Source organism: Ruegeria sp. AP12, assembly GCF_056540025.1.
In genome coordinates, this window is record NZ_JBQFVZ010000001.1 from 897,197 (window position 1) to 1,008,304 (window position 111,108).

Annotated in this window: 111 protein-coding genes, 3 tRNA genes and 1 other RNA gene (1 of these 115 running past the window's edge); 45 read left to right on the forward strand and 70 right to left on the reverse strand. The window is 59.2% G+C overall.

What is annotated here, in order from left to right:
- The 3 genes in view from trmFO to gluQRS are tightly spaced (at most 37 nt apart) and all read left to right on the forward strand, a layout consistent with a single transcriptional unit that may run on beyond the window.
- Positions 1-1,154: the 3' portion of a methylenetetrahydrofolate--tRNA-(uracil(54)-C(5))-methyltransferase (FADH(2)-oxidizing) TrmFO gene (gene trmFO / locus ACR0E6_RS04530; RefSeq protein ID WP_480581219.1), read on the forward strand. The gene continues 187 nt to the left of window position 1, outside the view; only the last 1,154 of its 1,341 coding nucleotides appear in the window; its start codon lies beyond the left edge, outside the window; the stop codon is at positions 1,152-1,154.
- A gap of 37 nt (positions 1,155-1,191) precedes the next feature.
- Positions 1,192-1,806, forward strand: a complete 615-nt coding sequence (locus ACR0E6_RS04535) for a methyltransferase domain-containing protein (protein WP_170518529.1) — start codon at positions 1,192-1,194, stop codon at positions 1,804-1,806.
- Positions 1,803-2,684, forward strand: coding sequence for a tRNA glutamyl-Q(34) synthetase GluQRS (gene gluQRS, locus ACR0E6_RS04540; RefSeq protein ID WP_480581221.1), 882 nt, complete (start codon positions 1,803-1,805; stop codon positions 2,682-2,684). The genes ACR0E6_RS04535 and gluQRS overlap by 4 nt, the downstream gene beginning before the upstream one ends.
- 54 nt (positions 2,685-2,738) lie before the next feature.
- Here gluQRS and hisI read toward each other — a convergent pair whose 3' ends face one another.
- Positions 2,739-3,128: a phosphoribosyl-AMP cyclohydrolase gene (hisI, locus tag ACR0E6_RS04545; protein WP_170450760.1), complete on the reverse strand. Its 390-nt coding sequence runs from the start codon at positions 3,126-3,128 to the stop codon at positions 2,739-2,741.
- A 48-nt stretch (positions 3,129-3,176) separates the two neighbouring features.
- Between hisI and ACR0E6_RS04550 the strand changes: the two genes are divergently transcribed.
- Both ACR0E6_RS04550 and ACR0E6_RS04555 read left to right on the forward strand, forming a co-directional pair.
- Positions 3,177-3,629, forward strand: a complete 453-nt coding sequence (locus tag ACR0E6_RS04550; RefSeq protein ID WP_170450762.1) for an iron-sulfur cluster assembly scaffold protein — start codon at positions 3,177-3,179, stop codon at positions 3,627-3,629.
- Positions 3,630-3,688: 59 nt separating this feature from the next.
- Positions 3,689-4,327: a MarC family protein gene (locus ACR0E6_RS04555; RefSeq protein WP_480581224.1), complete on the forward strand. Its 639-nt coding sequence runs from the start codon at positions 3,689-3,691 to the stop codon at positions 4,325-4,327.
- Between the two features lie 186 nt (positions 4,328-4,513).
- On the opposite strand, the gene ACR0E6_RS04560 is transcribed toward ACR0E6_RS04555, so the two are convergent.
- The 5 genes from ACR0E6_RS04560 to sciP form a co-directional block, all read right to left on the reverse strand.
- Positions 4,514-4,636: a hypothetical protein gene (locus ACR0E6_RS04560; protein ID WP_480581227.1), complete on the reverse strand. Its 123-nt coding sequence runs from the start codon at positions 4,634-4,636 to the stop codon at positions 4,514-4,516.
- Between the two features lie 111 nt (positions 4,637-4,747).
- Positions 4,748-6,838, reverse strand: a complete 2,091-nt coding sequence (gene recG / locus ACR0E6_RS04565) for an ATP-dependent DNA helicase RecG (protein WP_480581229.1) — start codon at positions 6,836-6,838, stop codon at positions 4,748-4,750.
- On the reverse strand, positions 6,835-9,087 hold the full coding sequence (ligA, locus tag ACR0E6_RS04570) for an NAD-dependent DNA ligase LigA (protein ID WP_480581232.1): 2,253 nt from the start codon (positions 9,085-9,087) through the stop codon (positions 6,835-6,837). Before ligA ends, recG begins: the two co-directional genes overlap by 4 nt.
- A gap of 123 nt (positions 9,088-9,210) precedes the next feature.
- Entirely contained in the window at positions 9,211-9,927 is a 717-nt protein-coding gene (gene ctrA, locus ACR0E6_RS04575) for a response regulator transcription factor CtrA (RefSeq protein WP_480581235.1), read from the reverse strand.
- A gap of 84 nt (positions 9,928-10,011) precedes the next feature.
- Positions 10,012-10,305 carry a CtrA inhibitor SciP gene (gene sciP / locus ACR0E6_RS04580; protein WP_170450771.1) on the reverse strand — a complete coding sequence of 98 codons (294 nt, stop codon included), beginning with the start codon at positions 10,303-10,305 and terminating at the stop codon, positions 10,012-10,014.
- Between the two features lie 129 nt (positions 10,306-10,434).
- On the opposite strand from sciP, the gene mnmA reads away from it, so the two are divergent.
- Positions 10,435-11,580, forward strand: coding sequence for a tRNA 2-thiouridine(34) synthase MnmA (gene mnmA / locus ACR0E6_RS04585; RefSeq protein ID WP_480581239.1), 1,146 nt, complete (start codon positions 10,435-10,437; stop codon positions 11,578-11,580).
- Here mnmA and ACR0E6_RS04590 read toward each other — a convergent pair.
- The 19 genes from ACR0E6_RS04590 to ACR0E6_RS04680 all read right to left on the reverse strand — a co-directional run bounded on the left by ACR0E6_RS04590 (position 11,577) and on the right by ACR0E6_RS04680 (position 28,365).
- On the reverse strand, positions 11,577-12,122 hold the full coding sequence (locus tag ACR0E6_RS04590; RefSeq protein ID WP_170621786.1) for a carboxymuconolactone decarboxylase family protein: 546 nt from the start codon (positions 12,120-12,122) through the stop codon (positions 11,577-11,579). The two genes, mnmA and ACR0E6_RS04590, sit on opposite strands and share 4 nt — an antisense overlap.
- Before the next feature lie 83 nt (positions 12,123-12,205).
- Complete coding sequence (locus ACR0E6_RS04595; protein ID WP_480581242.1) at positions 12,206-12,781, reverse strand: hypothetical protein; 576 nt, start codon at positions 12,779-12,781, stop codon at positions 12,206-12,208.
- Positions 12,774-13,940 carry a lipid-A-disaccharide synthase gene (lpxB, locus tag ACR0E6_RS04600; RefSeq protein ID WP_480581245.1) on the reverse strand — a complete coding sequence of 389 codons (1,167 nt, stop codon included), beginning with the start codon at positions 13,938-13,940 and terminating at the stop codon, positions 12,774-12,776. Before lpxB ends, ACR0E6_RS04595 begins: the two co-directional genes overlap by 8 nt.
- The gene (locus ACR0E6_RS04605) at positions 13,940-14,734 is read right to left on the reverse strand and encodes an LpxI family protein (RefSeq protein ID WP_480581247.1); all 795 of its coding nucleotides are present in this window, start codon (positions 14,732-14,734) and stop codon (positions 13,940-13,942) included. Before ACR0E6_RS04605 ends, lpxB begins: the two co-directional genes overlap by 1 nt.
- A gap of 4 nt (positions 14,735-14,738) precedes the next feature.
- Positions 14,739-15,524, reverse strand: coding sequence for an acyl-ACP--UDP-N-acetylglucosamine O-acyltransferase (gene lpxA / locus ACR0E6_RS04610; protein ID WP_170518503.1), 786 nt, complete (start codon positions 15,522-15,524; stop codon positions 14,739-14,741).
- A complete protein-coding gene (gene fabZ / locus ACR0E6_RS04615) occupies positions 15,521-15,994 on the reverse strand; it encodes a 3-hydroxyacyl-ACP dehydratase FabZ (RefSeq protein ID WP_170450786.1) in 474 nt (157 codons plus the stop codon). Before fabZ ends, lpxA begins: the two co-directional genes overlap by 4 nt.
- Before the next feature lie 72 nt (positions 15,995-16,066).
- Complete coding sequence (locus ACR0E6_RS04620; RefSeq protein WP_480581250.1) at positions 16,067-16,651, reverse strand: OmpH/Skp family outer membrane protein; 585 nt, start codon at positions 16,649-16,651, stop codon at positions 16,067-16,069.
- A gap of 6 nt (positions 16,652-16,657) precedes the next feature.
- Positions 16,658-19,018 (reverse strand): outer membrane protein assembly factor BamA, encoded by a 2,361-nt coding sequence (bamA, locus tag ACR0E6_RS04625; protein WP_170450791.1) that lies wholly within the window; start codon positions 19,016-19,018, stop codon positions 16,658-16,660.
- A gap of 127 nt (positions 19,019-19,145) precedes the next feature.
- A complete protein-coding gene (locus ACR0E6_RS04630; RefSeq protein WP_480581253.1) occupies positions 19,146-19,274 on the reverse strand; it encodes a hypothetical protein in 129 nt (42 codons plus the stop codon).
- A 79-nt stretch (positions 19,275-19,353) separates the two neighbouring features.
- A complete protein-coding gene (gene rseP / locus ACR0E6_RS04635) occupies positions 19,354-20,706 on the reverse strand; it encodes an RIP metalloprotease RseP (protein WP_480581256.1) in 1,353 nt (450 codons plus the stop codon).
- Between the two features lie 4 nt (positions 20,707-20,710).
- The gene (gene dxr, locus ACR0E6_RS04640; RefSeq protein ID WP_480581259.1) at positions 20,711-21,883 is read right to left on the reverse strand and encodes a 1-deoxy-D-xylulose-5-phosphate reductoisomerase; all 1,173 of its coding nucleotides are present in this window, start codon (positions 21,881-21,883) and stop codon (positions 20,711-20,713) included.
- Positions 21,883-22,665 (reverse strand): phosphatidate cytidylyltransferase, encoded by a 783-nt coding sequence (locus tag ACR0E6_RS04645; RefSeq protein ID WP_480581262.1) that lies wholly within the window; start codon positions 22,663-22,665, stop codon positions 21,883-21,885. Before ACR0E6_RS04645 ends, dxr begins: the two co-directional genes overlap by 1 nt.
- Entirely contained in the window at positions 22,662-23,393 is a 732-nt protein-coding gene (locus tag ACR0E6_RS04650; RefSeq protein ID WP_170450798.1) for an isoprenyl transferase, read from the reverse strand. Before ACR0E6_RS04650 ends, ACR0E6_RS04645 begins: the two co-directional genes overlap by 4 nt.
- 9 nt (positions 23,394-23,402) lie before the next feature.
- Entirely contained in the window at positions 23,403-23,966 is a 564-nt protein-coding gene (gene frr / locus ACR0E6_RS04655; RefSeq protein WP_170450800.1) for a ribosome recycling factor, read from the reverse strand.
- Positions 23,967-24,134: 168 nt separating this feature from the next.
- Positions 24,135-25,130, reverse strand: coding sequence for an acryloyl-CoA reductase (gene acuI, locus ACR0E6_RS04660; RefSeq protein WP_480581264.1), 996 nt, complete (start codon positions 25,128-25,130; stop codon positions 24,135-24,137).
- Positions 25,131-25,233: 103 nt separating this feature from the next.
- Positions 25,234-26,337 carry a dimethylsulfoniopropionate demethylase gene (locus tag ACR0E6_RS04665; RefSeq protein WP_170450804.1) on the reverse strand — a complete coding sequence of 368 codons (1,104 nt, stop codon included), beginning with the start codon at positions 26,335-26,337 and terminating at the stop codon, positions 25,234-25,236.
- The gene (locus ACR0E6_RS04670; RefSeq protein WP_480582215.1) at positions 26,338-26,865 is read right to left on the reverse strand and encodes a DinB family protein; all 528 of its coding nucleotides are present in this window, start codon (positions 26,863-26,865) and stop codon (positions 26,338-26,340) included.
- Complete coding sequence (locus ACR0E6_RS04675; protein ID WP_480581266.1) at positions 26,865-27,569, reverse strand: DUF1326 domain-containing protein; 705 nt, start codon at positions 27,567-27,569, stop codon at positions 26,865-26,867. Before ACR0E6_RS04675 ends, ACR0E6_RS04670 begins: the two co-directional genes overlap by 1 nt.
- Before the next feature lie 4 nt (positions 27,570-27,573).
- Positions 27,574-28,365 (reverse strand): DUF2182 domain-containing protein, encoded by a 792-nt coding sequence (locus ACR0E6_RS04680; protein WP_480581269.1) that lies wholly within the window; start codon positions 28,363-28,365, stop codon positions 27,574-27,576.
- A gap of 86 nt (positions 28,366-28,451) precedes the next feature.
- On the opposite strand from ACR0E6_RS04680, the gene ACR0E6_RS04685 reads away from it, so the two are divergent.
- From ACR0E6_RS04685 to ACR0E6_RS04725, 9 genes are all read left to right on the forward strand, one after another.
- Positions 28,452-29,183 carry a FadR/GntR family transcriptional regulator gene (locus ACR0E6_RS04685; protein ID WP_480581272.1) on the forward strand — a complete coding sequence of 244 codons (732 nt, stop codon included), beginning with the start codon at positions 28,452-28,454 and terminating at the stop codon, positions 29,181-29,183.
- Positions 29,184-29,312: 129 nt separating this feature from the next.
- Positions 29,313-30,713 (forward strand): selenium-binding protein SBP56-related protein, encoded by a 1,401-nt coding sequence (locus tag ACR0E6_RS04690; protein WP_480581275.1) that lies wholly within the window; start codon positions 29,313-29,315, stop codon positions 30,711-30,713.
- 13 nt (positions 30,714-30,726) lie between these two features.
- The gene (locus tag ACR0E6_RS04695) at positions 30,727-31,377 is read left to right on the forward strand and encodes a hypothetical protein (protein WP_170518472.1); all 651 of its coding nucleotides are present in this window, start codon (positions 30,727-30,729) and stop codon (positions 31,375-31,377) included.
- Positions 31,378-31,441: 64 nt separating this feature from the next.
- The gene (locus ACR0E6_RS04700; RefSeq protein ID WP_170518469.1) at positions 31,442-31,804 is read left to right on the forward strand and encodes a DUF4345 family protein; all 363 of its coding nucleotides are present in this window, start codon (positions 31,442-31,444) and stop codon (positions 31,802-31,804) included.
- A gap of 36 nt (positions 31,805-31,840) precedes the next feature.
- Positions 31,841-32,188: a transfer-messenger RNA gene (gene ssrA / locus ACR0E6_RS04705) on the forward strand.
- Between the two features lie 100 nt (positions 32,189-32,288).
- Positions 32,289-32,720, forward strand: a complete 432-nt coding sequence (locus ACR0E6_RS04710; protein ID WP_170450821.1) for an ester cyclase — start codon at positions 32,289-32,291, stop codon at positions 32,718-32,720.
- 129 nt (positions 32,721-32,849) lie between these two features.
- A complete protein-coding gene (locus ACR0E6_RS04715) occupies positions 32,850-33,665 on the forward strand; it encodes a chromate resistance protein ChrB domain-containing protein (protein ID WP_480581279.1) in 816 nt (271 codons plus the stop codon).
- Positions 33,662-34,915: a chromate efflux transporter gene (chrA, locus tag ACR0E6_RS04720; RefSeq protein WP_480581282.1), complete on the forward strand. Its 1,254-nt coding sequence runs from the start codon at positions 33,662-33,664 to the stop codon at positions 34,913-34,915. Before ACR0E6_RS04715 ends, chrA begins: the two co-directional genes overlap by 4 nt.
- Before the next feature lie 76 nt (positions 34,916-34,991).
- Complete coding sequence (locus ACR0E6_RS04725) at positions 34,992-35,450, forward strand: ClpXP protease specificity-enhancing factor SspB (RefSeq protein WP_170450827.1); 459 nt, start codon at positions 34,992-34,994, stop codon at positions 35,448-35,450.
- Between the two features lie 29 nt (positions 35,451-35,479).
- On the opposite strand, the gene ACR0E6_RS04730 is transcribed toward ACR0E6_RS04725, so the two are convergent.
- Positions 35,480-36,043, reverse strand: coding sequence for a hypothetical protein (locus ACR0E6_RS04730; protein ID WP_170450829.1), 564 nt, complete (start codon positions 36,041-36,043; stop codon positions 35,480-35,482).
- Positions 36,044-36,250: 207 nt separating this feature from the next.
- Between ACR0E6_RS04730 and fumC the strand changes: the two genes are divergently transcribed.
- From fumC to ACR0E6_RS04750, 4 genes are read left to right on the forward strand one after another with little or no spacing between them, the layout of a single operon-like run.
- Positions 36,251-37,645 carry a class II fumarate hydratase gene (gene fumC, locus ACR0E6_RS04735; protein ID WP_480581286.1) on the forward strand — a complete coding sequence of 465 codons (1,395 nt, stop codon included), beginning with the start codon at positions 36,251-36,253 and terminating at the stop codon, positions 37,643-37,645.
- A complete protein-coding gene (locus tag ACR0E6_RS04740; RefSeq protein ID WP_170450832.1) occupies positions 37,645-37,821 on the forward strand; it encodes a DUF4169 family protein in 177 nt (58 codons plus the stop codon). Before fumC ends, ACR0E6_RS04740 begins: the two co-directional genes overlap by 1 nt.
- Positions 37,818-38,039, forward strand: a complete 222-nt coding sequence (locus ACR0E6_RS04745; protein WP_170518449.1) for a ribbon-helix-helix domain-containing protein — start codon at positions 37,818-37,820, stop codon at positions 38,037-38,039. Before ACR0E6_RS04740 ends, ACR0E6_RS04745 begins: the two co-directional genes overlap by 4 nt.
- Before the next feature lie 59 nt (positions 38,040-38,098).
- The gene (locus tag ACR0E6_RS04750) at positions 38,099-38,701 is read left to right on the forward strand and encodes a DNA-3-methyladenine glycosylase I (RefSeq protein ID WP_480581289.1); all 603 of its coding nucleotides are present in this window, start codon (positions 38,099-38,101) and stop codon (positions 38,699-38,701) included.
- Positions 38,702-38,704: 3 nt separating this feature from the next.
- Here ACR0E6_RS04750 and ACR0E6_RS04755 read toward each other — a convergent pair whose 3' ends face one another.
- The 4 genes from ACR0E6_RS04755 to ACR0E6_RS04770 all read right to left on the reverse strand — a co-directional run bounded on the left by ACR0E6_RS04755 (position 38,705) and on the right by ACR0E6_RS04770 (position 43,016).
- Entirely contained in the window at positions 38,705-39,586 is an 882-nt protein-coding gene (locus tag ACR0E6_RS04755) for a fructose bisphosphate aldolase (protein WP_480581291.1), read from the reverse strand.
- A 73-nt stretch (positions 39,587-39,659) separates the two neighbouring features.
- Entirely contained in the window at positions 39,660-41,009 is a 1,350-nt protein-coding gene (locus tag ACR0E6_RS04760; protein ID WP_480581294.1) for a cytochrome P450, read from the reverse strand.
- Positions 41,006-42,208: a hypothetical protein gene (locus ACR0E6_RS04765; protein ID WP_480581297.1), complete on the reverse strand. Its 1,203-nt coding sequence runs from the start codon at positions 42,206-42,208 to the stop codon at positions 41,006-41,008. The genes ACR0E6_RS04760 and ACR0E6_RS04765 overlap by 4 nt, the downstream gene beginning before the upstream one ends.
- 55 nt (positions 42,209-42,263) lie before the next feature.
- Positions 42,264-43,016 carry a cytochrome c biogenesis protein CcdA gene (locus ACR0E6_RS04770; RefSeq protein ID WP_170450844.1) on the reverse strand — a complete coding sequence of 251 codons (753 nt, stop codon included), beginning with the start codon at positions 43,014-43,016 and terminating at the stop codon, positions 42,264-42,266.
- Between the two features lie 113 nt (positions 43,017-43,129).
- On the opposite strand from ACR0E6_RS04770, the gene ACR0E6_RS04775 reads away from it, so the two are divergent.
- Positions 43,130-43,363 carry a sulfurtransferase TusA family protein gene (locus ACR0E6_RS04775; protein ID WP_170450846.1) on the forward strand — a complete coding sequence of 78 codons (234 nt, stop codon included), beginning with the start codon at positions 43,130-43,132 and terminating at the stop codon, positions 43,361-43,363.
- A 50-nt stretch (positions 43,364-43,413) separates the two neighbouring features.
- On the opposite strand, the gene ACR0E6_RS04780 is transcribed toward ACR0E6_RS04775, so the two are convergent.
- From ACR0E6_RS04780 to purC, 6 genes are all read right to left on the reverse strand, one after another.
- Positions 43,414-46,227 carry an Rne/Rng family ribonuclease gene (locus ACR0E6_RS04780; RefSeq protein ID WP_480581300.1) on the reverse strand — a complete coding sequence of 938 codons (2,814 nt, stop codon included), beginning with the start codon at positions 46,225-46,227 and terminating at the stop codon, positions 43,414-43,416.
- Between the two features lie 518 nt (positions 46,228-46,745).
- Positions 46,746-48,080: a sigma-54-dependent transcriptional regulator gene (locus ACR0E6_RS04785; protein WP_170450850.1), complete on the reverse strand. Its 1,335-nt coding sequence runs from the start codon at positions 48,078-48,080 to the stop codon at positions 46,746-46,748.
- Between the two features lie 11 nt (positions 48,081-48,091).
- Positions 48,092-49,870, reverse strand: coding sequence for an ATP-binding protein (locus tag ACR0E6_RS04790; protein WP_170518427.1), 1,779 nt, complete (start codon positions 49,868-49,870; stop codon positions 48,092-48,094).
- A gap of 36 nt (positions 49,871-49,906) precedes the next feature.
- Positions 49,907-50,575, reverse strand: coding sequence for a phosphoribosylformylglycinamidine synthase subunit PurQ (gene purQ, locus ACR0E6_RS04795; protein WP_480581303.1), 669 nt, complete (start codon positions 50,573-50,575; stop codon positions 49,907-49,909).
- A 25-nt stretch (positions 50,576-50,600) separates the two neighbouring features.
- Positions 50,601-50,831: a phosphoribosylformylglycinamidine synthase subunit PurS gene (purS, locus tag ACR0E6_RS04800; RefSeq protein WP_117872765.1), complete on the reverse strand. Its 231-nt coding sequence runs from the start codon at positions 50,829-50,831 to the stop codon at positions 50,601-50,603.
- Between the two features lie 264 nt (positions 50,832-51,095).
- Entirely contained in the window at positions 51,096-51,851 is a 756-nt protein-coding gene (purC, locus tag ACR0E6_RS04805; RefSeq protein ID WP_170450855.1) for a phosphoribosylaminoimidazolesuccinocarboxamide synthase, read from the reverse strand.
- Positions 51,852-52,038: 187 nt separating this feature from the next.
- Here purC and ACR0E6_RS04810 point away from each other — a divergent pair, with 187 nt between their 5' ends.
- Both ACR0E6_RS04810 and bmt read left to right on the forward strand, forming a co-directional pair.
- Positions 52,039-52,359 carry a DUF1476 domain-containing protein gene (locus tag ACR0E6_RS04810; RefSeq protein WP_170518424.1) on the forward strand — a complete coding sequence of 107 codons (321 nt, stop codon included), beginning with the start codon at positions 52,039-52,041 and terminating at the stop codon, positions 52,357-52,359.
- 125 nt (positions 52,360-52,484) lie between these two features.
- On the forward strand, positions 52,485-53,501 hold the full coding sequence (gene bmt / locus ACR0E6_RS04815; protein WP_480581306.1) for a betaine--homocysteine S-methyltransferase: 1,017 nt from the start codon (positions 52,485-52,487) through the stop codon (positions 53,499-53,501).
- Positions 53,502-53,507: 6 nt separating this feature from the next.
- Here bmt and ACR0E6_RS04820 read toward each other — a convergent pair whose 3' ends face one another.
- The 10 genes from ACR0E6_RS04820 to ACR0E6_RS04865 all read right to left on the reverse strand — a co-directional run bounded on the left by ACR0E6_RS04820 (position 53,508) and on the right by ACR0E6_RS04865 (position 64,953).
- The gene (locus ACR0E6_RS04820; protein WP_480581309.1) at positions 53,508-54,284 is read right to left on the reverse strand and encodes an enoyl-CoA hydratase-related protein; all 777 of its coding nucleotides are present in this window, start codon (positions 54,282-54,284) and stop codon (positions 53,508-53,510) included.
- A gap of 73 nt (positions 54,285-54,357) precedes the next feature.
- The gene (locus ACR0E6_RS04825) at positions 54,358-54,813 is read right to left on the reverse strand and encodes a cytochrome c-type biogenesis protein (protein ID WP_170734692.1); all 456 of its coding nucleotides are present in this window, start codon (positions 54,811-54,813) and stop codon (positions 54,358-54,360) included.
- Complete coding sequence (locus tag ACR0E6_RS04830; protein ID WP_170622285.1) at positions 54,810-56,774, reverse strand: heme lyase CcmF/NrfE family subunit; 1,965 nt, start codon at positions 56,772-56,774, stop codon at positions 54,810-54,812. Before ACR0E6_RS04830 ends, ACR0E6_RS04825 begins: the two co-directional genes overlap by 4 nt.
- Before the next feature lie 75 nt (positions 56,775-56,849).
- On the reverse strand, positions 56,850-57,428 hold the full coding sequence (locus tag ACR0E6_RS04835) for a holin family protein (RefSeq protein WP_480581312.1): 579 nt from the start codon (positions 57,426-57,428) through the stop codon (positions 56,850-56,852).
- Positions 57,419-58,030 carry a holin-associated N-acetylmuramidase gene (locus ACR0E6_RS04840; RefSeq protein WP_480581315.1) on the reverse strand — a complete coding sequence of 204 codons (612 nt, stop codon included), beginning with the start codon at positions 58,028-58,030 and terminating at the stop codon, positions 57,419-57,421. Before ACR0E6_RS04840 ends, ACR0E6_RS04835 begins: the two co-directional genes overlap by 10 nt.
- 150 nt (positions 58,031-58,180) lie before the next feature.
- The gene (gene ccmE / locus ACR0E6_RS04845; protein WP_170450870.1) at positions 58,181-58,627 is read right to left on the reverse strand and encodes a cytochrome c maturation protein CcmE; all 447 of its coding nucleotides are present in this window, start codon (positions 58,625-58,627) and stop codon (positions 58,181-58,183) included.
- A gap of 7 nt (positions 58,628-58,634) precedes the next feature.
- Positions 58,635-59,663: an N-acetyl-gamma-glutamyl-phosphate reductase gene (gene argC, locus ACR0E6_RS04850; RefSeq protein WP_480581318.1), complete on the reverse strand. Its 1,029-nt coding sequence runs from the start codon at positions 59,661-59,663 to the stop codon at positions 58,635-58,637.
- A 94-nt stretch (positions 59,664-59,757) separates the two neighbouring features.
- Positions 59,758-60,567: an aspartate/glutamate racemase family protein gene (locus ACR0E6_RS04855; protein WP_170518399.1), complete on the reverse strand. Its 810-nt coding sequence runs from the start codon at positions 60,565-60,567 to the stop codon at positions 59,758-59,760.
- 8 nt (positions 60,568-60,575) lie between these two features.
- A complete protein-coding gene (locus ACR0E6_RS04860; protein ID WP_170518396.1) occupies positions 60,576-61,454 on the reverse strand; it encodes a lysophospholipid acyltransferase family protein in 879 nt (292 codons plus the stop codon).
- 79 nt (positions 61,455-61,533) lie between these two features.
- Positions 61,534-64,953 (reverse strand): indolepyruvate ferredoxin oxidoreductase family protein, encoded by a 3,420-nt coding sequence (locus ACR0E6_RS04865; RefSeq protein WP_480581322.1) that lies wholly within the window; start codon positions 64,951-64,953, stop codon positions 61,534-61,536.
- 169 nt (positions 64,954-65,122) lie between these two features.
- Between ACR0E6_RS04865 and ACR0E6_RS04870 the strand changes: the two genes are divergently transcribed.
- From ACR0E6_RS04870 to grxD, 5 genes are all read left to right on the forward strand, one after another.
- Positions 65,123-66,031: a LysR family transcriptional regulator gene (locus tag ACR0E6_RS04870; protein ID WP_170450880.1), complete on the forward strand. Its 909-nt coding sequence runs from the start codon at positions 65,123-65,125 to the stop codon at positions 66,029-66,031.
- Positions 66,032-66,301: 270 nt separating this feature from the next.
- Complete coding sequence (locus tag ACR0E6_RS04875; protein ID WP_480581325.1) at positions 66,302-68,554, forward strand: mechanosensitive ion channel family protein; 2,253 nt, start codon at positions 66,302-66,304, stop codon at positions 68,552-68,554.
- 190 nt (positions 68,555-68,744) lie between these two features.
- Complete coding sequence (purL, locus tag ACR0E6_RS04880; protein WP_480581328.1) at positions 68,745-70,904, forward strand: phosphoribosylformylglycinamidine synthase subunit PurL; 2,160 nt, start codon at positions 68,745-68,747, stop codon at positions 70,902-70,904.
- 145 nt (positions 70,905-71,049) lie between these two features.
- On the forward strand, positions 71,050-71,286 hold the full coding sequence (locus tag ACR0E6_RS04885) for a BolA/IbaG family iron-sulfur metabolism protein (protein WP_039530494.1): 237 nt from the start codon (positions 71,050-71,052) through the stop codon (positions 71,284-71,286).
- Positions 71,287-71,356: 70 nt separating this feature from the next.
- Positions 71,357-71,719, forward strand: a complete 363-nt coding sequence (grxD, locus tag ACR0E6_RS04890; RefSeq protein ID WP_170518386.1) for a Grx4 family monothiol glutaredoxin — start codon at positions 71,357-71,359, stop codon at positions 71,717-71,719.
- 7 nt (positions 71,720-71,726) lie between these two features.
- Here grxD and ACR0E6_RS04895 read toward each other — a convergent pair whose 3' ends face one another.
- The 3 genes from ACR0E6_RS04895 to ACR0E6_RS04905 are packed head-to-tail and all read right to left on the reverse strand — an operon-like array spanning position 71,727 to position 73,326.
- On the reverse strand, positions 71,727-72,077 hold the full coding sequence (locus ACR0E6_RS04895) for an MliC family protein (RefSeq protein ID WP_170734679.1): 351 nt from the start codon (positions 72,075-72,077) through the stop codon (positions 71,727-71,729).
- Positions 72,074-72,469: a cell division protein ZapA gene (locus ACR0E6_RS04900; RefSeq protein WP_170518380.1), complete on the reverse strand. Its 396-nt coding sequence runs from the start codon at positions 72,467-72,469 to the stop codon at positions 72,074-72,076. Before ACR0E6_RS04900 ends, ACR0E6_RS04895 begins: the two co-directional genes overlap by 4 nt.
- Positions 72,469-73,326, reverse strand: a complete 858-nt coding sequence (locus ACR0E6_RS04905) for a hypothetical protein (protein ID WP_480581333.1) — start codon at positions 73,324-73,326, stop codon at positions 72,469-72,471. Before ACR0E6_RS04905 ends, ACR0E6_RS04900 begins: the two co-directional genes overlap by 1 nt.
- Positions 73,327-73,562: 236 nt before the next feature.
- On the opposite strand from ACR0E6_RS04905, the gene tkt reads away from it, so the two are divergent.
- A complete protein-coding gene (gene tkt / locus ACR0E6_RS04910; protein ID WP_480581336.1) occupies positions 73,563-75,584 on the forward strand; it encodes a transketolase in 2,022 nt (673 codons plus the stop codon).
- A gap of 48 nt (positions 75,585-75,632) precedes the next feature.
- Here the strand turns inward: tkt and ACR0E6_RS04915 are convergent, their stop codons facing one another.
- Together ACR0E6_RS04915 and ACR0E6_RS04920 are read right to left on the reverse strand one after the other, a co-directional pair.
- Positions 75,633-76,433 (reverse strand): thioesterase family protein, encoded by an 801-nt coding sequence (locus ACR0E6_RS04915; RefSeq protein WP_480581339.1) that lies wholly within the window; start codon positions 76,431-76,433, stop codon positions 75,633-75,635.
- Positions 76,434-76,522: 89 nt separating this feature from the next.
- Positions 76,523-77,494, reverse strand: a complete 972-nt coding sequence (locus ACR0E6_RS04920; protein WP_480581342.1) for a DUF808 domain-containing protein — start codon at positions 77,492-77,494, stop codon at positions 76,523-76,525.
- Positions 77,495-77,675: 181 nt separating this feature from the next.
- On the opposite strand from ACR0E6_RS04920, the gene gap (ACR0E6_RS04925) reads away from it, so the two are divergent.
- The 3 genes from gap (ACR0E6_RS04925) (at position 77,676) to gap (ACR0E6_RS04935) (ending at position 79,990) form a co-directional block, all read left to right on the forward strand.
- A complete protein-coding gene (gap, locus tag ACR0E6_RS04925; protein ID WP_170450900.1) occupies positions 77,676-78,677 on the forward strand; it encodes a type I glyceraldehyde-3-phosphate dehydrogenase in 1,002 nt (333 codons plus the stop codon).
- Positions 78,678-78,748: 71 nt separating this feature from the next.
- On the forward strand, positions 78,749-78,892 hold the full coding sequence (locus tag ACR0E6_RS04930; RefSeq protein ID WP_170450902.1) for a hypothetical protein: 144 nt from the start codon (positions 78,749-78,751) through the stop codon (positions 78,890-78,892).
- 93 nt (positions 78,893-78,985) lie between these two features.
- Positions 78,986-79,990: a type I glyceraldehyde-3-phosphate dehydrogenase gene (gap, locus tag ACR0E6_RS04935; RefSeq protein WP_170450904.1), complete on the forward strand. Its 1,005-nt coding sequence runs from the start codon at positions 78,986-78,988 to the stop codon at positions 79,988-79,990.
- Here the strand turns inward: gap (ACR0E6_RS04935) and coaD are convergent.
- The 3 genes from coaD to ACR0E6_RS04950 all read right to left on the reverse strand — a co-directional run bounded on the left by coaD (position 79,982) and on the right by ACR0E6_RS04950 (position 81,957).
- The gene (gene coaD / locus ACR0E6_RS04940; protein WP_170450906.1) at positions 79,982-80,473 is read right to left on the reverse strand and encodes a pantetheine-phosphate adenylyltransferase; all 492 of its coding nucleotides are present in this window, start codon (positions 80,471-80,473) and stop codon (positions 79,982-79,984) included. The two genes, gap (ACR0E6_RS04935) and coaD, sit on opposite strands and share 9 nt — an antisense overlap.
- An 84-nt stretch (positions 80,474-80,557) precedes the next feature.
- Positions 80,558-80,995, reverse strand: a complete 438-nt coding sequence (locus ACR0E6_RS04945; RefSeq protein ID WP_170450908.1) for a CBS domain-containing protein — start codon at positions 80,993-80,995, stop codon at positions 80,558-80,560.
- Between the two features lie 59 nt (positions 80,996-81,054).
- Positions 81,055-81,957: a LysR family transcriptional regulator gene (locus ACR0E6_RS04950; protein WP_170621753.1), complete on the reverse strand. Its 903-nt coding sequence runs from the start codon at positions 81,955-81,957 to the stop codon at positions 81,055-81,057.
- Between the two features lie 105 nt (positions 81,958-82,062).
- Between ACR0E6_RS04950 and ACR0E6_RS04955 the strand changes: the two genes are divergently transcribed.
- Both ACR0E6_RS04955 and ACR0E6_RS04960 read left to right on the forward strand, forming a co-directional pair.
- Positions 82,063-83,562 (forward strand): CoA-acylating methylmalonate-semialdehyde dehydrogenase, encoded by a 1,500-nt coding sequence (locus ACR0E6_RS04955; protein WP_480581349.1) that lies wholly within the window; start codon positions 82,063-82,065, stop codon positions 83,560-83,562.
- A 202-nt stretch (positions 83,563-83,764) separates the two neighbouring features.
- On the forward strand, positions 83,765-84,349 hold the full coding sequence (locus ACR0E6_RS04960) for a L,D-transpeptidase (RefSeq protein WP_170453041.1): 585 nt from the start codon (positions 83,765-83,767) through the stop codon (positions 84,347-84,349).
- Between the two features lie 69 nt (positions 84,350-84,418).
- Here ACR0E6_RS04960 and ACR0E6_RS04965 read toward each other — a convergent pair whose 3' ends face one another.
- Together ACR0E6_RS04965 and ACR0E6_RS04970 are read right to left on the reverse strand one after the other, a co-directional pair.
- A complete protein-coding gene (locus ACR0E6_RS04965; protein ID WP_170450914.1) occupies positions 84,419-84,895 on the reverse strand; it encodes a fasciclin domain-containing protein in 477 nt (158 codons plus the stop codon).
- A gap of 71 nt (positions 84,896-84,966) precedes the next feature.
- Positions 84,967-85,818 (reverse strand): class I SAM-dependent methyltransferase, encoded by an 852-nt coding sequence (locus tag ACR0E6_RS04970; RefSeq protein WP_480581351.1) that lies wholly within the window; start codon positions 85,816-85,818, stop codon positions 84,967-84,969.
- A gap of 140 nt (positions 85,819-85,958) precedes the next feature.
- On the opposite strand from ACR0E6_RS04970, the gene ACR0E6_RS04975 reads away from it, so the two are divergent.
- The 4 genes from ACR0E6_RS04975 (at position 85,959) to mmsB (ending at position 90,255) form a co-directional block, all read left to right on the forward strand.
- The gene (locus tag ACR0E6_RS04975) at positions 85,959-87,074 is read left to right on the forward strand and encodes a carboxylate-amine ligase (RefSeq protein ID WP_170734676.1); all 1,116 of its coding nucleotides are present in this window, start codon (positions 85,959-85,961) and stop codon (positions 87,072-87,074) included.
- A 114-nt stretch (positions 87,075-87,188) separates the two neighbouring features.
- Entirely contained in the window at positions 87,189-88,331 is a 1,143-nt protein-coding gene (locus tag ACR0E6_RS04980) for an acyl-CoA dehydrogenase family protein (protein ID WP_480581353.1), read from the forward strand.
- 7 nt (positions 88,332-88,338) lie between these two features.
- The gene (locus ACR0E6_RS04985) at positions 88,339-89,379 is read left to right on the forward strand and encodes an enoyl-CoA hydratase/isomerase family protein (RefSeq protein WP_480581356.1); all 1,041 of its coding nucleotides are present in this window, start codon (positions 88,339-88,341) and stop codon (positions 89,377-89,379) included.
- 3 nt (positions 89,380-89,382) lie between these two features.
- Positions 89,383-90,255 (forward strand): 3-hydroxyisobutyrate dehydrogenase, encoded by an 873-nt coding sequence (gene mmsB, locus ACR0E6_RS04990; RefSeq protein WP_170450924.1) that lies wholly within the window; start codon positions 89,383-89,385, stop codon positions 90,253-90,255.
- 1 nt (position 90,256) lies between these two features.
- Here the strand turns inward: mmsB and ACR0E6_RS04995 are convergent, their stop codons facing one another.
- From ACR0E6_RS04995 to ACR0E6_RS05010, 4 genes are all read right to left on the reverse strand, one after another.
- Positions 90,257-91,126, reverse strand: coding sequence for a fused MFS/spermidine synthase (locus ACR0E6_RS04995; protein WP_480581358.1), 870 nt, complete (start codon positions 91,124-91,126; stop codon positions 90,257-90,259).
- A 91-nt stretch (positions 91,127-91,217) separates the two neighbouring features.
- Positions 91,218-94,076 (reverse strand): excinuclease ABC subunit UvrA, encoded by a 2,859-nt coding sequence (gene uvrA, locus ACR0E6_RS05000; protein WP_480581360.1) that lies wholly within the window; start codon positions 94,074-94,076, stop codon positions 91,218-91,220.
- 179 nt (positions 94,077-94,255) lie between these two features.
- Positions 94,256-94,332, reverse strand: a tRNA-Asp gene (locus tag ACR0E6_RS05005).
- A 45-nt stretch (positions 94,333-94,377) separates the two neighbouring features.
- Positions 94,378-94,454, reverse strand: a tRNA-Asp gene (locus ACR0E6_RS05010).
- A 334-nt stretch (positions 94,455-94,788) separates the two neighbouring features.
- On the opposite strand from ACR0E6_RS05010, the gene ACR0E6_RS05015 reads away from it, so the two are divergent.
- The 3 genes from ACR0E6_RS05015 (at position 94,789) to ACR0E6_RS05025 (ending at position 97,406) form a co-directional block, all read left to right on the forward strand.
- Positions 94,789-95,526 carry a porin gene (locus ACR0E6_RS05015; RefSeq protein WP_480581362.1) on the forward strand — a complete coding sequence of 246 codons (738 nt, stop codon included), beginning with the start codon at positions 94,789-94,791 and terminating at the stop codon, positions 95,524-95,526.
- A 112-nt stretch (positions 95,527-95,638) separates the two neighbouring features.
- Positions 95,639-95,713, forward strand: a tRNA-Val gene (locus tag ACR0E6_RS05020).
- Between the two features lie 106 nt (positions 95,714-95,819).
- Positions 95,820-97,406 (forward strand): APC family permease, encoded by a 1,587-nt coding sequence (locus tag ACR0E6_RS05025; RefSeq protein ID WP_480581364.1) that lies wholly within the window; start codon positions 95,820-95,822, stop codon positions 97,404-97,406.
- 50 nt (positions 97,407-97,456) lie between these two features.
- Here the strand turns inward: ACR0E6_RS05025 and lon are convergent, their stop codons facing one another.
- The 4 genes from lon to ACR0E6_RS05045 all read right to left on the reverse strand — a co-directional run bounded on the left by lon (position 97,457) and on the right by ACR0E6_RS05045 (position 102,697).
- A complete protein-coding gene (gene lon / locus ACR0E6_RS05030; RefSeq protein WP_480581366.1) occupies positions 97,457-99,865 on the reverse strand; it encodes an endopeptidase La in 2,409 nt (802 codons plus the stop codon).
- Positions 99,866-100,091: 226 nt separating this feature from the next.
- Complete coding sequence (locus tag ACR0E6_RS05035) at positions 100,092-100,499, reverse strand: DUF6636 domain-containing protein (RefSeq protein ID WP_170450936.1); 408 nt, start codon at positions 100,497-100,499, stop codon at positions 100,092-100,094.
- A gap of 92 nt (positions 100,500-100,591) precedes the next feature.
- Positions 100,592-101,722, reverse strand: coding sequence for a tRNA guanosine(34) transglycosylase Tgt (gene tgt / locus ACR0E6_RS05040; protein ID WP_170450938.1), 1,131 nt, complete (start codon positions 101,720-101,722; stop codon positions 100,592-100,594).
- A gap of 63 nt (positions 101,723-101,785) precedes the next feature.
- Positions 101,786-102,697 (reverse strand): nucleoside hydrolase, encoded by a 912-nt coding sequence (locus ACR0E6_RS05045; protein WP_480581368.1) that lies wholly within the window; start codon positions 102,695-102,697, stop codon positions 101,786-101,788.
- 176 nt (positions 102,698-102,873) lie between these two features.
- Between ACR0E6_RS05045 and ACR0E6_RS05050 the strand changes: the two genes are divergently transcribed.
- The 3 genes from ACR0E6_RS05050 (at position 102,874) to ACR0E6_RS05060 (ending at position 104,492) form a co-directional block, all read left to right on the forward strand.
- The gene (locus ACR0E6_RS05050) at positions 102,874-103,764 is read left to right on the forward strand and encodes an SPFH domain-containing protein (RefSeq protein WP_170450943.1); all 891 of its coding nucleotides are present in this window, start codon (positions 102,874-102,876) and stop codon (positions 103,762-103,764) included.
- Complete coding sequence (locus ACR0E6_RS05055) at positions 103,764-104,039, forward strand: NfeD family protein (protein WP_480581370.1); 276 nt, start codon at positions 103,764-103,766, stop codon at positions 104,037-104,039. The genes ACR0E6_RS05050 and ACR0E6_RS05055 overlap by 1 nt, the downstream gene beginning before the upstream one ends.
- A gap of 90 nt (positions 104,040-104,129) precedes the next feature.
- Positions 104,130-104,492 carry an SUF system Fe-S cluster assembly protein gene (locus ACR0E6_RS05060; RefSeq protein ID WP_170450947.1) on the forward strand — a complete coding sequence of 121 codons (363 nt, stop codon included), beginning with the start codon at positions 104,130-104,132 and terminating at the stop codon, positions 104,490-104,492.
- Between the two features lie 222 nt (positions 104,493-104,714).
- Here the strand turns inward: ACR0E6_RS05060 and ACR0E6_RS05065 are convergent, their stop codons facing one another.
- Positions 104,715-105,053, reverse strand: coding sequence for a hypothetical protein (locus ACR0E6_RS05065; RefSeq protein WP_480581372.1), 339 nt, complete (start codon positions 105,051-105,053; stop codon positions 104,715-104,717).
- 195 nt (positions 105,054-105,248) lie between these two features.
- Here ACR0E6_RS05065 and ACR0E6_RS05070 point away from each other — a divergent pair, with 195 nt between their 5' ends.
- Positions 105,249-105,614, forward strand: a complete 366-nt coding sequence (locus tag ACR0E6_RS05070; RefSeq protein ID WP_170518332.1) for a HesB/IscA family protein — start codon at positions 105,249-105,251, stop codon at positions 105,612-105,614.
- Here ACR0E6_RS05070 and ACR0E6_RS05075 read toward each other — a convergent pair.
- The gene (locus ACR0E6_RS05075; RefSeq protein ID WP_480581374.1) at positions 105,611-106,522 is read right to left on the reverse strand and encodes an isopenicillin N synthase family dioxygenase; all 912 of its coding nucleotides are present in this window, start codon (positions 106,520-106,522) and stop codon (positions 105,611-105,613) included. The genes ACR0E6_RS05070 and ACR0E6_RS05075 overlap by 4 nt on opposite strands.
- 126 nt (positions 106,523-106,648) lie before the next feature.
- On the opposite strand from ACR0E6_RS05075, the gene tpiA reads away from it, so the two are divergent.
- Positions 106,649-107,398 carry a triose-phosphate isomerase gene (gene tpiA / locus ACR0E6_RS05080; RefSeq protein WP_480581376.1) on the forward strand — a complete coding sequence of 250 codons (750 nt, stop codon included), beginning with the start codon at positions 106,649-106,651 and terminating at the stop codon, positions 107,396-107,398.
- A 15-nt stretch (positions 107,399-107,413) separates the two neighbouring features.
- Here the strand turns inward: tpiA and ACR0E6_RS05085 are convergent, their stop codons facing one another.
- The 4 genes from ACR0E6_RS05085 to ACR0E6_RS05100 all read right to left on the reverse strand — a co-directional run bounded on the left by ACR0E6_RS05085 (position 107,414) and on the right by ACR0E6_RS05100 (position 111,035).
- Complete coding sequence (locus ACR0E6_RS05085) at positions 107,414-107,725, reverse strand: DMT family transporter (protein ID WP_480581378.1); 312 nt, start codon at positions 107,723-107,725, stop codon at positions 107,414-107,416.
- A 140-nt stretch (positions 107,726-107,865) separates the two neighbouring features.
- Positions 107,866-109,242, reverse strand: a complete 1,377-nt coding sequence (locus tag ACR0E6_RS05090; RefSeq protein ID WP_170450958.1) for a TRAP transporter large permease — start codon at positions 109,240-109,242, stop codon at positions 107,866-107,868.
- Positions 109,242-109,919, reverse strand: a complete 678-nt coding sequence (locus ACR0E6_RS05095; protein WP_170450960.1) for a TRAP transporter small permease — start codon at positions 109,917-109,919, stop codon at positions 109,242-109,244. The genes ACR0E6_RS05090 and ACR0E6_RS05095 overlap by 1 nt, the downstream gene beginning before the upstream one ends.
- Before the next feature lie 114 nt (positions 109,920-110,033).
- On the reverse strand, positions 110,034-111,035 hold the full coding sequence (locus ACR0E6_RS05100) for a DctP family TRAP transporter solute-binding subunit (RefSeq protein ID WP_170621739.1): 1,002 nt from the start codon (positions 111,033-111,035) through the stop codon (positions 110,034-110,036).
- Positions 111,036-111,108: the final 73 nt, after the last annotated feature.

Below are 111,108 nucleotides of genomic sequence, written 5' to 3' on the forward strand. Positions count from 1 at the left end.
AAAACGCCGTGGGCCTGCTGCATTGGGAAATGCGTGCGGCAAACGGCCTAATCATGACCACCGCCGATGCGCACCGCCTGCCCGCCGGGGGCGCACTGGCCGTCGACCGCGATCCGTTTGCCGAGGATGTCACCGCCAAGCTGCGCGCCCATCCCCGTGTAACCGTGACGGATGAAGAGGTCACATCCCTTCCCGATGACGGGCATTGGATCTTTGCCACCGGCCCCCTGACCTCTCCGGCTTTGGGTGAGGCAATCCGGGCCGAAACCGGTGCGGACTCGCTGGCCTTCTTCGATGCCATTGCCCCCATTGTCTACGCTGACAGCATCGACATGAGCCAGGCCTGGATGCAGTCACGCTATGACAAGGGCGAGACGGAAGAGGAACGTACGGCCTATCTGAATTGCCCGATGGACCGCGACCAGTATGAGGCCTTCATTGATGCCCTGCTGGCCGCCGACAAGACCGAGTTCCACGAAGGCGAGACGGCAGGTTACTTTGACGGCTGCCTGCCGATCGAGGTGATGTCCGAGCGTGGTCGCGAAACCCTGCGCCACGGCCCGATGAAGCCTGTCGGCCTCACCAATCCGCATCAGCCGGACGTGAAACCTCATGCCGTGGTGCAATTGCGTCGCGACAATGCCTTGGGCACGCTGTTCAACATTGTGGGTTTCCAGACCAAGATGAAATACGGCGCACAGACCGAGGTGTTCCGCATGATCCCCGGTCTGGAAAACGCCAGCTTTGCCCGTCTGGGTGGCATTCACCGCAACACGTTTATCAACTCGCCCACTTTGCTGGACGCGCAGATGCGGTTGAAATCCAAACCGAATATCCGCTTTGCCGGTCAGATCACCGGGGTCGAGGGATATGTCGAAAGCGCCGCGATGGGTTTGCTGGCGGGCCGATTGGCTGCCGCCGAAATCTTGGGACGCACCCTGCCCACCGTACCGCAAGATAGTGCCATGGGGGCTTTGATCCACCACATCACCGGCGGGGCCGAGGCAAAGACCTTTCAGCCTATGAACGTAAATTTCGGCCTGTTCCGCCCTGTCGATGGCCTGAAAGGCGGCCGTCGCGGACGCAAAGACCGTTACAAAGCCTACACAGATCGCGCCAAAGAAGAATGGACCAACTGGCTGGCCGCGTGCTGACTGGACGCGACGCCGTTGATCAGCCTACCATGCGGTTATGAGCGACGAATTCTTCAAAAGCACCTACGATCTGGAAACACCCGAACAAACCGAAGCCCACTATCAGAAATGGGCCGCGACCTACGAGGCCGAAGTGGCCGAGCAAGGTTATGCCACCCCCGACCGCGTGGCCCAGGCGCTCTGGTCGAAAATGCCGGAACCCTTGACGCCAGTTCTGGATTACGGCTGTGGTACCGGCCTGTCTGGTGTGGCGCTTCGCAAGGCCGGGTTCGAGGTGATCGATGGCATGGACCCAACCGAAAACATGCTGAAGGTTGCGCGCGACAAAGCTGTGTACCGGGATCTCAAGAGCTTTGAAATTACCGAACCTGCACCGTTGACCCCGGATACCTATGCGGCGATCACGGCTATCGGTGTGATTGGTTCGGGGGCCGCTCCGCCGGAAACTCTGGACATGCTTATGCACGCGCTTCCCAAGGGTGGAAAGCTGGCCTTTTCCTTTAACGATCATACGCTTGCGGATCACAGCTACACGTCACGATTGAACGACTGGATCGATATGGGGGCTGCGCGTCTTCTGTTCCGGGAACATGGCCCGCATTTACCCGGTCTGGACATGAAATCTGACGTGTATGTATTAGAAAAAACGTGATTTTTACCACGCGCTTCGCGCCTTCTCCAACGGGTCCCCTTCATCTGGGTCACGCCTATTCGGCGATGCTGGCCAGTGACATGGCGGCGGTCGAGGGCGGTACCTTCCTGCTGCGAATCGAAGATATCGACCAATCCCGATCCCGGCCTCACTGGGAAGAGCAGATCTATGACGACCTGCATTGGCTGGGCCTTGACTGGCCCGAGCCGACGCTGCGCCAGTCGCAGCGGCAATCCATCTATGACGCGGCTTTGGACAGCCTCTGGCAACGCGGCTTTCTTTATCCCTGCACTTGCAACCGCAAAGACATCGGGGCGGCGGTCAACGCCCCGCAAGAGGGCGCGCCGCTGCTTGGTCCGGACGGTTTGATCTATCCCGGAACCTGCCGGAACCGCCCCCAAACGCGGGGAACATCGCCCCGACCAAGGACCGAGGCACTACGACTGGACATGGCCAAAGCCGCGCGCCACGTCTTCGATAAAAACCCCACTGCAGGTCAATTTGCCGAATTCGGCCAGGGGCCAAACGGCGAAACGGGTACTGTCACCTTCACACCCAAAGAATTGACCGAAACCATCGGTGACGTGGTCCTCGCGCGCCGGGGAATGGGCACATCCTACCATCTGTCCGTCGTGCTGGACGATGCCGAGCAAGGCATCACACGGGTTATCCGTGGGCAGGACCTGTTCGAAGCCACCCGCATCCATGTGCTGCTGCAAGCCCTTTTGGACCTGCCGACGCCTGAATACCTCCACCACGACCTTGTCCGGGACGAAAATGGAAAACGGCTGGCAAAACGCGACGACGCGCGCGCGATCTCGAAATACCGATCCGAAGGTGCGTCGCCTCAGGACATCCGCGTCATGGTCGGCCTCTGACCGCGCTTCATCTTTTTAAAAATACTCTCGCCGAAGGCATGGCGCTTGCGCCATTCACTCCATCGGTTTCATCAACTCGGTCTCATCTCCGTCCCGAATGGCCGTATAGAAACAGCTGCGCCGGTTGGTGTGACAAGCGGGACCTTTCTGATCAACAAGAACCAACAGGCAGTCCCTGTCACAATCGACACGGAAATCGACCAGTTCCTGAGTGTGTCCCGAAGACTCACCCTTGATCCAGAAGGACTGCCGCGACCGCGACCAATAGGTGACGCGCCCTGTTTCCAACGTGCGTTCCACCGCCTGCGCATTCATCCAGGCCATCATCAGCACCTCGCCGGATGTGTGATCCTGCGCGATGGCGGGGATCAACCCAGCCTCGTTATATTTCAAAGTCGATGGGTCAAACACGACAGGGTCAGACATGACAAAAACCTTTTGCATCCCGGGGGCTGACCACTATGTATGGGGAACACGCAACGAGGGAAAGCCATGAGCGGCGAGAACGATCTGATAAAGCTCTATTCCGGACGCATTCTGGCGCTCGCGGCGGATATTCCGCATCTGGATCGGCTGGATAACCCCGATGCGACGGTCAAAAAACGGTCCCCGCTATGCGGTTCGACCGTGACCGTTGACGTGAAGGTACAGGATGGCCGAGTCGCCGCTTTCGGGCAGGACGTGAAAGCCTGCGCTTTGGGTCAGGCATCGGCTTCGGTTGTAGGAGACGCGGTATTGGGTGCCACGCGGGCGCAGATCGAAACCGCTCGGGATCAACTGGCTGCGATGCTGAAAAAAGACGGGCCGGTCCCCGACGCGCCTTTTGACGGGTTAGAGGTGCTGATACCCGCGCGGGACTATAAGAACCGCCACGCCTCGATCCTTTTGTGTCTTGACGCCACCGCCGAAGCAATTGCGCAAGCTGAACAGGCCAACTGCGCCTGATCATAGCGTTTTGCGGCAATCCCGTCTAACGTCAGTCACAATTTGGCGGAGAGATGGGTGTGAACAATTTACTCGAACATTTCGTGACATTGTGGGTCGTGATTGACCCCATCGGGACGATTCCTGTGTTCATTGCCGTAACCGCCGGGCTTGAGGCTGCCGCGCGACGGCGCACCGCTGTTCTGGCCGCCTTGATCAGCGCCGGCGTTTTGCTGTTTTTCCTGGTGTTCGGCCAGTTGCTGATCGAGGCGCTGGATATCGGCCTGAATTCATTTCAGGTGGCCGGCGGGATCATCCTGTTCCTTTTCGCGCTGACCATGATCTTTGGCGAAAGCAAGCAGGACATGGAACAACGCGCCGCCGAGGATAATAAGGACGACAAAACCCACACGCATAACCCGGCCATCTTTCCGCTTGCCGTGCCGTCCCTCGCCTCACCGGGCGCGATGCTGGCGATTGTGATCCTGACCGACAACAACCGTTACAGCGCGGCAGATCAGGGCATTACCGCGCTGGTCATGCTGTCGGTTCTGGTGATTGCCTTTGTCCTGATGTTGCTGGCCGAGCCGATCATTCGCCTGATCGGACATTCCGGTGCTGCGATTATCAGCCGGGTGATGGGAATGATTCTGGCCTCGGTCGCAGTCAATTCGGTGCTGTCGGCGATGTTGGAAATCATGAAAACCGGCCAGCTATAAAAAAACCGCCGCACCTTCCGGGCGGAAAGGGCGGCGGCAGGCAATGCGTTTCTCGTCTGGGGTCCGGGACACCGCGCGGGGCCGAGGCATGGCCCCTTCAAGGGGTTTGGGACAGGCAGGTCACCCTTGATCGTATTGGGGATGACAGGCGCGGTTTGATCGGCACGAGAGCGCAGGCAGAAAGGCTTAGAATCCAATCGGAAGGTGAAGGGCAACCATCAGCATAACGACCAAGGAAGCCACACCCACCGCATCCTGCAGGATGGTCGGTTGCGAGCGGGTAAAGACTGTCTTGATCTGGGTCAGCATGGGTCACCTCCGGTCAGGGATTTAATCCTTTGTTGACCTTTTGTTCTCATATTTTGCCGAGTCGGTAAAGAACTTTTTGAGAACATTTGTGAACTTTAAGGGATTTATAATCTAACCCACTGAAATCAAACGGATCGCCTGATCCTGTTTCATAAGCCACAGTAGAACACGCGCGGCTTTGCCCCGGTCCGAGGTCAGTTTCGGGTCCGCATTCAACAACGCGCGGGCATCGGATTGCGCAACCGCCATCAACCCGGCCTGCCGCTCCAGATCGGCAATGCGGAATTTCGGCAACCCGGATTGCGCCGTGCCGATCAGATCGCCCGCGCCGCGCATCTGCAAATCCGTTTCCGAGATGCGAAAGCCGTCCTCGGTCTCGCGCAGCACTTCCAGCCGCTTGCGCCCGCCTTCGCTGAGCGGCGCTTGATACATCAGCAAACAGGTCGAATCCGCGTCGCCCCGACCAACGCGACCGCGCAGCTGGTGTAGTTGCGCCAGACCAAAGATCTCGGCCCGTTCAATCACCATGATCGTAGCGTTGGGCACGTTCACACCAACCTCAATGACCGTCGTGGCCACCAGAACCTTGGTGTCCCCGTTCTGAAACGCTGTCATGGCCGCGTCTTTTTCGGCGGGCGGCATCTGACCATGCACCAGCCCAACGATGCCTTCGCCCAACACCGCCCGCAGACGCTTGAACCGTTCTTCGGCCGCGGTCAGACCCGACACCTCAGATTCGTCGACCAAGGGACACACCCAATAGCACTGTCGCCCCTCATCAATCGCGCGACGCAGATGGGCGACGACCTCATCCATGCGCCCAGTGCTGACAATCGCGGTTTTGATCGGCTTTCGCCCGGGCGGCTTTTCGTCCAGAACTGAAACATCCATGTCGCCATATTGCGCCAGCGCCAGGCTGCGGGGGATCGGTGTCGCCGTCATCACCAAGACATCGGCGCCCTGCCCTTTCTCAGACAATTCCATCCGTTGACGCACTCCGAACCGGTGCTGTTCGTCAACGATGGCGAGCCGAAGGTTTCTGAATGCCACGTCGCTTTGGAATACTGCATGGGTACCGACAAGAATCTGAATATCGCCACGCGCCAAAGCCTCAAGCTTGGCGCGACGCGCGGACCCCTTGTCGCGTCCGGTCAGGATTTCCAGAACAACTCCGGCCTCTTCGGACAAGGGGCGCAGGCCTTCCAGATGTTGACGGGCCAGAATCTCGGTCGGGGCCATCATCACGCCCTGCCCGCCAGCCTCAACCGCGATCAGAAGCGCCATGAACGCGACCAGTGTCTTCCCCGCCCCCACATCGCCCTGCAGCAACCGGTTCATCCGCAAGTCCGAGGCCATATCGGCCGAGATTTCTTCAATCGCGCGGGTTTGCGCCCCGGTCGGCCGATACGGCAGGCTGCGCAGAACTCTGGACTGCAACGCCCCGGTGCTGACACTGGAGATCCCCCGCGCCTTGCGTTCGATCTGCCGCGCCAAAGCCAGGGTCAACTGATGCGCCAACAGCTCATCATAGGCCAAACGTTCCCGGGCCGGAGAGAACGCGGCCACATCATCAGCGCCCTGCGGATGATGGGCGGCGTGAACCGCATCATGCCAGCTTGTCCATTTTTTCTGAGCCAATTGAGCCGGATCAATCCATTCGGCCAATTCAGGCGCGCGGGCCAACGCATTGCGCGCGGCCTTGTAGGCCATTTTTTGCGTCACCCCTTGCGTCAGGTGATAGACCGGTTCGAATTCGGGAATGTCCCGGGCCTGCTCAACCGGCAGCATGTGATCGGGATGCACCATCTGCGCCATCCCGTCGAACAGCTCCAACTTGCCCGAGATCACCCGGCGCGATCCCTGCGGCAGCACCTTCTTCAGGTATTCGCCCCGCGCGTGAAAGAACACGAGTTGAAAATCGGCCTGACTGTCCTCGACATGAATTCGATAGGCCCCGCCTTTGTTTCGGGGCGGACGGTGCGGGCCAACAGTCACCTCAACCGTCAGAGTTGTCGGCAGATCAGCCCCTTGGATCGTGTCACGCCTGCGCCGGTCAACCACGGCATATGGCAGCCCAAACAGCACATCGCGCGGGCTTTCGATCCCGCTTTGCATCATGGCCTGTGCGGTTTTGGGGCCGACACCCTCCAGCGTTTCCAACCCGGCAAACAGCGGGAAAAGTTGTTCGGGCCGTCCGCTCATGCGCCGTCGATCAGCTGCAGCCAGCCATCCTCATCCAGCGTTTCGATGCCCAGTTCTGCGGCTTTCTTGGCCTTGGATCCTGCCCCGGGCCCGGCCACCAACAGATCGGTTTTTTTGCTGACCGAGCCTGAGACTTTGGCACCCAAAGCCTCAGCCCTCGCCTTGGCCTCGGCGCGGGTCATCTTTTCCAGCGTTCCGGTGAAGACGACCGTCTTGCCTGCAACCGGGCTGTCCGATGCAGGGGCGTCGGGTGATATGATCGTCAAATGCCGGATCAGGTCATCGAAAGCGCGGCGCTCATCCGAATTGGCAAAGGCATCCGACAGGGACAGGCCCAGCGTTGCGCCGATGCCGTCGATGCCAATCAAATCGGACCAGGCCGTGGCAGCGGCCTCGGGTACATCCGAAGTTGCGATTGCAGCGTCGCGTGCTTCTTTCACGCGGGCCCGACGGTTTTCTTCGGTGGCGGCGATGCGCTCGGCCTCTTCGGCCTGATCGGCGCGTCGCTGCGCCAGTGCGCCCGGGCGGGCCATGTCAATCGCCTGCGCCATAGCCTCCCAAGTCAGGTAGTGTAGCGCCAAGTCGCGCGCGCCAACCTCTCCGACATGGCGAATGCCAAGGGCGAACAGCAAGCGCCCCAGTTCGATGGTTCGTTTTTCGTCAATGGCGTCGAACAGGTTCCTGGCCGACGTCTCACCCCATCCATCCCGGTTCTTGAGCCAAGCCAGATTGCCTGCGTCGCGCGCCTGCAGCGTGAAAATATCTGCCGGAGTGTTGATCGGCAGAACCTCATCGCCATGAAACATCTCAATCTGTTTGGCCCCCAGGCCTTCGATGTCGAACGCTTTCCGGGATACGAAGTGTTTCAGTTTTTCAACCGCTTGCGCAGGACAAATCAACCCGCCGGTACAGCGCCGGACGGCATCACCATCTTCGCGGATGGCGGCACTGTCGCATTCGGGGCATTCTTGCGGGAAAGCGTACGCGATACTGTCTGCCGGGCGTTTGGTCAGATCGACATCGGCCACTTTGGGGATCACGTCCCCGGCGCGATAGACCTGAACCCAATCGCCGACCCGGATGTCCTTGCCGTCGCGGATCGTCCCGCCTTTGGCGTCCCGACCCGCAATATAATCCTCATTATGTAAGGTGGCGTTCGACACGACGACGCCGCCCACTGTCACCGGATGCAGGCGCGCCACGGGGCTGAGGGCGCCGGTGCGCCCGACCTGAATGTCGATCGCTTCCAACCGGGTCCAGGCCAGTTCGGCGGGGAATTTATGGGCGATGGCCCAGCGAGGCGTCGTGGACCGGAACCCCAACCGCGCTTGCAGCGCCAAATCGTTCACTTTGTAGACGACCCCATCGATGTCATATCCAAGGGTTGCACGCTGCGCTTCAATATCGCGGTAATGCGCGAGCATATCTTCTGTCGTATCACAAAGACGCGTCAACGCATTGGTCGAAAACCCAAAATCCTTCAGCCGTTCAATTGCGCCCATCTGAGTATCTGCCAGCGGCTCTGACACCTCGCCCCAGGCATAGGCAAAGAACCGTAGCGGGCGCGCTCGGGTGATTTCCGCATCCAGTTGTCGCAAGGACCCGGCGGCCGCGTTTCTGGGGTTGGCGAATGTCTTCCCTCCGCTCTCCGTCTGGCGCTGATTGAGCGCATCGAAATCCGCGTGGGACATATAGACCTCGCCCCGAACCTCGAGCACGGCTGGCGCGTCTTTGATCTTTTGCGGGATGTCCGAAACCGTGCGGGCGTTTGCGGTGACATTCTCGCCCACCTCTCCATCGCCACGCGTTGCGGCCTGAACCAATTCACCGTCCTCATAACGCAAGGACAGTGACAAACCGTCGATCTTGGGTTCCGCCGTAAAGGCCAGCGGCGCGCCTGCGGCCAACCCGAGGTATTTTCGGATCGACCGGTCGAAATCGCCTACGTCCTCGTCATCAAAGGCATTTCCCAATGACATCATGCGCATCGCATGGGTGACCTTGGAGAAACCGTCTGCGGCCCGGGCGCCGACCTGTTCGCTGGGGCTGTCGGCGCGTTTCAGGTGCGGGAATTGCGCCTCGATCTCGGCATTGCGGCGTTTCAGCGAATCGTATTCGGCGTCCGAAATCTCGGGCGCATCTTCGGCGTGATACAACCGGTTGGCTCGCAAAAGCGCTTTAGCCAAACGCTGCAGCTCGGCGCGGGCTTGGTCTTCGGTCATGTCTGCGGGTGTAATGGAGTTGCTCATGGCCTCGCCCTGTCACGTCTTCTTGGACATCAGTGATAGGGCGAGGCCATGGCCAGGTCCAGACGTGCTGATCCGTGAGTGCGGGTGCCGCCCTGGACCACCGGCGGCACAGGTGTTCTTGTGTCAGGCGCCGACGGCCATACGGGTCTCGTCCACCGTGTTGCTTTGCGGGTCGCGCAGAACGTAGCCACGGCCCCAAACGGTTTCGATATAATTGTCGCCGCCGGTTGCGTTGCTGAGTTTCTTGCGCAGCTTACAGATGAAAACGTCGATGATTTTCAGTTCGGGTTCGTCCATGCCGCCATAGAGATGATTCAGAAACATCTCTTTCGTCAGAGTCGTCCCCTTGCGCAGGCTCAACAGCTCCAGCATCTGGTATTCCTTGCCGGTCAGATGAACCGTCTTGCAATCCACCTCGACCGTTTTTGCATCCAGGTTGACGGCAACGCGACCTGTATGGATCACCGATTGCGAATGCCCTTTGGACCGGCGGATGATCGCGTGAATACGTGCCACCAGTTCTTCGCGGTGGAACGGTTTCGTCAGGTAATCGTCGGCCCCGAAGCCAAACCCTTTGATTTTGCTTTCGGTGTCATCGGCACCCGACAGGATCAGAATCGGCGTCTCCACCCGCGCGATCCGCAATTGACGTAGAACTTCGTGCCCATTCATGTCCGGCAGGTTCAGGTCCAGCAAAATAAGGTCGTAATCATAGAGTTTTGCCAGATCGATCCCCTCTTCCCCCAGATCCGTCGCATACACGTTCAGGTTCGCATGCGTCAGCATCAGTTCGATGCTTTTGGACGTGGTCGGATCATCCTCGACAAGAAGTATTCTCATTTCACTGCTCCAATTCGGGTCAAATATTCCAATTAAAATTAAACCTGACCAAGAATGGTTAATCTGACGTTACCGTTGAATCATTTATTCACTTTCGCCTTTAGGTTGTCGATATTTTTTTAAGGCGGTGACTTTCAGCGCCTCAACACCGTGCTCGGCAACTGCTGCGACCCAGGTGTTGAACTCTTCATCGCTGATGCCATAGCGCTTCTTGGCCTCTGACAGCGTAATCAGCCCATAAAGCACCCCGCGTACGACAACGATCTTGCGCGAAGCCACCCAGCGCCGCGTGTCCGAAGGCGGAAGATCGGCGCGGGACAAAATCGTTCCATCCGGCAGGGTTACGGACCGTGGTCCTTCAACTTTGTGCAAATACATCTTTCAACCCTTTTCCTGCTGCATCAAAGCTGGCACCAGCCTACTTAATGCCGGGTGAAACCGCCCCTTGAGAGTGTCTAGAATTTTCCTATATTCTGCCGGTCTTTCTTAACCCGGACTGGAATCGCCATGGCCCTCGCTGCCGAGACCCAACTCAATTCGCTTGGCTTTGCCAAACCGCCCTCGGAAACGCGGGTGGTTGTGGCCATGTCTGGTGGCGTCGACAGCTCCGTCGTGGCAGCCTATCTGGCCGATCAGGGGTATGACGTGGTGGGAGTGACCTTGCAGCTGTACGACCACGGCGCGGCGCTGGCCAAGAAAGGTGCATGCTGTGCAGGGATCGACATCCACGACGCGCGCCGCGTGGCCGAGGAACGTGGCTTTCCGCATTACGTTCTGGATTACGAGAACATCTTCAAGGACGCGGTGATCGACGAATTCGCCGACAGCTATCTGGCCGGCGCGACACCGGTGCCCTGTATCCGCTGCAATGAACGGGTGAAATTCAAGGATCTGCTGGAAACCGCCAAGGATCTGGAAGCTGATTGCATGGCCACCGGTCACTATATTCAGCGCAAGATGGGCGCGAACGGCCCGGAATTGCACAGTGCCGAGGATGCAAACCGCGACCAGTCCTACTTCCTGTTCTCGACCACGCCCGAACAACTGGATTACCTGCGCTTCCCGCTGGGCCACCTGCCCTCCAAAGACGCAACGCGCGAAATGGCGGCGCAATATGGGCTGGCAGTGGCCGACAAGCCCGACAGTCAGGACATCTGTTTCGTGCCCAACGGCAACTATGCCAGCGTGATCGAGAAGCTGCGCCCTGGTGCTGCGGAACCGGGTGAGATTGTGCACGCCGATGGCCGTGTTCTGGCGCAGCATGACGGGGTGATTCACTACACCATTGGTCAGCGGCGCGGTCTTGGCATCGGTGGGCTGAGCGAGCCACTTTATGTCGTCAAGCTGGACGTGGATAAGAAACAGGTTGTTGTCGGCCCAAAAGAGATGCTGGCCACCCGCACCGTTCCCGTGCGCGAGATCAACTGGCTGGGCGATGAACCCTTCACCTCACGCAGTGAATGGCACTTGTCGGTCAAAGTTCGCTCGACCCGCCCCCCGCGTGAGGCGATCATCCGCCCCCTGTCGGACACCACGGCTGAGGTCGAGTTGCTGACACCCGAACAAGGTATCTCTCCGGGTCAGGCCTGCGTGTTCTATGCCAATGAAGGCAGCCGCATCTTTGGCGGCGGCTGGATCTGGCGCGGGTATTAAGCCGAGACCGGCTCGACCTCGGGTTCGATCTGGATTTGCAGCGCATCGTTGAACCGGTTGAACGCGCCGCACAGCGCGATGCGCCAGGTCAGTTCGACGATCTGCGCATCGCTGAACCATTCCCGCAGGTCCGCAATCTCGGCATCGCGCATCCGGCCTGAACGGGTTGTCACCGCCTGAGCGTAGAGCACGACCGCCTTGTCGCAGGCGTCCAGTTCGGGGTGATCTTCAACATCGGGCAACCGCGCCGCGCCTTCGGGGCTAAGCCCGGCAACCGTCAGCAATGGCGCGTGATGCGACACGCAATAGTCGCAGGCATTCAGCTTGGACACTGTCACCATCGCCAGTTCCAGCGCCCGGCGCGGCAGAGTTTCCTGCGCGCGCAATGCGGTCAGCATACCGCTCACGTGTTCCAACACCGGCGGGCAATGGGCCGCCACCCGCGCCCAGTTGTCGAACGGGCCGTATGCACCCAGCTCGGTATGGGCCGCGCGGGCCTGCGGGGTCATCTGATCGTCGGTCAATGGGGGAATGCGGGTCATCTGCGATCTCCTTTGGCCGCAGGGTATTGCAGGGCCAGATCGCCGCGACAACAGCGCGGCGATCACAACGCCGAGACGGCGGATCAAAGCACGTCGGTCGGCGAATTGAGCAGGATGTAAAGGCCGACACAGACCATGATATACGGCGCGATCCGATCCAGACGCGCAACACGAGGCCCAAGGTTCTGTGCGTAAGGCGCCCCCCACGCAGCGACCGAGGCCAACAGAACCGCGGCGCAAATCGCTCCGATCAGGGCGACCAGCCGGAAAACCGGGGCCGAATCCGCCAGCAGTGACGTCATCACTGCGAAACTGTCCACTGACAGGCTTAGAAACAGGGTCACAACCGAAGTCACCGCCCCTTTGGGTCCATCCGCCTGTCGCTCGGCCCCCGAAAACTGCTGCCAGATACCGCGAAGCCCCAAGGCCAAGGGGATCAGCCCCAGATACCCGATCCAGCCCGGAAGGCCGCTTTGACTGACACCGATGGCCACCGCGAAAGCCAGCGACAGCACAATCGCCTGCGCCATGGCGAACCCTGCCACGGCCCGCTTGTGATCCATGACCAGCATCAGCCCCAGCAGCACCGCCAGATTATCGAGATTGGTCGACACCATCGCGATCCCGGCGGACACCGCAAAGAGCAGGTATTCACCCATCTGCGGCCGTCATGCGCTGCAAAACCGATCTGGCCGCCCGCAGACCCGGCGCTTCGCCGCCACGGCCCAGACGCTCCATGGTGATCTCCATGGCCTGCCGCTGGGCATCCGGTGCATCCGACACCTGCGTCAACGCAATGGCGATCTTGCCCGGTTGGCAGTCATCCAACAGACATTCGGGAACGGCCCGGGTTTCCGACACCAGATTGACCAGAGTCACGGTGTCCAGTTGCACCATGCGTTTGGCGATCAGGGTCGTTAGCCAGTTCAGGTTGTAGGCAATCACCATAGGCGTTGCCTGCGCCGCCAGTTCCAGCGAGACCGTCCCCGACGCAGCCAGCGACAGATCAGCCGCCGCGAAGGCCGCTCGTTTCTGGGCCACTGCCTGATCCGAGGGCACATTTCTTGGGTCGATTACAACTGGCGATCCGGGCCAGTCGCGCAGATGCTCGGCCACTGTATCGACCATATGGGCCACGGCGGGCACCACGACGCGCGTGTCTGGTCGGGTTTTGAGATACTGCCGCAGCGCCTTCCCAAAGACGGGGGCAAGGCGATCCACCTCGCCCCGGCGTGAACCCGGCAAGGCCAGAAGAATGGGCGCATCGCCCAGATCATAGGCGGCCCGGAAATCGTGGATATCCGCCTCGGTCGCAATTGGTTCGCTGGCGACCGGATGGCCGACAAAGTCGCACTCCATCCCCGCGCGTTCCATATAAGGCGGCTCGAATGGCAGCAGGGCCAGAACGTGATCGATCACCTTGGCCATCTTGTCCGCCCGCCCCGGACGCCAGGCCCAAACGCTGGGAGCCACGTAATGCACGGTGCGAATGTCGCTGGCCGCCTTCACCAGTTTTGCCACACGCAGCGAGAAATCGGGGCTGTCGATAGTGATCAGCACATCGGGCTGCGTGTCCAGCACCGCTTGCGCAGTCTCGGCGATCCGGCGTTTGAGGTGGAAGAACTTGGGCAGGACCTCGACCAGCCCAATGACGCTCAGTTCGGCCATCGGGAAGCGGCTTTCCAACCCTTGCGCCTGCATCAGGGGCCCGCCTACCCCATCGAATTCGATTTCGGGGACAAGGGTCCGTAGTCCCTCCATCAGCGCGCCGCCCAACCGGTCGCCCGAAGGTTCCCCGGCGACCAGAAAAACACGCATCAGGAGGCCCGCTCGCGCACGTAAAGGAACAGCCCCAGACGGTCGCATTCGGCAATCACGCGTTCGCGTTGCAGCACCAGAACGCCGCCCTTTTCGATGACGATCCCCGCAAGGCCCGCAGCCACCGCGCCGGACACGGTATCGGGTCCGATCGCAGGCAAATCGGCCCGACGATCCTGATCGGGTTTGGGGCCTTTGAACAACACACCGCCGCCAGCATCGGGCCGCTGAGTCAGAGATTGCAGCATCCAGGCGGTGCCAAAGATGCTTTCGACGGCCAGCACCTGCCGTTGCGAAACCGCACAAGCCTGTCCGATATCAGCGTTGCCCATTGCGCGCAGAACAGTTGCGGCGCGCTCAGCGTCAGCCAGATCAGCCTCGGACGGTTGCGCTTCGGTCAGGCAACCAAGCGGAGGCAGCAAATCGGGCGCAATGTCATGCGCGGCTTGAACGGTCAGGCCAGCATCCTCGAAGATGCCGATCACCGCCCGCAAGGCACCATCGTCGCCAGACATGATTGCCTGCTGCAGGATCGGCACCAAAGGCAGCGTCGCCGCATCGATGCGCGCGGGATCCACCTTGGGCCGCCGAACTGCGCCTGCCATGCAAATTTGGGTCACGCCGCGCGATTTGAGGTCGGCGATGAAACTGCCCAATTGTTCCAGCGGAAACACCAGATCGGGTGTCAGGTTATCGGGCTCGAACCCCTCCATTGCACAGATCAAAGGCCGCTCTGCCAGCGCAGACGCAACCTCCTCCGGTAAAACACCCGTTCCCGCAATCAATGCCAGCATGGGGTTACTTCCTTGGGGTCAGGAACGACCGGTCCGTGTCACCTGTCACAAAGTCGACAATACGGCGCACATATTCGCTTTCGGTATCTTCACCCGCGCGCCGGGCGCGCTCCTGAAAGGTGCCCTCGCCGCCCGACAATTCGCGGAACGCCGCCCGCAAAGCCGAGATATCAGCGCGCGACACGCCGCGACGCTTGAGGCCCACCAGGTTCAGACCATCCAACTCACCGCGCGGTGCCTGTACCAGCCCGTAGGGAATCACGTCGTTGGGCACCATGGTCAGCGCGCCGATAATGGCACCGCGACCCACACGTACCCATTGGTGCAGGCCCGAGATTCCGCCCACAATCACGTCATCCTCGATGATGCAATGACCTGCCGCACCGGCGTGGTTTACCATGATCACGCGATTGCCGATCTGAACGTCATGAGCCACGTGAACACCGGCCATCAGCAAGCAGTCATCGCCAATGCGGGTCACACCGCCGCCGCCTTCGGTGCCGGTGTTGATGGTCACATGTTCGCGGATCCGATTGCGCTGACCGATTTCCAGCCGCGTGTTCTCACCGCCGAACTTCAGGTCCTGCGGGATCTCACCGATGACCGAGAAATTGAAGATCACCGTGTCGTCGCCAACCGACGTTTCGCCGGTGACAACCACATGTGACTTCAGCTCGACCCGGTCCCCCAATCGGACCTGCGCCCCGACATAGCAGAACGGCCCAACGACGCAGTCCTGCCCGATCTGGGCGCCTTCTTCGATGATTGCACTGGGGTGAATGCCGCTCATGTTGTCTTTTCCATGTCCCAGTCAACATAGGCCGAAAACTCAGCTTCGGCGGCAACCTCGCCTTCAACGGTTGCCCGACCGCTGAACTTGAACAGTTTGCCGCCCTTCTTGCCACGGATCGTCTCGACATGCATTTCCAGCACGTCACCCGGAACAACCTTGCGACGGAATTTGCACTTGTCGATGCTCATGAAATAGATCAGCAGTTCGGTGTCGATCACATCCATGCCAACACCCAGCATAACACCGGCGGTCTGAGCCATCGCCTCGACAATGGTCACGCCGGGCATGATCGGGGTTCCGGGGAAATGGCCCTGGAAATGCGGCTCGTTCATGGTGACATTCTTGATGCCACGGGCCGAGTGGTAATCGGTGATATCGACCACCTTATCGACCAGCAGAAACGGATAGCGGTGCGGCAAAATCCGCTGGATCAGCTGAATGTCAGCGCTTTTGGTTTCCGTGGTCATAATTCAAATGTCCCGTTTTGCATTCTCAGTTTCAGCGTGGTTAGCAATACAGGCCCGCAAGGGCAAGCAAACCTATTCGCCTGTCCCGTCCTGCAAGCCGGTTCCATCACCGATTGCAGCATCGATACGCTCAATCGCGGCGCTGGTAATGTCCGAAGTGTCCGAACTGAGCAGCACGCTGGAGCGTTCGAGGATGATGGACGCCCCGTTTTCACGCATAAGATCGATCAGAACCGGGCGCGCCAATTCGTAGAACCTTTGGCGGCTTTCTTCGCTGATGCGGCCCAGAGCATCCAGTTTGGCGCGCTGACCCTCGCGATGCGATTGCACTTTGCGATCAAATGCCTCGGCCAGAGGACGGAAGTCTTCGGGCGCCAATTCAGCACGTTTCTCGGTCAGGTTCTTTTCTTCGGTGCTTAGCTCGGCAACGATCCGTTCGTTTTCCTCGGACAGCAGCGTGCCTTCCTGCTCGATCTCGCGCAGCACCCGCTGGCCAAATTCGGATTCGGTGAACAAGCGATCACTTGAGACTGTCAGCACAACGGTCTGCGTGACGCCCAATTGCTGCGACACCGCTGGTGTCACGCCAAACAGAGCCAGAAAAATACACAGGGCCCCCAAAGGGCCCTGAATGAGACGTTTGCAAATCCACCGCATCGCGGATCAGAACCGGGCTTGAACGGTCAGGTCAAAGTTCTGCTCGTTGTCGAACTCTTCTTTTTTCAGAGCTTTCGAGAAGTTGAACCGCAGCGGGCCGAAGGGCGTTTCCCACAGGACCGAGACGCCGATAACGTGACGGATCGACCCGTTGGCCCCGACGATGTTCGCCCCCGCCGTGTTCACGTTGTCGATGTTGTAGAGGTTCCCGACGTCATAGAACACACCGCCGCGCAGACCCAGTTCCTCTGGCAGGCCCAGCGGGAAATCCGACTCGAACCGGGCAACCCAGTAGTAGTTGCCGCCGATGGCGTCGTCCTGACCGTTGGACAGGTCGCGCGGGCCAAGACCTGCGGGCTCAAACCCGCGGAATGTGTTCGGCCCCAGAAGGAAGCGGTCAATTGTGCGGCTGAAATCGTTGCCTGTCCAATGCAAGGCACCCAGTTCCAGTGTCGCGCGCAATACCACTTCTTCGCTTAGGACGCGGGTCTGTGCGATACCGCGCGCGGTTGTTCTGAAGAACTCGTTGTCGCCACCCAGACCAGCCGCATCAACACCAACTTCGAACAGCACACCGGCATTCGGGTTCAGGCCGCCAAGACGGCTGTCATAGACATAAGACACACCGATTGAACTGGTCGTCCGCTTGCCCTGATCGATTTCCGAGGAAATGACAGCGCCGTTGATCTCATCATCCTGCTGCGTCATCTCACTGCGTTCCCAGCCGTACCGCAAGCGAAGCGAGGACAGCTCGCCAATCGCGTAGGTCAGCTGCGGGTTAAAGAACACGCGCTCGGTGTCATAGCTTGCAAAGCCCGAGTTGGTACCTGCCAGACCGAGGCCCAGATCGAAACGCAGTCGACGTCCCAACAGATAAGGTTCGGTAAAGTTGATGGTGTACTGCTCGGAATCCTGCGCCGTCGACAGGGTCAAACCCAGGTTCTGACCGCGACCGAGGAAGTTGGATTCGTTCAGGCCAATCGCGATCCCAAAACCATCCGAAGCCGAGAAGCTACCACCGAGGCTGAGCGATCCGGTCGGTTGCTCTTCGACATCCACATCCAGAATAACCTGACTGGGCGAGGACCCTTCGCGCGGCTCGACATTTGCAACGGCAAAAAAGCCCAATGCGTTGATGCGTTCTGCTGCTTGCCGGATCTCACGCGGGTTGAAGGGGTCGCCTTCGACCGTGTCGAACTGACGCCGGATTACACGGTCAAGCGTGGTGGTGTTGCCTTCAATATCGATCCGCTCAACAAAAATGCGCGGGCCTTTGCTGAGGACAAATTCGACATCCAGCGTCAGATCGCGTGGGTTGCGGGTCACCCGAGGTTCGACGCGAAGAAAATCGACACCTTGACGGATCCCCAGGCGTTCCTGCCGGGCAATCGAGTTCTCGATCAGCGTAGGGGAATAGGTCACGCCCGGTTTGATCTTCAGCGCTTCCTGATACGGGGCCGGATCGACGCCGGGAATTTCGCTGACAGTCGTGATCTTGCCGAACGAGAATTTCTGCCCCTCGGTCACATTCATTACGAGGAAGAAGGCATCACGCTCGCGGGTGAATTCCACATTTGCGCTGTTCACGCGGAAGTCGATATAGCCGCGCGACAGGTAGAAATCGCGGATAACCTGTTTGTCGAACTCGATCCGGTCACCGATGAAGGTGTCGCTGCGGAAGAAAGTACGCAGAAAGGTCGCCTGTTTGGTTTCCAGCACCCGACGCAGGCGGCGGTCCGAATAGGCCCGGTTGCCGACAAAGCTGACACGCTCGACCTCGATCGTTGTGCCTTCGGCGACTTCAAAGACCAGATCTACGCGATTGTCGCTGCGGCGGATGATGCGCGGAATTACGGTTGCGGCGACCCGGCCCTGGGCCGAATAGACCTCGGCAATCAGATCCGCGTCGGTTTCTGCGACCTGAGGAGTAAAGACACGCCGTGGCTGAGACGAAATCACTTCGAGCAGGACATCGTCTTTGACACGACGATTCCCTTCGATGCTGATCTGGTTGATCGTCGGGTATTCCTGAACCTCGATCAGCAGGGTTGTGCCGCGCGGGGTCAGTTCGACTGTTTCAAAAACACCACTGTCAAGCAAACGCTGGAAAGCGTCGTTCAACTGACCGGTTGTGACGGTTTGCCCCGGTTCGATCCCCGTTCTGGCGATGATCGTCCCCGTCTCGATGCGGCGGTTTCCTTCCACCTCGAACGAGTTGATGGTGAAACTTTGCGCCTGTGCCGTATTCGGCAAAGCCAGTAAGCTGGCGGCAACAAAAAGGAAAAGAAACGTCAGCGATTGCCACAAAATCTTGTTTGTAGACTTACGCCCCCCGCAGGATGTGCCCGCGCCTCGCCCGTCGGTCATTTTTTTCTCAACCCAGAATTTTAAGACTTTAATGCTGAGTAACGGGAATGGATGGGGTTGTCAAAAGGCCAAAAAGCGCATCCGGCATTTGATGGCCTTTAGGGCGTGAAAAGACGGTTGGTCAGAATCACAATCCCGCCAGATAGGCACCAGCGGCCAGTGCCAGAGCGGTGACGGCAAAACTCAGCAACACATCCCAGTTCAGCATGAACAGAAAGCTAAAACTCTGATAGGATTTGCGCAGTGCTTTGGTCATGATCGCCCCTCAACGTCGCGCAAACTTTACCGTCGGAATGCGGCAAGAATGCGGCTTTCCTGTGCGGCTTGCGCCACAATCAGCAAAACAGGTCGTTGGTCACCGAGAACAACATCAGGCTGAGAATAACCGTAATTCCAACGGTCATCAGAATCCGCAATGCCATGTCGCTGGGCGGTTTTCCGGTCACGGCCTCATAGGCGTAGAACAGCAGATGACCACCATCCAGAGCCGGGATCGGGAACAAGTTCAGCAACCCGACTGCGGTGGACAGAACGGCGATGAAGAAGATAAAGCTTTGCGCGCCTTGGCTGGCCATTGCGCCCGACGTCTCGGCGATGCCAATCGGGCCGGAGATGTTGCAGGTGCTGATCGCGCCGGTGATCATATGCCACATCCCCGACAGCGACCCTTCGATGATGCGGATCGTCTGATTGACGCCGCCAGTAAGCGAGTCAAACAGACCCGCAGGCTGGGTTGCAGGTTCCAGCATCATTCCACCGACGATCCCGATGCGCCAATGGGTCTGAAACCCGCCATCAGACTTCGGCTCATCCGTGCGGCGCGGGGCCAGTGCAAACTCAAGATCGGCCCCATCGCGCCAGACATTCAGCAACAGAACCCGACCATCCGAGCTTTCGACAAATTCCTTGAGCTGCTCGAACGCAAAGATCGGTTCACCATTTACCGAGGTGATGACATCCCCCTGCTCCAGCTGAATATCCATGGCCGCGCTGCGCGGTGCCACCTGACGGATCAGCGGCGGAAACAGCCACGGGGCTTCGACATCGATGGTCTGCCCATCGCGAATGACCGTGTAGTCCAGAACTGGCTCAACCGGCAGCGAGTCGGTGAACTCGCTCCAAGTGCTTTCCTCATCGAAATCCGGTGTTTGGATGCCTGCGATTGCGACGATCTCATCCCCGACCTGCAAACCCTGAACGGTGACCGGCAGGGGCTGCAACTCACCCACGGTCAAAGGCTCGCGCGAAACGCCCTGAGACCAGAAGATCAGCCCGAACACGATGATCGACATTGCAAAGTTGAACACAGGACCCGCCGCAACAGTGGCCGCCCGCGCCCAGAGCGGCGCGCCGTGCATCGTGCGACGCAGTTCTTCGGGGCTTTGTTCGGCGATCTCTTCCATCGCCTCTTCGTCCTTGCCCGACGCGGCGTTGGCATCGCCCAGAAACTTCACATAGCCGCCAAAGGGGAGCAAAGCGACCTGCCAGCGGGTGCCGCGCTTGTCCATGCGGCTCCACAGCACCGGGCCGAACCCGATCGAGAAGACCTCGGCATGAATGCCTGACCAGCGCCCGACGATGTAATGGCCATATTCGTGGACCGCGACAATGGCAGACAAGGCGATGACAAAGGCCACAATGGTCCAAAGCAAATTGCCAAATTGCGGGATCAGGGAAATTAGGTCCAAATGTCTATCCTGCTCGTTTGCTTACGGCTTCATCCGCCCATTGCCGTGCCAGATGGTCCGTTTGCTGTACGTTATCAAGAGTCAAAGCGGCATCAATAAGACTATGTCCCGCTTCGAATCTGTCCAGAACCATTGCGACAATATCCGCCATGCTGGGGAAATTGATTCGACCCGCGATAAAGTGATCCAGCGCTCGTTCCTTGGCCGCGTTGAACACAGCCCCCGACAAGCCCCCGCGCGCCATCACGTCCCGCGCCAGTTTCAGCGCCGGATAGCGGGTCAGATCGGGGTCCTGGAAGTTCAACTGCCCAATGGCCGGCAGATCCAGTCGCTGAACGGGCAAATCCTGACGCTTGGGCCAATGTAGCGCGAATCCAATGGCGTGACGCATATCCGGCGCGCCCAAATGGGCCATCACCGCACCGTCGCGAAACCCGACCAGCGCATGAACGATGGATTCGGGATGGACCAGAACCTCGATCTGATCCTGGGCGACGCCAAAGAACTCTTTCGTTTCGATGACCTCAAGCGCCTTGTTGAACATCGACGCGCTGTCGATGGTAATCCGCTGACCCATATCCCAGTTCGGGTGGCTCGAGGCCTGTTCGACCGTCGCCTTGGCCAGATCGTCCAGCGGCCAGTCCCGGAATGCGCCGCCGCTGGCGGTGATGATGATGCGCTCGACCGCATCAATCTCTTCCCCCACCAGTGCCTGAAACACGGCCGAATGCTCGCTGTCCACCGGTAGCAGGCGGGCATTGTGGGTCTTGGCTGTTTCCAGCACCAAAGGCCCGGCACAGACCAGCGTTTCCTTATTGGCCAGCGCCAGTGTCGCGCCTTGCTTTAGCGCTTCGACACCCGGCGCAAGACCGGCGGCTCCGACAATGGCAGACATGACCCAATCCGCCGGGCGCGCCGCCGCTTCGGTCAGTGCTTGAGATCCTGCGGCAGCTTCGACACCAGACCCCTGCAACGCATCGCGCAGGTCCGGCAGGCGATCCTCAAAGGCCGTGACGGCCAGATCGGCATTCAAGCGACGGGCGTCCAAGGCAAGCTGTTCGATATTCGCACCACCTGTCAGCGCGACAACGTCATAGGCCTGCGGATCCCGCGCGATCAGATCAATCGTGTTCTGACCGACAGAACCGGTCGCGCCAAAAATCGATACTTTGCGCATCACATTGCCCCGGGTGAATAAAGCAGGCCCGCCAGTAAGACAAACAGGGCCGCACCCATCATACCGTCAAACCGGTCCAGAAACCCGCCATGGCCCGGTATCAGGTTCGAGCTGTCCTTGACCCCGAACCTGCGCTTGACCGCGCTTTCCACGATGTCGCCCGCCTGACTGGCCATGGACGCAAAGACCGAAACCATTACGAACAGAACGCCAAACCCGCCATGGGCGGCAAACGCGACCCCGACAATAGCAGCAGCGACCCAACCGCCTGCCGTACCAGACCATGTCTTCTTGGGGCTGACCTTGGGCCAGAACTTCGGCCCGCCGATGGCCTTGCCGACGAAATAACCCGCGACATCGGTGGCGACCACAATGGCGATCAGCCAGATCATCCAGCCGAACCCCATATTCTCGCGGATCGAGATAAAGCCCAGCCCTGCCCCGGCAATCCAGATCACAAAGATTGCGTACAGCCCCTTAGAGCGGCTGACCTGCCCGGCCCCCACAAGCGCCGGGGCCAGCAAGATCGGCAGTTTGTAAAGCGGCGGCACATGATAACTCAGAACCACCGCGATGCCCGTCAGAATGCCCAGTTGAACCGCCACGCCCATGCGCTGCGGTTCGATCATCCGAACCAGCTCCCATGTCATGATGGCGCAAGCTATGGCGATGAACGCCTCGAACCACAGACCGCCCAGCCACACCTCGATCGAGCCGATGGCCACAAGCACAATGGCGGACAGAACCCGCGTGGTCAGATCAGACCATCGGCCTTCGCTCATGCCGGAACTGCCCCAAAGCGTCTCTCGCGCGAGCCGTAGTTGCGACACAGGCGTTCCAGTTCAGCGGCGGTGAAATCGGGCCACAAGGTGTCGATGAACTCATATTCGGAATAAGCGGATTGCCAGAGCAGAAAGTTGGAAATCCGTGCTTCACCACTGGTGCGGATCACCAGATCAGGGTCGGGAAGAACCCGGGTATCCAGATATTTCGGCAGGGTTTCTTCATCCACATCTTCAGGCTTCAACCGCCCCTCGGCGACATCACTGGCCAGACGTTTGGTGGCCCGCGCAACCTCATCCCGACCGCCGTAGTTCAGCGCCACCGTCAGATGGACAAGGTCATTATCCTTGGTCTCTTCCTCAAGGGAATCCATCAGATCGGTCAACTTGGAATCCAGCCGCACCCGATCCCCGATGAACCGCACGCGAATACCGTTATCCGCCAGCGTCTTGGTTTCCTTGAGGATATACCGACGAAACAAGCTCATCAGCCCGGCGACCTCGACCTGTGTCCGTTTCCAATTCTCGGTCGAAAAGGCAAAGATCGTCAGGTATTTGATCCCCAGTCCCGGGCAGGCCTCGACCACTTCGCGCACGCGCCGTGCGCCTGCATGGTGCCCAAACAGCCGGGGCCGACCGCGCGCCTGCGCCCAACGGCCATTGCCATCCATGATAATGGCCACATGGCGCGGACCAGCACAGGGCTCGGTGTGGGGATCTTTGGGCATGAGACCGGCTCAGACCTGCATGATTTCGGACTGCTTGGTCTCAAGCGCGGCATCGACGGCCTTGATCATCTCATCCGTCAGGTCCTGCACTTCGCTTTCCCAGAACTTCTGATCGTCCTCGGACATGCCGTCAGCCTTGGCTTTCTTGATCTGGTCCATCCCGTCGCGGCGCACATTCCGGATCGAAACCCGGGCGCTTTCGGCGTACTGCCCGGCGACCTTGCCCAACTCGCGGCGGCGTTCTTCGTTCAGCTCAGGGATCGGCAGCATGATGATCGTGCCGTTCAGCTGCGGATTGATCCCTAACCCGCTTTCGCGGATCGCCTTTTCCACCTTCCCGACCAATGACTTGTCCCAGACATTGACCGTCACCATCCGGGGTTCGGGTACGTTGACCGTTCCAACCTGATTGATCGGTGTCATCGAGCCATAGGCATCCACCATCACCGGCTCCAGCATCGAGGCCGAGGCCCGCCCGGTCCGCAACGAGGCAAATTCGGTTCTGAGGTTGGACATCGCGCCTTCCATGCGGCGCTTCAGGTCATCGGTGTCCAGTTCGAAGTCGTCAGACATGCTGCTCACTCCCCGTCTTCAGGTGCTGTTTGGATGGGTCTTACGCCATCGCACTTGGGATGTATAGCAATCATGATCAGGAATTGTGCCAATGACCAGAGTTGTTTCGGTCCTTTTTCGCCCGTTTTTGATCAGCCGGGACAGGCACGCCCCGGCTGCCATATCAGATCAGGCGTTCACGTCGACAACCACGCGCCCTTTGACCTGACCTTTGAGAATATCCGCACCCAGTCCGGGCAGATCGGACAGCGCGGCGGGATGCACCATCGCCTCCAGCTTATCCATCGGCAGGTCGGTCGCGATCCGCTGCCACGCGCGCACGCGGTTTTCATAGGGCTGCATCACGCTGTCGATGCCCAGCAGGTTCACACCGCGCAACAGGAAGGGAATCACTGTCGCAGGCAGCCCCGCGCCCCCGGCCAGACCTACGGCCGCGACCGAGCCGCCGTATTTCATCTGCCCCAGCACCCGCGCCAGCATCTCTCCGCCAACAGCATCCACACAACCCGCCCAGGTTTCGCTTTCCAGCGGGCGTTTGGTGGTCTCGTTCAACTCCTCACGCGGCACAATGGTCGTGGCCCCAAGCGACTTCAGATAATCCCCGGTCTCGGGCCGCCCGGTCACGGCGGCGACCTCGTAACCCAGGTTGCCCAGAATGGCGGTCGCCACGGACCCAACGCCGCCTGCGGCACCGGTGACCAGAACCGGACCTTTGTCCGGGGTCAGGCCATGATCTTCCAACGCCATGACAGCCAGCATGGCCGTGAAACCAGCAGTTCCCACCGCCATCGCCTGCCGCGCGCTCAGCCCGTCCGGCAAGGGAACCAGCCAATCCGCCAAAGCGTTGGCTTTCTGCGAATATCCGCCCCAATGCGCCTCGCCCACGCGCCAACCGGTCAATACCACCTTGTCGCCGGGCGCGTACCGATCGTCCGAGGACGCCTCGACCGTACCCGCATAATCGATGCCCGGCACATGTGGGTACGACCGCACCAACCCGCCCCCTTTGGGCGACATGCACAGACCGTCCTTATAGTTCACTGTCGAGTATTCGACGGCAACCGTCACCTCACCATGGGGCAGATCATCTGCTGAAAGCTGCTTGACCGAAGCGCTCGCCAGCCCGCTTTCTTCATCCTTGTCCATTACCAACGCATTGAACATTTGCAGTTCCTTTCGTTTCCAAAAAACCAGATCCGAGTCTTCATCTGGCTAAAAATATCCCGGGGGAGTCGCGCAGCGACGGGGGCAGAGCCCCCTTCCCCCTCTAAACCCAAAAATGCGCCTTCACCTGCGCGCGGCGCGTGCCATCCGGCGTTTCAACATCCAGTTCGGTCCCCGGTTCCCAATGGCTCAGGCGGATCATGCCTATGGAGACATTCGTTTCGAAATCGGGCGACCAAACAGACGAGGTCACCTGCCCCACCTGTTTCCCATCCACAAAAGCCGGCCAGGGTCGATCGCAGGGCGGCACCGGGTCGCCCTGAATCGCAATCGGACGGATTTGTTGCACCGGGCCTTCCTTGGCCACGCGCAACAAGGCATCGCGCCCGATGCAGCCAATGGCCGTGTGCGTGTTGCAGAACTTGCCCAGTCCGCATTCATGCGGCGTGTTGTCGTCCGTCATGTCATTGCCATAAGACAATAGGCCGCCCTCGATGCGTTCGATCAGGTTCGGACACCCGGCCCGCACCTGAAGGTCCTCGCCCGCCTTGAACAGCGCGTTCCAAAGCGGCATCCCGATATCGCCGCCCTCGACATAGATCTCGAACCCGCCCTGTTTTGAATAGCCTGATCGCGCAACAGCCAGATCGCGACCTTCGAACTCGAACATATCGAACTTGAAAAACCGGATATCTCGCACCCGATCCCCAAAGACACGCGCCATCAACTCATCGGCCTTGGGCCCCTGAACTGCCAAAGGCGAGACGTCAGGCTCGTCCACCAGCACGTCCAACCGATACCCATTTGCCAATCCTTTGACCCACAACAACAAATCACTGTCGGCAATGGAAATCCACCAACGGTCCTCGGACAGTTTCACCGCAACGGGATCGTTCAGCATCCCACCGGTTTCATCCACGATGGGCACGTAATAGCACTGCCCCGGAAGCATCCCGCGCAGGTCACGGGGCGTCAGCATCTGCATCAGCCGCGCCGCATCCGGGCCGCGCAGTTCTACCTGCCGCTCGCAGGATACGTCCCAGACCTGAACATGCTCTTTCAGATGGCGATAGTCGGCTTCGACACTTTCAAAAACCGTCGGCAACAACATGCGATTGTAAACCGTATAGCCTTTAACCCCCGCAGCCTCGACCCCGTCGGAAAAGGGCGTGCGCCGCAAGCGGCGAGACAAGGATATTTGCGGCATTCAGCCCTCCTGCGGCAGGAAAACCAGATCACTGACCGGGGCCTCAGACCCGGTCTCGGTCAGCATTTTGTGCAATTGACCACGATGATGCGTCTGGTGGTTGAAAAAATGCATGATGCATTGCGCGTAAGGCAATGTAATATCACCTTCTTTTGCCGCCGAATACCAGGTAAACGGGCCGGTGATCAGATCATCACCCAACGTGTTCGCCCAATCTGCAATCCGGGTATCCACGGTCTTACGCAGAGACAGCCAACTGGCCAGATCAGGGCACAGATAGACGCTTTCATGGATGCCGCCGCCTTTGCGATGGATGTTGCTTTCCGGGCCCGGCCCTTTGTCGAACCGGGACATCCAGATCCAGTCGCCCCACAGCAAATGGTTCGCCGTGCCCAGGATCGAGCCAAAAAACGCCCCGCGTTCGCGCGTTAGTTCCTCTGAGGTCAATGCTTGAAGGAACTCGGCCAACTGACTGTTTTGCCATTGATTATAGCGCGACATTTCACGCGCATAGGCTCCGGTAATCATCACTTTGGCCCATGCCAATCGATGGGGCAAATCTCGGCTGATTTGCCGCCGAAATCCCAGACGCGGCCATAATCGCGCACTTTGGACTTGGTGCCGCGTGCCACGATGATGTCCGGTCCCATCCAGTATTTCGAGTTCGAGACCATCACGGGATGCTCGGGATCCTTGCCCGCCAGCATCTCAATCTCACCCTGAACTTTGCGACCGATCACGATCCGGCGCTTGGTGCCGTCGCGCTCGATGACGACCGGAGCCCGCTCGGCCCCGATGATCTCACTCACCAGCATGGTGAACAGGCCGGTGGTGCCGCCCGCCTGACCGCTGAAAATCTGCAATAGCCCGTTATAGGCCTTGCCACTGGCACGTTCGTCCACATAGGCGGCGACTTTCCATTGCCCCTCGCCCATGCGGCCCGGAATGTCGACCAGCAGGCCGACGCACAGGCCGGAGAGGTCCTCACCCTCGTAATGCCCCTCATCAATGATGACACCCATCCACGCGTGGCAATGCCCCTCGGTCGGAGGGTGCGCACCCAGCGAGACAACGCAGGGACAAAACACATCGCACGAGCAGTTCAGGATCAGTTCGCCCTTGATGGCCCATTCCGTCGGGCTCATCTCGCGCCGTTTCGGGTTGGGCATACGGCTGTCGATCCGCTGACTTATGGGAAGTCTGTCCGCTTCGGGTTTTCTGTTTTTTGCCATCGGCTTATCCTCCGTATGCAAAGGGATAGATCAGCAGGACAAGACCGCCTGCAATCAACGCAAACCCCATGGGTCGGGTCACAACATGCCCGATCTGGGGAAGTTTTTCCAAAACCATGAACAGGGTGGCTAGACCCATCCACAAAAGGCTCATGACACCACCGACAAAGCCAAGTGCCATGAAGCCCCAGCAACAGCCCACGCAAAACGCGCCAAGGCCCAGCCCCATTTTCACGCCGCCTGTGAAACCGGTTTTCCAATGGCCCAGGAAATAGGTCATCGGCGCATGGCAGACGCCGTGGCAGACCTCTTTCACGCGGGTGAATTGGAAGGCACCGACGACGATCAGCAACCCTCCGGCCACCCAGTTGGACTTGGCGATGCCCAACATGTCAACGACCCCACCAAACAACAGAGCTAGTTGAACGCCGGTGATCAGCGCCGCGAAGCCCACCCAGACGATGAAGTAACCGGTCAGAACGCCCAGCCATCCGGCGCGCGTGCCGTTGGCGCTGCGGATCAGGTCGTCATAGCCGCGCAGGGTTGGCACCAGAGTCGGCAGCATCATCGCCGCCATCATGATCGCCCACATCCAGAACAGCGGACCAAACTCGGCCATGGGCATATACATGTCCATACGCGGATCCATCGCCGCCATGGCCTGTCCCATCGGACCCGGACGACCGATCCAATCCAGGTCCATGTCGCGGCTCATCGAGAACATGACCCACCAGGCCCACAGGATCAGCACATAGAACGCCAGCCACATCCCGCTGCGTAGCATTGCGCGACTCATGTGATCCCCTCCGACTCAACTCCCTTGCTTTTCAAATGTCAGACTTTTAAATGTCAGACAAATAAAATCGTAAAGCCGCGTGCAAAATGAAGATCAACCCACAGAAAACCGCAGACTTGTCCGCACAAATCGCGCAGGCCATTCGCGATGCGATCGTCTCGGGTGAGTTGATCGTGGATGAGCGTTTGCCGTCCGAGGCCGAACTGGCCGACCAATTTCAGGTCTCACGCCCAACGGTCCGTGAGGCGCTGAAACGTCTGGCGGCACAGTCCCTGATCCGCACCCAGCGCGGGGCAACCGGCGGGGCCTTTGTGAACCGCATCAGTTTTGAAGATGCGTATTCGCAGCAAATCACCACTTCGACCCTGTTGCTGTCGATGAACGCGGTGCGCTTCGATACGGCTTGCGAGGCGCGATACGCGCTGGAACGCGCCTGCGCCCCCTTGTCTGCGCAGCGTCGCACAGCAGATCAACTCGCCACCATGCGGGCCGAGATTTTCCGACAGGCGCAGCCCGGCTTGACGGATGAGGCGTTTTGCGCCTCGGACGTCTCCTTTCACCGGGCACTTGTGGACGGCGCGGGCAATCCGGTTCTGTCCTATCAACTGGCAGGCGCGGTCGAGGCGATGCAGCCCCTGATGAACATGATCACCTTCACCGCAAGGTCACGCGAAGAGATCATCTTGCTTCACACCAAGATCGCCGACGCCCTTGAAGCGCATGACGCCACAACGGTCGATGCCACCTTGGTCGAGCTGGAAGCTTACACCCGCCAACTGGCCCAGGACGTGGCCGAGCGCAAACGCAAACCCGCCTGATCCCGATCAGGCCCCAGGATTGACGCAGACGAACAGGCACAAGGAAGACAGAGCAGGCAGGATGTCACCCGGCGCCAAGACCGGAACTCTCAATACAAATTGAATATCAATTGCTTACGGGAGGACGTTATGAACACAAGACCGGACCCAACCTTTTATCCATCCGCCAAGCTGGCGATGGAGGGGCCCGCCGAGACGCTTGCTTTCACGCTGATGCTGAGCCCGGATTTTTCGCAACCCGACGGGCTGGCGGTTGTGAATGTCGATCCGACATCCGACGATTTCGGCAAGATCGTCCACAAGGTGATGATGCCGGAAAAAGGTGATGAGTTTCATCATTTTGGCTGGAACGCCTGTTCCTCGGCCTTGTCACCGCTGACCGGGCACGCCTTTCTGGAACGGCGCTATCTGATCATCCCGGGTATTCGGTCCAGCCGGATTTACGTGATCGACGTCAAGAACCCGCTTGAGGCCAAGATCCACAAGATCATCGAGCCCGAGGAAGTCTTTGCAAAGACAGGATATTCCCGCCCTCACACCATCCATTGCGGCCCCGAAGGCATCTATGTCAGCACGCTGGGTGGTGGCGGTGAAGATGGGACCGATGGCCCGCCGGGTATCTTCATCATGGATTGCCAAAGCTTTGAGATCATAGGGCGGTATGAGATCGAGCGTGGCGTGCAGGACAAGCACTATGATTTCTGGTGGAACCTGCCACGCGATTACATGGTCAGTTCTGAATGGGGACTTCCTCCGCAGTTCGAAAACGGCATCGTGGCCGAGGATTTGTTGTCGAACAAATACGGTCACAGCATCCACTTCTGGAACCTGCGCAACCGGACCAATATCCAGACCATCGATCTGGGTGAAAACCATCAGATGGCGTTGGAAATCCGCCCGGCCCATGATCCGGTCAAGCAATACGGGTTCTGCGGCGTGGTTGTGGACACCACCAACCTGCAAGGCGCGATTTTCACGTGGTGGCGCAATGAGGACGGCACGTTCGAGGCCAAAAAGACCATCACCATCGACCCGCATCCAGCCGACCCGGATGACCTGCCCGATCTGTTGAAGGGATTCTCGGCCGTTCCGCCGCTGGTCACTGATATCGACCTGAGCCTCGACGACAAGTATCTCTATGTCGCTTGCTGGGGTACGGGTGAGATGCATCAATACGATGTCTCGGACCCGATGAACCCGACACTGGCGGGCCAGGTTGAAATCGGTGGTATCGTCAAGAAAACCAAACATCCGAACGGACAGGATTTTGGCTACGGCCCGCAGATGGTCGAGATCAGCCGAGATGGTAAACGCGTTTACTGGACCAACTCACTTTATTCCACATGGGATGATCAGTTCTATCCCGGCGAACGCGGCGCGGCGATGGTCAAGGCCGATGTCGGCGAAAACGGTGGCCTGACGCTGGACCCGAACTTCTGGGTCGAATTCCCCGACGGCTACCGCAGCCACCAGATCCGGCTGGAGGGCGGAGACTGCTCGACCGACAGTTTCTGCTACCCTTCGGTCTGAGTTGGAGGTTCTGATGACATCAACGGCTGGCCTCTGGCTGGCCGTTGTCCTCAGCGGCGCTTATCACGGGTTGAACCCAGGGATGGGCTGGCCGCTGGCTGTTTCTTCGGCATTGATGGAGCAACGCCAATCCGCCCTGTGGCGCGCGCTGGCCGCCTTGGCAGGCGGACATTTTGTGGCGATGCTGGGTGTCCTGCTGCCCTTTGCCCTGATGGCCGTACTGGTTGACTACCAACGCGAGATTCGCATCGGGGCCGCACTGATCGTCATCGCGATGGGTCTCTATATCGCCCTCACCCAGCGCCACCCGCGATTCCTGTCGCGCGTCCCCCCAAGGAAACTGGCGCTTTGGTCCTTTCTGGTGGCGCTGGCGCATGGGGCCGCGCTGATGCTGGTTCCGATCTATCTGGGCCTGTGCGGCTTGGATGAATTGGATGCCGGGCATCAGGCAATCTCGCAGATCATGACAACGAATGGCCTGCTGGTTCTGGGCGTGGCGGCGCTGCATACCGCCGCAATGATCCTTGGCGGAGGTCTTCTGGCCTATGCCGTCTATCGCTGGCTGGGCCTGCAATTCCTGTCCCGCAGTTGGTTCAATCTTGAACTGATCTGGGCGCTCAGTCTGATTCTGGTTGGAGTTCTGGGGCTGTGGTCGGCGATTTAGTGCTTTTCTTCGGAAAACAACGGATTACCGTTGTCGACGGATAAGCAAGTTGGAAGAGGCCGAAATGGTAACAACCCTGAATGTAATCGTCGCTTTGCTGACCATCGGATTCGGCCTTTTCGGCTTTCTGGCCCCCGCCCACACCGCCAACGCGCTGGATCTGGCCCCGACCGACAGCACAATGGGCCTAAGTGAATTGCGCGCCTCGGTCGGAGGGTTGTTTGTTGTAACCGGCATTGCCGTGATCTGGCTGAACGCGCCGATGGCATACACAATGCTGGGCGTGGTCTACGCAGGGGCGGCGCTTGGGCGGTTCGTGTCGCTGGCGTTGGACAACCCGCCATTCGTCAAAGCAGCCACTTTTGGTGGAATCGAACTTGTGCTTGCCGTCTGGCTGATTGCAGCGAACTTCAACAAAACCACATAACACGCTGCTTTTGAACGTATTCGCATCCAAAAATCTGGATTTGCAACCCAGCGCCGCCTCACCTATATAGGGTATGTCCTTCGGGACTATGGACATAAACGCGCTCGTAATAAGCGGATCGGACCCGGGGGCGGTACCCGGCGGCTCCACCAACCATCCTTCGTTTGGGGATTTTGGGGCCGAAACAGGATCGACGAACGTCTAAAGGGGTTAGCTTTGTCTCGGCTGTCTGCCACCGTTACCGGCGAAAATAGTACAATTGCAAACGACAATCGTGCTCCGGTTGCAGTTGCTGCGTAAGCAGTAACAAGACCGAAATCTAAGCCCTTGCGCCTAGCCGCGTAAGGCGGGGTTCGCAGGTACCTGGCAACAGAAACCTGCATTTCCACAGCCTTATGTCTAAGTTTAATTCTTTTTCTGCGCAGATTTAGAGTTTGTTCATCCCTTTTGTCCACTGTCATCCCAGTCAGACAGGAGAGCCGGGATGAAACACACAGATATCCTAAAAGCATGGTACGCCGAGGTTTGGGAACAGGGAAACACCGAAGCGATCGATCAGTATTTTGCGCCCGATACGATGGCCGAGGGGTTGATCCCCGAAATGCAGGTGGGCGCCGACGATTTCCGCGATCTGGTCATGGCCTTCCGTCATATCCTTGGCGAGATCACCGTTGAGATGCCCAAAATCATCGAAAACGGCGATTGGGTTTCAGCCATTCTTCACGTCAAAACCTTCCGCGCCGATAACGGGGCACCGCTGGAGGTCACCGGGCAGGTCATGGCGCGATTCAAGGGCGACAAGATGGTCGAAGCCTACAATCAGTTCGATTTCGTCTCGCTTTTCGAACAGCTGGGCCAGTTTCCACAGGACACGCTGCCCGTTTGTATGACGGGGCAAAGGCTGGATTGGGCCTGATCCAAAGGCGGTGCAATCTTGACCCATGGGCGGCTTGCACGGTAGCTAGAGCCATGGGGTAAGATTGCGAACGCCCCGTGAGGCGTCAGCCCAAGTTTCGCATGTATCCGAGACTACAAGGAACATGCCATGGCATCGCCAAACTCCATTACCCCAAAGCAATTGTCGCGTCTGATCGGAACACCTCAGGCTCCGATGCTGGTGGATATTTGTCTGGACGAAGATTTTGCGGAGGATCCGTATTTAATCCCCGGTTCATTCCGGCACCCGGCCGCCGATATTGCGGGGCTTGTGCGGCTGGTCTCGGATCGCCGCAGCGTCATCATCTGTCAAAAGGGCAAGAAACTCAGCCAAAGTGTCGTTTCCTGGCTGCGCAGTGAAGGCTGCGCGGCTGAGTATCTGGATGGCGGCATGTATGGTTGGCGCGACCTGCCGGACAGCCTGCGCATTCCGGCCGCGTCTGTGCCGTCGCCGGTTAACGGGCAGACACTATGGGTCACGCGGCACCGTCCAAAGATTGACCGTATCGCCTGCCCCTGGCTGATCCGTCGCTTTGTCGACCCCAAGGCCAAATTTCCGTTCGTCGCGCCAGCCGAAGTGGAAAGCGTCGCAGAAAAATTCAACGCCACGCCCTTTGACATCGAAAACACATTCTGGAGCCACCGAGGCGACGCTTGCACATTTGATACGCTGCTGGACGAGCTGCGCCTGCGCTCTGAAGCGTTGGATCGGCTTGCAACCGTGGTGCGGGCTGCCGACACCAATCGCCACGACCTTGCCCCCGAGGCTGCCGGAATACTGGCCATCTCGGTCGGCCTGTCCCGACAATATCGTGACGATCACGAAAACCTTGAGGCCGGGATGCATCTCTATGATGCCTTGTACCGCTGGGCGCGCGACGGGTTTGAGGAAACCCACGGCTGGCCAACGGATCGCAAGTCATGACAACATCGCTCAAAGAACTGATGCAGGTGTTCGGCAGGATTGGCCTTCTGTCCTTCGGAGGCCCGGCCGCCCAGATTTCGCTGATGCATCACGAGTTGGTTGAACGTCGGCCCTGGCTGGATGAGCAAGCCTATCTGCGAGCCTTGTCCTTGTGCATGTTGCTGCCGGGCCCCGAAGCCATGCAACTGGCGACCTATGCGGGGTGGCGTCTGCGCGGCGTGACCGGCGGGTTGATTGCCGGAACGCTATTTGTGCTGCCCGGCGCGATTGTGATCGCGGCCTTGGTGATGCTTTACGCAGCATTTGGCACCCTGCCCCTGGTTCAGTCGGCCTTTCTTGGGATCAAGGCCACGGTCATCGTGATTGTCCTACAGGCTTTGCTCAAACTGTCCCGCAAGGCGCTGTCGGATGTGGAACACAGCATCCTCGCGGGTCTCGGGTTTCTGGGCATTTTCCTGTTCAACATTCCGTTCCCTTTGATCATCCTGACGGCTGCTCTTTGGGGGTATCTCAGTTTCAAGGGCGCGATTCCCGCACCCGAATCCACCGCTGCGCCGACCTTAGCAAAGCCGTTTCGTACGATAGCCATTTGGCTGCCCCTGTGGCTGGGGCCGCTGGTGCTGCTGACACTGTCGGGGCACCAACTGCTCAGCGATCTGGGCTGGTTCTTTGCCCGTCTGGCGGTTGTGACTTTTGGCGGCGCTTACGCGGTTCTGGCCTACATGACGCAGACGGTCGTCGACCAGTACAACTGGATCAGCACGGGCCAGATGATCGACGCGCTGGGCCTTGCCGAAACAACGCCGGGGCCGCTGATTCTGGTGACGCAGTTCGTTGCCATGCTGACCGGGCAGATAAACGGCGGTGTCACATTGGCCCTTGCAGCGGGTGCTGTGGCGCTATGGGCGACATTTGTTCCCTGTTTCCTTTGGATATTTCTGGCCGCCCCCTATCTGGACAGCCTTGCGACAAGGCCAAGGCTGACAGCCGCGCTGCACGGCATCACGGCGGCGGTTGTGGGCGTGATTCTCAACCTGTCCGTGTGGTTCGCCCTAAACGTTCTCTTTGATGTGGTCGGTCAGGCAAGCTGGGGGCCGCTGTCAACTCCTGTTCCGGACGTGTTATCCGCAAATTACGCCGCTTTGGCGCTGACATTTGCCGCAGGACTATTGATTTTCAAAGCAAAATTAGGGATGGCAACGGTATTGGCGCTGATGGCTCTGGCTGGCATGGCCATCCATCTATTCTGATCAATCCGGCCATACCTGCTCTTTCGTTTCCAGTTAAAACGCCTATGCTGGGGATAACCACTTTCGAGGATTACACATGTCGCAAGACATCGACTATGGAAACCTGATGCACACCGCCATGCGCGGTCTCATCAAAACGGTTCTGACCGGCGTTTCCGAAACCGGCCTGCCCGGCACCCATCATTTTTTCATCACCTTCGACACCCGTGAACCCGGCGTGCAGATCGCGGATTGGCTGCGCGAGCGGTATCCGGAAGAGATGACGATTGTCATGCAGCACTGGTTCGAAAACCTTGAGGTTGGCGAGACCGGCTTTGCCATCACGCTGAACTTCGGTGACGCGCCCGAGCCGCTGTATATCCCCTATACCTCCATCAAAACCTTCGTGGACCCGTCCGTCGAGTTTGGCCTGCGGTTCGAAAGCCCCGAGGACGAGCTGGAAGAAGACAATTTCATCGAAGAATCGATTGAGGTTGAAGAGCCCGAGGAACACCACGACGCAGACGTCGTCTCGTTGGACAGCTTCCGCAAATAGGCCCTGAAACCCCGCGACCCACGCGGGGTTTATTGTTTCTTCAGAAACGTTTCGACCGAGCGGGACTTTTCGCCGTTGATAAAGCGCGAGAAGGACAGGTTCAGGCCACCCTCGGCCAGAGTGCGGTCGAACTGCTGCAATTCATATCCGCCGGTCTCATCGATAAACAGTGAAAACACGGTCATCGTGTCCCCGTCGATGCGGCCCCAGACAAAGGGTTCGCCTTTCATGGGGTCCAACGGAACCTCATGACCAAAGACATTGCGCTTCATCGCGGCGGCGAACACGTCGGGCCGGTCAGACGGTTGGAAATCGATTGAAAACGCCTGTTCCTTGACGCGCCCGTCCAGCTTGTAGGTCGTTGTTTTCCAACTGACATTAAAGCCGTTTTTGGTTTCGTGAATCGAAACGCTCATGTCTCGGGGCGTGCTTGTTCCGTCCGCGTCCACCACATTTGCCGAACCGATATAATCTCCGACAAACGGCGTTACGTCGGCGGCGCGGGCCGACACGCTTAGGACTGCGATCCACAAGGTCGCGGCCAAAGCCACCGCGATGGCTTTGATTGGCGATATCCGTTCAGATTCGGGCATTTAAACCTCCTCGACCGCAGCCACCTTATTCTAAACATGCGCGCGGTGCGCACAATGGCACAATCCTGTGCGGTGCAAATTAAAATGTTGCCATCCGGCGGCTATACCTTTCGGGACCGTATGTCTAAGGTGCGCGCAACTGGCCGATTGCGTCACAGCGTTGTGGCCGCTAAACGGCATACGACTGCATACCAGACGGAGTGACAGATGTCTCAGACCCGCACCGAATCCGACAGCTTTGGCCCGCTCGAGGTTCCTGCCGACAAGTATTGGGGCGCGCAGACGCAGCGCTCGATCATGAACTTCCCCATCGGGTGGGAGAAACAGCCCGTGGCCATCGTGCGCGCGCTGGGCGTGATCAAGCAAGCCTGCGCCATGGAAAACAAGGCGACCGGCAAGCTGGACGCCAAAATCGCTGACGCGATCATTCAGGCCGCTGGTGAGGTATTCGAGGGCAAGTTTGACGACAACTTCCCTCTGGTCGTCTGGCAGACCGGTTCGGGCACGCAGTCGAACATGAACTCGAACGAAGTTATCGCAAACCGCGCCATCGAGATTCTGGGCGGCGTGATCGGTTCGAAAGACCCGGTGCACCCGAACGATCACTGCAACATGGGTCAGTCCTCGAACGACACCTTCCCCACCGCCATGCATATCGCCACCGCGATGAGCGTGCGCGACGTGTTGCTGCCGGGTCTTGAAAAACTGGCCTCGGGGCTGGAACAGAAGGCCGAAGAGTTCAAGGACATCATCAAGATCGGCCGGACCCATACGCAGGACGCAACGCCCCTGACACTGGGTCAGGAGTTCAGCGGCTACGCCCACCAGATCCGTCAGGGGATTGCCCGTGTGCACGCGGCGATGCCGGGGATCTATGAACTGGCGCAAGGCGGCACAGCCGTCGGCACCGGCCTGAACACCCAGAATGGTTGGGGTGAAGCGGTCGCAGGCCATATGGCCGAGATCACCAGCCTGCCCTTCGTCACAGCGCCGAACAAGTTCGAGGCGCTGGCCGCCCATGACGCGATGGTCTTCCTGTCTGGTGCTTTGGCGACGATTGCAGGCAGTTGCTACAAGATCGCCAACGATATCCGGTTCCTGGGCTCCGGCCCGCGTTCTGGTCTTGGTGAACTGATCCTGCCCGAGAATGAGCCCGGCTCGTCGATCATGCCCGGCAAGGTGAACCCGACTCAGGCCGAGGCGCTGACTCAGGTCGCGGCCCATGTGATGGGCAACAACGCCGCGATGACCTTTGCCGGGTCGCAGGGGCATTTTGAGCTGAACGTCTATAACCCGATGATGTCCTACAACCTGCTGCAGTCGATCCAGTTGCTGGGCGATGCCGCCGACAGCTTTACCGAACGGATGCTGTTGGGCATCAAGGCCAACGAACCGCGCATCGACAAGCTGATGAAGGAATCGCTGATGCTGGTTACGGCGCTGGCTCCGACCATCGGTTATGACAACGCCACCACCGTTGCCAAGACCGCGCATAAGAACGGCACGACCCTGAAGGAAGAGGCCATCGCGCTGGGTTTTGTCGATGAGGCGACCTTTGACGCCGTTGTCCGGCCCGAGCAGATGATCGGCCCGAAAGACTGATGGGCAAGCCGGTCAATCTGAACCGGTTTCGCAAAGAAAGGGCGCGGGCCGAAAAGAAGGCCCGCGCAGATCAGAACGCTGTCGCCTTTGGGCGGACCAAGGCCGAAAAAGACGTCGTGAAACTGCGGCAGGACAAGCAGAAGCGCGACCTGGACAATCACGAGCTGGATGAATGAGCGGCCGTCCCGTCAAACGGTCCCTGACGCTAAAAGGGCATCGCACATCGGTGTCTCTGGAAGATGAGTTCTGGCGGGCCTTTCGGGACATAGCGCAGGAAAAAGATCAACCAATCAATGCTTTGGCGGCAGAGATTGATGTGGCCCGTGATCCCGAAACAGGGCTGGCATCCGCTATTCGGGTTTTCATTTTAGATTGGTATCGCAACAAGGTTTGACCCTTGTCAGCGCGTGCTCAATGCGTGTAGCGTGAATTGAGAACAAAAAGGGTACATGCATGACGGACACAGCCATTGGACCAGACGGCAAACCTCGGTGCACGTGGTCTTTGGCCGCGCCCGAGTTCCCGGAGTATCATGACAATGAATGGGGATACCCGGTGGCCGATGACCAGCGTTTGTTCGAGAAACTGTGTCTTGAAAGCTTTCAGTCCGGCCTCAGCTGGCTGACGATCCTGCGCAAGCGCGAAAACTTTCGCGCGGCCTTTTGTGGATTTGATTTCAACAGGATGGCCGAGTTTTCCGATGCAGATGTCGAACACCTGTTGCAGGACCCAGGCATCATCCGCCATCGCGGCAAGATCGAAGCGGTGATCAACAATGCCCGCCGCGCGCAAGAACTGGTCGCCTCGGAAGGCTCTCTGGCCGCTTATGTCTGGCGGTATGAGCCGGAAATCCCGCCGCCGCCACGCAGCGCCTCAACCTCGGCTGAATCCATCGCCATGTCGAAGGACCTGAAAAAACGCGGTTGGAAATTCGTCGGACCCACCACGGTCTTTGCCTTCATGCAGGCGATGGGATTGGTCAATGACCATGCCGAGGGCTGCATATGCCGGGAAAAAGCGGCGCAGATGCGCCGCGATTTTGTCAAACCGGTCTGAGGCTTAGCAGGACGCGTTGAAGATCTTGTCGATATTGCCGCCCAAAGCCGCGTTGAACTCGGCTTCTGATTGCTGCTTCGACAGTCCTTCGGTCAATGCGCGCGAGAACGAGGCGATCATCTTGCCGTTCTGACCCAGAAGATCACAGGCCTGCTCGGTCGAATACCCGCCCGACAGCGCCACGACACGCACGACGCGCGGGTGATCTGCAACCTCGTCATACAGGTTCGCGTTGCTCGGGATTGTCAGCTTGAGCATCACATCCTGCCCCTCGTCCAACTGGTCGAGGTTTTTCAGCAACTCACCCTTCAGGATATCTTCGGCCTCGGCCTTGGTTTCCGAGTTGATGTTCACCTCAGGCTCGATGATCGGAACCATGCCTGCGGCGACAACCTCGCGCGCGACGTCGAATTGCTGTGCGACCACAGCGGCGATGCCTTCTGCGTTGGCTTCGTGGATGACCGAGCGTTCCTTGGTGCCGAACACGCCCTCGGCCTTGCCCAGGGTTTCAGCCAGCCCCGGAATGGGCTTCATCATCTGAACGCCATTGGCCTGATCTTCCAGCCCTTTGTCGATTTTCAGGAACGGAACGATTCCTTTGACCGACCACAGATAATCGGCCACTTTTCGGCCTTCGATTTCCTCGCCCAACGTGCGTTCGAACAGGATTGCGCCGATCACTTTGTCCTTGGTGAAGTCATCCGCCAGAATGATCCGTGCGCGCATTTTCTGGATTTCACCGAACATTTCCTCGTCCGAACCATATTGCGAGGCATCCACGCCATAAAGCGCCAGCGCCTTGGGAGTCGATCCGCCGCTTTGATCCAGTGCTGCGATAAACCCTGCGCCATTGGACATCTGCGCGCGCTGTTCTGCTTTGGACATAATGTTTTCCCGTTCAAGAATGATTCCGATTTCATTCTTCGCATACAGCACGGCGTTGGGCGATGATAGTTTGTTAGCGCTCAACCACGCGCAACCAAATGCCGTCTTTCGATCTGACGGTCAGATGGGCCACCGGAACCGGTGTTTTTTCGGCGATTGTTTCGAATCTGAACCTGCGCAGCAGCGTGGACAGGATCAACGGCCCCTCGACCATCGCAAACCCCGCCCCAGTACAGACGCGCGGGCCGGTGGAGAACGGGATATAGGCGTCGCGCTGACAGGACTTGCCATTTTCGGTGTGCCAGCGTGCCGGATCGAATGCGTCGGGGTTATCCCACAACCGTTCTTGGCGGTGCAGATGCCACGGGCTGATCACGATCTGGGACGCCTTCGGCACTTCTCGATTGCGAAATCTTTCAGGGCAAGCGGCTTGCCGCACCATCATCGGCACCGGCGGGTACAGCCGCAATGCCTCGCGAAACACATCGCGGCTGAGCTTCAGCTTGGACATGACCGCGAACGAGGGGTCGCCCAACGCATCGGCCTCTTGCGCGACTTTCTCCTGCCACTCAGGGTACAGCGCCATCAGGTACAACGTCCACGCAAGCGCCGAGGCGCTGGTTTCATGGCCCGCCAGAAAGAAAATCGCGACCTGATCGATCATCTCTTCGGTGTCAAAACACGCGCCGGTTTCGGGATCAGGCGTCGTCATGATCTTGGTTGCCAGATCATCCGGGGCCTGGCCCTGAGCAATCGCCACGGCCCGCTCGGACGTGAGCCTTGCGATCAGGTCGCGGATTTCCCGAGCCGTCTGACGGGTGCGTTTCGAATGAAACCGGGGCAGCCAGCGTGGCAACGGCACAAAGGCCGCCAGATTCAGTAACGGTTGTTCGCGTTGATAGGTTCGAAACTTACGAAACACCTCGGCAGCGATTTCATGCTCGATCGGTACGGAAAACAGCGTCCGAAAGATCACATCGGCAGCGGCGTGGCTGGTCAATTCTTCGCATTCGACCTCAGCCCCGGCCTGACCGCGCAGCCGTTCAACGCAGGCGTCGGCGGCGGCCAGCATGGCGGGAAACGTGTCTTTCAGACGTCCGCCCTCGAAAGCAGGGTCAATGATGCGGCGCTGGCGTTTCCAGACGTCGCCATTGGTCAGGAATACTGAATTGCCCAACAATGGGCGCAGCCCCTCACTGATACGGCCGGATTTAGGGAAGTCGTCGGGGCGTTTTTTCAGAACGGTTTCAACCAGGTCCGGCTGGTTGATCATGTAGGACCGGAAGAAAGGCGTTCGAAACTCGGCCATCCAGGCGCGGTACAACCGCTCGGGCTGCGCGGACAGCAGATCGCGGCGGAACAGTTTGAGATAGCGCCACAGCGAAACACGATCAGGACGAGAGCGCGGCTTGGGCGGGGTCATGCATCGACACTCGTATGTTTCGAAACCGCGGTCTCGATGCGGGTTTTGGACGGGGTTCGCCCTTTGAACCGTGCGCCCAGTGTTTGGGGGCCCGCCGTGATGCGGAAGTAGTCATAAGTTCCGGGTTGGTCAAAAGCGCAAATGTATTGAAAATGCAGACGAAAGAACTTCCACCGCAATTCCCGCCACCGCTGGGATGACAATGTCTGAGTAAACGCCGCAGACAGGACCAGCGGCCAAATCTTGTCCGGCCCCGCAACCCCGCTGACCGCAACCGGATCGCAAAGCGCAAAGGAGCACCCATCGCCCGGCGCCGAAACATCGACCCAAGTCAAAGCCTTTTGCGACGACAGAAACCGCAGATCACCCCGCAGTTTTGTGGCCTGGGGCAGAAACGAGACCATCGGAACCACCTGCCCGAGCGTCAAAAAGGACAGAACCGGGCGGTTCGGCAGATCGCCGCGCGCGCGGATCAAATCGGCCAGAACAGACACGCCCAAATGCGCGCCAGAGCTGTGGCCGACGACCAGAACCTCATCCACATCTGCATCCAAGGCGGCATCAATCAGGTGCACAAACTCATCCAGACGATTCTGCAGCCCGGCGGGAGTTTCCCCGTTCAGCTGCGCTGAATAGGCGTAATCGTGCATGAGGTAATAGGCGAACAACCGGTTATCGATCTTTCGAAACCATTGAAGCAGCAGGTAAGCTAAAGCCAATGAGGGCAACAAACCCAACCAACCCAGAGTAGCTACCGCAACAACCACTACGATCATCGCAGCCGCCAATTGCAGCAAGAGCATCCCAACCGGGTATAGCGCCGCGATCACCGGCCCTTTCCGCAACTGACTGAGCTGTTTCAGCGTGCCGGTTGAGATATAGGTCCACGCTGTGCGCCCGAGTTGAAGATAGGTCGCTAAAATCGACCCGGACATGCTGTCGCGCACGATGTCGGACCAGACCAGAACGTCTATGTCCGTCTGGATCTCCATGCCATCCTGAACCGATGTCACCTGCCAGCCAAATGGTCCTTCGACAGGTTTGGGAGACATAGCAATCTCATAGCCCGAAATCTCGGCCTGCGCCTGCGACTCGGTCCGATACAGCTCACGATAGCGGCGCGCCGGAATCGGGTCGTAGCCGGGGATGTAGAACACCCGGCGTTTACGCACCTGAGGCTGATTTGTGTGACTGCTCATGGCCTTACCTTCTACTGCGCAGGTTAACGCAGCATTGCGGCCAAGGTAAGGTGGATCAGCCCAGAACCGCCAGTGCCGGGAAGGTTTCCAGCAGCCACCAGCTGAATTCGGTGAAAAGGCCGGTGATCAGCATGATCCCAACGAACAGCAGCAGACCGCCCATCACCTTCTCAATCGTGCCCATGTATGGCTTGATCCGGTTCATCACACTCATCGAGCGGTTCAGGAACATCGCCGCTAGCAGGAACGGAATGCCCAGACCCGCAGCATAAACACCCAGCAACAGCGTGCCGCGCGCAACCGATGCCTCTGACGCCGCCAGGGACAGGATGGCCCCCAATTGCGGGCCGATGCATGGCGTCCAGCCAAAGGCAAAGGCCAGACCAAGGATATAAGCGCCGAACACCGAGCCTCCGGAATCGCCGGTTTCAACCCGCGCCTCGCGGTCCAGCAGCGGAATGCGGAAGACGTTCAGAAAGTGCAGGCCAAAGACGATGACCACAGCGCCCGAAAGCTTGGCGAACAGCACCTGATTCTTCAGCACAAACGCCCCAAACGCCGAGGCGGTAAAGCCCAGCAGCAGAAAGACGGTCGACAGGCCCAGAACAAAGAACAGCGCCGACAGGGTCGCCTTGCGCCGCGCGCGCGCCTCATCCTGCATCTCATTGATGGTCACGCCGCTCATATATGCCAGATAGGGCGGCACAATCGGCAGAACGCAGGGCGACAGAAAACTGATCAGCCCGCCGATCATGGCGATGAACATGGCGGGCAGCAGCCCCGCGTCGATGATATCAATTCCGAACATGACTAAGCACATATGGTATCAGGTGGATTTCGTCACGGGGCCATTCAGTCACATCCTCGTGGTCGTATGTTGCATGCTGGACAGCGTCGCCTGTTGGAAATATCTCAATCAACATGACTGACGAACCCGAGATACTCGACGCGCTAGGGCTTTTGTGCCCCCTGCCCGTTCTGAAGGCCCGAAAGCGGCTGAAATCCCTGCCTGCTGGGGGGCTTTTGCGTGTGCTGGCGGATGACCCAGCCGCAATCGTCGATGTTCCACATTTCTGCATGGAAAGCGGCCATAACTTGCTGTCGCAGGAAGAAGAGAATGGCCATCAGGTCTATCTGATCCAAAAATCAGCCTGATCGGATCCAGCCAAAGAAAAAGGCGGGCACCTGGTCCGCCTTTCTTTTGTTTACTGGCCCAAGGACCACCATCCGCGCCGCTTTGGCTTGGGTGGTTCGCTGGGTTTTTCCGGTTCTTCCGCCACGGTTTCCAACACTGGCTCTGCTGCAGTTTCTTCTGCAACCGGCTCAGCAGGCGTGTCTTCGACGACAGGTTCGGCTGTCACCTCTTCCGCCTCTGCAGGGTCTTCCTGAGCGTCTGCGGCTTCGATTGGCTCTTCCACCGTCTCGGCAACTTCAACAGCCTCGGCCTGAACCTCTTCGGGCTCAGACATCGCTGGGGCTTCGGCTTCCGCAGCAACCTCTTCGGCCTCGGGTTCAGCAACAGGCTCAGCGGGGGCTTCCTCAGTCGCCGCTTCCGGCTCACCGGTTTCTGCATCAGCCTCGGCCGCAATCGGTTCCGCATCCTTCTTTTTACGGCGCGGTGCTCGGCGGCGTTTTGGCTTCGCAGGCTTGTCCTCATCCTCGGACGCGTCGGCACCCTCTTGAGGTTTGGCATCGTCAGAGCCATCCTCGTCAGTAGCAACCTCTTCGCTCACGGCATCAGAATCCGCCCCAGCGTCTTGCTGTTCAGCCCCATTGCCACCCTTCTTCCGACGGCGACGGCGACGCTTGCGCTTGGGCTTGGTCTCTTCCTCGGCCTGAACGGTTTCCTCTTCAGCCTCATCCTCATCGGTCGCATCGACCAGATCCATCAGCGAGGCATCCGCAGACACAACAGGCGCGGTCGCCTCGGGCACGATCCGGCTGGCGGTCTTGAACTTCTCCATCGAGAAATCAGGGCTGACCAGATGCAGATCGCCTTCGACCCGTACCGACAGACCATAGCGCGCCTCGATCTGAGCGATATGCTCGCGCTTCTGGTTCATCAGGAAGTTTGCAATGCTCACCGGGCAACGCACCAACACCTCGCGCGAGCGGCGGCGGGTGCCTTCCTCTTCGATCTGACGCAGGATCGACAGCGCCATATTGTCGTCCGAGCGGATCAGGCCGGTGCCATGACAGGCCGGGCACGGCTGCGTGGTCGCTTCCAGCATACCGGGGCGCAGGCGCTGGCGGCTCATCTCTAGCAGGCCAAAGCCCGAGATGCGGCCAACCTGAATGCGCGCGCGGTCGGTTTTCAGCTTGTCTTTCAAGCGCTTCTCAACAGCGGTGTTGTTCTTGCGCTCGTCCATATCGATAAAGTCGATGACGATCAGACCGGCAAGGTCACGCAGACGCAACTGCCGCGCCACTTCCTCAGCCGCCTCAAGGTTGGTCTTGAGCGCCGTTTCCTCGATCGAGCCTTCCTTGGTGGCCCGGCCCGAGTTCACGTCGATCGCTACCAGAGCTTCGGTCACACCGATCACGATATAGCCACCGGATTTCAACTGCACAGTCGGGTTGAACATCCCCGCCAGATAGCTTTCCACCTGATAGCGCGCGAACAGCGGCAGCGCGTCCTCATACCGTTTCACGTTCTTGGCGTGGGACGGCATGATCATCTTCATGAAGTCCTTGGCGATGCGATAGCCGCCCTCGCCTTCGACCAGAACCTCATCGATATCGCGATTATAAAGATCGCGGATCGACCGTTTGATCAGATCGCCTTCCTCGTAGATTTTCGCGGGCGCGATGGATTCCAGCGTCAGTTCACGGATCTGCTCCCACAGACGCTGGAGGTATTCATAGTCGCGCTTGATCTCGGATTTGGTGCGTTTGGCCCCGGCGGTCCGGATGATCAGGCCCGCGCCGGTCGGTACGTCGATCTCGGCTGCGATCTCTTTCAGCTTCTTGCGGTCGGGGGCATTGGTGATCTTGCGGCTGATCCCGCCACCGCGCGCGGTGTTTGGCATCAGAACGCAGTAGCGCCCGGCCAGCGACAGATATGTGGTCAGCGCAGCACCCTTGTTGCCGCGTTCTTCCTTGACGACCTGCACCAGCAGAACCTGGCGCACCTTGATGACTTCCTGAATCTTGTAGCGACGCGGCCGCGGCTTGCGCGGAGGGCGAATATCCTCGCTGTCATCTTCATCCGCAACCGATTCAATCGAAGCATCCTTGGCAGTTGCATCCGATGGTGCGTTACCGTCTTCGGGGTTCTCACCTTCTGCATCGGCCTTGGCTTCTTCTTCAGCCTGCTCTGGCTCGCTCACCTCGTCCGACGAGTCCGCAGCGTCCTCTGCCGAGGCGTCCACCTCTGCATCGGCCTCACCCTCTGCTTGCGTCTCAGCCGCAGAGTCAGTTTCTTCCGCGGCCTGCTCATCGGCCTCGACCGCTACATCCGCCGCGTCTTCTGCAGGCGTTTCCTCATCCGCCGGCTCTTCCACCGGAGTGTCTGCAACCAAATCAACCGGTGAGGTCCCCTCGGGCACCGCCAGTTCCGCCTCTTCCCCGTCTTCAAGATCGATGGTTTCCATGCCGCTCGGTTCGGACGACACTTCAATCGACTCGACCGCATCATCGGATTTCACATCCGCCGCCTTGGTCCGCGACCGCGACCGGCGTTTTTTCGGCTTGGCCTCTTCCGCTTCATCCCGTGCCTTCATGGCCTCGGCATAAGCGCGCTCTTCCTCCATCAGCGCCTCACGGTCGGCGACGGGGATCTGGTAGTAATCGGGATGAATCTCGGAAAATGCCAGGAACCCATGCCGGTTCCCGCCATAATCCACAAAGGCCGCCTGCAGCGACGGCTCGACCCGGGTTACTTTTGCAAGATAGATGTTGCCAGCAAGCTGGCGTTTGTTTTCGGATTCAAAATCGAACTCCTCGACCTTGTTTCCGTCGACCACCACGACGCGGGTTTCTTCCGCGTGGGTGGCATCGATAAGCATTTTCTTAGCCATGTGTCCTTGGTGCACCGCGCCAAACGCGTTGTCCTGACCCGTCCAGGCGGACAGGCGCTTTTGGGGAGGTGTCTTGTCAGGGCGATATCAGACGGCGCGCGGCAGGGTCTGGCGCTTTGGCCCCCTGCCCGGTCTCTCAATCGTTGCGCGCGCGTCATCGCGGTTCTTCTCCGACAGGCGCGATTAGGATCGCTGCCTGCCCATTTATTCCTTTCACCCAACGCATCGGGCTCAGGTACTCAACTGCCCCATGGATCGGGGCACAATCGGTCTGCTTCGCGGTGAAAACCAAAGATCACCTGTTGCGACGCAGCGAAACTCAAAGATTCGGGGCTTAAAGGCGCAAAAATGGCCCGGCCCGTTCGGACACAATAAAAGCAGTCCTGTGGAAAACACAATGGGCAAACTGCATCCCGTCCATCTCAAACGCGCCGCGCCCATCTTCTTCTGTTCAAAAATACCTCGGGGGGTGAATTGAGCCTATGGCTCAAGAGGGGGGCTGGTCCCCCTCCCCGGCCTCACAAATAGTCCGACCGTTGAAGCCCGTATTTCGCCATCTTCTCATTCAACGTCCGACGAGGCAGGCAGAGCTCATCCATGACCGAGGCAATAGAACCTTTATGTCGCCGCATCGTGTTGTCGATCAGCATCCGCTCGAATGCCTCGACATATTCTTTCAGCGGCTTGCCTTCGGTGGTCATCACCGGCTGCATTTCCTCGTGATCCGACATCAGCAAGGATGCAATCGTCCCCGACCCACGCCGCGATTGCAGCACGGCCCGTTCGGCGATGTTGATCAACTGACGCACATTCCCCGGCCACGGGGCCTGCAACAGCTGCGCCGCTTCCTGAGCGCTGACCTGCGGCGCATCACAGCCATATTCCTCGGCAAATTGCTCGCTGAGGCGGGTGAAAAGGGTCAGAATGTCTTCACCTCGCTGACGCAGCGGCGGCATGGTGATCCGCAACGCGGCAAGCCGATAGAACAGGTCCGGGCGCAGCACGTCTTCGCTGGTCTTTCCGGCCTCTTGCAGGTTCGAAATCGCAACGATGCGTGTTTCCGCCGGGGTGCCCTGTTCGTTCATCACGCTCAGCAACCGCGCTTGCAGCGTGTCACTTAGGGCCTCCACATCCTCCAGTACCAGCGTCCCACCACGGGCTTCCTCAATCGCAGGCAGTTGAGCGTCTTCGGGCATCATGGGGCCAAACAGGCGCTTGGACAAAGCCTCTTCTTCCAGTGCCGCGCAGGACACCAGAACGAACTTTTTACCCGCCCGGCTGCCAACCGCGTGCAGGGCATGGGCCACCAGCGTCTTACCTGTTCCGGTTTCGCCGTCGATCAGCACATGGCCGTCCGCCTGACCCAGATCCAGAATATCCTCGCGCAGGCGTTCCATGACCGGGCTGGCCCCGATCAGCTTGTTCATGATCTGGGTGCCGCCCGACAACTCACGCCGCAGCGCCCGGTTGTCCAGCGTCAGACGCCGTGCATTGCTGGCACGTTTGGCCAGTTCCGACATGCGATCCGGATTGAACGGTTTTTCAAGGAAATCGAACGCGCCAACCCGCATCGCCTCAACCGCCATGGGTACATCGCCGTGACCGGTAATCATGATCACCGGCAGAGTGCTGTCCGCCCCCATCAGCTTTTTCAAAAGCTGAATACCATCCATCCCGGGCATCTTGATGTCCGAGATAACGATGCCCGGATAGTCCGGCCCCAGCACCTTCAGCGCATCCTCGGCGCTGGCAAAGGTTTCGGTGTCATATCCGGACAATGCCAGCCATTGGCTGATCGACTGGCGCATGTCCTGTTCGTCATCCACAATGGCGATTTTCATGGCCTGTGCCATAGTCTTCCCTTTTATTCTGCGGCCTCAAGGCCGTCGCTTCCCAGTATCGGCAATTGCATCTCAAACACCGCGCCGCCGTGTTGTCCGTTGCGCGCGGTTAGCCGTCCACCATGGTCGTTCACGATCCCGGACGAGATGGCAAGCCCCAGTCCGACGCCATCGCCGGGTTGCTTGGTGGTGTAGAACGGTTCGAACAGGTTCTCGATATCCTCGATCCCGTAGCCGTTGTCGCGCACGGTCAGCACCGCCATGTCACCCGCTGCCAGGATGATTTCCACATCCGGCTCTGCCACCGATTTGGTGGCGTCCAGCGCGTTGCGCAAGAGGTTGACCATCACCTGCTCGATCCGCATCCGGTCACCCATCACCACCACAGGTTCTTCGGGCAGGATCTGAGTGATCTTCACATGCCGCTGGCGCAGTTGCGGTTCCATCATCGACAGGGACGAGGCCAGCGCTTCACCAAGATTCACAGGTGAAAACGCATCTGCCCCCTTGCGGGCGTAAGACTTCAGTTGCCGTGTGATTGCGCCCATGCGCTCGATCAGACCATCGATGCGGCCAAAGCTGGCCAGCGCCTCTTCGGGGCGGTTGCGGCGCAGCAGCAGACGCGCGCCAGCCAGATAGGTTTTCATGGCCGCCAGCGGTTGATTGAGCTCGTGGCTCACCGCCGCAGACATCTCGCCCAACGCCGCCAGTTTCGAGCTTTGGGCAAGGGTCTGCTCGGCCAAATCCAGCGTCTTTTCAACCCTTTCCCGCTCAGCGATTTCCCGCTGTAGCCTCGTGTTCAATGCGCGAAGCTCTGCCGACTCGCGCTGGAACAGGGCCATCCGCAAGGTGGCCCGACGGCTGAGCGCATAGAAGGTCAGCGCCAGAAGAATCGCAAATCCCATGATTTCCAGCGCCAGCACGCTGTTCACCCGCTCGCGCACCGACTCGTATGAGGTGAACGAGGTCATCTGCCAGCCGCGGAACGGGATGCGTTTTTCCATTCGCATCACCGCCTCACCCTGCAGGTACGCGTCGGGCGGCAGCGCCGTCCAATCGGTCGTGGCCCGGATCGCACGTTGAATTGCGCCCTGAGGTGGTTGCCGCAGCATCGCCGACGTCTCATCCAGACCCCGCCATTGCGGCTCGGTGGACAGGATGATGTTGCCGGTGCTGTCGGTCACCAGAACGGCGTGCGAAATACCAGCCCAGGCCCGTTCGAATTTCTGCAAATCGACCTCGACCACGATCACGCCGAGGATTTCGGCCGCACCCTGAATTCGGCGCGAATAGACAAAGCTGTAGCCGCCGGACTCCCTTGGTATGACCGAAAACAAGGTCGAATTGGCCCGGATTGCATCCACGAAATAAGGCGCATTGCGATGCGCCTCACCCAGTCGGTTTCGGTCGGTGGCGGCAACCGTGCGCCCGTCTCCATCCAGCAGCATCAGCGACGCGGCACCGATTTCCTCGACGAATGAAATCAGGCGTTGGGTGGACAGCGTATAATCACTGGATTGCAACGCCGAGATCAGCGTCGGGTCGCGCGACAGCAATTGCGGTACAATGGCGTTGCGGCGCAACTCGCTCAGCAAGTTGCCGGAATCGAGCGCCAGCCGCAGTTCGGCGCTGTTGCGGGTGTCTTCGGTGAAGCGGTCGGTCAGCAGACGGTTGGTGATCCAGACCGTCGCTACCGTGACCAAAAGCAGCAGGATGATGGCCAGACGCAGCCGCCACCCCAGAGGTGCCCCGCGAAAGGGTCGTGCCAGTTTGGACCAGCCTGTGCGAACCTCGGTACTCATCCCCAGAAGGTACGCGCGCTAGGGCCCAACCTCAAGTCACGCCGGAGCGAGCACGCCCGACAATGCGCGGAACAATGCCGTACCATCAGTGCCACCGTGACCTTCATCCGCGGCCCGTTCAGGGTGCGGCATCATCCCGAGAACACGACGGTTTTCCGACAGGATACCAGCAATATCCCCGACCGAGCCGTTCGGGTTCTCGGTATAGGTGAACGCAATCCGGTCCTGATCACGCAACATGGACAATGTGGCGTCATCCGCGAAATAGTTGCCATCGTGATGCGCAATCGGAATGCCGATCACATCGCCAGCATTGTAGCCTTCGGTAAAGGCGCTGTTGCTGGTTTCGACCTTCAGGCCGACGGTTCTGCAGATGTATTTCAGCCCCGCATTGCGCAACAACGCGCCCGGCAGGATACCGGTCTCGGTCAGGATCTGAAAGCCGTTGCAGATACCCACGGCATAGCCGCCACGCTCGGTATGCTCGACCACCGCCTTGCAGATCGGCGACTGGGCCGCAATCGCGCCGCACCGCAGGTAGTCGCCATAGGAAAAGCCGCCCGGAACGCCGACGATGTCAATCCCGTCCGGCAATGCCGCGTCCTTGTGCCAGACCATATCGACCTGAAAACCGGCTTGCTCGAAAGCCACGGCAAGGTCCCGGTCGCAGTTTGAGCCGGGGAATACGATGACGGCAGCACGCATGGCAGACCCTCCTTTGCGGGTAATATCAGACCAGTTCGATCTCGTAGCGTTCGATGACCGTGTTGGCCAACAGCTTCTCGCACATCTCGGTCACGTCAGCCTCGGTCGCGCCGTCTGCCAGCTCAAGGTCGATCACCTTGCCCTGGCGCACACCTTCGACCTGATCAAAGCCCATGGCGCCCAATGCGTGCCGCACAGCCTCGCCCTGCGGGTCCAGCACCCCGTTCTTGAGCATCACATGCACCCGTGCTTTCATTTTCGCAACTCCACCTGCGGGCCGCGCGTCAGGGCCCATTTCGTTGCGCGGGGGATAGCGTGGTTGCGGCCTTGGGACAACCCTGTTTGCACCGCAGTTTGACGCAGGTCGTTTTCTGGCCGCCACCGACAGGCTTGTGCGACCAAGCCAGTCAATTCGGCGGCCCTGAATCCGCAAAGGGCGGTCACACTGGACGGGCTTTCAATCCCAACAAAAAAGCGCCACCGGTTTCGCGGCGGCGCTTTGTTTCATCAGCCAAAGGGATCAGTTGATCAACGTTGGCTTGGTCACGTTGCTTTTCGGCAGCACACCCAGACGGCGCGCGACTTCCGAATAGGCATCGGTCAGATTGCCCAAATCACGGCGGAATACGTCCTTGTCCAGCTTTTGACCGGTTTCAATATCCCACAACCGGCAGCTGTCGGGGCTGATTTCATCGGCCACGATCAAGCGCTGGTAATCGCCATCGAAAACGCGCCCGATTTCGATCTTGAAGTCGATCAGGCGAATGCCAACGGCCAGCATCAGACCGCTCATGAAATCATTGACGCGCAGCGCAAGGCTTAGAATATCGTCCATGTCCTGCTGGCTGGCCCACCCGAAGGCGGCGATATGTTCCTCAGTGACCAGCGGATCGCCCAGCGAGTCATCCTTGTAGCAATACTCGACAATCGGGCGCGGCAACTGCGTGCCTTCGGCAATGCCCAGACGTTTGGACATCGTCCCTGCGGCATAGTTCCGCACGATCACTTCCAGGGGCACGATCTCGCAATTGCGCACCAGTTGCTCGCGCATATTCAGGCGGCGGATGAAATGCGTGGGTACGCCGATCTGGTTCAGACCGTTCATGAAGAACTCGGACAGGCGGTTGTTCAACACGCCCTTGCCATCGATCACGTCCTTCTTTTCCGCATTGAACGCGGTGGCGTCATCCTTGAAATACTGCACAATCGTGCCCGGCTCGGGGCCTTCATACAGAATCTTGGCTTTGCCTTCGTAGATTTTCTTGCGACGCGCCATAAGCGACCTTTCCAGACTGATCAGAGGGATCGAGTCCCCTCACGTTGGCGTCCTCATAGTCCAAGCCCCCTCTTCCCGCAAGTTTACAGACCAGCGAGACTTTGACACAGCGCAAATACCTTGCACCGATGGTCCCGTATGGTCATATCATCAATGCAGACATCCTAACCCAAGAGGCCCCTGTCCCATGACCACTTTTGACGAGCGTGAAGCTGCGTTTGAATCGAAATTTGCACATGACGAAAAGATGCAGTTCATCGCCCGGATGCGCCGCAACCGGTTTATGGCTGTCTGGGCCTCGACCCTGAAGGGCGAGACCGTTGAACAGGCGCGCAAATACGGGCAGGAACTGGTTCATACGGACCTGCAGAATGTCAGCGAAGATGACGTGATCAACGCGGTCAAAGGCTATCTGGGCGATCTGGCGGATGAAGCCAAGATCCGGTCCAAAATGGCAGAACTGCTGGTTGAGGCCAAAGAACAGGTCATGGCCGAGGCCGATATCTGACCCTTCTCACAGAATTGCTCATGATCTTCATGAGTAATATGAATTTGATTTGACGCCCCTGTCATGAGACACGGGGCGTCTCTTTTTTCTTACAGGCGCATTACGCCTTGCTTCGGAATACCCCAATGACAAACGCGCTGACTGAACTTCTGAACACCGTCGATGCCATTCTGGCAGACGGCGCGACCGGCACCAATCTGTTCAATATGGGCCTGCAATCCGGCGATGCGCCCGAGCTTTGGAACATTGACGCGCCGGACAAGATCAGGGCGCTGTATCAGGGTTCGGTCGATGCGGGCAGCGATCTGTTTCTGACCAACACCTTTGGTGGCACAGCCGCACGGCTGAAACTGCACGACGCGCAGAATCGCGTAGGTGAGTTGAACCGTATCGGGGCCGAACTGGGCCGTGAAGTGGCGGACAAGGCCGGGCGCACCGTGATCGTGGCCGGGTCCGTCGGCCCGACCGGTGAGATCATGGAGCCTGTCGGCAGCCTGTCCCATGCCGAAGCGGTCGAGATGTTTCATGAACAGGCCGAGGCGCTGAAAGAAGGTGGCGCTGACGTTTTGTGGTTGGAAACCATCAGCGCGCCCGAAGAATTCCGCGCCGCCGCCGAGGCGTTTGCACTGGCCGACATGCCCTGGTGTGGCACCATGAGCTTTGACACCGCCGGGCGCACCATGATGGGCGTGACCTCGTCCGATCTGGCCCTGCTGGTCGAGACCCTGCCCAACCCGCCAGTGGCCTTTGGCGCGAATTGCGGCACAGGCGCGTCGGACATTCTGCGCACGGTTCTGGGCTTTGCGGCTCAGGGTACCGAACGCCCGCTGATTTCCAAAGGCAATGCGGGTATTCCGAAATATGTGGATGGCCACATCCACTATGACGGCACGCCTGATCTGATGGCGCAATACGCCGTGATGGCCCGCGATGCCGGGGCCACCATCATCGGTGGCTGCTGTGGTACCATGCCCGCGCATCTGGAAAAGATGCGCCGCGCTTTGGACACCACGCCGCGCACGGAACGTCCAACGCTGGACCAGATCACCGACGCGTTGGGGCCGTTCACGTCGGCCTCGGACGGCACGGGCGAGGATGCGGCAGCGCCGGAACGGCGCACGCGCCGTCGCCGCCGCGCCTGATTGCGATCAGCGCCCCTCGAACTTTGCGGGGCGCTTTTCCAGAAAGGCCACAACACCTTCGGCAAAGTCGCGCGAACGTCCGCATTCGCCCTGCAGATGCGCCTCGGTCGTCAACTGCTGCGTCAGCGTGTTTTCGTATGTTCCGCGCAGGGCCTGTTTCATTGCTGCAAAGCCTGCGGTCGGGCCGTTGGCCAGATAGGTGGCCCGCTTGCGCCAATGCGCGGCAAATTCCTCATCCGCGACGGCTTCCCAGATCAGACCCCAGTCATCCGCCTGACGGGCACTGATTTTCTCGGCAAACAGCGACGCCCCCATCGCCTTGGCCAGACCCATCTGACGCGGCATGAACCAGGTTCCGCCCGCATCCGGCAACAATCCGATCAGGGCAAAAGCCTGCAGGAAATACGCACTTTCGGTTGCGATCACCACATCGGCACACAGCGCTAGATTCGCCCCCGCCCCGGCAGCCGGGCCATTCACGGCGGCGATGGTCGGAACTGGGCAGTCATGGATGGTTTCAAGCATCGGCTGATACTCATCACGCAGGGACCGTTCCAGATCGATCTTTCCGGTCGATGACGCATCGCCCAGATCCTGCCCCGAGCAAAACGCCCCACCCGCCCCGGTCAGCACGACGCAGCGCGCGTGGCGAGCGGCATGTTTCATGGCATGGGTGATTTCCGCGCGCATCTGCGTGGTCAGAGCGTTCATCTTGTCCGGACGGTTGAATGTCAGAACGGCAAGCCCGTCCGTGATGTCCAACAGGATCGTTTCATAATCCATGCAAAGCCTCCCCTGGCGACAGTTTCAGCGAACCCTGACGTATTCGCAGGACAAGGGGAAGTGGAACCGCGCGTCAATCTTCCAGAATCTGACGCAGCCGTTCCTTTTCTTCGTCGCTGAGCGTATCTGTCTCGCCCGCGGCCTGAACTTTGGAACGGCTTCGAACAAAGCTCCACCCCATGCCAGCCGCAACCAGCAGCATCAGCGGACCGGCCAGCCACAACATCAGGTTGGAACCCGTAACTTTCGGTTTCAGCAATACATATTCGCCATAGCGATCGACGATAAAGGAAATCGCCTGCTCGTCTGTATCCCCCGCGACCAGCCGTTCCCGCAGCAACAGGCGCAGATCGCGGGCGAGGTCCGCGTTGCTTTCATCGATGCTTTCATTTCGGCACACCAGACAGCGCAACCCCGTGCTAAGGTCACGCGCGCGCTGTTCCAGAACCGGATCGTCCAACACCTCGTCAGGCTGCACGGCAAATCCGGGCGTCGCCAGCAACATCAGGATCAAGATCAGGCGCTTCATTCCGCAGGTACTCCGGCCGAGGGCGTCTTGCGCGCGCCAGCAGCGACACGGAAACGCCGGTCACACAGGCTGAGAACACCACCCAGCGCCATCAGGATACAGCCCGCCCAGATCCAGTTGGCAAAAGGTTTGACATAGGTCCGCATCACCCAGCCCCCATCGGCCTGTTGATCGCCAATCACCACATAAAGATCACGCAGAACCCGGTAGTCAATCGCCGCCTCGGTGGTGGGCATGCGCGCCACCGGATAGTCTCGTTTCTCTGGGTGCAAAGTGCCAATCACCCGATCGCCGGATTCAACCAGAACATCGGCCGTGGTCGAAAAATAGTTCGGTCCCTGCACGCGTCGCACGTCTTCCAGCGTCAGGGTAAACTGCCCCACCTCGAACGGCTGACCGGGTTGGGCGACCCGAATATCCTCAACCTCCCACGCGGTCAGACCGGCGATGGCGAAGATGGTGACGCCCAGCCCGGTATGGGCCACGGCCTTGCCCCAATCGGCCCCCGGCAGGCGAAACAGCCGTTTCAGATTTCCTTTTCGGCCCGTACGGCTCCACAGATCAATAATCGCGCCGAGCGTGATCCAGGCCCCAAGGAACAGCCCCACCGGACCCAGCGCGCTGCGCCCGGTCTGCATTGCCCAAACCAACAGCCCCAAGGCCACGGCCAGCAGAAAGGCATAGCGCAGAGACCATGCCGTCTTGCCCAGCTTGCCCCGTTTCCAAGGAAGCATCGCACCAATGGGCAGAACGAGACCCAGCAGCACCATGAACGGCGTGAAGGCGACATTGAAAAACGGCGGCCCGACCGAGAGTTTCCGGTCAAACATCATCTCGGCCACCATCGGCCACATGGTCCCGGCGAATACGACAAAGCAGCTGACGGCCAGAAGAACGTTATTCACCACCAGCGCGCTTTCACGGCTGACAACACCAAAGACGCCCTTAGCCTCCATCGCCTGCGCGCGCGCCGCAAACAGGGTCAGTGCGCCGCCGATGAAGAAAACAAGGATCATCAGGATGAACACGCCGCGCTCGGGATCCGTTGCAAAGGCGTGCACCGAGGTCAGTAGGCCCGAGCGGACAATGAACGTCCCGATCAGCGAGAACCCAAAGGCGATGATCGCCAGCAAGATGGTCCAGCTTTTTAACGCTTCGCGCTTTTCAACCACAATGGCCGAATGCAACAGCGCCGCCGCCAGCAACCACGGCATGAACGAGGCATTCTCGACCGGGTCCCAGAACCAGAACCCACCCCAGCCAAGCTCGTAATACGCCCACCACGATCCCAGCGCGATACCGATGGTCAAAAAGACCCAGGCCGCCAGAGTCCACGGACGTACCCACCGCCCCCAGGCCGCATCAACCCGCCCCTCGATCAGCGCGGCGACGGCAAAGCTGAAGGCCATGCTAAGGCCCACATAGCCGAGGTACAGAAACGGCGGGTGAAACGCCAAACCGGGGTCCTGCAGCAGCGGGTTCAGGTCGCGCCCATCAAAGGGCGCAACGGCAAGCCGGTCGAACGGGTTCGAAGTGAACAGGATAAAGGCAAAAAACGCCACCGCCACGGCCGATTGCACAGCCAGCACCCGTGCCTTCAACGTCGGCGGCAAGCCACCCCCAAACACCGCTGCCATGGCACCAAACAGAGTCACGATCAGCACCCATAGCAGCATCGACCCTTCGTGGTTCCCCCATGTCCCGCTGATCTTGTAGATCATCGGTTTCGCAGAGTGACTGTTTTCAACCACGATCCGCAGCGAGAAATCCGAGCTTGTGAACGCCCAGACCAAGGCCCCAAATGAAAATGCGGTCAGCAGGAACTGTGAAATCGCGGCAGGTTCCGCAAATATCATCCACCCGGTCCACCGCTTGGCAGCGCCGACAAGGGGCACCACGCTTTGCACGATGGCGATCAGAAAGGCTAGAATTAGGGCGAAGTGACCAAGCTCTGTAATCATGCCCATGGATATACTCCGCGGGCTTCCTGATCGCCAATCACTTTCGCCCATTTCAGGCGCACATAGTGTCGCGGTTCAGGCGCTGCGCAACCGTTTCCAATCGACCAATGCAGGATTGGGATCGGAGCGCATCACCTCAAGCTGCAACCCGGCATCCGGGCCGGTATCGGCAACGCCCGGGCTGTCACTGCGCAACTCCCTCAGCGCGCGCAGATTGTCCATGACCTGCGGGGCCCGCAACATGGTCTGAGATATCTCACGCTGCAGATCCTGCGCCTTGGCCTGATGCCGCGCACCGAAATAGAACGAGACGATGACACCCAGCAACCACCACAAAGGTTCAGGCACCAGTGCGATCCCCTGCATCCGCGCGGCAAACCACAATGGGTCGATCATCGCCGCCGCAAACAGGCCCAGCGTTCCCAACGCCAGCGCCGGGCGCGGTACGCGGTTCAGCCCGTCCATAAACCGATCAAACGCACCTTTGCGCGGCACCTGAAACTCGGCCCGGAATTGCGCCATCGCCTGCCCTTGCACGGCCAGCGCCCGCCTGGCCCCTTCTTCGGAGTTTTCTCTGAATATTTCCGCAGTTTCACGCACGATGTTGCGCCCGCCGCCGAATAGAAAACCCAACACGCCCGTAATCAACCCCATGCCGCAACTCTCCTTTGAAACTCAACGTCGCCCATGTGGTATTTGGGCGAAATAAACTCCTCGGCCCGCCTGATCCATCCGCCTTTCCCACCGGCACGGCTGCGGGCGTATTTTCGCGATGCGGGGCGTCGATCCGCCAACCGGAAATAGTAGTTCCGACGCGCCACGCCATATGCATCCCGAAGGGCAACAGCGTCAGGGCGCAACGCCTCCTCACAGGCGCGTTCCGTCTGCGGACCAATGACCCCATCAACCGCCACATCAAAGCCCATCTCACGCAACAACCGCTGAAGGATTCGAACCGCCTGCGCACCCGCGTTGACATACATGTCAAACACCGTCGCGTGCAGAATATCGGGCAAAGCGGCAATGCGTGGCTTCTCAAAATAGTGCCGCACGAAAATATCGACCGCCTGCCCACGGCTCAGCACCCGGACATCAGCGGTGTCGACCTGCCCATCGCCGTTCAAATCCAACCCAAGCCTGCGCATGGTGTGAATGGTAACGCCAAACTTCGTGGCCCCGCCCGGATCGTCCGGGTCGTCCACAAATCCGCCTTCCCGCGCTACGATCTCTGCCGCTATCTGTCGAACCGTCTGCATATCTTCCCCTGACCAATCTGCCGGGCAAAACGGTCACGCAAGACAGTTTACATCCCCAAACGAAACAGGGCGCTGCCGCCTGATACGCGCAACGCCCCTGCTTCTTCTGTTCAAAAATACCTCCGCCGGAGGCACGCAGCGCAGCTGCGTTCAGCTTTCCTCAGGCCCCTTGTAGACGCCTTGTTCTTTCAAAGCATCCATTACTTCCTTCGGCATATAAGTCTCATCGTGTTTCGCAAGTATTTCAGTGGCTTCAAAGACACCATTCACGTAACTTCCGGTCCCCACCATGCCCTGATTCTCAGAAAACAGATCCGGCAGAACACCGGTAAACGCCACCTGCACGCTTTCGCCGCCATCGGTCACGACAAAACGCACAGTCTCGCCCTGCCCGCGAATGATCGAGCCTTCCTCGACCAGGCCACCGATACGAAACACCTCGGTCGGTGCGGGCGGTTCCGCGATCACCTGACTGGGCGAGCGGAAAAAGTTGATGCCGTCGCGCATTGCGTACCCAATCAACGCCGTCGACGCCACAAGGGCGACAACGGCCACCAGAATGATCTGAACTCGACGACGTTTCTTGAGCGTTTTCATACCGTCCTCACGGGAATAGAGGGGCCATCATCAGCCCCCGGGTTTCATCCTCACCTAACATCAGGTTGGCGTTCTGCAAGGCTTGCCCACTGCTACCTTTTGTCAGGTTATCCAGCGCAGCGACCACAATCGCGCGCCGTTCGATCCGGTCAGCCACCACACCGATATGGCAGAAGTTCGAGCCCCGCACATGATGGGTCGACGGGGCTTCGCCCATTGGCAGCATCTGAATGAACGGCTCGCCTTCATAGGCCTTGGCCAGCGTTTCATAGATGCTCTGCGGATCGCCCTTTACATAGGTCGTCGCCAGAATTCCGCGGTTCGCCGGGATCAGATGGGGGGTGAATTGCACATGGACCGTGCGCCCGGCGAGTTTCGAGAATTCCTGATCAAACTCACCCAGATGCCGGTGCGTACCGCCGATGGCATAGGCGTTATATCCCTCGCTCAACTCGGCGTGCAGCAGATTCTCTTTCAAAGACCGCCCCGCACCCGAGACTGCGCATTTCAAATCCAGCACGATATCGTCCAGATCGATCACACCGGCCGAGATCAACGGCCGCAGTACATATTGACCCGTCGCCGCGTTGCACCCCGTGCCCGCCACAAGCCGAGCGGTGCGGATCTCGTCCCGGTAGAACTCGGTCAGGCCATAGACAGCCTCTTCCTGCTGCTCCAGCGCGCTGTGCGGATTGCCGTACCATTTTTCGTACTCATCCGCGTCCCGCAGCCGGAAATCTGCGGACAGGTCGATGATTTTCAGGGTCTTCGGCAGATCCCGGATCACATCCTGACTGGTTTTGTGTGGCAAAGCGCAGAAACACAGATCGATCCGAGAGAAGTCAATTTCCGAAATCTTGCACAGATCCGGCAGGTCCATATGGCGCAGATGCGGGAAGACCTGCGCCATGCTCATGCCTGCCTTACGCTCGGCCGCCAGCGCGACGATGTCCATGTTCGGGTGCTCGGCGATCAGCCGCACCAGTTCGGCGCCGGTATAACCGGATGCGCCCAGAATTGCTATTTTGTGGGTCATGTCAGACCTCTTCTTTCCATGTGTCACATTTCATGACCGCCGATGTGACGGTCTTGGATTTAGAAAATTGGAAGGGGCGCGTCCTTGACCTAAATCAGGCCGCCTCGAACGAGATTTGTCGTCGGAGGAATTGTGTCGCCCGATCGCTGACAAAACCCGGCTTGCCGGTCGTCAGGAATCCGCTCGTGCCGTCGCCCAGCATATTGGGGTGGCGTTGCAGGTAGTCCGCCAGACTTGCGGCAACCAGATCGCCCTGGCTGAAGACCTGAACATCCGGGCCCAACGCGGCCTGAAAGGTCTCGGCCATCAACGGGTAATGGGTGCAGCCCAGAATCGCGGCCTGAGGGTCGGGCATTTTCCGTTTCAACGCATCCACATGGCTGCGGACCAATGCCTCGGCCAGAATCATGTCGCCATCTTCAATGGCATCGACCACACCACCGCAGGCCTGCGCCTCGACATCGACGCCAATCGCGCGGAACGCCAGTTCCCGCTGAAAGGCCCGGCTGGATACGGTGGCAGGTGTGGCAAACAGGGCAACGTGCTTCACCGCAACCTCGCGCGGGGGTGAGTTATCGCCCCACTGCCGTTCGGTCAGTGCTTCGATCAGAGGAACGAAAACGCCCAGAACCCGCTTACCCTCGGGCACACCCGCTTCCTGCATCCGCCGCAGCGCAGCGGCGCTGGCGGTATTGCAGGCCAGAATCACCAGATTGCAGCCGCGATCCCACAGTTCGTGCACCGCCTTGCGGGTCAGCTGATAGATATCCTCGGCGTCGCGCACACCGTAAGGCGCGTGTGCACTGTCCGCAAAATACAGGAAATCAACGTCCGGCAGGTGTTTCTGCGCGGCGTTCAGGACGGTCAGACCGCCCAAACCGGAATCAAAGATGCCTACTGCCATTTGCCCCTTCAGGCGCGATGCCGTTCCTCGAATTCATAGCCGTAGTCATACGACTTCAGCGGTGTCGGAGACAGCTCATACGTGGCTTTGCGCAGGAAATCCATCATCTTGCGCGTATCCTTGCCCAACGGGTCCAGAACATCGCGCCCGATGGGCTCGCCAATCACCACTTTGACCGGGGTATCGACGCGTTTCTTGAACTCTTTGATCAGCAATCCCATGCGCAACGTGTTGTGCAAATGGCTGGCGATCTGGAACAGGCGCGAGGTGTGCCCGTCGAAAAACACCGGCACCACGGTCGCATTCGATTTTGCCACCATTCGGGCCGTGAACCCACGCCAACCCGGATCCATCGGATAGGCAAACGGGTTGACCGCCGTGCTGACCGTACCGCCCGGGAAAATCCCAATCGCCCCGCCATCCCCCAGATAGTTCAGCGCGGTTTTGCGGGTTTCTAGGTTCAGCTTCATCGCCTCTTTCGTCTCATCAAACGAAATCGGCAGGATGATGCGGTTCAATTCCTCGGCCTTGCGGAACACCCTATGGGCCAGAATGCGGAAATCGCCGCGCGTCTCGGAAAGCATATGCCCCATCATCAGACCATCCAGAATGCCATAGGGGTGGTTGGCAATCAGGATCAAAGGTCCGTCCTTGGGGATATTCGACAACGACCCGCCCACAACGTCCAGCGTCAGCCCATATCGTTCGACCATGACGGCCCAGAAGTCGCGCCCTTTGGCCACGTCTTTTTCATACCCATCCGCACGCTTGATCAGGCGCATTCGGCCCGTTGTATTCTCCATAAGCTTGATAACCATCCGACCGCCTTTGGTTTCGGCGGAATGGGCGTAGGAAATGTCACGAACGACATGACGGCGCGAGGGCATTTACGGACTCCGGTTGTTCGCCTGTATTATATGTTTGAGGCGCAATTTTGCCTAGCTATCGTGACAGGTTTGTGACGCCTCATTCCGCCGCAGCGCGCAGTTCAGGCCCGCCGCTGTGGATGGTGGCCAGCAACTCCTCGCGCCGTTTCGCGGCTTTGGCCTCGTTTTCCAGCAAAACCGGGCCGAAACCGCGGATTTCCAGCGGCAGACGCGCCAGGGCGGCAATGGCTTCTTGCGTGTCCTGAGACACCAAAGGCAGGACCTGCTTCATGTCCTTTTCATATTGCCGGATCAACGCGCGTTCCATTTTGCGCTCGGCCGAGTATCCGAAAATGTCCAGAGGCGTTCCCCGCAGCACCTTCATCTTTGCCATCAGCTTAAGCGGCCCCAGCATCCACTCACCAAAGGCGCGTTTGCGCGGTCTGCCGTTACTGCCTGCTCCGCCAAAGATCGGCGGAGCAAGATGGAAGGTCATCTTGAAGTCGCCATCAAACTCCGCCGCCGCTTTGTCGCGGCTGCTGAGCAGCAAACGGGCAACCTCGTATTCGTCCTTGTAGGACAACAGTTTGTGGTATCCCTTGGCTGCCGCTTCGCGGATCTTGGCATCCTCGATCCCATCCACCAGCTTGCGATAACGTTTGGCCAGCCGCTTGGATTGGTAGTTGGTCAGGTGCTGCGCCCGGAACTCAATCATCTGGTCCAGAGATTTCGGCAACTCGGTGACCGAGGGCGACAACATCGCCTGCACCTCGTCCGGGTGCAGAACAGCCCAGCGGCCTACATCAAAGGCGCGTTTATTGCGCTCAACCGCTGTGCCGTTGAGTTCGATGGCACCCATTACGGCCTCGTAGGTAACCGGCAGGACGCCGCGCTGCCAGGCCGCACCAAAGACCATCATGTTGGAGTAGATCGAATCGCCCATCACCACCTTTGCCAACTCTGTGGCGTCGAATAGCGTGACATCGTCTTTCAGCCGCGCCTGCAAGGCCAGTTCCAACTGATCGGCCGGGATGCGGAATTCGGTGTCGCGGGTGAAATCGCCGGTCACGGTTTCGTGGCTGTTGACCACGGCACCTGTCTGTCCGGCCCTTGTCAGGCCCAGCGTCTTGGCCCCGGCTGAAACCACCAAATCGCCACCAATCAGCGCGTGCGCCTCACCGGTGGCCACGCGAATGGCGCTGATGTCTTCCGGCTTGTTGGCCAGACGGCAGTGGATATGAACCGCACCGCCTTTTTGCGCCAGACCCGCCATCTCCATCATGCCTGCGCCCTTGCCATCTATCTGCGCGGCCTGCGCCAGAATAGCACCAAGGGTCACGACGCCCGTGCCACCAACCCCGGTGATGACCACGTTATGGGTGCCCTTGATCTGCGGCAGCTCAGGCAAGGGCAGATCGGGCAGATCAAGCTGTTTCGTCGCCTCTTTCCGAATTTTAGCTCCTTCCAGAGTGACAAAGGACGGGCAGAACCCGTTCAGGCAGGAAAAATCCTTGTTACAGCTTGATTGATCAATCGCCCGCTTGCGGCCCAGTTCGGTTTCCTTGGGCACGATCGAGACGCAGTTCGATTGCACCCCGCAATCGCCGCAACCTTCGCAGACATCCGTGTTGATAAAGACGCGCTTGTCCGGGTCCGGGAATTCCCCCCGCTTGCGGCGGCGGCGTTTTTCAGCAGCGCAGGTTTGGACATAGACGATGACCGAGACACCCTCGATCTCGCGGAACCGATCCTGCACTTGCATCAGTTCGGCCCGTTCGTAGGTTTCGACGCCGGAGGGCAAGGCGCCAAGGTTCACGTCTTCTTTCTCGTCATAAACCAGCGCTACGTGTTGAACGCCCATGGCCTTGACCTCGGCCACGATCCGTTCGGCGGTCAGATCGCCTTCGTTTCCCTGTCCACCGGTCATGGCAACCGCGTCGTTGAACAGAATCTTGAAGGTGATGTTCGTGCCCGCCGACAAAGCGGCCCGGATCGCCTGCACGCCCGAGTGGTTATAGGTTCCGTCGCCAAGGTTCTGGAACACGTGATTGGTGGTCGAAAACGGAGCCTCCCCAATCCAGTTCGCGCCCTCGCCGCCCATCTGAGTGAACCCGGTCGTTTCCCGATCCATCCACTGCACCATGTAATGGCACCCGATCCCGGCATAAGCCCGGCTGCCCTCGGGCACTTTGGTCGAGCTGTTATGCGGACAGCCTGAACAGAAATACGGCAGACGCGTTGCGATTTCCTGGGCGTTGTCGGCCCGACGCGCCTCGGACAGTTTACCCAGACCGGCGCGAACACCATCGGTATCGCGGCCCTCTTCGATCAGGATCTCACCCAGTTTCTCGGAAATCATGATCGGGTCCAGCGCGCCGCGCGTGGGGAACAACTCCTCGCGGTGCAAGGTCCCGGCCCCGCCTTTGTACCAACCGTAAACGCGGCGACCCCGGCGGTCGTCAAAGATGGCTTCCTTGACCTGCACCTCGATCAGCTTGCGCTTTTCTTCAACGATAACTATCAGGTCCAGCCCCTCGGCCCAGTCATGGAACCCGGCCATATCCAGCGGAAACGTCTGCCCGATCTTGTAGGTGGTAATGCCAAGGCGCTCGGCCTCGGCCTCATCAATGTTCAGCAGCGACAGTGCGTGCGCCAGATCCAGCCAGTTCTTGCCTGCGGCTACAAACCCGATCTTCGCGCCCGGCTTGCCCCAGACACGTTTATCCAGCTTGTTGGCATGAGAAAACGTCTCGGCCGCGAAACGTTTATAGTCGATGATCCGCGCCTCTTGCAGATGTGGCGTGTCGCCCAGTCGGATGTTCAGCCCGCCCTCGGGCATGTCGAACTCGGGCATTACCAGACCCACCCGGTCCGGCCTGCCATCCACGACCGAGGTCACCTCGATCGTGTCCTTCATCGTTTTCAAGCCAACCCAGACACCGGCAAAGCGGCTGAGTGCAAAGCCGTAGATGCCGTAGTCCAATATCTCCTGCACGCCCGCCGGGCTGACCACCGGCATATACATATCGACCAAAGACCACTCGGATTGGTGCAACACGGTCGAGCTTTCGCCTGTGTGGTCATCCCCCATCGCCATCAGCACGCCGCCATGCTGTGCCGTGCCCGCCATATTGGCGTGACGCATCACATCACCCGACCGGTCGACACCCGGCCCTTTGCCGTACCAAAGGCCGAACACACCGTCATAGCGCCCATCGCCACGCAGCCCTGCCTGCTGGCTACCCCATAACGCCGTCGCGGCCAGATCTTCGTTCAGACCGTACTGAAAGGTCACGTCACTTTCGGCAAGATATCGCTGCGCCCGCATCATCTGCTGATCAACGGCTCCAAGTGGCGAACCGCGATATCCGGTCACCAGTCCCGCCGTATTCAGCCCGGCCTTCTGGTCGCGCGCGCGCTGCATCAGCATCAGCCGCACCAGCGCCTGCGTTCCGTTCAAAAGAACAGGCGATTTCTCAAGATCGAACCGGTCGTTCAGCGATATTTGTGGCTGACTCATCAGACGTCTCCCCTCGTCAGATCAGTGTGCTTCATATTCTCGCATATTAGGTCACAAAGGCTGACCTGCATAGAGTTTATCCACTGAAACCTAACGATTTCACCGTTTGTTTGTGGAACTTGTTACCTATTTCATATAGGCCTTCCCGAGGATAACGAAAGTTGCGGCGATGGATTGGGATAAGCTTAGGATATTTCACGCGGTTGCAGATGCAGGCAGCCTGACCCATGCGGGGGACAAGCTCAATTTGTCTCAATCCGCCGTGAGCCGTCAGATCCGCGCGTTGGAAGAATCACTCGATGCGACCCTGTTTCACCGTCACGCCCGTGGCCTGATCCTGACCGAACAGGGTGAGTTGCTGTTCGATGCGACCTCGGCCATGTCCAAACGCCTAGACGCTGCCGCTGCCCGCATCCGCGACAGCGAGGATGAGGTGTTCGGCGTCCTGCGTGTGACCACGACCTTCGGCTTTGGAACCCTGTGGCTGGCCCCGCGCCTGCCAAAGCTCTACGAGCAATACCCCGATCTGAACATCGACCTGATGCTGGAAGAACGCGTTCTGGACCTGCCCATGCGTGAGGCCGACGTTGCCATCCGCATGAAGGAACCCAGCCAGGCCGATCTGGTGCGCAAGCGGCTGATGACTGTACAGATGACGCTGTATGCCACGCAGGAGTACATCGAAACGCATGGCGGCAACCTGAAGTCGCTGGACGAGATCAAGGATCATCGCCTGATTTGCCAAACGCCTGCAGCGCCTCAGGTCGGGGCAAGCGCGTCAATGGTGCGCCATTTGATGACCTATAATCCGGGATCGCTGCTGACGGTGAACAACTACTTCGGCGTACTGCAGGCCGTGCTACACAATCTGGGCATTGGCGTTCTGCCCGATTATGTCACGCAGGATTTCCCGCATCTGGTCCCGGTCCTTTCCGATATCGAAACTGCCGATGTTCCGGTTTATCTGGCCTACCCCGAGGAATTGCGGCACTCCAAACGCGTTGCAGCGTTCCGCGATTTTGTTCAGGCCGAAATCATTGAACAACGCAAGCAGTTGAAGAAATTGGGTAAACTATAGATATGCGCGCAGGGCATATCAGGGTTGTCAAATGCACAGCCTGAAACTCCTTGAACGTTAACAAACTGATCCCTAAATGAGCACTCGAAGGCGGTGATGCTGAAACGCTCATCATCTTCATACCTCCCTGTTGGACTATGGCCGAGCTTAGTGCTCGGCCTTTTTTTTGGTTTCACGGGTTGTCAGGGCGGTGAAACTGCTGGGAAATCTGGCGGCTTGTGCCTATGATCCCGAAAAACAACTAAATTTTTCGCGATCGAGGACAAATCAATGTTCCACCCCCTACGCCTTTTGGCGGCGCTTTTGTCATTTGTGCTGATGACCGCGCCATTGCATGCGCAAATCGCCACAACGTCGTCATCGGACGCACCTGCCACAGTGACCATCCCCGAGGACCTGACCCCGGAACAGGTAGATGGTCTGGTGGCCCGCATGTCGGACGATCAGGTCAGGTCGATCCTATTGGAGCGTCTGGATGCCGTTGCCGCAAAAAACGCGGCTGAGGCGGAGGAGGTTGACGATCCGATCACGGAACTCAACGAAATCTGGACCGAAATGGTGACGTCGTGGACGCAGGTCATCATGACCGTCCCGAACATCTTCCATGCCCAGGTCGAGGCGGTTTCGAATTTCACGGGAACTTTTGGCGCCAGCGGGGCGCTTACACTTATGGGGTTGGTCCTGAGTGTTCTGGTCGTGGGCTTCATCGCGGAAAAGCTGTTTGAGCTGCTGACGCGTCGTTGGCATGTTCAGGCTGAGGTTGAAGAAGAAGGCGACCTGTGGGGCGCTGTCCGCTACCTGTTTGGTCGTTTCTGCCGCGAAATCGCCGGGCTTGTGGTGTTCTATGTGGTGATCCGCGCGGTCGGTCGCGGCCTTTTGTCTGCAGAACAAATCACCTATGCCGCGCCTTTCGTATTCTATCTGATCTGGGTTCCGCGACTGGGTGCAGCCGCCTCGCGTTTCATTCTCGCACCCAAAAAACCGCATTACCGTTTGGTCAATATTGACGATCACTGGGCGAAATACCTGCATCGTAACCTGATTGGCCTGCTGATCTTGATCGGCTTCACGCTGTTCCTGTTGCACTTCAACCGGCTGAATGGGATCACCAGCGGCGAGACCCGTATTGGCTTCTGGCTGAACGCGGGGATTCACATCTATATCGGCGTCATCGCGTGGAAAGCGCGTGAGGGCCTGTCGCAGATGATGCTGGGCACCGACCCGGACCATACAAAATTCGACGAGGAAGTGGCGCATTACTATCCCTACTTCGCGATCGGTGTCTCGGCTGCGATCTGGCTATTGGTCGAATTTCTGGTGGCTCAGCGCGATCCGTCGTCGCTTGCGCTTCTGGTTCAGGGCGCGCATTTCGCCACGATGTTCTGGCTGCTGATCGCGCCTGCGCTGGATACGTTGATCCGGGGTCTGGTGCGTCACCTGCAACCGCCAATGCTGGGCGAAGGCCCGGTGGCCGAGCAGGCCTACAGATCGACCAAACGCAGCTATATCCGCATTGGTCGCGTTCTGGCCGGTATCCTTGTGATCCTGATGATCGCCAAAGCCTGGAACCTGAACCTGCAGGAAATCGCAGGCGGCGCGCAGGAAGAAGGCAGCCGACTGATCCAGTTCTTCATCATCATCGCGGTCGGCTACATCCTGAACGAGGTCGTCTCGCTGTGGATCAACCGCCGTTTGGCGAAAGAGATGACCGCCGATCAAAGCCCCGATGAAGAGGCTGGCGAAGGCGGTGGTTCGGGCGGGTCGCGTCTGGCGACGGTTCTGCCGCTGCTGCGGGTCACGGCTCAGGTCGCGATTGCGGTGATCTTCCTTCTGCTGGCGCTGGGGGCCTTGGGTCTCGATATCACGCCGCTGCTGGCGGGTGCCGGTATCCTTGGTCTGGCCATCGGTTTCGGCGCGCAAAAACTGGTCTCGGACATTGTGGGCGGGATCTTCTTCCTGATCGACGATGCCTTCCGCGTGGGCGAATATGTCGATGTGGGCGGCACTACCGGCACGGTCGAGAAAATCTCGATCCGGTCGATGCAGCTGCGCCACCATCGCGGGCCGGTCCACACCATTCCTTATGGTGAGATTCAAAAGCTGACCAATTACAGCCGCGACTGGGTCATCATGAAGCTGAAATTCACCGTGCCTTTCGACACCGACCCCAACAAGGTTAAGAAGATCTTCAAGAAGATCGGTGCCGAGATGATGGAGGACGAGACCCACAAGGATGGCTTCCTGCAGCCCTTCAAGTCGCAGGGTGTATTCGACTTTGACGATGTCGGCATGATCATCCGCGGCAAGTTCATGGCCAAGCCGGGCAAGCAGTTCACGCTGCGCAAGGAAATCTTCAACCGGGTCAAGGCGTCGTTCAAGGAAAACGGTATCGACTTTGCCCGCCGCGAGGTGCGTGTTGCGATCCCGGGTCTGGATGAGGCCGAGAACCTGACGGATGAGCAAAAGGCAGCCGTAGGTGCAGCGGCGGCGGATGCCGCCAACAAGGCGCAAAACCCCGCGTAACGATACGCAACCAGCCCTCATTCTGTTGATGGCTGGCCGCTAAATCGCAAGGAAAGAACACGGAACCGCCCCTACCGTCGGTTCCGTTTTTCTTTGCCATAACCGCCCTGCGCTGACTTGGCCCTTTCCACAGGCCGCCCCTTGCCCTAAAAGGCGCGCAATCTCGGCCCACTTGGACACAGGACAGACGATGCAAGAGCCCGCTATCACACCCGATCTGATTGCCGCACACGGGCTCAAGCCCGAGGAATACGACATGATCCTCGAGATCATCGGGCGTGAACCGACCTTTACCGAATTGGGCATCTTCTCGGCCATGTGGAACGAGCATTGTTCCTACAAGTCGTCCAAGAAATGGCTGCGCACCCTGCCGACCTCTGGCCCTCAGGTAATCTGTGGTCCGGGCGAAAACGCGGGTGTGGTCGATATTGGCGACGGTCAGGCGGTTGTGTTCAAGATGGAAAGCCACAACCACCCCTCGTATATCGAACCCTATCAGGGTGCGGCCACCGGCGTGGGTGGCATCCTGCGCGACGTCTTTACCATGGGCGCGCGTCCCATCGCCTCGATGAACGCGCTGTCGTTTGGTGAGCCCGGCCACCACAAGACCCGCCAGTTGGTGAACGGCGTGGTCGAAGGCATCGGCGGCTATGGCAACTGCTTCGGCGTTCCTTGCGTCGGCGGCGAGGTGCGGTTCCACCCCGCCTATAACGGCAACTGCCTTGTGAACGCATTTGCCGCCGGTCTGGCCGACAGCGACAAGATTTTCTACTCGGCCGCATCGGGCGTCGGGATGCCGGTCGTCTATCTGGGTGCAAAAACAGGTCGTGACGGCGTCGGCGGCGCGACCATGGCCTCGGCCGAATTCGACGACACCATCGAAGAAAAGCGCCCCACCGTTCAGGTCGGCGACCCTTTCACCGAAAAACGCCTGATGGAGGCGACGCTGGAGCTGATGCAGACCGGTGCCGTGATCTCGATCCAGGATATGGGCGCGGCGGGTCTGACCTGTTCTGCCGTGGAAATGGGCGACAAGGGCGGTCTGGGCGTGCGTCTGGATCTGGAAAACGTCCCCCAGCGCGAAGAGAACATGACGGCCTACGAGATGATGCTGTCGGAATCTCAGGAACGGATGCTGATGGTGCTGAAGCCCGAGCTTGAGGCCGAGGCCCGCGCCGTGTTCGAGAAATGGGATCTGGATTTTGCCATCGTTGGCGAAACCATCGCCGAAGACCGCTTTCTGATCATGCATAATGGTGAAGTCAAAGCAGATCTGGTCCTGTCGAAACTCTCCTCGACCGCGCCGGAATACGACCGCCCATGGGTGCCGACCCCCGAGGCCGCACCTTTGGAAGACGTGCCCCAGATCGATCCCATCGACGGTCTGCGCGCCCTGCTCGCCTCGCCCAACTACGCGGGCAAGCAATGGGTTTATGAGCAATACGACACGATGGTCATGGCCGACAGCACCCGCACGCCGGGACTGGGCGCAGGCATGGTCCGCGTGCACGGCACCGACAAGGTGCTGGCCTTCACCAGCGACGTGACGCCGCGCTACGTGCGCGCCAACCCGGTCGAAGGCGGCAAACAGGCGGTGGCCGAAGCCTATCGCAACCTGACCGCCGTCGGGGCCAAACCGCTGGCCACCACCGACAACCTGAACTTCGGCAACCCCGAAAAGCCCGAAATCATGGGCCAGTTCGTTGGTGCCATTCAGGGCATCGGCGCCGCCGTTGGCGCGCTGGACATGCCCATCGTGTCGGGCAATGTCTCGCTTTATAACGAGACCGACGGTCAGGCGATCCTGCCCACCCCGACCATCGGTGCCGTGGGTCTGCTGAACCATTCCGATGAAATCATCGGCAATGAGGTTCGCGAGGGCCATGTTGCCCTGATCATCGGCGAGACCAATGGCCATCTCGGCCAATCCGCCCTGCTGGCCGAAGTGTTCAACCGTGAAGACGGCGACGCCCCGCATGTGGATCTGGACGCGGAAAAGCGCAACGGGGATTTCATCCGCGCCAACCGCGAGATGATCAAGGCCTGCACCGATCTGGGCGATGGCGGCCTTGCGCTGGCCGCGTTCGAACTGGCCGAGGCCGCTGGCGTGGGCGTCCAACTCGACGAGGCCCCGACCGAGTTCCTGTTCGGCGAGGATCAGGCCCGCTATCTGGTCGCCTGCAACTTCGATCAGGCCGAGGCGCTGATGATCGCCGCCGGTCAGGCCGGTGTACCGCTGGTCTCGGTCGGTCGTTTCACCGGCGACAGCGTCAAGATCGGCGCGTCCGAGGCATCGCTGGCGGATTTGCAAGACACGTTCCGCACCAGCTTTGCGGCGGCTGTTGCCTGACCTACAGGCTTCTTCTCGTCCCAAATACGGACATCCTGCGCGCACAACCGGGCGCAGGATTTGCCGGTTTTGTCCGCGCGTGCCATCTTGCACGCCCCGCCCCATCGCTCTACATCTTGGGAAAGACTTTCAGGAGTAAACCTACATGCCGATGAGCGCCCACGAAATTGAAACCCTGCTGCGCGAGAGCTTTCCCAACGCGGAAATTCAGGTTGGCGGCAGCGATGGCGTGCATATGTCCGCCATGGTCGTGGACGAAAGCTTTCGCGGCAAAAACCGCGTTCAGCAGCAACGCGCCGTTTACGCGGCCTTGAAAGGCAAGATGGACGGGCCGGACGGAGAATTGCACGCGCTGGCGTTGACCACGAAAGTCCCAGAATAGCTCTTGGTTTTCCGCAGAAAACAGAGATCCCAATGCATTCCCTAAAGGGAAGACCACAAGGAAACGCGAAATGACCGATGTGAAAACCCAGATCGATGAGACCGTCAAAGCAAATGACGTGGTTCTGTATATGAAAGGCACCAAAGAGATGCCGCAATGTGGCTTCTCATCCCGTGTGGCTGGCGTGCTGAACTATATGGGCGTCGATTATGCGGACGTGAACGTTCTGGCCGATGACGCGGTGCGTCAGGGCATCAAGGATTACTCGGACTGGCCGACCGTGCCGCAGCTATATGTCAAAGGTGAGTTTGTCGGCGGCTGCGACATCATCACCGAGATGACCCTGTCGGGCGAACTGGACACGCTGTTTGACGAAAACGGCGTCGGCTACAACAAGGAAGCCGCAGACAAAATACGCGAAGCAAACGCGTGATCCAGCCTTAGCGGCTGGAGCAATTCTGATAGATCACCTGCTCGCTGGCGGCATCGCTTGCCGCCAGATAGCTGATGGACGCGTCCCACCCTTTCGAGCGCAGAACATAGGTGCCTTCCGTGTCGACGGATTCGTAGCGGATGCCCGAACCGCTTTCGACCTGACGCAACGCAACAAGAGTATTGTCCACAATCGTCGCCGCCGCACCCGTCCCGTCAGCAGCGTTGAAATAGGTGACCGGCAGCGGCAATCCGTTTTCGCAGGTGAAGGTCACGGACAGAATGTCGATCTCGGCCAACGCTGCCGAAGCAGACATCGCGACCAGTGCACCACCGGCCAGAACACGTAGCTTGTTCATTGGGATTTCTTCTCCTCAACGACCGAGGCCAGGGCTTCGGCCCGTGCCGCCAATTCGGCCAGCGTATCGGTCACCGAAGGCGGAACCACCGCAACCTCGACCCGTTCCGGCTCGGGCGCAGGGGCGTTGCGCAGGGTGTTCAGCTCTGTTTCGGCCTCGGCCAGTTTGGCCTCCAGCGCCTTGACCTTATCCTCGGTCGCAGCCGTTTTGTCGGCCAGCATCAGGCCCGCCATCAACAGCATCCGGGATTCCGGCATCCGGCCGATCTGATCCGACAGAACTTGCGCCTCGTCATCCAGCATTTTTGCGGCAGATTGCAGAAACACCTCTTCCCCGTCCTGACAGGACACATCGAACCCGCGCCCGCCGATATGAATGGTAACCTCGGGCATTATTCCACCTCACCTTCCGCAAGTTTTGCCTGGTTCAGCAACGGCTCCAGCCGCGCCAGAACCGCGTGGGCCTCGGCCGCATCGGTCGCCTGCGCCGCGCGCGTCGCCTCCAATTCCGCGATCGTCGCCCGGTTCAGAAGTTCGGCATCTGTCACGCCTTGTTCCGCTGCGGCCCGCAACTCATCAACCGAGCCGCGAAGCTGTTCGTTGGCCTTGCGCATCCGTTGCAGATCATCATCCAGCCGAGACATCGCTGCTCCATGGCTGGCCCGTTCGGCGCGCAGCATCTCAAGCTCGGCGCTCAGGTCGCCAACACGTTCCGTATCGGCAAGTTCCGCCCGCAACCGGCTGTTTTCCGCCTCAATCTGCTTGGCCTGGGCCACAAGCGCCTGAAGCTGTTCCAACTCGGCCTGCAAGGGCGCGGTATTATCAAGCGCCTCAAGCTCGGCCTTTAGCTGTTCATTCTCGGCTTTCAGCGTGTCCAGCTCTTCCGAGTTTTCCAACGCGGCTTTGGCTTCGGCCAATTCCGCACGGGCTGCTTCGACCGATGCCAGCTTTGCAGTCGCCTCGGCCAGTTGTTCGCGCAGTGTCTCGGTTTCGGACCCGTCGCCCGAGGCCCCGCGGGCCTGATCCAATTCGGCGCGCAGCCCGTCGACTTCCTGTTCATGCCGTTCTTTCAGGGACTTCAGCCGTTCCTGTAGCTGAGCGTTCGCGACGCGTTCATCCTCAAGCTCGGCCTTCAACCCTTCATCCGCGTCGCCACTGCCGGGGGCTGCGTCCTGCAAGGCGTCAACGCCCGCGCCAATGCGCTCCATCGCTGCCATAATGCGATGCTGTAATTCCTCGATCTGGCTCATGCCCCTGTCACCTCTTTATCAAGGTTCGTTCTGTTGCAGGGTGACCCGAATCAACGTCATCCCCCACCTGCAAGTAGTTTAGCGGAATGCGGCGGGAAATACCCACTGTTTGGTTTCAACAACTTGGACTACTCTCTTGAAGCGCCTGGTCTTTGTGACACGCGGTTCTGCTTGCACTTTGAGGGGTGGATGCTATTGAGCGCGCAATCTGCTTCAAATCCAAAGGAACAACGCCCGTGGACCTGACTGCGCTGCGCAATGCCAACCCCGAACACTGGGACAAAGCTGCGGCCATCCGCACCCTGACCCTGGACGCCGTCGCCGCCGCCAATTCCGGCCATTCCGGCATGCCGATGGGCATGGCCGATGTTGCGACCGTGCTGTTCGAAAAGCACCTGAAATTCGACGCCTCAAACCCCAGCTGGCCCGACCGTGATCGGTTCATCCTGTCGGCAGGCCATGGTTCGATGCTGGTCTATTCGCTGCTGTATCTTACAGGCCATGCCGACGTCACACTGGACGAGATCAAGAATTTCCGGCAGCTGGGCGCGAAAACCGCCGGTCACCCGGAAAACTTCCTGATCGATGGCGTTGAAACCACCACCGGCCCGCTGGGTCAGGGTATTTCGAACGCGGTTGGCTTTGCCATGGCCGAGGAAATTCAGCGCGCCCATTACGGCAAGAAGGTTGTCGATCACTATACTTACGTGATCGCAGGCGACGGTTGCCTGATGGAGGGTGTCAGCCAAGAGGCGATCACCTTGGCGGGCCGTCACGAACTCAGCAAGCTGATCGTCTTCTGGGATAACAACAACATCACCATCGACGGCACCGTCGACATCGCCGACCGCACCGATCAGGTGCGCCGTTTCGCGGCCTCGGGCTGGCATGTGATCGAGATCGACGGCCACGACCCCAAGGCCATCGATGCTGCCATTGTGGACGCGAAGAAATCCAGCAAGCCGACCATGATCGCATGTGAAAGCCATATCGCGCTGGGTCACGCCGCGCAGGACACGTCGAAAGGCCACGGCGCGCTGACCGATCAGGATCAGTTGAAAGCCGCCAAAGACGGCTATGGCTGGCCGCATGATGCGTTCGAAATCCCCGCGAATGTCAAATCCGCCTGGGAGGCCATCGGCTCGCGCGGTGCTGCTGAACGTGCCGCATGGGAAGAACGTTTTGCGCAACTGTCCGAGCGCAAGCAGGCCGAATTCAACCGTGCCTATGCATTTGAGGCCCCCAAGAAACTGGCCAGTGCAATCCGTGCGTTCAAAAAGCAGATATCGGAAGATCAGCCCAAACTGGCCACACGCGCCTCGTCTGAAAAGGTTCTGAACGTCGTGAACCCGATCATGACCGAGACCGTGGGCGGTTCGGCCGACCTGACCGGTTCGAACAACACCAAATCAGCCGATATGGGTGTGTTCCTGCCGGAAAACCGTAAGGGTCGTTACATCCATTACGGTATCCGTGAACACGGTATGGCCGCCGCGATGAACGGCATGGCGCTGCATGGCGGCATCCGCCCCTATGGCGGTACGTTCATGGCGTTCACCGACTATGCCCGCCCCTCGATGCGTCTGGCGGCACTGATGAAGATCCCGTCGGTTTTTGTGATGACCCATGACTCGATCGGTCTGGGCGAAGACGGCCCGACCCACCAGCCGGTCGAGCATCTGGCAATCTCGCGCGCGACGCCGAACACCTATGTGTTCCGCCCCGCTGATACGGTGGAAACGGCTGAGGCATGGGAACTGGCGCTGACCTTCAAGGACAGCCCCTCGGTCCTGTCACTGACCCGTCAGGGTGTACCGACCGTGCGCAAGGATCACAAGACCAAGAACCTGACGGCGCAAGGCGCTTATGTTCTGGCCGAGGCCGAGGGCAAACGTCAAGCGATCCTGATCGCCACCGGGTCCGAGGTGTCGCTGGCGATGGAAGCCAAAGCGATGCTCGAAGCCCAAGGGATTGGCACCCGCGTCGTCTCGATGCCCTGCATGGAGTTGTTCGCGCAGCAGGACGAAGCCTATCGCAAGCGCGTTCTGCCCGCCGGTGCCGTGCGCGTCGGGATCGAGGCCGCCGTTCGCGCCGGTGGCTGGGATCGCTGGCTGCTGGGCGAGCGTGGCCGCGAAGCCAAAGCGGGCTTCATCGGCATGTCTAGCTTTGGCGCATCGGCCCCTGCGGGTGAGCTTTACAAGCATTTCGGCATCACCGCCGAAGCGACCGTCGCCAAGGTCAAGGAATTGCTGGGCTAAACCCAAGCGCTCAACCCAAAAGCCCCGGCCAGCTCCGGGGCTTTTTTGTCAGACGAAGATGATAACCGACTGCATCCCGTCCACGATCAGATCGCCGTCGGTATTCCACACCCGCATGACCTGCGAGCTATAACCGTCGCGCCCTGCCGTTAGTTGATGTTCCAGCAGCCACCAGCCATCGCGAGTGTGAACATCCTCGGACAACACGTTGAAAATCCAGTTCATTGATGAATTCGGGCCGGGTTTCTTCAAGGTCGGATAGATCGCAGGCGGTGGCAGATCCGCGACCGAGATCAGCCCTTCCATCCGATCCCACATTCGCCGGTCACGGTGCCGCGCCCATAAACGCAAGTACCCGTGTTCCGCACCCGAAAACGGCAAAGAGCCTTCCACCCGGTTGACGTCGAAATTCTCAAGGAACGGAATTGGCGGGCGCGGCAAGCCCAGCGGGAAATAGGGATCGCAGGCTTCGGGGTCCGGGGCGGGTTTTGCGGGGTGGTCAAAAGCGACATGGCTGTCCTGCGCATGACCGAACGAGAACGTGGCGGTTGCCGCCACCTGCCCTTCAATCTCGGCGCGGGCGCTGATGATTGTCACATTGCGGCCCTGGCGCAAAACCTCGGTACTGATCGTGGGCGCAGCGCCAATCGGGGCTGTGAAATTGATCAGAGCGGATCGCAAAGGCGGCAGGCCCTTGTGCTGTGCGTGGACCGTTGACAGCATCAGGGCCGAGGAAAACCCGCCAAAGGTCGTGCGGCCCTGCATCCAGTTCTGGGGCACAGGGAAACTCAGGCCGTTCTCTTTAGCGACCCGCGCCTCAAGAACATCGATCAAAGACTGATTGGGCATGAGGGTTCCAATTCTTCTGTGTCTCACCCGACTCTAGCCGCCTGACGGCACATCACCATCACAACCCAACGTCACATTCGTATTCTGCTTCAGTGCTTTTCGGCTGATCCGCTGAAAGCGCCCATCATCGGACCGACGACCTTGGTCGCGACCGGGATCAGAACAAAGCCCCAAGCCAGACCGAACACGCCGTCCATAGTCGCCTTGGACACCCACTCAATCACACCGACCCACTGGCCGGATGCCATATGACCAAGCGCATAGGCCCAGTCGTGAATATGATGACCAAGCCAGCCAAAGCCCAGAACCTCCATCCCGTGGATGACAATCGATCCGCCGACCCACAGCATCGCCGCCGTGCCGACGATGGACAGAACTTTCATGACCACCGGCATGGCCTTGACCAGCCCCCGGCCTGTCCCGCGCCCAATCGGCGTTGGCGCGTTCTGCGCCAGAAACAGCCCGACATCGTCCATCTTCACGATCAATGCGACCGAACCGTAAACGGCCACGGTCACGCCGATGCCCACAACCGCCAGAGTCGCCGCCTGCATCCAGATATTCGGGGCCTCAATCGCCGCCAGTGCAATCGTCATGATCTCAGCCGACAGGATAAAGTCGGTCTTGATCGCGCCCTTGACCTTTTGTTCTTCAAGGTGGCCGGGATCGCGCACGCTCATGTCTTCTTCGATGGCGTGGCTGCCATGAGGGAACAGTACGTGAAAGATCTTCTCGGCCCCTTCGAAACATAAGTAAGACCCACCAAGCATCAGTAGCGGAGTGATCAGCCACGGTGCGAAATTCGCCAACAACAGCGCAACCGGTAGCAGCAGGATAAGCTTGTTGAAGAACGACCCGCGTGCAATGCGCCAGATAATCGGCAACTCGCGCGCAGGCGCAAAGCCCTGAACGTATTTCGGGGTCACCGCTGCGTCGTCGATGATCACGCCCGCTGTCTTGGCCCCGGCCTTACCGGCCGCTGCAACCACATCATCGACCGAGGCCGCAGCCACTTTGGCAATCCCCGCCACGTCGTCCAAAAGGGCCAACAGACCGCTCATTGCGCATCCTTTCCTGTCACCTGTCGCACCGCGACCCTACCCGATCTCACAGCTAGCGCAAGCGTTAGCGCAATCGCGTGAGGTTTGCGCTAACACCTTAAAAATATGCTGCTTTTGCCCTTTTGAGATTCCAATTTCGCCGCTATATGGCCTGCAACGCAAGCGCATCTGGAGACATCTCATGACCATTAAGGTCGGCATCAATGGTTTTGGCCGCATTGGCCGCTGTACCCTGTCGCATATCGCCGCCTCTGGCCGCAACGACATCGAAGTGATCAAGGTCAACGCAACCGGCCCGCTGGAGACCTCGGCGCATCTGTTGAAGTATGACAGCATTCATGGCCGTTTCCCGCGCGATGTATCAATTGACGGAAACACCATGGATCTGGGTCGCGGCCCAATGCAGATGTTCTCGACCTACGACATGAACGAGCTGGACTGGGAAGGCTGCGATGTCGTTCTGGAATGCACTGGCAAGTTCAATGACGGCATCAAGGCGAAAACGCACCTTGAGCGTGGTGCCGGCAAGGTTCTGCTGTCCGCACCGGGCAAGAATGTCGACAAGACCATCGTGTTTGGTGTCAACCACAACACCCTGACCGCGAATGACAACATGGTTTCGAACGGCTCGTGCACCACGAACTGCCTTGCCCCGCTTGCCAAGGTTCTGGATGAAGGTGTCGGCATCGAACATGGCATCATGACCACGATCCACGCCTATACCGGCGACCAGCCGACCCTGGACCGCCGCCATAGCGATCTGTATCGCGCCCGCGCTGCCGCGATGTCGATGATTCCAACCTCGACCGGTGCCGCCGCAGCGCTGGGTGAAGTGCTGCCCAACCTCAAGGGTCGTCTGGACGGCTCGGCCATCCGCGTGCCGACACCGAATGTCTCGGCCGTTGATCTGAGCTTCCGCGCCTCGCGCGATGTGACCGTCGAAGAGGTCAACGCCATCGTCGAAGAAGCCGCCAAAGGCCCGATGCAGCGCGTTCTGGGGTACGAGCCCGCGCCGCTGGTCTCGACCGACTTCAACCACACCGAAGAAAGCTCGATCTTCGCACCCGACCAGACCCGTGTTGTCGACAACCGCATGGTCCGCGTGCTGGCCTGGTATGACAACGAATGGGGCTTTTCGGTCCGCATGGCAGACGTTGCCGTTGCAATGGGTCGTCTTAACTGACCCTTCGGACTTCGCTTGTAGCTTTGCACCCGCTCAGGTTATCTGGGCGGGTGTTTTCGTTCGGGGACAGAATGACAAATCAACTCGCCATCTGGCTCGGATTGCTTATCCTCGGCGCGATCGTGCTGGACTATGCGCTGTTCGGACCCGAGCATTTGGTGTTCCTCAGCAAGAAGCTTTACGCCTTCCTGGACTGGGTCGCTTTCTGGCGCTGACGGAGGTTTTTCTTGACATTCGCGCCAATCTGGAATTGTTAGCGCTAACCAAGCCCAATTCGGGACTCTCTGACGAATGAAACGGAGCGCGACATGACACTCAAACTGGCAATCAACGGCTTTGGACGGATCGGGCGCGGAGTGCTACGGGCGGTCATGGAATCGGGCCGCACGGATGTGCAGATCGTGGCGATCAACGATCTGGCGAAACCCGAAATGAACGCGCATCTGTTCGAATTTGACAGCGTGCATGGCCGTTACCCCAACACAGTCACCCTAAGCGACGCAGGTCTTGACGTCGGCGCGGGCCCCATTCGTCTGACCAGTGAACGCGATCCCGAAGCGCTGGATTGGTCGGACGTCGATGTCGTGCTGGAATGCACCGGCGTCTTCCGGACGCGTGAAGCCGCTGAGCGTCATCTGAAGAACGGATCGAAGAAAGTGCTGATCTCGGCCCCCGCGCGTGGCGATGGTGGGGTCAAAACCGTGGTCTTCGGTGTCAACGACAGCGAACTGACCGCAGACGACATCATCGTCTCGAACGCGTCCTGCACCACCAACTGCTTGTCACCTGTTGCCGCGGCGCTGGATGCGGGGCTTGGCATTGTGCATGGTAACATGACCACCGTTCACGCCTATACGGCCAGCCAGCCGGTGCATGATACGGCGGGCAAAGACCCTTACCTGTCGCGCGCTGCCGCCTTGTCGATGATCCCGACAACCACCGGCGCGGCTGCTGCGGTCGGGCTTGTGCTGCCGCAACTTGCCGGAAAGCTGACCGGTCAGGCGATCCGGGTTCCTACCCCCAACGTCTCGGTTGTCGATCTGGTGGCTGAGGTATCGCGCCCGACGACCGAGGATGAGGTCAACGCGCTGTTCGTCGATGCTGCTGCGAAAATTCCCGGCGTACTGGCTGCGGAAAACCGGCCCTTGATCTCGGTCGATTTCAATCATGATTCCCACAGCTCGACCGTGTCGCTGGCCGAAACCAAGGTCACCGACGGCACCCTTGTGCGGGTGCTGGCGTGGTATGACAATGAATGGGGTTTCTCGAACCGGATGCTGGACACAGCCGCCGCGATGGGTGCCCTAGCCTAAGCGGTCGCGCAAGGCCGCGTGGACGCTGGGTGTGACGAATTTCGACACATCCCCGTTTAGCCGCGCGATTTCTTTGACCAGTTTCGAGGCGATGGCCTGGTGCCGCGCCTCGGCCATCAGAAACACGGTCTCGATTGAATCGTCGAGGGCACGGTTCATGCCGACCATCTGGAATTCATACTCAAAGTCGGCCACAGCCCGCAGACCGCGCACGATGATCTGGGCGCCCACATCGCGGGCGCAATCGATCAGCAGATTTTCAAAGGGGTGAGCAACGATCTCGGTGCCGGTCTGTTCGGTCAGATGCGCGCATTCCGCCTCGATCATGGCGACACGTTCTTCCAGTGAGAACAACGGCCCCTTGTCGCGGTTGATCGCAACGCCGATCACCAGCTTGTCCACCAGCGCAGAGGCCCGACGGATGATATCAATATGACCCAGGGTAATCGGGTCAAAGGTTCCCGGATACAATCCAACCCGCATCAGGATCTCCTGCGCAACATTATTTCTGCGCTAGCAAACATAACTTTGACGCAGGTGCAAGGGGTGGAAACGCCCCTGACCAAGTCAATGGCCCATGATCATGCCTTGAAGGGCGTCCTTTTCCATCGCCAGTTCCGCCAGTTGCGCCTTGACGACATCGCCAAGGGTAACAATGCCGACAAGCTTGCCCTCTTCAACGACCGGCATATGGCGAAAGCGCCCTTCGGTCATGCGTGACATGATGTCCTGAACCGTCGCCTGCCGTGTGGTCGTGACCAGATCTTCGGTCATGTAGGAGCTCACCGGCTGATTCAGGCACCCGCTGCCGCTGGCAGCCAGTTCGCGGACGATATCGCGTTCGGACAGGATGCCCACCGCCGTCTGCCCGCCGTCTTCGGATACAACAACGGTCCCGATCCGTTTCTCCGCCAGGATTTTTGACGCCTCAGAGACCGTCGCTGAAGGTTGAACCGTGACCACGCCTTCTGCGGCCTTGGACTTCAGAATGGCCTGAACGAGCATTAAGAACACCTCCGGAATAATAAACTTATTCCAAAGCGTTGCGCGATTAGGACAACCTGTCAAGCTTCGGCGGCGGCTTCCAGCCGCGTCACTTCTTCACGGATGCCCTGCGTCAGCGCCTCGGCAAAGCGGTTCAGGCGTTCATTGCGCTGATCGCCCTGATGCCGGACCAGATAGAAACTGCGGGTCAAATGTACTTGGTCCGTCAGGATTTTCCTCAGGTTCGGATGGAACGGCAGGGTGAAATCATGCGCGACACAGACCCCGGTGCCCAAGGACACCTGCCGCAGCTGGACCGAGACCGAATTCGATGCAAGCGCGACACGGTCAACGCCGATGTCATTCAGATAATCCAGTTCCCGGTCAAAAATCATGTCCGGGATATACCCGATCAGACGGTGCCCTTTCAGATCGCCAACCTTGCGGATCGGATCATGGCGATCCAGATAATCCTGCGCGGCGACCATGTGCAGCCGATAGTCGCTGATTTTCTTGACCAGCAACTTTCCCGCCGTCGGAGCACTTACGGTAACGGCCATATCGGCCTCGCGCCGGGACAGGTTGATAATCCGGGGCAAGGCGAGGATCTGAATGTCCAGATCCGGGTTGGCATCGCTGATCTTGGCGCAGACTTGCGGCAACAGATAGTTGGCCGACCCATCCGGCGCCCCGATCCGGATCTGACCGCTAAGCGATTTGGTCGAGCCAACCACCGCACCGGCGGCGGCACGCATCGCCTCTTCGGCTTGCAGACCGTGATCCAGCAAGCGTTGACCTGCCCGCGTCAGAATGTAGCCTTGCTGCGATTTGGTAAATAACGGCGCGTCCAGAGTGGCCTCGAGCCGGGCAATGCGCCGACCGACCGTGGCCGGATCGATTTTCAGGATACGACCCGCTGAAGACAGGCTTTCCTCGCGCGCGACGGCCAGGAAAACCCTCATATCGTCCCAATTTGGGTCCATGCTTTGCCTTCCGTGCTTTTTCCAGCGCGTATTTTTCGAACATTTCCTCTGTTCGGGTGATTTTTGCAAGCCTATCCTGCGCCCAAACGTTCGGAGGAGATATCAATGCAAGACCTGACCCATTACCTGAATGGCGCGCAAGTGGCCGGCACGTCAGGCCGGTTTGACGACGTCTTCAACCCTGCAACGGGCGAAGTACAATACAAATGCCCGATGGCCAGCGCCGCTGAAACGACGGCCGCCATTGAACAGGCCGCGATTGCGCAACCCGCATGGGGCGCGACCAACCCGCAAAAGCGGGCGCGCGTGATGATGGCGATGGTGCACCTGATGAACCGCGACATGGACAAGCTGGCCGAGGCGCTCAGCCGCGAGCACGGCAAGACCATCCCCGACGCAAAGGGGGACCTGCAGCGTGGACTGGAAGTGATCGAATACTGCATCGGCGCGCCGCAAATGCTGAAAGGCGAGTTCACCGACAGTGCAGGCCCCGGCATCGACATGTATTCGATGCGTCAGCCGCTAGGCGTTGTGGGGTCGATCATGCCCTTCAACTTTCCCGCCATGATGCCCTTGTGGCATGTCGGTCCGGCACTAGCCTGTGGGAATGCCGTGGTTCTGAAACCGTCTGAACGTGACCCCTCGGTCCCCTTGATGCTGGCGGAACTGTTCGTCGAGGCCGGTCTGCCGAAAGGCGTCTTTCAGGTCGTCAATGGCGACAAGGAGGCGGTCGACACCATCCTTGATAGCGAGATCATTCAGGGAGTGTCTTTCGTGGGCTCGACCCCGATCGCGCAGTATATCTATTCCCGCGCCACCGCGAACGGGAAACGCGCGCAGTGCTTTGGTGGGGCCAAGAACCATATGATCGTGATGCCCGATGCGGATCTGGATCAGGCTGCCGACGCCTTGGTCGGTGCCGGATTTGGCGCGGCGGGCGAACGGTGCATGGCCGTTTCGGTTGCGGTTCCGGTAGGTCAGGACACCGCCGACGCGCTGATCGAAAAGCTGGTGCCGCGCGTCGAAAAGCTGAAGGTCGGCCCCTACACCGCAGGCGATGACGTTGACATGGGTCCGGTCGTGACCGCCGCGTCAAAGGAACGTATTCTGGGCCTGATCAACTCAGGCGTCGAACAGGGCGCAAAGCTGGTCGTGGACAACCGCGATTTCAGCCTTCAGGGGTATGAGGACGGCTTCTTTGTCGGGCCGCACCTGTTCGACCATGTGACACCCGATATGGACATCTACAAACAAGAGATCTTTGGCCCCGTACTGTCGACCGTGCGCGCAGAGTCGTATGAAGAGGCGTTAAAGCTGGCGATGGACCACGAATATGGAAATGGCACCGCGATCTTCACCCGCGACGGGGACACAGCGCGTGACTTTGCCAACCGGGTCAACATCGGCATGATCGGCATCAACGTTCCCATCCCGGTACCGCTGGCCTACCACACCTTTGGCGGCTGGAAGAAATCCATGTTCGGGGACCTGAACCAGCACGGACCGGACAGCTTCAAGTTCTACACGCGCACCAAGACAGTGACGGCTCGCTGGCCGTCGGGCATCAAGGAAGGTGGCGAGTTCAATTTCAAAGCCATGGACTGATCTGAGCCCTAAAACCCTCAAGCCCGGCCCATTTGGCCGGGTTTTTGTGGCAAAGACTCGCCAATGCCCCTGAAAACCTGCGCCTTCACGATAAATTCAGGTTTCACAGGCTGGAAATTCGCATCCCGCACAAATAATTTACTCTCAAATTTTTTGATCGAGCAGTTCAAAAATATCGGAGGCCGTTTTGTCCAATTCCCGCATGACCCGCCGCTCGGCCCTTTTGGGGGTCGCGTCCGTTCTGGCAACGCCCGCGCTTGTACGCGCGCAAAGCACGGATGCCTTCCCGCAGACCGAAGACGCGATCAGCACACAGTTGCCGGTGCGCCGCAATGTATCCTCGTTCTCTCAGCAGAACTGGCAGGATCACTTTGACGAGCTTGGCTCGGGCTGCCTGCTGGCCGACATCACCAGTCGCGCCGTGCATTATTGGGGCCCGGACGGGACCTACAAGCTGTACCCAAGTTCTGTGCCGATGAGCGAAGAACTGACCAAGCGCGGCTACACCAAAGTTGTGCGCAAGGCCGAAAACCCAAGCTGGACACCGACCGCGTCGATGCGGGAACGCGATCCTTCGCTGCCTGTCCGGATGGATGGCGGCGATCCGGGCAACCCGTTGGGCACCCGCGCCATGTATCTGGACTGGCCCGCCTATCTGGTGCACGGCACCCATGACACGCGCAAAATCGGTCGTCAGAGCTCATCCGGTTGCATCGGACTATATAACCAGCATGTGGAAGAGCTGTATCCGCTGGTCCAGATCGGCACGCAGGTGCGTCTCGTCTGATCTGATCATCAGTTACACGAAAGCCCCGGCCATCAGGACCGGGGCTTTTGTTTTCTGCGGTCGTGGTGCTTATTCCGGCAGGATCACCGCGTCGACCACATGGATCACGCCATTGCTGGCCTCGATATCGGCCTGAACAACTTCGGCACCATTGACCTTCACGCCGTTACGCGCATTCACGCTCAGGCGGTCGCCCTGCACGGTCAGAACCTTCGCGCGCTTGCCAGCGATATCGCCCGACATCACCTTGGCCGGAACCACATGATAGGTCAGAATTTCAACCAGCTGATCCTTGTTCTCGGGCAGCAAGAGGCTTTCGACAGTCCCCTCGGGCAATGCTGCAAACGCCTCATCCGTCGGCGCAAACACGGTGAACGGGCCATTGCCCTTCAGCGTATCGACCAGACCAGCCGCCTGAACGGCTGCGACCAGGGTGGTGAACGATCCGGCAGATACTGCGGTATCGACAATGTCAGCAGCCTGGGCCTTGAGCGGCATGGCAAATGCGAGTGCGGCGGCAGCGCCCATAAACGTGCGACGAAACATGGCTGTCTTCTCCTCTCCAGCTTGTTATGGAAAGGGGTACGGGCCTTTTGTCACACCGGATCACTTTGAGATCACTGTTCCTTGATCTGAACCCAGATACTCTGGGCGCGACCCTCTTTCAAAAAGGGCAAGGCTTCGACGGCATCCGGGCGCTCCTGTTGCAGGTAGTACCCCGGCCAAAGCATTGAAAACGAACCAGATTGCAGCAATGCGTGCAGCAGGTACTGCTCACCCCAGCCGGGGCAGTCATAGAAGAACCGCTTGGGATATTCATAGGGTAAAAAAACATCATGCACGTGGATGACAACACCCGGTTTCAGGCTGGGAATGATGCGGCAGAACAGGTGCGCGACATCGTTCGACATCCGAACAACATGGCTGGAATCGATGAACAGGACATCTCCGGCCTCCAATTGATCGAACAGCGCGGGGTCCACATCTTCCAGCCGTTTCTGCTCGAATGCATCCACCACATGGGCAATATCCGCCCGGGGATACGGGTCGATGGCCGTGATCTTGGTTTCCAACCCACCATCGATGATCGCCTGACGAGTGACGCGGGTCGAATTTCCGCAGCCGACTTCGATGACCTGTTTTGGCTGAAACCTTCGGATCATCAGGTACAGCGCATCCGCGTCAGGGCTGTCATAGTAGCCATTGCCGATGCGATAACCGGTCTGATTGCGCGCTGGGTCCTTCAACGCGGCCAAGGCGTCACGGTGGTTCGCAAACTCCTGTTTCAGCGGTTCGATATCAAACCCCTCCATCCCCGGTGACAGAGCATATGCCGGTTTGGTCAGCCCCCCTGCCCGCTCGAACGCTTCAAGCCGTGCGCGTTCGTCCTGTTCGGCGGCCTTGTCGATCAGTTTCACCCCCAACTCATCAAGCGCTTCGTTGATCTTCGGGAATTTTCTGAGTTTCACGCGCGTCGCTCCGGTTCGGTGGCTTTCTGCATTTCCATACCTGTCCGGCATGGGCCTTCGCAAGCGGCAGAACGGCAAACCCTTGGCAAAACGCCGATTTCCGTATTCACTGAGGTCGTTAAACAAAGGGAGGTCCGTGTATGCAGCAGGATTTCACGCTGGGCATTGAAGAAGAGTATCTGCTGGTTGACCGCGACAGCCTGCAACTGACCGAAGCCCCCGCCGCCCTGATGGAAGCCTGCCAGGCCGATTTCGAAGGTCAGGTCAGCCCTGAATTCCTGCAATGCCAGATCGAGGTCGGCACGCGCCCTCATACCACGATCAAAGGCGCGCGTGAGGATCTGAAGCGGCTGCGATCTTGTGTGTCGAAACACGCCGCCGCATATAACCTCAGCCCGATTGCGGTATCCTGCCACCCGTTCGCCAATTGGAAGGACCAGCACCACACCCGGAAGGAACGCTACGATGCCCTGCAACACGCCTTGGGTGGTGTTGCGCGACGGATGCTGATCTGCGGAATGCACGTTCATGTGGGGGTCGAGGACCCGGCGCTGCGGGCTGACCTGATGCCCCAGCTCTGCTATTTCCTGCCTCACCTTCTGGCGCTGTCCACGTCCTCGCCCTTTTGGAACGGAGAGGATACGGGCCTGTCCTCCTACCGGCTGACCGTCTTCGACAACCTGCCGCGCACAGGGCTGCCGCCTGACTATAACAGCTGGTCCGAATACGAGCGCACCACCGGCGTTCTGGTCGAGCTGGGCGTGATCGAGGATACCTCAAAAATCTGGTGGGACCTGCGCCCGTCGCACCGGTTCCCGACGCTTGAAACCCGCATCATGGATGTGCAGCCCCGGCTGGAACATACGCTGTCGCTGGCGGCACTGGTGCAGGCCCTGACCCGGATGCTGTGCCGCCTGAAAGCGCGAAATCTGCGGTGGCGACAGTATGATCGGTTCCTGATCAGTGAAAACCGGTGGCGCGCTCAGCGCTATGGTGTTGGGGAAGGGCTGATCGATTTCGGGGATCGCTCGATCAAACCGATGGCCGAGTTGATGGGCGAACTGATGGGCATGCTTGCCGAAGATGCCGAGGCGCTGGGCACCATGACCGAACTCGCCCGGTTGCGGCAGATTGCCGAAAACGGGACCTCAGCCACACGCCAACGGCGCGCGCATGCCGAAGCTGTTGCCAAAGGCGAGGACCCCGGTCAGGCGGTCGTTCGCCATTTGATCGAAGAGTTTCACGCCGATCTGTGACCCTGCGGCGCGTAGTCGCCGCGCCGCCCGCGAACGATTGCTGATCTTGCAAAATTTCTGTAACGATTGCGAAATAAACAAGCGTTCAATTCTTTACCTGCGGGAGGGTACGCCATGGATTTCGGGCTGACCGAGGAACAGACAGCCATCTTCGATATGGCATATGCGTTTGGGCAGGAAAACATCGCCCCATTCGCGCGCCAATGGGAAAGCGACGGCACCATTCCAAAGGACTTGTGGCCCAAGATCGGGGAACTTGGATTCGGCGCGCTATACGTGTCCGAGGATAGCGGCGGTTCGGGTCTGACCCGGTTGGACGCGACACTGGTGTTCGAGGCCTTGTCGATGGCCTGCCCTTCGGTCGCGGCCTTTCTGTCGATCCACAACATGTGCGCCAAGATGCTGGACAGCTTTGCCAGCGACGACCTCAAATCCCAAGTCATGCCAAACGTGCTGAGCCTGAACACAGTGCTCAGCTACTGCCTGACCGAACCGGGCTCAGGCTCGGACGCGGCCGCGCTGAAAACCCGCGCCGAACGCACGAATGAAGGGTACACGCTGAACGGGTCAAAGGCCTTTATTTCCGGCGGAGGATATTCGGACGCCTATGTTTGCATGGTGCGTACCGGTCAGGACGGCCCAAAGGGTATTTCGACCGTCTATGTTGAAGACGGAACACCCGGCCTCAGCTTTGGTGCGTTGGAACAAAAGATGGGCTGGAAAAGCCAACCCACCGCGCAGGTCCAGTTCGACGACTGCAAAATTCCATCCGGCAATCTGGTCGGCGTTGAAGGCGACGGGTTCAAATACGCCATGAAGGGTCTGGATGGCGGGCGTCTGAACATCGCCTCTTGTTCCTTGGGCGCGGCACAGGCCGGGCTGGACATGACCCTGCAATACATGTCCGAACGCAAAGCCTTTGGCCAATCCATCGACCAGTTCCAGGCCCTGCAATTCCGCCTGGCGGATATGGAGATCGAGCTGCAGGCCGCCCGCACTTTTCTGCGCCAAGCGGCCTGGAAACTGGATCAAGGCGCTCCGGATGCGACCAAATTCTGCGCCATGGCCAAGAAATTCGTGACCGAGACCGGATCGAAGGTCGTCGATCAGTGCCTGCAACTGCACGGCGGCTACGGCTATCTGGCCGATTACGGCATCGAAAAGCTTGTGCGTGATCTGCGGGTGCATCAGATATTGGAAGGCACGAACGAGATCATGCGCGTGATCGTCGCGCGCCAGATGATTGCACAAGGCTAAAGGTTACATGTCTGACATCGACATCCGCACAACCGGCCGCGCTGGGCGCATCACCCTGACCCGACCCAAGGCGCTGAATGCGCTGACCTATGATATGTGCATGGCCATCGACACAGCCCTGCGCAACTGGCGCGAGGATGATGCGGTCGATCTGATCATCTTCGACGCCGAAGGCGACAAGGCCTTTTGCGCCGGAGGGGACATTGCCGAACTTTACCAGACCGGGATCCAGGGCGACTTCGCCTATGGTCAGACATTCTGGCGCGACGAATACCGGCTGAACGCCCTGATCTTCGAATACCCCAAACCTGTCATCAGCTTCCTGCAAGGCTTCACCATGGGCGGCGGCGTCGGAATCGGCTGCCACGGCAGCCACCGGGTTGTTGGCGAAACCTCTCAGATCGCGATGCCCGAATGCTCCATCGGGCTGGTTCCCGATGTCGGCGGCACGCTGATGTTGGCGCTGGCTCCCGGTCGATTGGGTGAGTGTCTGGGCACCACCGGGCACCGCATGGGCCCCGCTGATGCGATCCTTGCCGGGTTCGCCGATCATTTCATCCCGCAGGATCAGTGGGCTGATCTGATCGACATGCTGGAGGCGTCCGGCAACGCCGATCTGATTGGCGAACATGCCGCCACGCCGCCCAACGGCGAACTTGCCGGTCTGCAACCCGAAATTGACCGCACCTTCGATGGTGAGACACTCGGCGATATTCTCACCAATCTGCGGAGCAGTGGTTCCGAATTCGCGGTGAAGGCGCTGGCCAAGCTGGAACGGAACGCGCCGCTGTCTGTGGCCTGCACGGTGGAAATGCTGCACCGCCTGCGCGGGGCCTCGCTAACCATGCGTCGGGCGCTGGAAATGGAATACCGTTTCACCTTCCGCGCCATGCAACATGGTGATTTTCTGGAAGGTATCCGGGCGCAGATCATCGACAAAGACCGCAACCCCCGTTGGCAATATGCGGATATGACCGTGCCAGCGGTGGCGGTGTCGAAGATGTTGCAGCCGCTGGGCAAGGACGCCCTGACATTCGAGGAGGAGTAAGACATGCAAATCGGGTTCATCGGGCTGGGCAATATGGGTGCGCCCATGGCCGCCAATCTGGCCAAAGCCGGTCACACGGTGCGCGGTTTTGATACCGCAGGGGTCAGCGTGGACGGTGTCACCAATGTTGAGACAGCTGCCGAGGCCGTAGCGGACGCGGACGCCGTCATCACCATGCTGCCGAACGGAGCCATCCTGCGCGCCGTCGCCGATCAGATCATCCCCCATATGCAATCCGGTGCCGCTCTGATCGACTGTTCAACCGTCGATGTCGACAGCGCTCGCGCGGTCGCCGATCAGGCCAGTGCAGCCGGGCTGCTCTCAGTCGATGCTCCTGTTTCGGGCGGGATCGGAGGCGCCTCGGCAGGCACGCTGACCTTCATGGCCGGTGGATCCGAAGACGCCTTTGCCAAAGCTGCCCCCCTGTTCGAGATCATGGGGCAAAAGGCCGTGCACTGCGGCGAAGCCGGGGCCGGTCAAGCGGCCAAGATCTGCAACAACATGATCCTCGGCGTCACCATGATCGCTACTTGCGAAGCCTTTGCATTGGCTGACAAGCTGGGGCTGGACCGTCAAAAAATGTTCGACGTCGTCAGCACGTCCTCCGGCTATAGCTGGACCATGAACGCCTATTGCCCCGCCCCCGGCGTTGGCCCAACCAGCCCTGCGGATAACGGCTACCAACCCGGTTTTGCCGCCGAGCTGATGCTGAAAGACCTGCGCCTCAGCCAGCAAGCCGCCGAAAGCGCCGATGCGGACACTCCGATGGGGCAAGCCGCAACGGCGTTGTATGAACAATTCGTCGAAGGTGAAGACGGGAATGGTATGGATTTCAGTGCCATGCTGCCTCGATTCGAGAAACGCGGTCGCGGCTGATCTAACTTTCGTCTTGGGATAAGATACAAAGCCGATCTGCGTATTCGGACAAATCAAACCCAAACGGCATCCGCGCCTGCAGCGCGCGCGCGGATGCCGAAACGCTGGCCGGATCGGCACACGCCTCCTTGCATCCGAACAGAACATGCGTGCCCTCGACTTCAACCTCGCAGGCATCTGCAAAAACCGATTGAAAGTCCGCTTTCTGCTCAGGCAGCCGAGGGTCGCTGTCCACGAAATTCATGCAAACCACGCCCCTGTGCCGAAGCTTGCTGGCGCACATTTCAAAGAACGCGGGCGTGGACAAGGATTGCGGCACACGCCCGTCCGCCGCGAAGCAATCCAGATAGATGTGGTCGAATTGCGCGTCTGTCTGTTCGGCCAAATGCAAGCTGCCATCGGCGCAGGAAATCCGCAGGCGCGGACCGTCTTTCAGACCGAAATACCGGTATGACAGGTCAAGAACTTCCCGATCAATCTCCGAGCCGGTGATCATGACATCATCGAGCAGCGCATGAAGAACCGTGGGCATCCGCCCACCACCGCTGCCCATAACATACACACGCTCGGGCCGTGGCACGAAAGCAAGGCACAACAGCATCGCCTGCGTATAACCACCGGTCAGAGTCAGCGGGTTTGTCAGATCAATGCGCGACATGACTCCGCTGAGCGCGTCGTTGGTCAGAGGAACTCCGCTGGGGCAAAACACCAGAAACAGCTCGCTCCCGCTCTTTGCAACGACCACCTGCCCGATCTGGCCCTGCCGATGCTCGACCAAACCATCCGGCAGATCCTGCAAATGCCTCAGCCGCTGTGCAATAGAGCCGGGTAAGGTTCCCGAGGCGAACACGTTCGGGTCTGGATCGGCCATGCGACCTCCGTTCGCGTTGGACGCACCGACACCGCCGATTTGCCAGGCGCCGTCCCCAATAGACGTATTCCTGGCAGTATGCGTGACTGGTCTACTCGGCGGCAACCGCCTTTGCATCAAGCATCTGTTTCAGATACCGCCCGGTGTGGCTGCGCTCGACCTCGGCCACCTCTTCCGGGGTGCCGGTCGCGACAATCTCACCACCACCGTCACCGCCTTCGGGGCCGATATCGATGATATGGTCGGCGGTTTTCACCACGTCCAGATTGTGTTCGATCACAACAACCGTATTTCCCTGATCGACCAATTCATGCAGCACTTCCAACAGCTTGCGCACGTCTTCGAAATGCAGACCCGTGGTCGGTTCATCCAGAATATACAAGGTGCGCCCGGTGGAACGTTTGCTGAGCTCTTTCGACAGCTTAACCCGCTGCGCCTCGCCCCCTGACAGGGTCGTGGCCTGTTGACCGACCTTGATATAGCCCAGCCCCACACGCGCCAGCGCATCCATCTTGTCGCGGATCGACGGCACGGCTTTGAAGAACTCCTGCGCGTCCTCCACCGTCATGTCCAGCACGTCGGCGATGGATTTGCCCTTGAACTTGATCTCCAGCGTCTCGCGGTTGTAGCGCGCACCCTTGCAGGTCTCGCAGGTCACGTAAACGTCGGGAAGGAAGTGCATCTCGATCTTGATGACACCGTCACCCTGACATGCCTCGCAACGGCCACCTTTGACGTTGAAGCTGAACCGCCCGGGCTTGTACCCGCGCGCCTTTGCCTCAGGGAGGCCAGCGAACCAGTCGCGGATCGGAGTGAAGGCCCCCGTGTAAGTCGCTGGATTCGAACGCGGAGTCCGCCCGATGGGCCGTTGGTCAATGTCGATAACCTTGTCCAGAAATTCCAGCCCCTTGATGGTCTCGCACGGCGCGGGTGTCTGACGCGCGCCGTTCAGACGCATCGAGGCGGTTTTGAACAGCGTCTCGATGGTCAGCGTGGATTTGCCGCCCCCGGACACGCCGGTCACACAGACGAATTTGCCCAGTGGAAAATCGGCGGTCACATTCTTCAGGTTGTTTCCCGTCGCTTTGACTACCGAAACCTTCTTTTTGTTGCCTTTGCGCCGTTCGGTTGGCACCGAAATCTCTCGCGTGCCGGCCAGATACTGCCCCGTGATCGAAGCGGCGTCAGCAGTGATTTCCGCTGGCGTTCCTTTACTGACCACCTGCCCGCCATGCACACCCGCGCCCGGGCCAATGTCGAACACATAGTCCGCCTCGCGAATGGCTTCCTCGTCATGTTCTACGACGATCACCGTGTTCCCCTGATCCCGCAGGTTCTTGAGCGTACCCAGCAGGCGATCATTGTCGCGCTGGTGCAGGCCGATGGATGGCTCGTCCAGCACATACAGAACACCCGTCAAGCCCGAGCCGATCTGGCTGGCCAAGCGGATACGCTGGCTTTCCCCTCCGGACAGTGTGCCACTTGAACGTGATAGCGTAAGGTATTCCAAACCAACGTTATTCAGGAATCCAAGACGTTCGCGAATTTCCTTGAGGATGGCGCGCGCGATCTCGTTCTTCTGCACGCTCAGATGGTTCGGCGCATCCTCAACCCAGGCCAGCGCCTCGCGGATCGACATCTCTACCACCTGACCCACATGCAGGTCCGCGATCTTTACCGCCAACGCCTCGGGGCGCAGGCGGTAGCCTTCGCAGGTGCCGCAGGGGCGGTTGTTTTGGTACCGTTCGAATTCCTCGCGAATCCACGCGCTGTCGGTTTCGCGATAGCGGCGTTCCATGTTCGGTATCACGCCCTCAAAACTGCGCGTGACCTGATAGACCCGCCCGCCTTCGTCATAGCGGAACTGGATTTCCTCATCGCCCGAGCCGCGCAGGAAAACCTGCTGCACCTTTGACGGAAGATCCTTCCACGGCGTGTTCTTGTCGAACTCATAATGCCGCGCGATGGCCTCGATGGTTTGCAGGAAATACGGGGACTTCCCTTTGCGCCATGGGGCCAAGGCACCATCGTACAGCTTCAATGTCTGATCCGGCACGACGAGGCGTTCGTCAAAGAACAGCTCGACCCCCAAACCGTCACAATCCGGGCATGCCCCAAACGGAGCATTGAACGAGAACAGGCGTGGTTCGATTTCGGGAATTGTGAAGCCGCTGACAGGGCAAGCAAAATTCTCACTGAACGTAATGCGTTCCGGATCACCCTCGCGCGGGGCGGTTTCCAGAATCGCAATCCCATCGGCCAAATCCAAAGCCGTGCGCAGGCTGTCGGCCAGCCGGGTTTCCATCCCTTCACGCACGACCAGACGATCGACCACAACGTCGATGTCGTGGCGGAATTTTTTGTCCAGCGTCGGTGGCTCATCCAACTCGTAGAATTCGCCGTCAACTTTTACACGCTGAAAGCCCTGTTTGCGCAGTTCCAGAAACTCTTTCTTATACTCGCCCTTTCGGTCGCGCACGATAGGGGCCAGCAGGTAGCCGCGGGTCCCCTCCTCCATCATCATGATCCGATCGACCATGTCCTGCACCTGCTGCGCCTCAATCGGCAGGCCGGTGGCGGGGCTGTAAGGAGTTCCTGCGCGCGCAAAGAGCAAACGCATATAGTCGTAGATCTCGGTCACCGTACCCACGGTCGAGCGTGGGTTTTTCGATGTTGTTTTCTGCTCGATGGAAATCGCCGGGGACAGGCCGCTGATATGGTCCACATCAGGCTTTTCCATCATGTCCAGGAACTGACGCGCATAGGCCGACAGGCTTTCGACATAACGGCGCTGACCTTCGGCATAGATCGTGTCAAACGCCAGCGAGGATTTGCCCGAGCCGGACAGGCCGGTGATCACCACCAGCTGATCCCGTGGAATATCGACGTCGATCCCTTTCAGGTTATGCTCGCGCGCGCCGCGCACTTCGATGTTCTTCAGCTCAGCCATTCAGGCCCCCAACCAGACAAGTGTCCTAGAAATAGGCGAGCGGCGCTGAGTCTCCAACAGAAAAGTTAGAACAAAGTGTGAACGAACCAATTATTGCCGACACCTACTGACAAGGCGCGACGCAGTTGGGCCTTGCTGGGCAATCGCTGATGCTCTGAGGTGGAAACTAAAGAGGAAAATGGCGCGGTTGACGGGGCTCGAACCCGCGACCCCCGGCGTGACAGGCCGGTACTCTAACCAACTGAGCTACAACCGCGCATCTATTTTCATGGCCTTTATCCTGGACCAAGGATTGCAGCGATGGCGCGGTTGACGGGGCTCGAACCCGCGACCCCCGGCGTGACAGGCCGGTACTCTAACCAACTGAGCTACAACCGCCCGCTGCACGTTCGCTCTGAACGTTGGGGTGTATTATGGCCCCGCCCCGGCATCGTCAAGCGGCGTTTTGAAGTTTTTTCCGAATTCCAGAATTTTACGCACGCGGCTGTCCGGGTGGCGGCATCAGTTTTCAAGCTAGGGTCAAATGGCACGCGGCTGTCCGTGGTTTTTCGCACAGAAGCACCATGCTTCACCCTCAATGTGACACCCCGGCAACAGCACCAGTTATTTCAAGTGAATCAATACACCCCAAAGCAGAATCAACCTAATGCTGCGCGCGCAAAAAGGGCCACATTCCGGGGCCCGGCCAACAAAAAAAGAACGGAGCATAATCTTGAAAAAACTCTTTATCTACAGCGCCCTGTCAGCAACCCTGTCGACCGGCGCGGCGCAGGCTGTCGAACTTACGGGCGGTTATCTTGATCTGGGATATTCAACCTTCACCGACACCGATTTTGGTGACGTATACAACCTGAACGGGGCGGTTGAACTGGCCTTCACCCGCGCGTTCAGCGCCCAGTTGGATCTGGGCGGCTATCGTTTTCAGGACCTCGGCGAAACCGCAACGAACTGGACACTGCACACCAACTTGCACACCAGCGGCAATGCCTCGTTCGGTGCGTTCTACGGTCAGGAAAAGCTGGAAGATGCTGATTTCGACTTTTTCGGAATCGAGGGTGGCTTCGACGCAGGCCCGGCAGAGATCGAAGGTTATATCGGTCGCCAGGAACTGAGCAACGTCTCTGGTCTGGACGGAACAATTTTCGGAGTTTCGGCCACAACCGAACTGAGTGACCGCTGGGACTTCACCGCAAGCTGGGACATTGTCGACAACTTTGTGGGTGCGTTGGATTACAACCTTTTTGCAATCGGCGCCACCTATGCCGCCGCTGACAACGCCGAAGTTTATGGCAATATCGGCGTCGCACACATCTCATCTCCGCTGGTTTCCGGCAGCTCGAACGAGGCCTATGTGGGCGTCGGCGTTCGTGTAAACTTTGGCAACGATCGCGGCACGACATTTGGCCGTCGCGGTGTTCTGGCCAAACTGCCTGGCCTGCCCGGTCTGTAAAACACCAGGGCCCCGGTTTTCCGGGGCCTTTCGTTCTGCGCACGTTAGCCGGGAAAAACTGATCTTCCCGCCCTTGCAGAGCACCAAGACCTGCGGTAAGAGGCCGCCCTATGGGTGATTAGCTCAGTGGTAGAGCGCTTCGTTCACATCGAAGATGTCAGGAGTTCAAATCTCTTATCACCCACCATTCCCCTTTCCAATCGTGTGACTCCGCTTAGCTTGCCACCGGGCGTTGTAACTGCGTATCCTTTTCACAATCGCTGAATTAACGGCGCGTGAACAAGAGGATACGCATGGCCAAACTCAAGCGGGATATTGGCCTTGTGGGTCTGACCTTCATTTCCGTCGGCGGAATCATCGGGTCAGGATGGCTGTTCGGGCCGTTGCTGGCGGTGCAACACGCGGGTCCTGCTGCGATCCTGTCATGGATCATTGGTGCAGTGGCAATGTTCATCCTTGCTATTACATTCGCCGAAATCTCGGCCATGCTACCGATCCCCGGCGGCATCGCCCGCGTACCGCAGTTCTCGCACGGCAACATCGTGTCGATGGCGATGGGCTGGACGGCCTGGATCGGCTACAACACCACGGCCCCGATCGAAGTCGAGGCAATGTTGAAATACCTGGCCCCCTACGCCCCGTGGCTCCACACTGCAGCGACCGGAGATCTGACCGGCGCGGGTATTGCAGTGGCCCTGTTCTTCATGCTGCTGTTCGTCGCCATCAACGCGCTGGGCGTCAAGTTCTTCACCCAGGTCAACGCCGCGCTGACATGGGCCAAGATTGCAATTCCGATTGTGCTGTCGGTGCTTCTGATTGCCAGCCGGTTTGACACGCAGAACTTCTCGCACCCCGACGGATTCGCGCCTTACGGTCTGCAAGGCATCATGGCCGCTGTATCGACCGGAGGGGTGATCTTTTCGTTCATCGGTTTCCGCCACGTGGTCGACATGGCCGGAGAGGTTCGGAACCCGAAATTCGACATTCCCGCCGCTCTGATCCTGTCGATCATCCTGTGCGCAGCGATCTACCTGGGCCTGCAAGTCGCGTTCATCGGTGCGCTTGACGCCGACATGCTGAAAAACGGGTGGAACAGCCTAAACTTTGGCGGCGAAGGCCCGCTGGATGCGGTCATCATGTCCGTTGGGATGGTCTGGTTTCTCAGCCTGCTGAATGTGGGATCGGTCATTGGCCCCTTCGGCAACGGGCTTGTGGCCACCGGGTCGAATGCCCGGATTGCACTCGCCCTGTCGAAGAACGGGTTCCTGCCGCAACGCTTGACGATTCTGTCTACTTTTGGCGTGCCGCTTTGGGCGCTGGCCTTGAACTTTGTAATCGGCATTGTGTTTCTGCTGACGGTGCCCTTTACCACAGTCATCGCCCTGAACGGGGCCGCAATTGTCTTGTCCTTTGCGGTGGGGCCAATCGCCGTTGTCTGCCTGCGCCGCTTGATGCCCGACCACCCCAGATCCATCCGCATCCCCGCCGTCAAACTGGTGGCCGTCACCGCCTTCGCCGTTGCAACTCTGGTCGTCTATTGGAGCGGCTGGGACACCGTATGGCGGCTGGGCATTGCGCTGATTGCAGGGATGGTCCTGCTTTTGGTCCGGTTCCGGGGTCGGCTGGATGAGATGGACGTGACCGAGGCGCTGTGGCTGGTGCCCTATCTGGCGGGCATCGGCCTGATCTCTTACCTCGGTCAGTTCGGTGACGGCGCGCTGAAGCAAATTCCGTTCGGGTGGGACATTGTACTCTGCACCCTGTTCTCGGCGGTAGTTTTCACCCTCGCCGTTCGGTCCGCCCTACGGGATGAAAAGTTTCAACAATACATTGCGGAAGAAGAGATACTGGACCCCAAAAAACCGATTATTGGGTTCTGAAACGAAAAAAGGCGGGGGCCGGCCCCGCCTTTTCAGTTCTTTGCGTCCGCTTAATGCGCCGTGGCCGACGGGCCCGCATTCTCCGCAGCTTTTGCCGCAGCGGCAGCTGCTTCTTCGGCAGCCTCGTCCCATTCGATGGGCTCCGGCTCGCGCACCAGTGCTTGTTTCAACACTTCCGAGACATGTTTGACCGGAATGATTTCCAGCCCTTCTTTCACATTGTCCGGAATCTCGGCCAGATCCTTTTCGTTTTCTTCCGGAATCAGAACTGTCTTGATGCCACCGCGCAGCGCTGCCAGCAGTTTTTCTTTCAAACCACCGATTGGCATCGCGTTACCGCGCAGCGAAACCTCGCCGGTCATGGCAATGTCCTTGCGCACCGGAATACCGGTCAGGACCGAGACAATCGACGTCACCATCGCCAGACCAGCCGAGGGGCCGTCCTTGGGCGTTGCCCCATCCGGCACGTGGACGTGAATGTCCAGCTTGTCGAACTGCGGCGGCTTCACCCCGATCTTCGGCGAGATCGACCGCACATAGGACGAGGCCGCGTCGATGGATTCCTTCATCACATCGCCCAGCTTACCGGTTGTCTTCATCCGACCCTTGCCGGGCAGTTTCAGCGCCTCGATATGCAGCAGATCACCGCCAACGGACGTCCAGGCCAGACCGGTCACGACGCCGATCTGGTCGTCCTGCTCGGCCAAGCCATAGCGGAACTTCGGCACACCCAAGAAATCATCCAGATTGTCCGGCGTCACCGTCACGGTTTCCGCCTCTTTCTTGATGATCTTGGTCAGCGATTTCCGCGCAACCTTGGCGATTTCACGTTCAAGGTTCCGCACGCCCGCCTCGCGGGTATAGGTGCGGATGATCTTTTGCAGCGCCTCATCGGTCAGTTCGAACTCTTTGGCTTTCAGACCGTGGTTCTTGACCTGCTTGCTGATCAAGTGCTGCTTGGCGATCTCACTCTTTTCCTCTTCGGTGTAACCGGCCAGCGGGATGATTTCCATCCGATCCAGCAGAGGCCCCGGCATGTTGTAGCTGTTCGAGGTTGTCAGGAACATCACGTTGGACAGGTCATATTCGACCTCAAGGTAGTGGTCCATGAACGTGCTGTTCTGTTCCGGATCCAGCACTTCCAGCATCGCCGAGGCCGGGTCGCCACGGAAGTCCTGCCCCATCTTGTCGATTTCATCGAGCAGGATAAGCGGGTTCGTGGTTTTCGCCTTTTTCAGCGCCTGAATGATCTTGCCGGGCATTGAGCCGATATAGGTGCGACGGTGGCCCCTGATCTCGGATTCGTCGCGCACACCACCCAGCGAGATGCGGATAAACTCGCGCCCCGTGGCTTTTGCAACCGATTTACCCAGCGAGGTTTTACCCACACCGGGAGGGCCAACAAGGCACAGGATCGGGCCTTTCAGCTTTTTCGAACGCTGCTGAACCGCCAGATATTCGACGATCCGCTCTTTGACTTTCTCAAGCCCATAGTGATCAGCGTCCAGAATGTCCTGCGCGCGGCCCAAGTCCTTTTTGACGCGGGATTTGGTGCCCCACGGCAGCGACAGAATCCAGTCCAAATAGTTGCGCACGACGGTGGCTTCGGCCGACATCGGGCTCATGTTGCGAAGCTTTTTCAGCTCGCCTTCAGCCTTTTCGCGGGCCTCTTTCGACAGCTTGGTTTCGTTGATCTTGGCTTCCAGCTCGGCGACTTCGTTCGAACCGTCCTCACCATCGCCGAGTTCCTTCTGAATGGCCTTCATCTGCTCATTCAGGTAGTACTCGCGCTGCGTCTTCTCCATCTGGGATTTGACGCGGGTCTTGATCTTTTTCTCGACCTGCAGAACCGACATTTCGCCCTGCATCAGGCCATAGACCTTCTCAAGCCGTTCGCTGACGCTGAGCGTCTCAAGCAGTTCCTGCTTTTGCTCAACCTCAATACCCAGATGACCCGACACCAGATCGGCCAGCTTGGCAGGCTCGGTGGTTTCACCAACGGCGGTCAGAGCCTCTTCGGGGATGTTCTTGCGCACTTTTGCGTAGCGCTCGAACTCATCCGCTACAGTGCGCAGCAGCGCCTGTGTGGTGGTCACATCGCCCGGGATTTCGGTCAGATACTCGGCACGCGCCTCGAAAAACTGATCGTTTTCAAGGAATTCCGTGATCTGCACACGCGCCTGTCCTTCGACCAACACCTTGACGGTGCCGTCGGGCAGTTTCAGCAGTTGCAGGACGTTGGCCAGAACACCAGCCTGATAGATGCCGTCCACTTCCGGATCATCGACACCGGGGTCGATCTGGCTGGACAACAGAATTTGCTTATCATCCTGCATCACCTCTTCCAGCGCGCGGACCGATTTGTCTCGGCCCACGAACAGCGGCACGATCATATGCGGGAAAACCACAATGTCGCGCAGCGGCAGGACGGGGTATGAGGAATTCAGAGGCTCTTGCATGCTCTATCCTTATCGTTGGCAAGACGGCTCTGGTCCCTGCTTGAGGCAACGCTTGGCCGTCTCCTGTCTTGGATGGTTAAAGGTGGGGCTGTCACCGCCCTATTTCAACCTCACCATCATGTCTCTGGCGCAGCATGACCCGAGGTTTTCCGGACTGCAAGGCGTCCCGGAAACATATCCACCGAAATTAACGCACCCTGCGTGAGAAATACGCAGGCAAAAAAGATCAGAACACGCGCTGCACGGCGCGGGACAGGAAAAACCCGTGGCCGTCCTGATTGCGACACTCCAGACCTTTCCGCGAGGAGCTACAGGTAAACCCACCAAACTGGCCCGTGACACCATATTCCGCACGGTTAAACCCGCCGCGGTTTCGATTCAGCGGCTGGCACAGCATTTCCACGGGGCCGGTATTGAACATCAGGAAATCATGGCCCCAGTCGGATTGGCAGTCGGAAGGCCGAGGTAACGCGGGCTGGCCGGACTTTTCGATTATCGTGCACTGGATATCAGAAGACTCAGCGCCTTCGCCCACCGAACACTGAATATTTTCGGAAGGGGTTTCAAAGGTCCAGACATCTGAAATGACAGGTGTCGCGCAGAAAATTGCTGCGCCGAGAAAAAGGCGAAACATAAAAACTCTCCGGGTCACGAACTAAAAATAACATTGCTTAAAGTGTCCTCAGACTACCTGAAAACCACGCAATTGTCACCCGAACGGGACGGCTATAGCGGCTCGATATCGCCCTGCGCGCGCGTTGCATGGAAATCGGCCTGCCACGCATCGAAGCTTCCGGCCGAGATGGCATCCCGCATGCCCTGCATGATCTCCTGGAAATAATGCAGGTTGTGCCAGGTCAACAACATGCCCGAGATCATCTCGTTCGACCGGAACACATGATGCAGATAGGCGCGCGAATAATTCGAACAGGCCGGGCACGAGCATTCCTGATCCAGTGGGCGCGGGTCGTCCGCATGCCGCGCGTTTTTGATGTTCACCACGCCACGACGGGTGAAAACCTGTCCGGTACGGCCAGAGCGCGACGGTAGGACGCAATCCATCATGTCCACACCGCGCGCCACCGCGCCGACGATGTCATCCGGCTTGCCCACGCCCATCAGATAGCGTGGCTTGTCGGTGGGCAGGAAATCGGGGGCGTAGTCGAGGCAGTCAAACATCGCCTCCTGCCCTTCACCCACGGCCAGACCGCCAATGGCGTAACCTTCGAAACCAATGGCTTTCAGCGCCTCGGCGCTTTCTTCCCGCAGATCCTGTTCCAAACCGCCCTGCATGATCCCAAACAGCGCGTGACCCGGACGATCCCCAAATGCATCGCGCGACCGCTCGGCCCACCGCATCGACAGGCGCATCGACTCGGCAATCCGCTCCCGATCGGCGGGCAGCGAGGGGCATTCGTCGAAACACATCACAATGTCCGAGCCGAGCAGGCGCTGAATTTCCATCGACCGTTCCGGCGTGAGTTCGTGCTTGGACCCATCCACATGAGATTTGAAGGTCACGCCCTTCTCGGTCAGCTTGCGCAACCCGGCCAGCGACATAACCTGAAACCCGCCCGAGTCGGTCAGAATGGGCCGCTCCCAATTCATGAATTTGTGCAGGCCCCCCAGACGGTCAATCCGCTCGGCCGTTGGGCGCAGCATCAGATGGTAGGTGTTGCCCAGCAGAATATCCGCCCCGGTCGCGCGCACGCTTTCCGGCATCATTGCCTTGACCGTCGCCGCTGTTCCAACAGGCATGAAGGCCGGTGTGCGCACCTCGCCCCTTGGCGTGTTGATCACGCCGGTACGGGCCTTGCCATCGGTGGCTTTCAGCTCAAAAGAAAACTGCTGGGTCATATCATCGTCTCTGATCGCGGAACCGGGCAGGCTTTGCCCGATCCACCGGTGCTTTGCAACCCGTCAGGGCAGCGAGGCGACGCGGGCGGTAAACAGATCCACGACCCCTGCCCCGTCCACATCCCGACAGACCGAGACCCTTGGGCGACCGTCATGTGGCACCGTGGCCCCCAGCGCAGCGCCTTCAGTGGTGACGTGCAATCCAGTCTGAACGATCTCGAACATATGATCATGGGTGCAGGCGATCACTGCGGTCGAGTCGTGCAGGCCGCAGCCTTCCAACCCGCCGATATCCTTGTAGAACTTCAGATAAAACCGCGAAATATCGCGCAGGAATGCGCCCATATTGGGTGACTGATCTGCCAGCGCCTCGAAATCTGCGGTTTCGTACAGGGTTTTCAGCGTGACATCCAAACCTACGACCACTGTCTCTGGCGGCGCGGCGAACACCGCATCGGCTGCCTTGGCGTCGTGGTAGATATTCGCCTCGGCATGTTCGGTGATATTGCCGGGGCAATAGACAGCACCGCCCATGATGACCAACCGTTTAAGGTTCTGCGCGAACTGGGCATCCAGCTTCATGGCGTCGGCGATGTTGGTCAGTGGACCAACGGCGCAGACGACCAGCTCACCCCGATGTTGACGTGCCATGTCGGCCAGAAATTCGGCCGCGGACAAGTCGTGGTTCTGCCCGATCTCGGGAATATCAGCCAGATCGCCAAAGCCCTCGGGACCATGCACATGCTCGGACGGGCTGTGGCTGTCCTGCCCGTGGGCAAATGGCGCGCCTTGGGCGACCGGAATGCCCAAGTCCAGCTTATCGACCAGAAACCGAGCGTTTCGGCTGGATTGGTGGACATGCGTGTTGCCAAAAACAGTGGTCAGCCCGATCAGGTCAATCTCGGGCGCGGCAGCGGCGTAGGCGATGGCCATGGCATCGTCGATACCGGGGTCTGTGTCGATAATCAGTTTCATCCCGTTCCGATAGCGCAATCAGACACAGATGCAAAGCGATCACTGTCACTGCTTGCAACCGTCCGAATGGGCCATACCGCTATTTGCAACCGCCTGCATTCACGCCATACCAGAGTTGAAATCGGGCGACTCAATCCCCAAATGTATACTAATGTACACAATAAAAGAGGACAGTTATGACAGAAGAGCAGATCATTGGATTGCTTTCGTCGAATATCATTTACTTTTTGGCCGCCATTCTGGTGGTCATCGTTACGCTCAAAGGCATCAAGATCGTTCCCCAATCCGAAAAATACGTGGTTGAACGGTTCGGACGCCTGCACTCGGTGCTTGGCCCGGGCATCAACTTTATCGTTCCGTTTCTGGATGTTGCACGCCACAAGATATCCATTCTGGAACGCCAGCTGCCCAATGCGACACAAGACGCGATCACCAAGGACAACGTGCTGGTTCAGATCGACACCTCGGTCTTCTACCGCATTCTTGAGCCTGAAAAGACCGTGTACCGTATCCGCGACGTGGACGGCGCGATTGCCACCACCGTTGCCGGTATCGTCCGCGCCGAGATCGGTAAAATGGATCTGGATGAGGTTCAGTCGAACCGCGCCCAGCTGATCGCTCAGATTCAGGAAAGCGTCGAAACCGCCGTGGATGACTGGGGCATCGAAGTGACCCGGGCCGAGATCTTGGACGTGAACCTCGATCAGGCCACCCGCGACGCGATGTTGCAACAGCTGAACGCCGAACGCGCCCGCCGCGCGCAGGTGACCGAAGCCGAAGGTCAGAAACGCGCCGTGGAACTGCAGGCTGACGCCGAGCTTTATGCCGCAGAACAAACCGCCAAAGCCCGCCGCATTCAGGCCGAGGCCGAGGCATATGCCACCGGCGTCGTCGCCAAGGCCATTCAGGACAACGGGATCGAGGCCGCGCAGTATCAGGTTGCGCTGAAACAGGTGGAATCGCTGAACGCGCTGGGCAATGGCACCGGCAAACAAACGATTGTCTTGCCTGCAAATGCTCTGGAAGCCTTTGGCGATGCGTTCAAGATGCTGAAAGGAGGCAAGTGATGGCCGACCCCTTCTGGCTGACATGGTGGATCTGGTTGGCGGGCGCTTTGGCGCTCGGCATCCTCGAAATCGTTCTGCCCGGTTTTATCTTTCTGGGCTTTGCCATCGGGGCCGCTGTGACCGGGCTGCTGCTTATCCCGGGGCTTGCCCCATCGCTGCCGGTTGTGCTGCTGATCTTCGCAGTGCTGTCGCTGATCGCGTGGCTGGGCCTGCGCCGAACCTTTGCGCACCCGCATGGGCAGGTGAAAACCTTTGAGCATGATATCAACGACTAACGTCAAGGGCCGCGCGGCGGCCTTTGCAGCACTGGACGCTGCCACAGCCATTCCCTATATAATCACTCAGGCAACCGACCCGAGGCGAAGATGACGCACCCGAGCGAACACTTAGAAGGCACACCGCTGATTGCACCTTCGACAATTGAACACCCCCTTTACGACCAGGTGGTCGAGGCGTGCAGAACGGTCTATGACCCTGAAATTCCTGTCAATATCTATGACCTCGGCCTGATCTATACGATCGACATCAAGGACGACAACGCGGTCAAGGTGATCATGACACTGACCGCGCCCGGCTGCCCGGTTGCGGGCGATATGCCCGGCTGGATCATGGAAGCCATCGAACCGGTTCCGGGGATCAAAGAAGTGGACGTTGAACTGACGTGGGAGCCGCCCTGGGGCATGGAGATGATGTCGGACGAAGCCCGGCTTGAACTCGGGTTCATGTGATCGCGCCTAAGGCATTGTCACAAAAGGTTAATCCATCCGTTACCGAACTGTAGGCCCGCTGTCACATTTCTGCGGGACACATACGGCGCGTCGACAACCGCCAAGGTTTAGTTCTGTCATGCGCATGGGCCGGTACCGACTGTGCCATCCCCCATCCCCGGCCCGGAAATTGGACCGCTCTTGCCCGAGAGCGGTCTTTTCTTTTTTCGGATGCGCTGGGGCCTAACTCAGACCGCAGGTCGCTTTGATGTCCGCGGCCCGCTGGTCCAGCTCTTTGACGTAGTCGCCGGACAGCATTTGCAGCCTTTTGTTCTCGGTCCCGGTCACAAGACCCAGTAATGCACCTGCCGGAGTGATCGCGGCGACGCTTTCCAATTGCTGGTCCTGAGCGTGTTTCTTTTCCGATGCAATCGCCCGCAGATCCCCTTCGGCTGTGGCACAATTGATCGGATGCCGTTTGAGTGTTGTGTCCGCATAAGCGGGAATGGCCGTGATCATGGCTGCGGTGCCGATCAAGGCAGTATAAAAAATTGCATTAGCCTTGTCGCGTAACCCATTCATTTCAATATAACTCCATATAGTAATTTGATCTCTGGCCGACTTTGGCAGACTGTTTAGGGTCAGGCTACGCGCATCCGTCACGTCAACGCAACCCGCGCAAGCCGGTGGTAAATTTCACAACATCCAATCGCACCGACTTGAGCCTGCCGGGATACGCCCCTAAATTAGCGTTAACGCGCGACGACGGAGACACAGATGTTCGGCATTCCCGGCAAACAGGCCGTGACCATAACGCCCAAAGCTGCAGAGCAGATCACCCGCCTGATGAAATCCGGCGGTCATACCGGTCTGCGCATCGGCGTGAAAAAGGGCGGATGTGCAGGCATGGAATACACCATGGACTATGTCGACGAAGCCGACCCGCATGACGAGGTGGTCGAACAGGACGGCGCGCGGGTGATGATTGCCCCGATGGCGCAGATGTTCCTGTTCGGAACCGAGATCGATTACGAAGTCTCGCTGCTGGAATCCGGGTTCAAGTTCAAGAACCCCAACGTGGTCGATGCCTGTGGTTGTGGCGAGTCGATCAAGTTTGACGAAAGCCTTACATCGCAGCCCTAAGCTGATTTCAGGTGCAGATAGGTTTCATTGAAACGTTTCGTCAGGTGATCGCCTGCGGAAATCACCTGCCCTGACCCCGGTGGGGCGACATTGGTGTCGTAGGTTGGGTTGAAGAACATCGGAACCGAGATCCGTTCGTGGGACCCGCCAATTACCCGGTGCTCGGTCGCCTTGACGCGGCCTGCGGTCCAGAACTCCAGCATCTCACCGAAGTTGATCACAAAGACACCCGGTTCGGCCTGAACCTTCTCCCACGCCCCATCGGGCATCCGTACTTCCAATCCGGATGTGCCGTCGGTGGCCAGCAAGGTCAGACAGCCGTAGTCGGTATGCGCGCCAATGCCGAAGTCTTTGTCTCCGGCCCAGACAGGCCGCTGGGGATAGTAGTTCCCGCGCAGCAGGGCCATCGGCGTGTCGAAGGCCGCATCAAAACTGCCGGCGTCCCGCCCCAAGGCGACAGCAATCGCGCGCAACACCCGCATGGATACATCGCAGGCATCCGCGTAATACGCGCGAATGGTGTCTTGAAAGTGCTCTGGTTCCTCGGGCCACAGGTTCGGGGCATACACGCTCAGGTTCTGGGCGCGGTATGGGTTGTCCTGAGGCAGTTCATACCCGCAATCGAACACTTCCTTGAAATCCGGATTGGCTGTCGGATCAACCTGCTCAGACTGCGGCGCGCCCCAGCCCCGATTGGAACCGGTCACAGCCATGTCGACAGCGCGTTTGTCCTGCTCGGGCAAGCGGAAAAAGTCGTAATAGGCCGCAATCACGTTCTGAATGCGTTCCCGCGTCAGCCCTGTGTTGCGCACTTTCAAAAACCCAACCTGTCCAACGGCTTGCCGCAAGCGTGCCAGCTCTTGCGGGTCCCGGTTGTCCAGCTTTTCAAGATCAAGGTTGTCGATCATGGCATCCTCGGAAGACTCAGCGCGGAAACTGCCCGTCACAGATATGAACTGCAACCGCAATTGTAAGGTCCGATCATCGATGCTATCCGATGGCCCAAACAACCAAATTCGCAGGGAGAGTTCGATATGCGGCGCAAGCTGGCGGCTGGAAACTGGAAAATGAACGGAACCGGCGCAGCGCTTGCCGAGCTTAAGCAACTTGCGGCCAAGCACCCCTCGCCTTCGGTCGATATTCTGATCTGTCCCCCGGCCACCCTGTTGCACCGCGCCGCCGAGATGGTTGAGGGTACTGGCGTCTCGGTCGGCGGGCAGGACTGCCACGCAGAACACTCGGGCGCGCATACCGGTGATGTCAGCGCCGAGATGCTGCAAGACGCCGGTGCCACGGCAGTCATTCTGGGCCATTCGGAACGGCGCGTGGATCATGGCGAGCAAAACGAAGACGTGCGCGCCAAGGCCAGATCGGTCATGGATGCAGGCCTGAAAGCCATCATCTGCGTCGGCGAAAGCCTCGAACAGCGCGAGGCCGCCAACACATTGGACATCATCGGCGGGCAGATGTCGGGTTCGATCCCGGACCAGTCAACCGGCGAGAATCTGATTGTCGCTTACGAGCCGATCTGGGCCATCGGCACCGGCAAGGTTCCGACGCTGGAAGAGATCGGTGAGGTCCATGATTTCATCCGCGCCCGTCTGGAACGCCGTTTTGGCGAGGGCGTCGGCCGCTCGGTCCGGTTGCTATATGGCGGTTCGGTCAAGCCGTCCAATGCGACCGAAATTTTCGGTGTTTCGAACGTAGACGGCGCGCTGGTCGGCGGGGCCAGCCTGAAAGCTGCGGATTTCTCGGGCATCATCGAGGCGCTGGAAAGCGTCTGAGCCGGGGCCGCACAATCAGGCCAGCTTCATCGTCACGATCCCGGCAATGATCAACGCCGCTGCCAGCAGGCGCAGGGGCGTCAGCGCCTCACCCAGCACCGTGACGCCCACCAGAAACGCGCCAACCGCGCCGATGCCGACCCAGATCGTGTAAGCAGTGCTCAGCGGCAGATCCCGCATCGCCAGTGACAGCAACCCAAACGAGCCGATCATGGAAATCCCCATGATCGCGGTTGGCAAAAGCCGCGTGAAACCAGCGGATTGCTTCATCGCACCCGCCCAGACAATTTCGAGAATTCCGGCAAAAACAAGCATGATCCATGCCATGAGATGACCCCTTGTCAACGCGGGTCGTCCCGCATGATCTGCCCGTGGTGGGGAGGTCGTCCTCTGACCCCGAGATAGGCATCCCCGCCCCGGGTTCAAGGGTGTGGCCGGGCAACACGCGCAGCCCGGCCACAAATTCGCTAGTTCGTTATGATCTCAGGCCCCATGACCGAATTCGGCAGGAAGGTCGAAATCCACGGGATATACGTCACCATGATCAGGAAGACGAACAGCACCGCCAGAAACGGCAACGCAGCCCGCACGACGCTCATCATCGGCATACCAGCCACGCCCGAAGTCACGAACAGGTTCAGACCAACCGGAGGCGTGATCATCCCGATTTCCATGTTCACCACCATGATGATGCCCAGATGGATCGGGTCGATGCCCAGCTCAATCGCAATCGGGAAGACCAGCGGGGCGACAATGACCAGCAGCCCTGAGGGTTCCATGAACTGACCGCCGATCAGCAGGATCACGTTGACCACGATCAGGAAGGTCACCGGACCCAGACCGGCAGACAACATCGCCTCGGCAATATGCTGTGGGACCTGCTCGTCGGTCAGAACATGTTTCAGGATCAGCGCGTTGGCGATCACGAACAGCAGCGTGACGGTCAGTTTACCAGCCTCGAACAGCGTATGTTTGGTGTCAGGGTGAAAGAACGCGGTGACCAGAGCATGCGGTTTCTTGAACAGCGGAATATTCGCCGTCCCCTCTTCCGTACTGAGCGGCCCCATGTCCTTGTAGACAAAGCTGGCAATCAGGAAGGCGTAAACAGCGGCCACCGCTGCGGCCTCGGTCGGGGTGAAGATACCGCCATAGATGCCGCCCAGAATGATCACGATCAGGAACAGGCCCCAACCCGCCTCGCGCGCCGAGGTGAAAATCTCGCCCCAACCCTTCCAGTCACCTTTGGGCAGGTTCTTGACCTTGGCCATAACGTAAATGGTGATCATCAGCATCAGACCGGCCATCAGGCCCGGAATGACACCCGCCAGAAACATCCGCCCGACCGAGACCTCGACGGCTGCCGCGTAGACAACCATCACGATCGAGGGCGGGATCAGGATGCCCAACGTCCCCGCGTTACAGATCACACCGGCGGCGAATTCCTTGGAATAACCCACCTGACGCATCCCGGCGATGACAATGGAGCCGATGGCCACAACGGTCGCCGGGGACGACCCGGACAACGCAGCAAACAGCATACAGGCAAACACGCCCGCAATCGCCAGACCACCGGGCAGATGCCCCACGCATGCAATCGAGAACCGGATGATCCTCCGTGCCACCCCACCCGTGGTCATGAAGGACGAGGCCAGAATGAAGAACGGGATCGCCAGCAGGGTAAAGTGCCCCTCGAACGCCTCGAACAGCGTGCCCGCGACCGAAGCCAGCGAACTGTCGGAATAAATCAGCAGGAACAGGGTCGAACTGAGGCCAAGCGCCACCGCAATCGGAACCCCGATCAGCAGCAGGCCGATGACCATCGAGAAAAGAAGTACAACGTCCATCAGTCATGTCCTCCCTGCTGCGCGCGCACTTCTTCGATCTCGTCCTCAACCTCGTGGCTGGCGACCAGACGGTCCGTTTCACCGCGCCAAATCTGCAGGGCAACCTGCGCAAAGCGGATCACCAGCAGCAGCATCGACAAAGGCAGGATGAAATACGGAACGACCTTGGGCAGTTTCTCGTAATATTCGCCATAGTTGATCAGGTCTTCCAGGAACCGCAGCGGTGCGATCATCGGAATATCGTCAACTTCATAGAAACTCTGGCTGCGGGCGTCGAAATTGAACCCGGTCGGGAACCAGCGACCCGATGTGGGCGGCAGGTCAGCAAATACCGCCCAGTAATCATAGGCACCCTTGAGCAACAGCAGCGAGAACACCAGACAACAGGCCACGGCGATCAGCGCCAGGATCCGACGCGGCGCGGGGGCCAGCATGTTCAGGATCGCATCGACCCCCAGATGAGCGTGTTTCTTGACCGCATATGACGCGCCCAGCAGCACAAGCCAGCCGAACATGAACACCGTCAGTTCCAGCGCCCAAAGAATGTTCGAGTTAAAAAAGAACCGGGCGATCACATTGGCAAAGGTCACGGCCGTCATCAGGCCCAGCAGCAATGCAATCACGGTCTCTTCGATATGGTCGACCAGCCCAGCCGGGCCGGATTTCGCACCAGACATCTTTCTGTCCCCGCATTTTTCGTGATGAGAGTAACTTGCGGCGGGCCTTTGAAGCGGCCCGCCAAGGCCGCGCGTCGTTAACTCCCCAGTCCCCGGACGCGCGGCCTGACCGGATCAGAACCCGGCGTTGATGGCCTGTGCGGCGTCGATCTTGTCCTGCCCCACGTCACCGGCGAACTGATCCCAGACGGGCTTCATCGCATCAACCCAGGCCTGACGCTGTTCGGGGTTCAGTTCACGAATGATACCACCCGCGTCGGTGATCGACGCTTTGGCTGCTTCATTCACGGCAAAGGCTTCCTTGTTCCGGGTTTCGGTCACTTCGTCCATGATGGTCATGAACTGGTCACGCACCTCGGGGTCCAGGCTGTCCAGCCAATCCACCGAGGTCACGACCAGATAATCGATGATGCCGTGATTGGTCTCGGTAATGCCGTCCTGCACCTCGAAGAACTTCTTGCCGTAGATGTTCGACCAGGTGTTTTCCTGCCCGTCCACAACGCCCTGTTGCAGCGCGCCATAGACTTCCGAGAACGCCATTTTCTGCGGGCTGCCACCGATCGCTTCCATCTGCGCAACCAGCACGTCCGAGGACTGCACCCGGAATTTCAGACCATCCGCATCCGACGGATCAACCAGCGGCTTGTTCGCCGACATTTGCTTCATGCCATTGTGCCAGAAGGCCAACCCCTGCAGGCCACGGCGCTGCATGCTGTCCTTCATCGCCTGACCATCGGCCGAGGCCTGGAACGCGTCCACGGCATCGATGTTCTTGAACATGAACGGCAGGTCGAACAGGCGGAACTGTTTGGTGAACTTCTCAAACTTCGACAGCGACGGCGCGGCCAGTTGCACGTCGCCTTGCAGCATCGCCTCAAGCACCTTGTCGTCATTGTAGAGGGTCGAGTTCGGATAGACCTCCATACACATCACGCCGTTCATCTCGTCATTTACACGCTGTTCCAGCAGCGAGGCAGCGATACCTTTCGGATGCTTGTCGGTGTTCGTCACATGCGCGAACTTGACGACGATTTCACCGTCGTCGCACGCCGCAATACCCGCCGAGGCGGTTACCGCCAATGCCAGAGCCGTCGCGGCTGTTGTCAAAACTCTCATCTGTTCTCCTCCCAGACTTCAAAACATTCCATCAGATGCCAGAGGGGCACCGCATGCCGGGCAGTGAAGCGAA

What these genes read in the sequence shown, in the direction of transcription:
- ACR0E6_RS04535 (WP_170518529.1), top strand. Translation starts at nt 1,192, where the DNA reads ATGAGCGACGAATTCTTCAAAAGCACCTACGATCTGGAAACACCCGAA.
- hisI (WP_170450760.1), bottom strand. Translation starts at nt 3,128, where the DNA reads ATGCAAAAGGTTTTTGTCATGTCTGACCCTGTCGTGTTTGACCCATCG.
- ACR0E6_RS04550 (WP_170450762.1), top strand. Translation starts at nt 3,177, where the DNA reads ATGAGCGGCGAGAACGATCTGATAAAGCTCTATTCCGGACGCATTCTG.
- ACR0E6_RS04560 (WP_480581227.1), bottom strand. Translation starts at nt 4,636, where the DNA reads ATGCTGACCCAGATCAAGACAGTCTTTACCCGCTCGCAACCGACCATC.
- recG (WP_480581229.1), bottom strand. Translation starts at nt 6,838, where the DNA reads ATGAGCGGACGGCCCGAACAACTTTTCCCGCTGTTTGCCGGGTTGGAA.
- ligA (WP_480581232.1), bottom strand. Translation starts at nt 9,087, where the DNA reads ATGAGCAACTCCATTACACCCGCAGACATGACCGAAGACCAAGCCCGC.
- ctrA (WP_480581235.1), bottom strand. Translation starts at nt 9,927, where the DNA reads ATGAGAATACTTCTTGTCGAGGATGATCCGACCACGTCCAAAAGCATC.
- sciP (WP_170450771.1), bottom strand. Translation starts at nt 10,305, where the DNA reads ATGTATTTGCACAAAGTTGAAGGACCACGGTCCGTAACCCTGCCGGAT.
- mnmA (WP_480581239.1), top strand. Translation starts at nt 10,435, where the DNA reads ATGGCCCTCGCTGCCGAGACCCAACTCAATTCGCTTGGCTTTGCCAAA.
- ACR0E6_RS04590 (WP_170621786.1), bottom strand. Translation starts at nt 12,122, where the DNA reads ATGACCCGCATTCCCCCATTGACCGACGATCAGATGACCCCGCAGGCC.
- ACR0E6_RS04595 (WP_480581242.1), bottom strand. Translation starts at nt 12,781, where the DNA reads ATGGGTGAATACCTGCTCTTTGCGGTGTCCGCCGGGATCGCGATGGTG.
- lpxB (WP_480581245.1), bottom strand. Translation starts at nt 13,940, where the DNA reads ATGCGTGTTTTTCTGGTCGCCGGGGAACCTTCGGGCGACCGGTTGGGC.
- ACR0E6_RS04605 (WP_480581247.1), bottom strand. Translation starts at nt 14,734, where the DNA reads ATGCTGGCATTGATTGCGGGAACGGGTGTTTTACCGGAGGAGGTTGCG.
- lpxA (WP_170518503.1), bottom strand. Translation starts at nt 15,524, where the DNA reads ATGAGCGGCATTCACCCCAGTGCAATCATCGAAGAAGGCGCCCAGATC.
- fabZ (WP_170450786.1), bottom strand. Translation starts at nt 15,994, where the DNA reads ATGACCACGGAAACCAAAAGCGCTGACATTCAGCTGATCCAGCGGATT.
- ACR0E6_RS04620 (WP_480581250.1), bottom strand. Translation starts at nt 16,651, where the DNA reads ATGCGGTGGATTTGCAAACGTCTCATTCAGGGCCCTTTGGGGGCCCTG.
- bamA (WP_170450791.1), bottom strand. Translation starts at nt 19,018, where the DNA reads ATGACCGACGGGCGAGGCGCGGGCACATCCTGCGGGGGGCGTAAGTCT.
- ACR0E6_RS04630 (WP_480581253.1), bottom strand. Translation starts at nt 19,274, where the DNA reads ATGACCAAAGCACTGCGCAAATCCTATCAGAGTTTTAGCTTTCTGTTC.
- dxr (WP_480581259.1), bottom strand. Translation starts at nt 21,883, where the DNA reads ATGCGCAAAGTATCGATTTTTGGCGCGACCGGTTCTGTCGGTCAGAAC.
- ACR0E6_RS04645 (WP_480581262.1), bottom strand. Translation starts at nt 22,665, where the DNA reads ATGAGCGAAGGCCGATGGTCTGATCTGACCACGCGGGTTCTGTCCGCC.
- ACR0E6_RS04650 (WP_170450798.1), bottom strand. Translation starts at nt 23,393, where the DNA reads ATGCCCAAAGATCCCCACACCGAGCCCTGTGCTGGTCCGCGCCATGTG.
- frr (WP_170450800.1), bottom strand. Translation starts at nt 23,966, where the DNA reads ATGTCTGACGACTTCGAACTGGACACCGATGACCTGAAGCGCCGCATG.
- acuI (WP_480581264.1), bottom strand. Translation starts at nt 25,130, where the DNA reads ATGTTCAATGCGTTGGTAATGGACAAGGATGAAGAAAGCGGGCTGGCG.
- ACR0E6_RS04665 (WP_170450804.1), bottom strand. Translation starts at nt 26,337, where the DNA reads ATGCCGCAAATATCCTTGTCTCGCCGCTTGCGGCGCACGCCCTTTTCC.
- ACR0E6_RS04670 (WP_480582215.1), bottom strand. Translation starts at nt 26,865, where the DNA reads ATGATTACCGGAGCCTATGCGCGTGAAATGTCGCGCTATAATCAATGG.
- ACR0E6_RS04675 (WP_480581266.1), bottom strand. Translation starts at nt 27,569, where the DNA reads ATGGCAAAAAACAGAAAACCCGAAGCGGACAGACTTCCCATAAGTCAG.
- ACR0E6_RS04680 (WP_480581269.1), bottom strand. Translation starts at nt 28,365, where the DNA reads ATGAGTCGCGCAATGCTACGCAGCGGGATGTGGCTGGCGTTCTATGTG.
- ACR0E6_RS04685 (WP_480581272.1), top strand. Translation starts at nt 28,452, where the DNA reads ATGAAGATCAACCCACAGAAAACCGCAGACTTGTCCGCACAAATCGCG.
- ACR0E6_RS04690 (WP_480581275.1), top strand. Translation starts at nt 29,313, where the DNA reads ATGAACACAAGACCGGACCCAACCTTTTATCCATCCGCCAAGCTGGCG.
- ACR0E6_RS04695 (WP_170518472.1), top strand. Translation starts at nt 30,727, where the DNA reads ATGACATCAACGGCTGGCCTCTGGCTGGCCGTTGTCCTCAGCGGCGCT.
- ACR0E6_RS04700 (WP_170518469.1), top strand. Translation starts at nt 31,442, where the DNA reads ATGGTAACAACCCTGAATGTAATCGTCGCTTTGCTGACCATCGGATTC.
- ACR0E6_RS04710 (WP_170450821.1), top strand. Translation starts at nt 32,289, where the DNA reads ATGAAACACACAGATATCCTAAAAGCATGGTACGCCGAGGTTTGGGAA.
- ACR0E6_RS04715 (WP_480581279.1), top strand. Translation starts at nt 32,850, where the DNA reads ATGGCATCGCCAAACTCCATTACCCCAAAGCAATTGTCGCGTCTGATC.
- chrA (WP_480581282.1), top strand. Translation starts at nt 33,662, where the DNA reads ATGACAACATCGCTCAAAGAACTGATGCAGGTGTTCGGCAGGATTGGC.
- ACR0E6_RS04725 (WP_170450827.1), top strand. Translation starts at nt 34,992, where the DNA reads ATGTCGCAAGACATCGACTATGGAAACCTGATGCACACCGCCATGCGC.
- ACR0E6_RS04730 (WP_170450829.1), bottom strand. Translation starts at nt 36,043, where the DNA reads ATGCCCGAATCTGAACGGATATCGCCAATCAAAGCCATCGCGGTGGCT.
- fumC (WP_480581286.1), top strand. Translation starts at nt 36,251, where the DNA reads ATGTCTCAGACCCGCACCGAATCCGACAGCTTTGGCCCGCTCGAGGTT.
- ACR0E6_RS04740 (WP_170450832.1), top strand. Translation starts at nt 37,645, where the DNA reads ATGGGCAAGCCGGTCAATCTGAACCGGTTTCGCAAAGAAAGGGCGCGG.
- ACR0E6_RS04745 (WP_170518449.1), top strand. Translation starts at nt 37,818, where the DNA reads ATGAGCGGCCGTCCCGTCAAACGGTCCCTGACGCTAAAAGGGCATCGC.
- ACR0E6_RS04750 (WP_480581289.1), top strand. Translation starts at nt 38,099, where the DNA reads ATGACGGACACAGCCATTGGACCAGACGGCAAACCTCGGTGCACGTGG.
- ACR0E6_RS04755 (WP_480581291.1), bottom strand. Translation starts at nt 39,586, where the DNA reads ATGTCCAAAGCAGAACAGCGCGCGCAGATGTCCAATGGCGCAGGGTTT.
- ACR0E6_RS04760 (WP_480581294.1), bottom strand. Translation starts at nt 41,009, where the DNA reads ATGACCCCGCCCAAGCCGCGCTCTCGTCCTGATCGTGTTTCGCTGTGG.
- ACR0E6_RS04765 (WP_480581297.1), bottom strand. Translation starts at nt 42,208, where the DNA reads ATGAGCAGTCACACAAATCAGCCTCAGGTGCGTAAACGCCGGGTGTTC.
- ACR0E6_RS04770 (WP_170450844.1), bottom strand. Translation starts at nt 43,016, where the DNA reads ATGTTCGGAATTGATATCATCGACGCGGGGCTGCTGCCCGCCATGTTC.
- ACR0E6_RS04775 (WP_170450846.1), top strand. Translation starts at nt 43,130, where the DNA reads ATGACTGACGAACCCGAGATACTCGACGCGCTAGGGCTTTTGTGCCCC.
- ACR0E6_RS04780 (WP_480581300.1), bottom strand. Translation starts at nt 46,227, where the DNA reads ATGGCTAAGAAAATGCTTATCGATGCCACCCACGCGGAAGAAACCCGC.
- ACR0E6_RS04785 (WP_170450850.1), bottom strand. Translation starts at nt 48,080, where the DNA reads ATGGCACAGGCCATGAAAATCGCCATTGTGGATGACGAACAGGACATG.
- ACR0E6_RS04790 (WP_170518427.1), bottom strand. Translation starts at nt 49,870, where the DNA reads ATGAGTACCGAGGTTCGCACAGGCTGGTCCAAACTGGCACGACCCTTT.
- purQ (WP_480581303.1), bottom strand. Translation starts at nt 50,575, where the DNA reads ATGCGTGCTGCCGTCATCGTATTCCCCGGCTCAAACTGCGACCGGGAC.
- purS (WP_117872765.1), bottom strand. Translation starts at nt 50,831, where the DNA reads ATGAAAGCACGGGTGCATGTGATGCTCAAGAACGGGGTGCTGGACCCG.
- purC (WP_170450855.1), bottom strand. Translation starts at nt 51,851, where the DNA reads ATGGCGCGTCGCAAGAAAATCTACGAAGGCAAAGCCAAGATTCTGTAT.
- ACR0E6_RS04810 (WP_170518424.1), top strand. Translation starts at nt 52,039, where the DNA reads ATGACCACTTTTGACGAGCGTGAAGCTGCGTTTGAATCGAAATTTGCA.
- bmt (WP_480581306.1), top strand. Translation starts at nt 52,485, where the DNA reads ATGACAAACGCGCTGACTGAACTTCTGAACACCGTCGATGCCATTCTG.
- ACR0E6_RS04820 (WP_480581309.1), bottom strand. Translation starts at nt 54,284, where the DNA reads ATGGATTATGAAACGATCCTGTTGGACATCACGGACGGGCTTGCCGTT.
- ACR0E6_RS04825 (WP_170734692.1), bottom strand. Translation starts at nt 54,813, where the DNA reads ATGAAGCGCCTGATCTTGATCCTGATGTTGCTGGCGACGCCCGGATTT.
- ACR0E6_RS04830 (WP_170622285.1), bottom strand. Translation starts at nt 56,774, where the DNA reads ATGATTACAGAGCTTGGTCACTTCGCCCTAATTCTAGCCTTTCTGATC.
- ACR0E6_RS04835 (WP_480581312.1), bottom strand. Translation starts at nt 57,428, where the DNA reads ATGGGGTTGATTACGGGCGTGTTGGGTTTTCTATTCGGCGGCGGGCGC.
- ACR0E6_RS04840 (WP_480581315.1), bottom strand. Translation starts at nt 58,030, where the DNA reads ATGCAGACGGTTCGACAGATAGCGGCAGAGATCGTAGCGCGGGAAGGC.
- ccmE (WP_170450870.1), bottom strand. Translation starts at nt 58,627, where the DNA reads ATGAAAACGCTCAAGAAACGTCGTCGAGTTCAGATCATTCTGGTGGCC.
- argC (WP_480581318.1), bottom strand. Translation starts at nt 59,663, where the DNA reads ATGACCCACAAAATAGCAATTCTGGGCGCATCCGGTTATACCGGCGCC.
- ACR0E6_RS04855 (WP_170518399.1), bottom strand. Translation starts at nt 60,567, where the DNA reads ATGGCAGTAGGCATCTTTGATTCCGGTTTGGGCGGTCTGACCGTCCTG.
- ACR0E6_RS04860 (WP_170518396.1), bottom strand. Translation starts at nt 61,454, where the DNA reads ATGCCCTCGCGCCGTCATGTCGTTCGTGACATTTCCTACGCCCATTCC.
- ACR0E6_RS04865 (WP_480581322.1), bottom strand. Translation starts at nt 64,953, where the DNA reads ATGAGTCAGCCACAAATATCGCTGAACGACCGGTTCGATCTTGAGAAA.
- ACR0E6_RS04870 (WP_170450880.1), top strand. Translation starts at nt 65,123, where the DNA reads ATGGATTGGGATAAGCTTAGGATATTTCACGCGGTTGCAGATGCAGGC.
- ACR0E6_RS04875 (WP_480581325.1), top strand. Translation starts at nt 66,302, where the DNA reads ATGTTCCACCCCCTACGCCTTTTGGCGGCGCTTTTGTCATTTGTGCTG.
- purL (WP_480581328.1), top strand. Translation starts at nt 68,745, where the DNA reads ATGCAAGAGCCCGCTATCACACCCGATCTGATTGCCGCACACGGGCTC.
- ACR0E6_RS04885 (WP_039530494.1), top strand. Translation starts at nt 71,050, where the DNA reads ATGCCGATGAGCGCCCACGAAATTGAAACCCTGCTGCGCGAGAGCTTT.
- grxD (WP_170518386.1), top strand. Translation starts at nt 71,357, where the DNA reads ATGACCGATGTGAAAACCCAGATCGATGAGACCGTCAAAGCAAATGAC.
- ACR0E6_RS04895 (WP_170734679.1), bottom strand. Translation starts at nt 72,077, where the DNA reads ATGAACAAGCTACGTGTTCTGGCCGGTGGTGCACTGGTCGCGATGTCT.
- ACR0E6_RS04900 (WP_170518380.1), bottom strand. Translation starts at nt 72,469, where the DNA reads ATGCCCGAGGTTACCATTCATATCGGCGGGCGCGGGTTCGATGTGTCC.
- ACR0E6_RS04905 (WP_480581333.1), bottom strand. Translation starts at nt 73,326, where the DNA reads ATGAGCCAGATCGAGGAATTACAGCATCGCATTATGGCAGCGATGGAG.
- ACR0E6_RS04915 (WP_480581339.1), bottom strand. Translation starts at nt 76,433, where the DNA reads ATGCCCAATCAGTCTTTGATCGATGTTCTTGAGGCGCGGGTCGCTAAA.
- ACR0E6_RS04920 (WP_480581342.1), bottom strand. Translation starts at nt 77,494, where the DNA reads ATGAGCGGTCTGTTGGCCCTTTTGGACGACGTGGCGGGGATTGCCAAA.
- gap (WP_170450900.1), top strand. Translation starts at nt 77,676, where the DNA reads ATGACCATTAAGGTCGGCATCAATGGTTTTGGCCGCATTGGCCGCTGT.
- ACR0E6_RS04930 (WP_170450902.1), top strand. Translation starts at nt 78,749, where the DNA reads ATGACAAATCAACTCGCCATCTGGCTCGGATTGCTTATCCTCGGCGCG.
- gap (WP_170450904.1), top strand. Translation starts at nt 78,986, where the DNA reads ATGACACTCAAACTGGCAATCAACGGCTTTGGACGGATCGGGCGCGGA.
- coaD (WP_170450906.1), bottom strand. Translation starts at nt 80,473, where the DNA reads ATGCGGGTTGGATTGTATCCGGGAACCTTTGACCCGATTACCCTGGGT.
- ACR0E6_RS04945 (WP_170450908.1), bottom strand. Translation starts at nt 80,995, where the DNA reads ATGCTCGTTCAGGCCATTCTGAAGTCCAAGGCCGCAGAAGGCGTGGTC.
- ACR0E6_RS04950 (WP_170621753.1), bottom strand. Translation starts at nt 81,957, where the DNA reads ATGGACCCAAATTGGGACGATATGAGGGTTTTCCTGGCCGTCGCGCGC.
- ACR0E6_RS04955 (WP_480581349.1), top strand. Translation starts at nt 82,063, where the DNA reads ATGCAAGACCTGACCCATTACCTGAATGGCGCGCAAGTGGCCGGCACG.
- ACR0E6_RS04960 (WP_170453041.1), top strand. Translation starts at nt 83,765, where the DNA reads ATGACCCGCCGCTCGGCCCTTTTGGGGGTCGCGTCCGTTCTGGCAACG.
- ACR0E6_RS04965 (WP_170450914.1), bottom strand. Translation starts at nt 84,895, where the DNA reads ATGTTTCGTCGCACGTTTATGGGCGCTGCCGCCGCACTCGCATTTGCC.
- ACR0E6_RS04975 (WP_170734676.1), top strand. Translation starts at nt 85,959, where the DNA reads ATGCAGCAGGATTTCACGCTGGGCATTGAAGAAGAGTATCTGCTGGTT.
- ACR0E6_RS04980 (WP_480581353.1), top strand. Translation starts at nt 87,189, where the DNA reads ATGGATTTCGGGCTGACCGAGGAACAGACAGCCATCTTCGATATGGCA.
- ACR0E6_RS04985 (WP_480581356.1), top strand. Translation starts at nt 88,339, where the DNA reads ATGTCTGACATCGACATCCGCACAACCGGCCGCGCTGGGCGCATCACC.
- mmsB (WP_170450924.1), top strand. Translation starts at nt 89,383, where the DNA reads ATGCAAATCGGGTTCATCGGGCTGGGCAATATGGGTGCGCCCATGGCC.
- ACR0E6_RS04995 (WP_480581358.1), bottom strand. Translation starts at nt 91,126, where the DNA reads ATGGCCGATCCAGACCCGAACGTGTTCGCCTCGGGAACCTTACCCGGC.
- uvrA (WP_480581360.1), bottom strand. Translation starts at nt 94,076, where the DNA reads ATGGCTGAGCTGAAGAACATCGAAGTGCGCGGCGCGCGCGAGCATAAC.
- ACR0E6_RS05025 (WP_480581364.1), top strand. Translation starts at nt 95,820, where the DNA reads ATGGCCAAACTCAAGCGGGATATTGGCCTTGTGGGTCTGACCTTCATT.
- lon (WP_480581366.1), bottom strand. Translation starts at nt 99,865, where the DNA reads ATGCAAGAGCCTCTGAATTCCTCATACCCCGTCCTGCCGCTGCGCGAC.
- ACR0E6_RS05035 (WP_170450936.1), bottom strand. Translation starts at nt 100,499, where the DNA reads ATGTTTCGCCTTTTTCTCGGCGCAGCAATTTTCTGCGCGACACCTGTC.
- tgt (WP_170450938.1), bottom strand. Translation starts at nt 101,722, where the DNA reads ATGACCCAGCAGTTTTCTTTTGAGCTGAAAGCCACCGATGGCAAGGCC.
- ACR0E6_RS05045 (WP_480581368.1), bottom strand. Translation starts at nt 102,697, where the DNA reads ATGAAACTGATTATCGACACAGACCCCGGTATCGACGATGCCATGGCC.
- ACR0E6_RS05050 (WP_170450943.1), top strand. Translation starts at nt 102,874, where the DNA reads ATGACAGAAGAGCAGATCATTGGATTGCTTTCGTCGAATATCATTTAC.
- ACR0E6_RS05055 (WP_480581370.1), top strand. Translation starts at nt 103,764, where the DNA reads ATGGCCGACCCCTTCTGGCTGACATGGTGGATCTGGTTGGCGGGCGCT.
- ACR0E6_RS05060 (WP_170450947.1), top strand. Translation starts at nt 104,130, where the DNA reads ATGACGCACCCGAGCGAACACTTAGAAGGCACACCGCTGATTGCACCT.
- ACR0E6_RS05065 (WP_480581372.1), bottom strand. Translation starts at nt 105,053, where the DNA reads ATGAATGGGTTACGCGACAAGGCTAATGCAATTTTTTATACTGCCTTG.
- ACR0E6_RS05070 (WP_170518332.1), top strand. Translation starts at nt 105,249, where the DNA reads ATGTTCGGCATTCCCGGCAAACAGGCCGTGACCATAACGCCCAAAGCT.
- ACR0E6_RS05075 (WP_480581374.1), bottom strand. Translation starts at nt 106,522, where the DNA reads ATGATCGACAACCTTGATCTTGAAAAGCTGGACAACCGGGACCCGCAA.
- tpiA (WP_480581376.1), top strand. Translation starts at nt 106,649, where the DNA reads ATGCGGCGCAAGCTGGCGGCTGGAAACTGGAAAATGAACGGAACCGGC.
- ACR0E6_RS05085 (WP_480581378.1), bottom strand. Translation starts at nt 107,725, where the DNA reads ATGGCATGGATCATGCTTGTTTTTGCCGGAATTCTCGAAATTGTCTGG.
- ACR0E6_RS05090 (WP_170450958.1), bottom strand. Translation starts at nt 109,242, where the DNA reads ATGGACGTTGTACTTCTTTTCTCGATGGTCATCGGCCTGCTGCTGATC.
- ACR0E6_RS05095 (WP_170450960.1), bottom strand. Translation starts at nt 109,919, where the DNA reads ATGTCTGGTGCGAAATCCGGCCCGGCTGGGCTGGTCGACCATATCGAA.
- ACR0E6_RS05100 (WP_170621739.1), bottom strand. Translation starts at nt 111,035, where the DNA reads ATGAGAGTTTTGACAACAGCCGCGACGGCTCTGGCATTGGCGGTAACC.